General features: G+C 72.3%; 100 protein-coding genes, 1 tRNA gene and 9 pseudogenes (1 of these 110 running past the window's edge). 54 read left to right on the top strand and 56 right to left on the bottom strand.

Going from position 1 to position 115,343, the window contains the following annotated elements; genetic code table 11:
* On the top strand, positions 1-1,871 hold the 3' portion of the coding sequence (locus KSK32_RS01345) for a glucosidase (protein WP_216928057.1). Its footprint begins 850 nt before the window's first position; only the last 1,871 of its 2,721 coding nucleotides appear in the window; its start codon lies off the left edge, out of view; its stop codon occupies positions 1,869-1,871.
* A 43-nt stretch (positions 1,872-1,914) separates the two neighbouring features.
* Here the strand turns inward: KSK32_RS01345 and KSK32_RS01340 are convergent, their stop codons facing one another.
* Complete coding sequence (locus KSK32_RS01340; RefSeq protein ID WP_216928056.1) at positions 1,915-3,240, bottom strand: hypothetical protein; 1,326 nt, start codon at positions 3,238-3,240, stop codon at positions 1,915-1,917.
* 139 nt (positions 3,241-3,379) lie between these two features.
* Here KSK32_RS01340 and KSK32_RS01335 point away from each other — a divergent pair, with 139 nt between their 5' ends.
* The 3 genes from KSK32_RS01335 (at position 3,380) to KSK32_RS01325 (ending at position 5,978) form a co-directional block, all read left to right on the top strand.
* On the top strand, positions 3,380-4,078 hold the full coding sequence (locus tag KSK32_RS01335; RefSeq protein ID WP_216928055.1) for an HAD family hydrolase: 699 nt from the start codon (positions 3,380-3,382) through the stop codon (positions 4,076-4,078).
* Positions 4,079-4,100: 22 nt separating this feature from the next.
* Positions 4,101-4,886, top strand: coding sequence for a DUF4184 family protein (locus tag KSK32_RS01330; protein ID WP_216928054.1), 786 nt, complete (start codon positions 4,101-4,103; stop codon positions 4,884-4,886).
* A gap of 390 nt (positions 4,887-5,276) precedes the next feature.
* Positions 5,277-5,978 (top strand): hypothetical protein, encoded by a 702-nt coding sequence (locus KSK32_RS01325; protein ID WP_216928053.1) that lies wholly within the window; start codon positions 5,277-5,279, stop codon positions 5,976-5,978.
* A 12-nt stretch (positions 5,979-5,990) separates the two neighbouring features.
* On the opposite strand, the gene KSK32_RS01320 is transcribed toward KSK32_RS01325, so the two are convergent.
* The 3 genes from KSK32_RS01320 to KSK32_RS01310 all read right to left on the bottom strand — a co-directional run bounded on the left by KSK32_RS01320 (position 5,991) and on the right by KSK32_RS01310 (position 7,096).
* Complete coding sequence (locus tag KSK32_RS01320; RefSeq protein ID WP_289256469.1) at positions 5,991-6,272, bottom strand: SCO0607 family lipoprotein; 282 nt, start codon at positions 6,270-6,272, stop codon at positions 5,991-5,993.
* Between the two features lie 69 nt (positions 6,273-6,341).
* Positions 6,342-6,617 carry a hypothetical protein gene (locus KSK32_RS01315; RefSeq protein ID WP_013287312.1) on the bottom strand — a complete coding sequence of 92 codons (276 nt, stop codon included), beginning with the start codon at positions 6,615-6,617 and terminating at the stop codon, positions 6,342-6,344.
* 47 nt (positions 6,618-6,664) lie between these two features.
* Positions 6,665-7,096, bottom strand: coding sequence for a hypothetical protein (locus KSK32_RS01310; protein ID WP_018787930.1), 432 nt, complete (start codon positions 7,094-7,096; stop codon positions 6,665-6,667).
* Between the two features lie 458 nt (positions 7,097-7,554).
* Here KSK32_RS01310 and KSK32_RS01305 point away from each other — a divergent pair, with 458 nt between their 5' ends.
* Genes KSK32_RS01305 through KSK32_RS01290 form a run of 4 tightly spaced genes read left to right on the top strand, consistent with a single transcriptional unit; the run spans position 7,555 to position 11,889 of the window.
* Positions 7,555-8,841, top strand: coding sequence for an ABC transporter substrate-binding protein (locus tag KSK32_RS01305; RefSeq protein ID WP_216928052.1), 1,287 nt, complete (start codon positions 7,555-7,557; stop codon positions 8,839-8,841).
* Entirely contained in the window at positions 8,838-9,833 is a 996-nt protein-coding gene (locus tag KSK32_RS01300) for a carbohydrate ABC transporter permease (protein WP_254186911.1), read from the top strand. Before KSK32_RS01305 ends, KSK32_RS01300 begins: the two co-directional genes overlap by 4 nt.
* Position 9,834: 1 nt before the next feature.
* A complete protein-coding gene (locus tag KSK32_RS01295) occupies positions 9,835-10,671 on the top strand; it encodes a carbohydrate ABC transporter permease (protein ID WP_026268483.1) in 837 nt (278 codons plus the stop codon).
* A 9-nt stretch (positions 10,672-10,680) separates the two neighbouring features.
* Positions 10,681-11,889 carry an ABC transporter ATP-binding protein gene (locus KSK32_RS01290; RefSeq protein WP_216928051.1) on the top strand — a complete coding sequence of 403 codons (1,209 nt, stop codon included), beginning with the start codon at positions 10,681-10,683 and terminating at the stop codon, positions 11,887-11,889.
* 425 nt (positions 11,890-12,314) lie between these two features.
* Here KSK32_RS01290 and KSK32_RS01285 read toward each other — a convergent pair whose 3' ends face one another.
* Entirely contained in the window at positions 12,315-13,418 is a 1,104-nt protein-coding gene (locus tag KSK32_RS01285; RefSeq protein WP_216928050.1) for a winged helix DNA-binding domain-containing protein, read from the bottom strand.
* A 203-nt stretch (positions 13,419-13,621) separates the two neighbouring features.
* On the bottom strand, positions 13,622-14,113 hold the full coding sequence (locus tag KSK32_RS01280) for a GNAT family N-acetyltransferase (protein ID WP_216928049.1): 492 nt from the start codon (positions 14,111-14,113) through the stop codon (positions 13,622-13,624).
* Between the two features lie 85 nt (positions 14,114-14,198).
* Here KSK32_RS01280 and wrbA point away from each other — a divergent pair, with 85 nt between their 5' ends.
* A complete protein-coding gene (gene wrbA, locus KSK32_RS01275) occupies positions 14,199-14,816 on the top strand; it encodes an NAD(P)H:quinone oxidoreductase (RefSeq protein WP_018787924.1) in 618 nt (205 codons plus the stop codon).
* 66 nt (positions 14,817-14,882) lie between these two features.
* Here wrbA and KSK32_RS01270 read toward each other — a convergent pair whose 3' ends face one another.
* Positions 14,883-16,802, bottom strand: coding sequence for a chorismate-binding protein (locus KSK32_RS01270; protein ID WP_216928048.1), 1,920 nt, complete (start codon positions 16,800-16,802; stop codon positions 14,883-14,885).
* A 259-nt stretch (positions 16,803-17,061) separates the two neighbouring features.
* On the opposite strand from KSK32_RS01270, the gene KSK32_RS01265 reads away from it, so the two are divergent.
* The 3 genes from KSK32_RS01265 (at position 17,062) to KSK32_RS01255 (ending at position 21,531) form a co-directional block, all read left to right on the top strand.
* The gene (locus KSK32_RS01265; protein ID WP_216928047.1) at positions 17,062-18,432 is read left to right on the top strand and encodes an FGGY family carbohydrate kinase; all 1,371 of its coding nucleotides are present in this window, start codon (positions 17,062-17,064) and stop codon (positions 18,430-18,432) included.
* Between the two features lie 121 nt (positions 18,433-18,553).
* Positions 18,554-21,112 carry a nitrate- and nitrite sensing domain-containing protein gene (locus tag KSK32_RS01260; protein WP_289256468.1) on the top strand — a complete coding sequence of 853 codons (2,559 nt, stop codon included), beginning with the start codon at positions 18,554-18,556 and terminating at the stop codon, positions 21,110-21,112.
* Positions 21,113-21,117: 5 nt separating this feature from the next.
* Positions 21,118-21,531: a roadblock/LC7 domain-containing protein gene (locus KSK32_RS01255; protein WP_216935689.1), complete on the top strand. Its 414-nt coding sequence runs from the start codon at positions 21,118-21,120 to the stop codon at positions 21,529-21,531.
* Between the two features lie 46 nt (positions 21,532-21,577).
* Here the strand turns inward: KSK32_RS01255 and KSK32_RS01250 are convergent, their stop codons facing one another.
* Positions 21,578-23,071, bottom strand: coding sequence for a GH1 family beta-glucosidase (locus KSK32_RS01250; RefSeq protein ID WP_216928045.1), 1,494 nt, complete (start codon positions 23,069-23,071; stop codon positions 21,578-21,580).
* A gap of 857 nt (positions 23,072-23,928) precedes the next feature.
* Between KSK32_RS01250 and KSK32_RS01245 the strand changes: the two genes are divergently transcribed.
* A complete protein-coding gene (locus KSK32_RS01245; protein WP_216935687.1) occupies positions 23,929-26,826 on the top strand; it encodes a glycoside hydrolase family 48 protein in 2,898 nt (965 codons plus the stop codon).
* A 288-nt stretch (positions 26,827-27,114) separates the two neighbouring features.
* On the opposite strand, the gene KSK32_RS01240 is transcribed toward KSK32_RS01245, so the two are convergent.
* Positions 27,115-27,804: a DUF3159 domain-containing protein gene (locus tag KSK32_RS01240; protein WP_216928044.1), complete on the bottom strand. Its 690-nt coding sequence runs from the start codon at positions 27,802-27,804 to the stop codon at positions 27,115-27,117.
* 93 nt (positions 27,805-27,897) lie between these two features.
* Between KSK32_RS01240 and KSK32_RS01235 the strand changes: the two genes are divergently transcribed.
* Positions 27,898-28,779, top strand: a complete 882-nt coding sequence (locus KSK32_RS01235; protein WP_216928043.1) for a phosphatase PAP2 family protein — start codon at positions 27,898-27,900, stop codon at positions 28,777-28,779.
* Between the two features lie 6 nt (positions 28,780-28,785).
* A complete protein-coding gene (locus KSK32_RS01230; RefSeq protein ID WP_216928042.1) occupies positions 28,786-29,457 on the top strand; it encodes a maleylpyruvate isomerase N-terminal domain-containing protein in 672 nt (223 codons plus the stop codon).
* Positions 29,458-29,461: 4 nt separating this feature from the next.
* On the opposite strand, the gene KSK32_RS01225 is transcribed toward KSK32_RS01230, so the two are convergent.
* Together KSK32_RS01225 and KSK32_RS01220 are read right to left on the bottom strand one after the other, a co-directional pair.
* Positions 29,462-30,301: a DUF1028 domain-containing protein gene (locus KSK32_RS01225; RefSeq protein WP_216928041.1), complete on the bottom strand. Its 840-nt coding sequence runs from the start codon at positions 30,299-30,301 to the stop codon at positions 29,462-29,464.
* 46 nt (positions 30,302-30,347) lie between these two features.
* Complete coding sequence (locus tag KSK32_RS01220; RefSeq protein ID WP_216928040.1) at positions 30,348-31,559, bottom strand: low temperature requirement protein A; 1,212 nt, start codon at positions 31,557-31,559, stop codon at positions 30,348-30,350.
* A 144-nt stretch (positions 31,560-31,703) separates the two neighbouring features.
* Between KSK32_RS01220 and KSK32_RS01215 the strand changes: the two genes are divergently transcribed.
* Together KSK32_RS01215 and KSK32_RS01210 are read left to right on the top strand one after the other, a co-directional pair.
* On the top strand, positions 31,704-32,678 hold the full coding sequence (locus tag KSK32_RS01215) for an LLM class F420-dependent oxidoreductase (protein WP_216935679.1): 975 nt from the start codon (positions 31,704-31,706) through the stop codon (positions 32,676-32,678).
* A 1-nt stretch (position 32,679) separates the two neighbouring features.
* Positions 32,680-33,480, top strand: a complete 801-nt coding sequence (locus tag KSK32_RS01210) for an SDR family oxidoreductase (RefSeq protein ID WP_216928039.1) — start codon at positions 32,680-32,682, stop codon at positions 33,478-33,480.
* Between the two features lie 34 nt (positions 33,481-33,514).
* Here the strand turns inward: KSK32_RS01210 and KSK32_RS01205 are convergent, their stop codons facing one another.
* From KSK32_RS01205 to KSK32_RS34875, 7 genes and pseudogenes are all read right to left on the bottom strand, one after another.
* Positions 33,515-35,917, bottom strand: a complete 2,403-nt coding sequence (locus tag KSK32_RS01205) for a transglutaminaseTgpA domain-containing protein (RefSeq protein ID WP_374226739.1) — start codon at positions 35,915-35,917, stop codon at positions 33,515-33,517.
* A gap of 35 nt (positions 35,918-35,952) precedes the next feature.
* On the bottom strand, positions 35,953-37,107 hold the full coding sequence (locus tag KSK32_RS01200; RefSeq protein WP_216928037.1) for a DUF58 domain-containing protein: 1,155 nt from the start codon (positions 37,105-37,107) through the stop codon (positions 35,953-35,955).
* Positions 37,108-37,109: 2 nt separating this feature from the next.
* Positions 37,110-37,619 (bottom strand): AAA family ATPase, encoded by a 510-nt coding sequence (locus KSK32_RS33150; RefSeq protein WP_374226738.1) that lies wholly within the window; start codon positions 37,617-37,619, stop codon positions 37,110-37,112.
* A gap of 9 nt (positions 37,620-37,628) precedes the next feature.
* Positions 37,629-37,942, bottom strand: a pseudogene (locus KSK32_RS33145) (AAA family ATPase); the annotation flags it as partial.
* Between the two features lie 183 nt (positions 37,943-38,125).
* Positions 38,126-40,690 carry a fibronectin type III domain-containing protein gene (locus KSK32_RS01190; RefSeq protein WP_216935676.1) on the bottom strand — a complete coding sequence of 855 codons (2,565 nt, stop codon included), beginning with the start codon at positions 40,688-40,690 and terminating at the stop codon, positions 38,126-38,128.
* Positions 40,691-40,896: 206 nt separating this feature from the next.
* The gene (locus tag KSK32_RS34880) at positions 40,897-41,625 is read right to left on the bottom strand and encodes a fibronectin type III domain-containing protein (protein ID WP_216928036.1); all 729 of its coding nucleotides are present in this window, start codon (positions 41,623-41,625) and stop codon (positions 40,897-40,899) included.
* Between the two features lie 511 nt (positions 41,626-42,136).
* Entirely contained in the window at positions 42,137-44,320 is a 2,184-nt protein-coding gene (locus KSK32_RS34875; RefSeq protein ID WP_374226686.1) for a tetratricopeptide repeat protein, read from the bottom strand.
* Between the two features lie 200 nt (positions 44,321-44,520).
* Between KSK32_RS34875 and KSK32_RS01175 the strand changes: the two genes are divergently transcribed.
* Positions 44,521-44,604: transfer RNA gene (locus KSK32_RS01175), tRNA-Leu, on the top strand.
* Between the two features lie 2 nt (positions 44,605-44,606).
* Here the strand turns inward: KSK32_RS01175 and KSK32_RS01170 are convergent.
* Positions 44,607-46,124, bottom strand: coding sequence for a recombinase family protein (locus KSK32_RS01170; protein WP_256451492.1), 1,518 nt, complete (start codon positions 46,122-46,124; stop codon positions 44,607-44,609).
* Between the two features lie 399 nt (positions 46,125-46,523).
* On the bottom strand, positions 46,524-46,778 hold the full coding sequence (locus KSK32_RS01165; protein WP_216928034.1) for a hypothetical protein: 255 nt from the start codon (positions 46,776-46,778) through the stop codon (positions 46,524-46,526).
* A gap of 223 nt (positions 46,779-47,001) precedes the next feature.
* On the opposite strand from KSK32_RS01165, the gene KSK32_RS01160 reads away from it, so the two are divergent.
* Positions 47,002-47,388, top strand: coding sequence for a hypothetical protein (locus KSK32_RS01160; RefSeq protein ID WP_216928033.1), 387 nt, complete (start codon positions 47,002-47,004; stop codon positions 47,386-47,388).
* A gap of 5 nt (positions 47,389-47,393) precedes the next feature.
* On the opposite strand, the gene KSK32_RS01155 is transcribed toward KSK32_RS01160, so the two are convergent.
* The 4 genes from KSK32_RS01155 to KSK32_RS01140 form a co-directional block, all read right to left on the bottom strand.
* Positions 47,394-47,570 carry a hypothetical protein gene (locus KSK32_RS01155; RefSeq protein WP_216928032.1) on the bottom strand — a complete coding sequence of 59 codons (177 nt, stop codon included), beginning with the start codon at positions 47,568-47,570 and terminating at the stop codon, positions 47,394-47,396.
* A gap of 39 nt (positions 47,571-47,609) precedes the next feature.
* Complete coding sequence (locus tag KSK32_RS01150) at positions 47,610-48,698, bottom strand: IS630 family transposase (RefSeq protein ID WP_216928031.1); 1,089 nt, start codon at positions 48,696-48,698, stop codon at positions 47,610-47,612.
* Between the two features lie 183 nt (positions 48,699-48,881).
* Positions 48,882-49,877, bottom strand: a complete 996-nt coding sequence (locus KSK32_RS01145; protein ID WP_216928030.1) for an alpha/beta hydrolase family protein — start codon at positions 49,875-49,877, stop codon at positions 48,882-48,884.
* Between the two features lie 15 nt (positions 49,878-49,892).
* The gene (locus KSK32_RS01140; protein ID WP_216928029.1) at positions 49,893-51,419 is read right to left on the bottom strand and encodes a VCBS repeat domain-containing M23 family metallopeptidase; all 1,527 of its coding nucleotides are present in this window, start codon (positions 51,417-51,419) and stop codon (positions 49,893-49,895) included.
* Positions 51,420-51,795: 376 nt separating this feature from the next.
* Here KSK32_RS01140 and KSK32_RS01135 point away from each other — a divergent pair, with 376 nt between their 5' ends.
* From KSK32_RS01135 to KSK32_RS01105, 7 genes are read left to right on the top strand one after another with little or no spacing between them, the layout of a single operon-like run.
* Positions 51,796-55,068: a DUF2961 domain-containing protein gene (locus KSK32_RS01135; RefSeq protein WP_216928028.1), complete on the top strand. Its 3,273-nt coding sequence runs from the start codon at positions 51,796-51,798 to the stop codon at positions 55,066-55,068.
* On the top strand, positions 55,068-57,191 hold the full coding sequence (locus KSK32_RS01130; RefSeq protein WP_216928027.1) for a family 43 glycosylhydrolase: 2,124 nt from the start codon (positions 55,068-55,070) through the stop codon (positions 57,189-57,191). The genes KSK32_RS01135 and KSK32_RS01130 overlap by 1 nt, the downstream gene beginning before the upstream one ends.
* Positions 57,188-58,801, top strand: a complete 1,614-nt coding sequence (locus KSK32_RS01125; protein WP_216928026.1) for a sugar ABC transporter ATP-binding protein — start codon at positions 57,188-57,190, stop codon at positions 58,799-58,801. Before KSK32_RS01130 ends, KSK32_RS01125 begins: the two co-directional genes overlap by 4 nt.
* The gene (locus KSK32_RS01120) at positions 58,798-59,886 is read left to right on the top strand and encodes an ABC transporter permease (protein WP_216928025.1); all 1,089 of its coding nucleotides are present in this window, start codon (positions 58,798-58,800) and stop codon (positions 59,884-59,886) included. The genes KSK32_RS01125 and KSK32_RS01120 overlap by 4 nt, the downstream gene beginning before the upstream one ends.
* Before the next feature lie 25 nt (positions 59,887-59,911).
* Complete coding sequence (locus KSK32_RS01115) at positions 59,912-60,904, top strand: substrate-binding domain-containing protein (protein ID WP_216928024.1); 993 nt, start codon at positions 59,912-59,914, stop codon at positions 60,902-60,904.
* A gap of 14 nt (positions 60,905-60,918) precedes the next feature.
* Positions 60,919-62,472, top strand: a complete 1,554-nt coding sequence (locus KSK32_RS01110; RefSeq protein ID WP_216928023.1) for an FGGY-family carbohydrate kinase — start codon at positions 60,919-60,921, stop codon at positions 62,470-62,472.
* Positions 62,469-64,103: a fucose isomerase gene (locus tag KSK32_RS01105; RefSeq protein WP_216928022.1), complete on the top strand. Its 1,635-nt coding sequence runs from the start codon at positions 62,469-62,471 to the stop codon at positions 64,101-64,103. Before KSK32_RS01110 ends, KSK32_RS01105 begins: the two co-directional genes overlap by 4 nt.
* Here the strand turns inward: KSK32_RS01105 and KSK32_RS01100 are convergent.
* A complete protein-coding gene (locus KSK32_RS01100; protein ID WP_216928021.1) occupies positions 64,093-65,157 on the bottom strand; it encodes a LacI family DNA-binding transcriptional regulator in 1,065 nt (354 codons plus the stop codon). The genes KSK32_RS01105 and KSK32_RS01100 overlap by 11 nt on opposite strands.
* A gap of 243 nt (positions 65,158-65,400) precedes the next feature.
* Here KSK32_RS01100 and KSK32_RS01095 point away from each other — a divergent pair, with 243 nt between their 5' ends.
* From KSK32_RS01095 to KSK32_RS34135, 3 genes are all read left to right on the top strand, one after another.
* On the top strand, positions 65,401-66,840 hold the full coding sequence (locus KSK32_RS01095; protein WP_216928020.1) for a VCBS repeat-containing protein: 1,440 nt from the start codon (positions 65,401-65,403) through the stop codon (positions 66,838-66,840).
* A gap of 20 nt (positions 66,841-66,860) precedes the next feature.
* Positions 66,861-68,933 (top strand): N-acetylmuramoyl-L-alanine amidase, encoded by a 2,073-nt coding sequence (locus KSK32_RS01090; RefSeq protein WP_216928019.1) that lies wholly within the window; start codon positions 66,861-66,863, stop codon positions 68,931-68,933.
* A 71-nt stretch (positions 68,934-69,004) separates the two neighbouring features.
* Entirely contained in the window at positions 69,005-69,127 is a 123-nt protein-coding gene (locus KSK32_RS34135) for a hypothetical protein (protein WP_256451491.1), read from the top strand.
* Positions 69,128-69,201: 74 nt separating this feature from the next.
* On the opposite strand, the pseudogene KSK32_RS01085 reads toward KSK32_RS34135, so the two are convergent.
* Positions 69,202-69,666, bottom strand: a pseudogene (locus KSK32_RS01085) (MFS transporter); the annotation flags it as partial.
* Positions 69,667-69,773: 107 nt separating this feature from the next.
* Here KSK32_RS01085 and KSK32_RS01080 point away from each other — a divergent pair.
* Positions 69,774-70,199, top strand: a pseudogene (locus KSK32_RS01080) (transposase family protein); the annotation flags it as partial.
* Positions 70,200-70,239: 40 nt separating this feature from the next.
* Here KSK32_RS01080 and KSK32_RS01075 read toward each other — a convergent pair.
* Positions 70,240-71,501 (bottom strand): annotated as a pseudogene (locus KSK32_RS01075) (IS256 family transposase).
* Positions 71,502-72,413: 912 nt separating this feature from the next.
* On the opposite strand from KSK32_RS01075, the gene KSK32_RS01070 reads away from it, so the two are divergent.
* Both KSK32_RS01070 and KSK32_RS01065 read left to right on the top strand, forming a co-directional pair.
* Positions 72,414-72,794, top strand: coding sequence for an SCP2 sterol-binding domain-containing protein (locus KSK32_RS01070; RefSeq protein WP_216928018.1), 381 nt, complete (start codon positions 72,414-72,416; stop codon positions 72,792-72,794).
* Positions 72,791-74,823: pseudogene (locus KSK32_RS01065) on the top strand (glycogen debranching N-terminal domain-containing protein). The gene KSK32_RS01070 and the pseudogene KSK32_RS01065 overlap by 4 nt, the downstream one beginning before the upstream one ends.
* A 257-nt stretch (positions 74,824-75,080) precedes the next feature.
* Here the strand turns inward: KSK32_RS01065 and KSK32_RS01060 are convergent.
* A complete protein-coding gene (locus tag KSK32_RS01060; protein ID WP_254186910.1) occupies positions 75,081-76,523 on the bottom strand; it encodes a gluconokinase in 1,443 nt (480 codons plus the stop codon).
* 334 nt (positions 76,524-76,857) lie between these two features.
* The gene (locus tag KSK32_RS01055) at positions 76,858-77,418 is read right to left on the bottom strand and encodes a DUF6328 family protein (protein ID WP_216928017.1); all 561 of its coding nucleotides are present in this window, start codon (positions 77,416-77,418) and stop codon (positions 76,858-76,860) included.
* A 263-nt stretch (positions 77,419-77,681) separates the two neighbouring features.
* On the opposite strand from KSK32_RS01055, the gene KSK32_RS01050 reads away from it, so the two are divergent.
* The 3 genes from KSK32_RS01050 (at position 77,682) to KSK32_RS01040 (ending at position 82,299) form a co-directional block, all read left to right on the top strand.
* Positions 77,682-78,434, top strand: a complete 753-nt coding sequence (locus KSK32_RS01050) for a ZIP family metal transporter (protein ID WP_216928016.1) — start codon at positions 77,682-77,684, stop codon at positions 78,432-78,434.
* Positions 78,435-78,597: 163 nt separating this feature from the next.
* Positions 78,598-78,840 carry a hypothetical protein gene (locus KSK32_RS01045; RefSeq protein WP_216928015.1) on the top strand — a complete coding sequence of 81 codons (243 nt, stop codon included), beginning with the start codon at positions 78,598-78,600 and terminating at the stop codon, positions 78,838-78,840.
* Between the two features lie 195 nt (positions 78,841-79,035).
* Complete coding sequence (locus KSK32_RS01040) at positions 79,036-82,299, top strand: putative Ig domain-containing protein (RefSeq protein WP_216928014.1); 3,264 nt, start codon at positions 79,036-79,038, stop codon at positions 82,297-82,299.
* On the opposite strand, the gene KSK32_RS01035 is transcribed toward KSK32_RS01040, so the two are convergent.
* From KSK32_RS01035 to KSK32_RS01025, 3 genes are all read right to left on the bottom strand, one after another.
* Positions 82,292-82,648 carry a hypothetical protein gene (locus tag KSK32_RS01035; RefSeq protein ID WP_216928013.1) on the bottom strand — a complete coding sequence of 119 codons (357 nt, stop codon included), beginning with the start codon at positions 82,646-82,648 and terminating at the stop codon, positions 82,292-82,294. The genes KSK32_RS01040 and KSK32_RS01035 overlap by 8 nt on opposite strands.
* 211 nt (positions 82,649-82,859) lie before the next feature.
* Entirely contained in the window at positions 82,860-83,858 is a 999-nt protein-coding gene (locus KSK32_RS01030) for a DUF916 domain-containing protein (RefSeq protein WP_216928012.1), read from the bottom strand.
* 16 nt (positions 83,859-83,874) lie between these two features.
* On the bottom strand, positions 83,875-84,420 hold the full coding sequence (locus KSK32_RS01025; protein WP_216928011.1) for a hypothetical protein: 546 nt from the start codon (positions 84,418-84,420) through the stop codon (positions 83,875-83,877).
* A gap of 240 nt (positions 84,421-84,660) precedes the next feature.
* On the opposite strand from KSK32_RS01025, the gene KSK32_RS01020 reads away from it, so the two are divergent.
* A complete protein-coding gene (locus tag KSK32_RS01020) occupies positions 84,661-85,143 on the top strand; it encodes a hypothetical protein (RefSeq protein ID WP_216928010.1) in 483 nt (160 codons plus the stop codon).
* Between the two features lie 81 nt (positions 85,144-85,224).
* Here KSK32_RS01020 and KSK32_RS01015 read toward each other — a convergent pair whose 3' ends face one another.
* Positions 85,225-86,568: an FAD-binding oxidoreductase gene (locus KSK32_RS01015; RefSeq protein ID WP_216928009.1), complete on the bottom strand. Its 1,344-nt coding sequence runs from the start codon at positions 86,566-86,568 to the stop codon at positions 85,225-85,227.
* A 158-nt stretch (positions 86,569-86,726) separates the two neighbouring features.
* On the bottom strand, positions 86,727-87,356 hold the full coding sequence (locus KSK32_RS01010) for an NAD(P)-dependent oxidoreductase (RefSeq protein WP_216928008.1): 630 nt from the start codon (positions 87,354-87,356) through the stop codon (positions 86,727-86,729).
* A gap of 537 nt (positions 87,357-87,893) precedes the next feature.
* Between KSK32_RS01010 and KSK32_RS01005 the strand changes: the two genes are divergently transcribed.
* The 4 genes and pseudogenes from KSK32_RS01005 (at position 87,894) to KSK32_RS00995 (ending at position 89,472) form a co-directional block, all read left to right on the top strand.
* Positions 87,894-88,175: a hypothetical protein gene (locus KSK32_RS01005; protein ID WP_216928007.1), complete on the top strand. Its 282-nt coding sequence runs from the start codon at positions 87,894-87,896 to the stop codon at positions 88,173-88,175.
* A pseudogene (locus KSK32_RS34465) lies at positions 88,085-88,600 on the top strand (DUF305 domain-containing protein); the annotation flags it as partial. The gene KSK32_RS01005 and the pseudogene KSK32_RS34465, both read left to right, overlap by 91 nt.
* 106 nt (positions 88,601-88,706) lie before the next feature.
* Complete coding sequence (locus KSK32_RS33130; protein WP_308163619.1) at positions 88,707-88,859, top strand: DUF305 domain-containing protein; 153 nt, start codon at positions 88,707-88,709, stop codon at positions 88,857-88,859.
* A gap of 166 nt (positions 88,860-89,025) precedes the next feature.
* Complete coding sequence (locus KSK32_RS00995) at positions 89,026-89,472, top strand: DUF305 domain-containing protein (RefSeq protein WP_216928006.1); 447 nt, start codon at positions 89,026-89,028, stop codon at positions 89,470-89,472.
* An 89-nt stretch (positions 89,473-89,561) separates the two neighbouring features.
* Here the strand turns inward: KSK32_RS00995 and KSK32_RS00990 are convergent, their stop codons facing one another.
* From KSK32_RS00990 to KSK32_RS00970, 5 genes are all read right to left on the bottom strand, one after another.
* Positions 89,562-91,226, bottom strand: coding sequence for a serine/threonine-protein kinase (locus KSK32_RS00990; RefSeq protein ID WP_216928005.1), 1,665 nt, complete (start codon positions 91,224-91,226; stop codon positions 89,562-89,564).
* 86 nt (positions 91,227-91,312) lie between these two features.
* Positions 91,313-92,032, bottom strand: a complete 720-nt coding sequence (locus KSK32_RS00985; RefSeq protein ID WP_216928004.1) for an anti-sigma factor domain-containing protein — start codon at positions 92,030-92,032, stop codon at positions 91,313-91,315.
* Positions 92,029-92,646 carry an ECF RNA polymerase sigma factor SigK gene (gene sigK / locus KSK32_RS00980; protein WP_216928003.1) on the bottom strand — a complete coding sequence of 206 codons (618 nt, stop codon included), beginning with the start codon at positions 92,644-92,646 and terminating at the stop codon, positions 92,029-92,031. The genes KSK32_RS00985 and sigK overlap by 4 nt, the downstream gene beginning before the upstream one ends.
* A 60-nt stretch (positions 92,647-92,706) precedes the next feature.
* On the bottom strand, positions 92,707-93,393 hold the full coding sequence (locus KSK32_RS00975) for a class F sortase (protein WP_254186906.1): 687 nt from the start codon (positions 93,391-93,393) through the stop codon (positions 92,707-92,709).
* Positions 93,394-93,409: 16 nt separating this feature from the next.
* Positions 93,410-94,195 (bottom strand): hypothetical protein, encoded by a 786-nt coding sequence (locus KSK32_RS00970; RefSeq protein WP_216928001.1) that lies wholly within the window; start codon positions 94,193-94,195, stop codon positions 93,410-93,412.
* 212 nt (positions 94,196-94,407) lie between these two features.
* Here KSK32_RS00970 and KSK32_RS00965 point away from each other — a divergent pair, with 212 nt between their 5' ends.
* The gene (locus KSK32_RS00965) at positions 94,408-95,139 is read left to right on the top strand and encodes a hypothetical protein (RefSeq protein WP_216928000.1); all 732 of its coding nucleotides are present in this window, start codon (positions 94,408-94,410) and stop codon (positions 95,137-95,139) included.
* Between the two features lie 158 nt (positions 95,140-95,297).
* Here the strand turns inward: KSK32_RS00965 and KSK32_RS00960 are convergent, their stop codons facing one another.
* Complete coding sequence (locus KSK32_RS00960) at positions 95,298-96,101, bottom strand: hypothetical protein (protein ID WP_216927999.1); 804 nt, start codon at positions 96,099-96,101, stop codon at positions 95,298-95,300.
* 192 nt (positions 96,102-96,293) lie between these two features.
* Between KSK32_RS00960 and KSK32_RS00955 the strand changes: the two are divergent.
* Positions 96,294-96,757 (top strand): annotated as a pseudogene (locus tag KSK32_RS00955) (aminoglycoside phosphotransferase); the annotation flags it as partial.
* 592 nt (positions 96,758-97,349) lie between these two features.
* Entirely contained in the window at positions 97,350-97,961 is a 612-nt protein-coding gene (locus tag KSK32_RS00950) for a hypothetical protein (protein ID WP_216927998.1), read from the top strand.
* A 575-nt stretch (positions 97,962-98,536) separates the two neighbouring features.
* Here KSK32_RS00950 and KSK32_RS00945 read toward each other — a convergent pair.
* The 3 genes from KSK32_RS00945 to KSK32_RS00935 all read right to left on the bottom strand — a co-directional run bounded on the left by KSK32_RS00945 (position 98,537) and on the right by KSK32_RS00935 (position 100,531).
* Entirely contained in the window at positions 98,537-99,331 is a 795-nt protein-coding gene (locus KSK32_RS00945) for an SGNH/GDSL hydrolase family protein (protein ID WP_216927997.1), read from the bottom strand.
* 198 nt (positions 99,332-99,529) lie between these two features.
* Complete coding sequence (locus KSK32_RS00940; protein ID WP_216927996.1) at positions 99,530-99,700, bottom strand: DUF1080 domain-containing protein; 171 nt, start codon at positions 99,698-99,700, stop codon at positions 99,530-99,532.
* Between the two features lie 84 nt (positions 99,701-99,784).
* The gene (locus tag KSK32_RS00935) at positions 99,785-100,531 is read right to left on the bottom strand and encodes a hypothetical protein (protein WP_216927995.1); all 747 of its coding nucleotides are present in this window, start codon (positions 100,529-100,531) and stop codon (positions 99,785-99,787) included.
* Between the two features lie 177 nt (positions 100,532-100,708).
* On the opposite strand from KSK32_RS00935, the gene KSK32_RS00930 reads away from it, so the two are divergent.
* Together KSK32_RS00930 and KSK32_RS00925 are read left to right on the top strand one after the other, a co-directional pair.
* Entirely contained in the window at positions 100,709-101,503 is a 795-nt protein-coding gene (locus KSK32_RS00930; RefSeq protein WP_216927994.1) for a hypothetical protein, read from the top strand.
* Between the two features lie 151 nt (positions 101,504-101,654).
* Positions 101,655-101,867, top strand: coding sequence for a hypothetical protein (locus KSK32_RS00925; protein WP_216927993.1), 213 nt, complete (start codon positions 101,655-101,657; stop codon positions 101,865-101,867).
* Positions 101,868-101,887: 20 nt separating this feature from the next.
* Here the strand turns inward: KSK32_RS00925 and KSK32_RS00920 are convergent, their stop codons facing one another.
* Positions 101,888-102,553, bottom strand: a complete 666-nt coding sequence (locus KSK32_RS00920) for a low temperature requirement protein A (RefSeq protein ID WP_216927992.1) — start codon at positions 102,551-102,553, stop codon at positions 101,888-101,890.
* Here KSK32_RS00920 and KSK32_RS00915 point away from each other — a divergent pair.
* A complete protein-coding gene (locus KSK32_RS00915) occupies positions 102,528-102,929 on the top strand; it encodes a hypothetical protein (RefSeq protein WP_216927991.1) in 402 nt (133 codons plus the stop codon). The genes KSK32_RS00920 and KSK32_RS00915 overlap by 26 nt on opposite strands.
* Here KSK32_RS00915 and KSK32_RS00910 read toward each other — a convergent pair.
* Complete coding sequence (locus KSK32_RS00910; protein WP_216927990.1) at positions 102,911-103,168, bottom strand: hypothetical protein; 258 nt, start codon at positions 103,166-103,168, stop codon at positions 102,911-102,913. The two genes, KSK32_RS00915 and KSK32_RS00910, sit on opposite strands and share 19 nt — an antisense overlap.
* The gene (locus KSK32_RS00905; protein ID WP_216927989.1) at positions 103,169-103,390 is read right to left on the bottom strand and encodes a hypothetical protein; all 222 of its coding nucleotides are present in this window, start codon (positions 103,388-103,390) and stop codon (positions 103,169-103,171) included.
* A 228-nt stretch (positions 103,391-103,618) separates the two neighbouring features.
* Between KSK32_RS00905 and KSK32_RS00900 the strand changes: the two genes are divergently transcribed.
* Positions 103,619-104,542 (top strand): NAD-dependent epimerase/dehydratase family protein, encoded by a 924-nt coding sequence (locus KSK32_RS00900; RefSeq protein ID WP_254186905.1) that lies wholly within the window; start codon positions 103,619-103,621, stop codon positions 104,540-104,542.
* A 48-nt stretch (positions 104,543-104,590) separates the two neighbouring features.
* On the opposite strand, the gene KSK32_RS00895 is transcribed toward KSK32_RS00900, so the two are convergent.
* Complete coding sequence (locus tag KSK32_RS00895) at positions 104,591-105,169, bottom strand: dihydrofolate reductase family protein (RefSeq protein ID WP_216927988.1); 579 nt, start codon at positions 105,167-105,169, stop codon at positions 104,591-104,593.
* 243 nt (positions 105,170-105,412) lie between these two features.
* Between KSK32_RS00895 and KSK32_RS00890 the strand changes: the two genes are divergently transcribed.
* A complete protein-coding gene (locus KSK32_RS00890; RefSeq protein WP_216927987.1) occupies positions 105,413-106,603 on the top strand; it encodes an FUSC family protein in 1,191 nt (396 codons plus the stop codon).
* A gap of 82 nt (positions 106,604-106,685) precedes the next feature.
* Here KSK32_RS00890 and KSK32_RS00885 read toward each other — a convergent pair whose 3' ends face one another.
* The 4 genes from KSK32_RS00885 to KSK32_RS00870 form a co-directional block, all read right to left on the bottom strand.
* Positions 106,686-107,249, bottom strand: a complete 564-nt coding sequence (locus KSK32_RS00885) for a hypothetical protein (RefSeq protein ID WP_216927986.1) — start codon at positions 107,247-107,249, stop codon at positions 106,686-106,688.
* Between the two features lie 898 nt (positions 107,250-108,147).
* Positions 108,148-109,644, bottom strand: a complete 1,497-nt coding sequence (locus KSK32_RS00880) for a PP2C family protein-serine/threonine phosphatase (RefSeq protein WP_216927985.1) — start codon at positions 109,642-109,644, stop codon at positions 108,148-108,150.
* Between the two features lie 235 nt (positions 109,645-109,879).
* Complete coding sequence (locus KSK32_RS00875; protein ID WP_216927984.1) at positions 109,880-110,308, bottom strand: PRC-barrel domain containing protein; 429 nt, start codon at positions 110,306-110,308, stop codon at positions 109,880-109,882.
* A gap of 109 nt (positions 110,309-110,417) precedes the next feature.
* A complete protein-coding gene (locus KSK32_RS00870) occupies positions 110,418-110,804 on the bottom strand; it encodes an ATP-binding protein (RefSeq protein WP_216927983.1) in 387 nt (128 codons plus the stop codon).
* 315 nt (positions 110,805-111,119) lie between these two features.
* Between KSK32_RS00870 and KSK32_RS34460 the strand changes: the two genes are divergently transcribed.
* The 6 genes and pseudogenes from KSK32_RS34460 to KSK32_RS00845 all read left to right on the top strand — a co-directional run bounded on the left by KSK32_RS34460 (position 111,120) and on the right by KSK32_RS00845 (position 113,554).
* Complete coding sequence (locus KSK32_RS34460; RefSeq protein WP_308163618.1) at positions 111,120-111,434, top strand: YhjD/YihY/BrkB family envelope integrity protein; 315 nt, start codon at positions 111,120-111,122, stop codon at positions 111,432-111,434.
* Positions 111,407-112,456, top strand: a pseudogene (locus KSK32_RS34870) (YhjD/YihY/BrkB family envelope integrity protein); the annotation flags it as partial. The gene KSK32_RS34460 and the pseudogene KSK32_RS34870, both read left to right, overlap by 28 nt.
* 44 nt (positions 112,457-112,500) lie before the next feature.
* Positions 112,501-112,710, top strand: coding sequence for a phage holin family protein (locus KSK32_RS34865; protein WP_374226685.1), 210 nt, complete (start codon positions 112,501-112,503; stop codon positions 112,708-112,710).
* A complete protein-coding gene (locus KSK32_RS00855; protein ID WP_216927982.1) occupies positions 112,707-112,988 on the top strand; it encodes a DUF3618 domain-containing protein in 282 nt (93 codons plus the stop codon). The genes KSK32_RS34865 and KSK32_RS00855 overlap by 4 nt, the downstream gene beginning before the upstream one ends.
* Positions 112,985-113,257: a DUF4235 domain-containing protein gene (locus KSK32_RS00850; RefSeq protein WP_216927981.1), complete on the top strand. Its 273-nt coding sequence runs from the start codon at positions 112,985-112,987 to the stop codon at positions 113,255-113,257. Before KSK32_RS00855 ends, KSK32_RS00850 begins: the two co-directional genes overlap by 4 nt.
* A gap of 99 nt (positions 113,258-113,356) precedes the next feature.
* Complete coding sequence (locus KSK32_RS00845; RefSeq protein WP_216927980.1) at positions 113,357-113,554, top strand: hypothetical protein; 198 nt, start codon at positions 113,357-113,359, stop codon at positions 113,552-113,554.
* Between the two features lie 77 nt (positions 113,555-113,631).
* Here KSK32_RS00845 and KSK32_RS00840 read toward each other — a convergent pair whose 3' ends face one another.
* From KSK32_RS00840 to KSK32_RS00830, 5 genes and pseudogenes are all read right to left on the bottom strand, one after another.
* Positions 113,632-113,793, bottom strand: a complete 162-nt coding sequence (locus tag KSK32_RS00840) for a hypothetical protein (RefSeq protein ID WP_216927979.1) — start codon at positions 113,791-113,793, stop codon at positions 113,632-113,634.
* A gap of 253 nt (positions 113,794-114,046) precedes the next feature.
* Entirely contained in the window at positions 114,047-114,391 is a 345-nt protein-coding gene (locus KSK32_RS33115) for a hypothetical protein (protein ID WP_254186904.1), read from the bottom strand.
* 185 nt (positions 114,392-114,576) lie between these two features.
* Positions 114,577-114,696, bottom strand: a pseudogene (locus tag KSK32_RS34860) (hypothetical protein); the annotation flags it as partial.
* 240 nt (positions 114,697-114,936) lie between these two features.
* Positions 114,937-115,068: a hypothetical protein gene (locus tag KSK32_RS34130; protein WP_256451490.1), complete on the bottom strand. Its 132-nt coding sequence runs from the start codon at positions 115,066-115,068 to the stop codon at positions 114,937-114,939.
* A gap of 9 nt (positions 115,069-115,077) precedes the next feature.
* Positions 115,078-115,343 (bottom strand): hypothetical protein (locus KSK32_RS00830; RefSeq protein ID WP_216927977.1); only part of this gene is annotated, 266 nt, incomplete at its 5' end.

The following is a 115,343-nucleotide window of genomic DNA, read 5'->3' as shown; positions in this document are numbered from 1 at the left end:
ACGAGACCAACGCCGAGCGGCTGTGGGGGCTGCCCGGGCGGTCGGCGTACCCGAAGGACGGCATCAACGACCACGTCGTGGCCGGCGCCGCCACCGTCAACCCGGACCGCACCGGCACCAAGGGCGCGCTGCACTACGTGCTGGACGTGCCGGCCGGTGAGCAGCGGCAGATCCGGCTGCGGCTGACCCGTACCGCACCGCCCCCGGCCGCCGCGCCCCCCGCCCCGGCCGACCTGGGCGACGGGTTCGACACCGTGCTCTGGGCGCGCCGCGCCGAGGCGAACCGGTTCTTCGACACCGTCATCCCGGCCGCCGCCACCGCCGACGAGGCCCTGGTGGCGCGCCAGGCCATCGCCGGGCTGATGTGGGGCAAGCAGTTCTACCACTTCGACGTCGAACGCTGGCTGGCCGGCGACCCCGGCTCCGCGCCGCCGCCGGCCGGCCGGCGGCACGGGCGCAACAGCGCCTGGTGGCACATGAACAGCTTTGACGTGATCTCCATGCCCGACCCGTGGGAATACCCCTGGTACGCCGCCTGGGACCTGGCCTTCCACTGCGTCACCATCGCCCGGGTCGACCCGGGCTTCGCCAAGGAGCAGATCCTCCTGCTGCTCCGGGAGTGGTACCTGCACCCCAACGGGCAGATCCCGGCGTACGAGTGGGCGTTCGGGGACGTGAACCCGCCGGTGCACGCCTGGGCGGCGCTGAAGGTCTTCGAGATCGACGGCGCCCGCGACCACGAGTTCCTCGCCCGGGTGATGCACAAGCTGCTGCTCAACTTCACCTGGTGGGTCAACCGCAAGGACACCGGCGGCAACAACGTCTTCGAGGGGGGCTTCCTCGGGCTGGACAACGTCGGGCCGTTCGACCGTTCGGCCGCGCTGCCGGTCGCCGGGACGCTGGAGCAGTCCGACGGCACCGGCTGGATGGCCATGTACGCGCTCAACCTGCTCGACATGGCGATCGTGCTGGCCGAGCACGACCGCTCGTACACCGACACCGCCACCAAGTTCTTCGAGCACTTCGCGTACATCGCCGCGGCGGCGTACGACCAGGGACTCTGGGACGCCGAGGACGCGTTCTTCTACGACGTGCTGCGGCTGGCCGACGGCACGAAGGTGCCGCTGAAGGTCCGCTCGGTGGTCGGGCTGCTGCCGCTCGCCGCCGTCACCCGGCTGACCGCGCGGACCATGCGCCGCCTGCCCGAGCTGGGTGCCCGGCTGAGATGGTTCCTCACCAACCGGCCCGAGTACGCCGAGGTGATCGGCGCCCGCCGGCTCGGGCCGGACGGCCGCCAGCAGCGCCTGCTGTCGATGGTCGCACCGGACCAGGTGGTGCGCCTGCTGGCCCGGATGCTCGACACCGACGAGTTCCTCTCCGAGTACGGGCTGCGCACGCTGTCCCGCGCCCACCTGGACAAGCCGTTCACTGTCACGCTCGGCGGGCAGGAGTTCAGCGTCGGCTACGAGCCGGCCGAGTCGACCAGCGGCCTGTTCGGCGGCAACTCCAACTGGCGCGGACCGATCTGGATGCCGACGAACTTCCTGCTGATCAGCGCGCTGCGCGACTACGCCGCGTTCTTCGGCGACGACCTCCAGGTCGAGTACCCGACCCGGTCCGGGGTCAAGCGCACGCTGGACGAGATCGCCGACGACCTGTCCGCGCGGCTGATCTCACTGTTCACCCGCGACGACTGGGGGCGGCGGCCGATCTACGGGGCCGCGCAGCTGTTCCAGACCCACCCGGACTGGCGCGACCTGATCTGCTTTCCGGAGTACTTCCACGGCGACAACGGCGCCGGCCTGGGGGCCTGGCACCAGACCGGGTGGACCGCGCTGGTCGCCGATCTGATCCTCACGCTGCGCCGCTGAGGCCCGGGGCGCGACGGGTCCGCCGCGCCCCGAGCCCCGCGCCTCACGGCAGCGGCAGGAACGCCAGCCGGGCGTGGTACTCCCCGGCCACCGTCACGGTGTCGCTGCCGACCCACAGGCCGCTGTCGGTCGCGTACAGCTCCTGGGTGCCGACGCCGCGGTCCTTCGTCGGGTTCCACGGCAGCGCCCTGCCGGTGGCCGGGTGGATCGCCCCGATGCCCGGCCGGGACACCGCCCCCGGACCGGCCGAGTTGCGGCCCTGCGGGTTGTCCAGCCAGCGCTGGTGGCCGCCGACGTAGACCGCCGCGCCGGTCACCGCCACCGACAGCAGCGTGTCGCCGCCGGTGTAGTTGGCCCAGGTCGGCTGCTTGCCGCCGGTGGCCGTACCGAACTCGAAGCGCGCCGCGGTGTCGCAGAGCGTGCCCGGGAACGGGCCGCCGGTGGTGACCACCGCGAACCAGGTGCCGTCCGGGGAGATGTCGACGCCGCGCATGTAGACCGGCATCGTCCTCGCGCACTGCGGCTGGTAGCGGTCGGTGGCCCAGCCGGAGAGCGTGGCTCCCGCCGCGCTCAGGTCGGCGACGGCGATCTGGTGCCGCGCCACGCCCGCGACGCTGCTGAAGCCGCCCACGAACACCAGCCGCCGGCCGTCGGCGGAGACGTCCAGCGCCTCGACCTTCACCGGCGCGGTGGCGCCGGACGTGGTCTTGCGCGGACCGGCCAGGTTCAGGCTGACCGACGCGTCGGCCGCCCCCGTGGTGGCGTTCACCGCCGCCAGGCCGCGCCGGGTCACCCCGCCGACGGTCTGGAACGCGCCGCCGACGATCAGCCGGTTGCCGACCAGACGTACGTCGTTGACCTGGTTGTTCAGCGCCGGCGTGGTGAACCCGGCGACCCGGGCACCGGTGGCCGCGTCGATCCGGGCCAGCCGGGACGCCGCACTGCCGTTGACAGTGGTGAACGCGCCGCCGATGTAGAGCGAGCGGCCGTCCGGCGCGGCGGCGAGCGCCTTGACCGCGCCGTTCACCTGCGGCCGGAACGTCGTGTCGATCCGGCCGGTGCTCGCGTCGAGGGCCACCAGCCGGGGCATCGCCAGCTGGGCCGACTGCCCCGCGTTGCGTACCTTGGTGAACGTGCCGGCCACGTACACGCGGTTGCCGATCTGGAGGATGCGGTGCACCGTGCCGTCCAGCGCGTGCGGCGTCCAGTCGACCGGGTTCGTACCGACCACTGTGGTGTGTGCGGCGTTGACGGCCAGTGCCGGGGATCCCGGCAGCGCCGCGCCCGCGACGGCGAGCGTCGCGGCGACCGCGACGGCCGCGCGCCGCCGGCCCCCGCGCCCAGGTGGATGATCGGGTGAGATCGTCATGGGCCGAAGCATGCCGTCCGACCAGGGAATCCGCAGTCGGGTAGCCGCCGGTAACCGGCGGCCGACCGGACAATCCGCGTGGTCCGTCCGGCGACCGGGCAGTACGGTGTGCGAGGTCCGCGAGGGGGAGGGGGACGCGATGCCGTCGCGCCGGGACGCCGCCGTGCTGGTGTTCGACGCCGACGACACGCTCTGGGAGAACAACGTCCTGTTCGAGCGCGTCATCGACGACTTCCTCACCTGGCTCGACCACCCCACGCTGGACCGGGCCCGGATCCGCGCGGTGCTCGACGACATCGAGCGCGCGAACGCCGTCGCGCACGGCTACGGCAGCAAGGTCTTCCTGCGCAGCCTCGGCGAGTGCCTGGAGAAGCTGCGCGAGCGGCCGGCCACCGCCCGGGAGCGCGCCGAGATCGACCAGCTCGCCGCGGCGCTGGTCGGGCACCAGGTGGAGCTGATGCCGGGCGTGGCCGAGACGCTCGACGACCTGGCCGGGCGGCACGAGCTGCTGCTGCTGACCAAGGGCGAGCGCGAGGAGCAGCAGCGCAAGCTGGACGCGTGCGGGCTGCTGCACCACTTCCGCGCCGCGCACATCGTGCCGGAGAAGGACGCGGACACCTACCGCTGGCTGGCCCGCGAGCACACCTTCGACCCGGCCGCCGCCTGGATGATCGGCAACTCCCCGCGTTCGGACATCCTGCCCGCCCGGGCCGCCGGGATGAACGCGGTCTTCATCCCGAACGAGAACACCTGGGTCCTGGAGCACGACGAGCTGGACCCGTCCGACCAGCGGGTGATCCGGCTGGCCGCGTTCCCCGACCTGGTTCACCACTTCTGAGCGGGCCGGTAACGTCCGGGAGGTGCCGCTGACCTTCCCGTCGCACCTGGCGCCGGTGCTGCCGCTGAAACTGTGGCGACCGGGCTGGTTCGACGGGGTGGCGCTGTGCACCGGTGCGGTGGCGCCGGACGTCGCGTACCTGTTCATCGGCACGCCGCCGGCCCGGGACCTGCGTACGCACACACTCGGCGGCCTGCTCTGGTGGTGCCTGCCGGTGGCCCTCGCATACGCCTGGGTGGTGCGCCGCGTGGTCGCCGGCATCGCGGTGCACCTGCCCGGGCAGCGGTTGTTCGGCTGGCCCTGGTACGCGACCCTGGCCCGGGTGCGCCATCCCTGGCAGGTCACCGTCTGCTCGGCGCTCATCGGCGCGTTCAGCCACGTGGCGTGGGACCGGGCCAGCGACAGCGAACGGCTGCCCCGGCTGCTGGGCGTCGCCGACTTCCACGCCCTGACCGGCGTGCACTGGTACCGGTTCGTGGACGTGGTCGCCGGTCTCGCCGGCGGGCTGCTGGTGGTCGTCCTGGCCGTCTCCGAGGCCCGCCGCGGCATGCGGACCGGTGGCGTGGGCGAACCCCTGCCGGAGGCGAACCCGTCCGTGTTCTGGCGGGTGGCGCTGGCGGTCACCGGGCTCGGCGCACTGCTGATGCCCGCGCTGCCCGCGGCGGGCGTCCCCGCCCCGGCGGGCGTACGGGCGCTGCACGTGGCCGCGCTGGCACTCGTCGCGGGGGCCGTCGCGGCCCGGACCGTCTCACCGCGGCAGACCGGGCGGAGTCCGCGTCTCGAAGTCGAACAGCGCGAAACCGGCTGACCCCGTTACGCCGACATGCCGCATTTCCGCATAGACATCAATCACAACCGCGGCCGCCGGTCATCGCTTGTCCGGCCTTTACGGACGCGCCTACCCTGAGCCGGCGTCCACGCCTCGTCGGGGTGAGACGGGGGCGCACCGGAGTCCGGTGGTAAGAGCACCGTGGAGCTGAGTGCGGGCAGACCGGCTCGCCGTGCGGAGCCCGGCGGAAGGCGTCGTGCCACGCCTGCCGCGTTCCCGCGGCGCAGACCGCTACCGAACCGGACGGCCGGGGCCAGGACCGGGGAGTTGCGGACCCGGTCCTGGCCCGTCCGGCACCCTCCACCGACTGGCGGATGTGCGGGTGGGACGCCTCTGGTGCGCGGGCCGGTCACGGAGCGACACTGAGTCATGACTCCTCAGCGCGTACCGCTGCTCGCCGGCCTGGTCGTGCTGTTCGCGGCGGCCTGTACGGCGACCGGCCACGACGGCGCGTCCCCGGCGCCCACCCCGACGGCCGCGGCGGCGTCCGCGCCGGCCGCGACCGAGGCGCCGGAAGGCACACCCACCCCGCCCGTGCCGACCGAGGCCGCGCCGACCGCCGGATCCTGGCGCGCCACCTGGGGCTGGGCGGTGCCCGGCGGGCCGGTCCGGGTGACCCACCGGGTGCGGGTGCCGGTGACCCCGCCGCCCGGGGAACCGCTGCCCGTCCTGGTGGCAGTCGACGTCGGCGACCACCCGGCGGAGGGGTTCAGCCGGATCACGTTCGCCTTCCGCGGCCCCACCCCGTCCTACGAGATCGCCTACGTGCCGCGGGTGGTGACCGAGGGACGCGGGGCGCCGGTCACGCTGCCCGGCACGGCGTACCTGTCGGTCCGGTTCGACCCGGCCCAGGCGCACGACGCCCGCGGCGGCGGGACGGCGGACCTGCCACCCGCCGCGATCCGCTTCCCGACGCTGCGCGGATGGGCCGCGGCCGGCGACTTCGAGGGGCACCTCAGGTTCGGGCTCGGCCTGCGACCGCCCGACGGCGGCCGGCTGCCGGTGCGGCTGGGGGAGGGCGACCGCCCGGACGGCACCCGTGTCGTCTCGGTCGACGTGCGGCGGCGCTGACGCGGGCCCGCGTCAGCGGTCGATGATCGTGTTGTTCTCGTCGATACCGTGGGTACGCCAGTAGACGTCCCACTCGTCGTCGACGTGCTTCGGCTCCTTGCCCTCCGGGTAACGCACGTACGGCGGCGCCGGCTCCTCCCCGTCCGGCACGCAGGCGCTGCCGCCCTGCGGGCCGACCGCGATCACCGGGTACTCGCCGCTGCCGCAGATGCTCTGCCGCAGGGAACAACCGGTGGTCGCCATCAGCCCGGCCAGCCCGAGCACGGCAAGAACGATCATGATTCGAGTTCGCACGGGAGAATTCTCGTCGCCGCGAGCGGACCCGCCATCGGTACGCCTACTCAATTCCCGCGCGCCGCCCGCTCAGGTCAGTTCGCCCCGCACGATCGCCACTGCGACCCGGCAGAACTCGTCCATGTCCGGCTGGAACCCGGCCGCGATGTCCGGGTGCAGGCCGGAGCGGGTCTCGTCGAGCAACCGGCGGCAGACGTCCTCCACCGGCTCGCCCGCGTAGCCGGCGCGGACCCGGTCGGCGGCCGCCTGGAGGGCCGAGGTCAGCTGATCCTCCAGCGGGCCGCGCAGCTTCTGCTGCACCGGGTCGAGCCCGCTCGGGTCGAGCGTGACATGTGGCTCCGACATCGGCACTCCCTTCCTCGGCGTCCGCGGTACCCCACCGCGGACGTCGGTCAAACCATCGTCGGTACGGCCGACACCCGGACCAGATACGAGAACTCCTCCGCCGGCTCCTCGACGTACGACAGCCGGCGGATCTGCCGGTCGTCGGCCCAGAGCGCGACGTCGACCAGCACTCCGAGGTGGGCGAGACCGATGGTGGAGACCCGCTTCTTGTCCTGGAGCACCGCGCACACGCCGCCCAGCAGCGTGCTGGCGTCGGAGGTGCGGTGCCCGGGCGGACAGCGCAGGGTCAGGTCCACCTCGACCGGCCCGGTCAGCGGGGTCCACCCGGTGCGCTGGGCCGCCGTGCAGGCGGCCTGGAGCAGCGTGCGGACCCTCGTCGCCTGCCGGTGCCCGGCGGCGAAGATGGACAGGGCCTCGGTCTTGACCGGGGGCAGGCCGCTCACCTCGAACGTCAGGGCGAGAGCGCGGGTGTCCTGCACGACGGCACCTCCTCGGGGGAATCCTGCCCAACCGGGGAACGCGCGCACGGCACTTCCCGTCAGAACCAACCGATCGGGCGGGCGATGGGGGACGGCCGGAGGCGCATCGGCGTCGACGGCGACGCGCCGGCTACGGAGCAAGGCAAACGCTAGTCGAGCCGACTGACGCTGGGTAGTCTCGCCGCTCACGGAGTGGGACGGCGGTCAGGCCGTCTCGCCGGTGTGCCGGGCCAGGTATTCGTCGATCGCCCTGCGGATCAGAAACGCGTGAACCGCCGGTGGTGAGCGACGCGCGCGCCGTCACGTGTCCGTGATGTTTCGCTCCGTCGCAGGTCGGGCACGTTCAGCCGCACGACACGCCCGGGGCGTCGGGCGATCGGGCCGATGCCCCGCTCGTCTCGCCGTGCACCGGGGCGCGGGTCACTCCCCGGTTCTTCGTCGAAGAGAGGGGGAGGGTGATGACGACAGTCCCCGACACGGCCGCACGGCGGCCGGCCGGACGCGCGGCGGCGGCGGCGGCCGCCGCGCTCGCGTTGGTGGCCCCGCTGGCCGCCTGCGGATCCGGCGGCGACGGCGGCGTCCCCACGATCAACCTGTACTACCCGCCGGAGCAGAACCTGCAGAAGGTCGTCGACACCTGCAACACGCAGGCACAGGGGCGGTACCGGATCGACTACCGGGTGCTGCCGCGCGAGGCCGACGAGCAGCGGGTGCAGATGGTGCGGCGGCTCGCCGCGCAGGACAGCGGGATGGACGTGCTCGGGCTGGACGTCACGTGGACGCAGGAGTTCGCCAGCGCGAAGTGGATCCGGGAGTGGACGGGCCAGGACAAGGCCGAGGCCGAACAGGGCACGCTGGCCGGCCCGCTGGACACCGCCCGGTACGAGGACAAGCTCTACGCCGCGCCCAAGAACACCAACGTGCAGCTGCTCTGGTACCGGTCCGACCTGGTGTCGCAGCCGCCGAAGACCTGGGACGAGATGATCTCCGCCGCCCAGCAGCTCAAGGAGCAGGGCAAGCCGTACCAGGTGCTGACCATGGGCGCCCAGTACGAGGGCCTGGTGGTGCTCTACAACACGCTCGCCGAGAGCGCCGGCGGCAAGATCCTCAGTGACGACGGCAAGAAGGCGGAGATGGACGAAGGCGCGGTCCGCGCGCTCGACCAGCTCCAGAAGTTCGCCACGTCGGGCGTGACCTCGCCGTCGTTCAGCAACGCGCTGGAGGACCCGGTGCGGCTGGAGTTCCAGTCCGGCAAGGGCGCGTTCCAGGTGAACTGGCCGTTCGTCTACCCGGCGCTCCAGGAGGCCAACCCCGACCTGGCGAAGAACGTGAAGTGGGCCCGGGTGCCGGGCATCGAACCGGGCACCCCGAGCAAGGTCACCATCGGCGGGGTGAACCTGGCGGTCAGCACCTACTCGGAGCACCCGGAGGAGTCGTTCGAGGCGGCCCGCTGCCTGCGTAACGCCGAGAACCAGAAGTTCTCCGCCGTCAACGACGGCGTGCCGCCCACCATCGAGGCCGTCTACGACGACCCGGAGATGACCGAGGCGTACCCGATGAAGGAGACCATCCTGGAGGAGCTGAAGGAGCCGGCGGTGCGGCCGCTGACCCCGGCTTACCAGAGCATCTCCACGGTGATGTCGGCGATCCTGTCGCCGCCTTCGGCGATCCGGCCCGAGCAGACCGCTGACGAGCTGCGTGAGGCGATCTCCGACGCGCTGGAGTCCAAGGGGGTTCTGCCATGAGCGTGAACGCCACCCCGGCCGGCGCGCAGGCCGCCGCCGAGGCCGAGGCGCCGGGCGGCCGGCGCGCCGTCGTACCGGAACAGCGGTCCCGGCGCGGCTCCCGCGCCCCGCTGAGCGAGAACAAGCGCGCCGAGCGGCGCCTCGGCCTGCTGCTGTGCGCGCCGGCCGCGCTGGTCATGGTGCTGGTCACCGCGTACCCGATCCTGTACTCGGTCTGGCTGTCGCTGCAGCGCTTCGACCTGCGCTTTCCCGACGAGCGGGAGTTCGTCGGCCTGGAGAACTACGTCACGGTGCTGACGAACGACTTCTGGTGGACGGCGTTCGGGGTGACCGCGCTGATCACCGTGGTCACCGTCGCGGTCGAGCTGGTGCTCGGCATGGGCCTGGCGCTGATCATGCACCGGACGCTCGTCGGCCGGGGCATCGTCCGCACCGCGGCGCTGATCCCGTACGGCATCGTCACCGTGGTCGCGGCCTTCTCCTGGCGGTACGCCTGGACGCCTGGCACCGGCTACCTGGCGAACCTGTTCGACGGCAGCGCCCCGCTCACCGAGCGGGCCAGCTCGCTGGCGATCATCATGCTGGCGGAGATCTGGAAGACCACCCCGTTCATGGCGCTGCTGCTGATGGCCGGGCTGGCGCTGGTGCCGGAGGATCTGCTCAAGGCGGCCTCCACCGACGGCGCGACGGCGTGGCAGCGGTTCACCAAGGTGATGCTGCCGGTGATGAAGCCGGCCATCCTGGTCGCGCTGCTGTTCCGCACGCTCGACGCGTTCCGGGTCTTCGACAACATCTTCGTGCTCACCAACGGCGGCAACGAGACGTCGTCGGTGTCGATGCTCGCCTACAACAACCTGATCCGGGGCCTGAACCTCGGCATCGGCTCCACGATGTCGGTGCTGATCTTCATCACCGTGGCGATCATCGCCTTCGTGTTCGTGAAGCTGTTCGGCACCGCTGCCCCGGGCAGCGACGATGGGGAGAGGCGCTGACATGGCAGTGGAAACCACCACGCGGGCGAAGGTGCGCTGGGGCCTGCTGGACGTCGTGGTCGTCGTCTTCGCGCTGGTCCCCGTGCTCTGGATCGCCTCGCTGTCGTTCAAGACCCCGGCCACCCTCACCGACGGCAAGTTCTGGCCGCGGGAGTGGACGCTGGACAACTACCGGACCATCTTCGACACCGACCAGTTCGTCCGCGCCCTGGTCAACTCCATCGGCATCGCGCTGATCGCCACCACGATCGCGGTGGTGCTCGGGGCGATGGCCGCGTACGCCATCTCGCGGCTGGACTTCCCGGGCAAGAAGCTGCTGGTCGGTGTCTCGCTGCTGATCGCGATGTTCCCGCAGGTGTCGCTGGTGTCGCCGCTGTTCGAGATCGAGCGGCAGCTCGGGCTGTTCGACACCTGGCCCGGGCTGATCCTGCCGTACATCACGTTCGCGCTGCCGCTGGCGATCTACACGCTGTCGGCGTTCTTCAAGCAGATCCCGTGGGACCTGGAGAAGGCGGCGAAGATGGACGGCGCCACCCAGGCACAGGCGTTCCGGCGGGTGATCGCTCCGCTGGCCGCGCCCGGTGTGTTCACCACGGCGATCCTGGTCTTCATCTTCTGCTGGAACGACTTCCTGTTCGCGATCACGCTCACCTCGACCGAGCGGTCCCGCACGGTCCCGGTGGCGCTGCAGTTCTTCACCGGTGAGTCGCAGTTCGAGGATCCCACCGGGGCGATCTGCGCCGCCGCCGTGGTGATCACCGTGCCGATCATCCTGTTCGTGCTCTTCTTCCAGCGCCGCATCGTCTCCGGTCTGACCTCCGGCGCAGTCAAGGGATAGGTGGTAGCAATGGCCGACATCGTGCTGGACAAGGTGAGCAAGCGGTTCCCGGACGGGACCACCGCCGTACGGGACGTCGACCTGGAGATCGCCGACGGCGAGTTCGTGATCCTGGTCGGCCCGTCCGGCTGCGGGAAGTCCACCACGCTCAACATGATCGCCGGGCTGGAGGACATCAGCTCCGGTGAGCTGCGCATCGGCGGCGATCGGGTCAACGACAAGGCGCCCCGGGACCGCGACATCGCGATGGTCTTCCAGTCGTACGCGCTCTACCCGAACATGACCGTACGGGAGAACATGGCGTTCCCGCTGCGGCTGGCGAAGATGGACAAGGAGACCATCAACCAGAAGGTCGACGAGGCGGCCAAGGTGCTGGAGCTGACCGCGCTGCTGGACCGCAAGCCGGCCAACCTGTCCGGCGGCCAGCGGCAGCGGGTGGCGATGGGACGGGCGATCGTCCGCCAGCCCAAGGCGTTCCTGATGGACGAGCCGCTGTCGAACCTGGACGCCAAGCTGCGGGTGCAGATGCGTACCGTGGTGTCCCGGCTCCAGAAGCAGCTCGGCACCACCACCGTCTACGTCACCCACGACCAGACCGAGGCGATGACGCTCGGCGACCGGGTCGTCATCATGCGGGGCGGCGCGGTGCAGCAGGTCGGGCCGCCGCAGGAGCTGTACGACCACCCGCGCAACCTCTTCGTCGCCGGGTTCATCGGCTCGCCCTCGATGAACTTCGTGCACGCCGTCGTGGAGGACGGCCGGCTGCGGACCGCGCTCGGCGACGTGCCGGTCGGCGACCGGATCCGCCGCGAGCTGGAGGCCGGTGACGCACCCAAGGAGCTGATCCTGGGCATCCGCCCGGAGCACTTCGAGGACGCCGCGCTGATCGACGACGAGACCCGCCGCCGGGGCATGGAGTTCGAGGCGCCTGTCGACATCGTCGAGTCGATGGGCTCGGACAAGTACGTCTACTTCACCGTGGAGGGGGAGCGGGCCAGCGCCGCCGAGCTGGAGGAGCTGGCCGCCGACACGGGCGCCGCGGACTTCGCCGGTGGCGGGTCGAACCTGGTCACCCGGCTGTCGGCGGAGTCCTCGGCACGCGAGGGCGAGACGCGCCGGGTGTGGTTCAACCTGGAGAAGATCCACCTGTTCGACCCGGGCAGCGGCCGCAACCTGACGCTGCACGAGGGCCGCTCGGCCGGCGCGCTGGCCGACTGATCCCGGGATGCGTGCGAAGGGCCGGTGGCGGTGCGCGCCGCCGGCCCTTCGGCCTTGCCACGCTTTGCTCTGCTGCCTCGCTGCCGCCTCTCCCTTCCTCTGCCGCCCGGCCGAACCCGTGAGTGGAACGCCATGGGTGCCTCGGCGCGGTCTTGACACCCATGGCGTTCCACCCGACTCGTCGCGGACCTCGGGGACAGCCGGCGCCGACCCGCCGCCGACCCGCAGTGTCAGCCGCCGGAGGGCGCCCCCACCGCCCCTGCTCTGCACCCACCAACGCGGCGATCACGCGAACCGATGCGTCAACGGCTGCAGAGCAAAGGGGCTGAGGAGCAACCGCGGCAGCAGGGCAATGAGCAGCGGAACAAGAGCGAAGCCGGGCAGCACGAGAGAGGAAGAGAAGAGGTACGGCGGGAGCCCTCTGCTCACCAGGAGTGGCGCAGCTCCCGGCCCAGGAAGCGGGCGTAGGCGGTGAGCGCCGCGTCCACCCGGGTGCGCAGCGCGGCGTCGAACGGCACGAGCTGCTGCACCGTAACGGTCACCGCCTTCGCACCCAGCGTCCGCGTCCAGGTGCCGACCACGCGCCCGCCCCGTACCACAGTCGACCGGAACACCCCGTTGTTGCCGGGGACCACCGCGGCGGCGTGCGCCGGGTCGAGCATCAGCGAGCGGTCCTTGAAGCCGAGCAGGTATTCGTCGAAGCCGGGCAGCGTGTGCAGGTCGTCGACCGGCGCGCGGGGCGCGTCGAGCAGCGCGGCGTCGACGACTGCGGGCTCGCCGTCGGCCTCGACCGGGGCGAGCAGGTCACCGGCCAGGGTGATCGCCCGGGTCGCGTCGGTGACGGTCAGGCCGGTCCACCGGGCCAGCTCGTGCCGGCTCACCGGGCCGTGGCCGCGCACGTAGCGGTGCGCCAGCATCGCCAGCGCCTCGTCGCGTTCCGGCCGGTGCGGCGCGGGTGCCCACTCGTCGAGCAGGGCGAACGTCTGCTCGGTGCCGACGTGCGGCGCGATGCAGGTGACGCCGCGCTGGCTGGCGTACCAGAGCAGGTGGTAGGCGCGCTGACCGTCAGTGGCCAGCCCGGCGGCGCGCAGCGCCGCGACGCACTCGGCGCGGGTCAGCCGGCCGCCGCCGGTCAGTGCCGCACCCAGCACGTCACCGGCCCGCTCGCCGTCGGCGACGGTCAGCCCGAGTTGCCGCCACCGCCCGGCGGTGCCGGCCAGCGCCCGCACTCCGGTCAGCTCCAGCATCCACCGCGCGTCGCGCGCCGGGACCAGGTGCACGGTGCCGCGCATGGGCCAGGTGCGCAGCGCCTCGCGCCGCTCCAGAGCCGCGCGGACGTCGTCCTGGGTGGCGCCGGGCAGACGGACGCCGAGCGACCACAGCCCGCTAGCCGCGTCCTGCGCCTGCATGGCGCCGAACCACTCGACCACGTCGGCGACGCCCTGCGGGCGGGCGGTGGGGTGCGGGCGCAACAGCAGGCCGGTCATGCGCAGCGCGAGCGCCTCGGCGCGGTTGAGGCGTACGGTCACGGGCGTCAGCGTAGGCCCGGGGTACGACAGACCCGCCCCTGATCGCGCTGCGCCGGCGGCGCTGCCGACACCAGCGCGATCCCCCGTTCAGGTTCCCGGCGCGGGGGCGGCCGGTGCGGCCGGCGCCGGTTCGACCAGCATCCCGTGCGGGCTGCGCGGGGAGAGCGGCTGCGGACGGAACTTGCGCAAATCTTGAGCCACCCTCAGTCCAGGCGCCGGTGCATGACCAGCAGGTCTACGTACCCCCGGGCGGGGTGCCGGAAGCCCTCCGGCACCCGGCCGATCACCTCGAAGCCCAGCGACCGCCACAGCCCGACCGCCCGGGTGTTGGTCGCCACCACGGCGTTGAACTGCATGGCCCGGTAGCCGTCGGCCCGGGCCGCGTCGAGCAGGTGCGCGGCGAGCGCCCGGCCGACGCCCCGCCCGGCGGCGGCCGGGGCGACCATGAACGAGGCGTTCGCCACGTGGTCGCCGGGACCGCCCTGGTTGGGCGCCAGCTTGGCCGAGCCGAGCACGGCGCCGTCCGGCGCCACCGAGACCACCGTCCGCGCCGGTTCCGGCGGCATCCACAGCGTGCGGGCCCGCCCCTCCGTGACGTCGCGGGGCCAGGTGTACGTCTCGCCGGCCGCGACGATCTCGCGCAGGAACGGCCAGATCAGCGGCCAGTCGGCAGGCGCGGCGGTGCGGATCTCCACCCGGAGAGGATGCCACGCCCGGAGTTTGACGAAACAAGTAACGGGTAGTCGCCGGAGCTGACCCGAAACGAGGAGGGAACGTCTGATGGATGGCCAGGTCAAGGTCGCGGTGATCTATTACAGCGCGACGGGCATCACCTACCAGATGGCGCAGGCGGCGGTCGAGGCGGCGGGGGAGGCCGGTGCCGAGGTGCGTCTGCGCAAGGTACGTGAGCTGGCGCCCGACGAGGCGATCCGCTCCAACTCCGGCTGGCAGGCGCACCGGCTGGAGACCCAGGACGTGATGGAGGCGCAGCCGGACGACCTGTCCTGGGCCGACGTGGTCATCATGGGCTCGCCGACCCGGTACGGCATGATCGCCGCCCAGCTCAAGCAGTTCATCGACACCACCGGCCCGCTCTGGGCCGCCGGCGCGCTCGCCGACAAGGTCTACAGCGGGTTCACCTCGACCGCCACGTCGCACGGCGGCCAGGAGGCGACGCTGCTGTCGCTGTACACGGTCTTCTACCACTGGGGCGGCATCGTGGTGACCCCCGGCTACACCGACCCGAGCCAGTTCGTCGCCGGCAACCCGTACGGCGCGTCGCACACCAGCAACAACGGCGAGGTCGCCCCGGACCACGTGGCACTGGCCGCCACCGCGCTGACCGCCAAGCGGGCCGTGCTCATGGGCGCCGCGCTGAAGCGGGGCATGGCCGGCTGACCCGGCCGGCGACCGGTGGCCCGACGGGGGCTCTCGAACCCGTCCGGACCACCGGTCGCCAGTGCCCTACCCGCGATCGGCCGCTCCATGCGCGCTCAGCGCCGGCCGGTCGAGCAGATGCCCGAGCAGGTCCGCCAGGACCCTCGTGCCGTCCTGGCTCAGCACCGACTCCGGGTGGAACTGCACCCCGGCGAAACCCGCGCCGCGCAGCGCGTGCACCGCGCCGTCGGCCGGGTCGCGGGACACCTCGACCGGGCCGTGCGGGCCGGCGATCCGGTCGGCGTCGGCGAGCGCGGTGAAGCTGGCGTAGAACCCGACCCGCCGGGTCGTCCCGAACACCGGCACGTCCCGCGGCACCCCCTGGTACGGCGCGTCGCGGCGGTGCAGCGGCAGGCCCAGCAGCCCGGCGAGCAACTGGTGGCCCAGGCACACCGCGAGCGTCGGCCGGCCGGACGCGAGCAGCTCGGTCAGCAGCGCCCGCAGCGCCACCATCTTCGGGGCCGTCGCGTCCCGCGGGTCACCCGGCCCGGGGCCGACCACCACCAGGTCGTACCCGTCCAGCGGGCCCGGCTCCGGCCAGTCCCGGCGGGTCACCGCCAGGCCCAGCGCGCCGAGCTGGTGGGCCAGCATGCCGGTGAACGTGTCCTCGCCGTCGACGATCAGCGCCCGGCGCCCGGCCAGCCCGCGCAGCGCGATCGCCCCCGGCTCGCGCTGCTCCAGCCAGAACCGGGCCAGCGGGGCGTTGCGGGCGGCCAGCGCGGCGCGCACCTCGGGGTCGTCGGCGTACCGGACGGCCGGCTCGGTGGCGGAGCGCGGCGCGTCCGGGCCGAGGCCCAGCGCGGCCAGCACACCGGCGGCCTTCGCGTGCGTCTCGGCCACCTCCCCGGCGGTGGTGGAGTGCCGGACCAGCGTCGCGCCGACCGGCACCCGCAGCGCGCCTGCGGGCGAGATCTCGGCGGTACGGATCAGGATCGGCGCGTCCAGCGTCTGCCGGCCCTGCTCGTCGCGGCCCAGCAGGGCGAGCACCCCGGCGTAGTAGCGCCGGCCGGTGCGCTCGTGCCGGGCGATGACCCGGCAGGCGTTCTCCATCGGGCTGCCGGTGACGGTGGGCGCGAACATGGTCTCCCGCAGCACGTCGCGCACGTCCCGGGAGCAGCGCCCGGCCAGCAGGTACTCGGTGTGCGCCAGGTGCGCCATCTCCTTCAGGTACGGCCCGACCACCTGGCCGCCGTGCTCGGCGACCACGGCCATCATCTTCAGCTCCTCGTCCAGCACCATGTACAGCTCCTCCACCTCCTTCTTCTCGTGCAGGAAGCGCAGCAGCTCGGCGCGGTCGACGGCCTCGCCCCGGTGCCGGAACGTGCCGCTGATCGGGTTCATCTCGACAAGCCCGTCGGCGACGCTGACGTGCCGCTCGGGGCTGGCGCCGACCAGGATCCGGGTGCCGGTGTGCACCAGGAACGTCCAGTACGCGCCCCGCTCGCGCAGCAGCAGCCGGCGCAGCGCCGCCAGGGCCGCGGCCAGCGGGTCGCCCTGCACGGTGGCGCGCATGGTCCGGTGGATGACGAAGTTCGCCCCCTCGCCCCGGCCGATCTCGTCGGCCAGCACCCGCTCCACGATCGCCGCGTACTCGTCGTCGGCGATGTCGAAGCCGGCGTCGCGGGTGCGCACCTCGGCGTCGGGCAGGTCGTCGAGCAGGTCGGCCAGCGGTATCCGCCGGTGCGTCTCGACCGCCAGGAACTCCAGCGGCAGCCCGTCGTCGACGCACTCGAAGCCGCGCTCGGTGACCTGCCGGAACGGCACCAGGGCCAGCGTGTGCGGACCGGCGCCGTCCTCGGGCAGCGGCAGGTCGGCGAGCCGGCCGGCGGTGCGTACCGGGCCGGTGAACAGGTCGACGTGGTCGGCGCCCTCGCGGCGGACGAGCGCGAACGGGCCGGGGTCGCGGCCGGCTGCGACGGCGGCGAGCGGGTCGGACAGGCGGGTCATCGGGTCTCCTCGGTGGGCCGGTGGCCGCCGGTGGAGGCGACCCGGGATGCCGGGGGAGACCGGCGGCCGCCTCGTCGGGCGGCCGCGTGGGGAAGCTACGCGCGGGGGTGGGCCGCCGGGTCGGCGGGCCACCAGCAGGACAGGTGCGCGGGCATGACGGTCACTGTACGCGATCGGCAGGCGCCGTGGAACCCGATCGCGCGGCACCGGGTACGGATCTTGGCGTGGTCGCCGGTCCCGCCGGGTAGGTTGACCGGCGATGGACATTCTCGCTCTGGATCTGGGCACCTCCTCGGTGCGCGGCCTGGTGCTCGACGCGGACGCCGTGCCGCGTCCGGGCGCGCTGGCCCGGCGCCGGGTGCGCCTGCTCACCGGGAACGACGGCAGCGGGACGCTCGACGGCCCGGCCTACCTGGCCTGCCTGGTGGAGTGCCTGGACGAACTGGCCGCCGCTGGGCACCTGCGGGACGTGGACCTCGTGGCCACCTCCGCGCAGTGGCACTCGGTGTTGCCGGTGGCACCCGACGGCACACCGTCGGGTCCGGTGCTGACCTGGCTGGACACCCGGCCGGAACCGCTGCCCGGGGCGAACGGTCCGGCCGATCCGGCGGACTTCCACAGGCGTACCGGCACCTGGTGGCACCGCTGCTACTGGTCGGTGCGGCTGCCCTGGCTGCGCGAGCGCGTCGACCGGTCCGACCGCTTCACCGGGCTCGCCGAGTACGCGCTCGGCACGCTGCTCGACGACGCGCCGATGTCGATCTCGCTGGCCTCCGGCACCGGGCTGCTCGACCTGCGCCGCCTGGACTGGGATCCGGAGGCGTGCGAGCTGGCCGGCGTACGCCCGGAGCAGATGCTGCGGCTGGCCCCGGACGGCTGGCACGGCCGGCTGAACGCGGCGTACGCGCGGCGCTGGCCGCAGCTGGCCGGCGCGCGGTGGGCGCCGCCGGTCGGCGATGGCGCGGCCGCCAACGTCGGCTCGGGATGCGCAGACCCGACCCGCGCGGCGGTCACCGTCGGCACCTCCGCGGCGGTCCGCGTGATCCAGGCCGTGCCGGCCGGCACGGAGCCGCCGCCGTTGCCGGAGCAGCTCTGGCGGTACCGGGTCGACCACCACCACGTGGTGACCGGTGCGGCGTACTCCAGCGGCGGCAACCTGTTCGCCTGGGCGTCGCGCGAGCTGCGGCTGCCGGAGGGCGAGGAACTGAAGGCGGCACTGGACCGCGTCGCCGGTTCGGTACGGGCGAACCCGCGCTTCGGCGGCGACCGGCCGCCGGGTGTCGCCCCGGCGGGCTCGGGGGAGCTGCGCGGGCTCAGCTTCGGCACCACCGCCGTGGACATCCTGGCCGGGCTGATGAGCGGCCTGTGCCGGCTCGTCGCGGACGACCTGACGCTGCTGGAGTCCGGTGTCGGCGAGCCGATGGAGGTGATCCTCGGCGGTGGGGCGCTGACCGCCTCACCGTGGTGGCGCGGGGCGTTCCTCGACGCGCTCGCGCCCCGCCGGGTGTGCTGGCAACGCAACCCGGAGATCGGCGCGACCGGTGCCGCGCTCGTCGCGCTCGGCCGGCTCGCGGAGGCGGACGAGATCGCCGGGGTCGGCCGGACGGACGAGGCCGCCTCGCACGCGTGACCGTCCACCCGCGGCGCTGACCGTCCTGGTCATGCCGTCCGGGCGGCCGTTGACACCGACCGGCGGCCTGATTGGATGGACTCCGCTCCCCGACGTGGTGGGGCGGGACGAGGAGGCAAGCGTGGGCGCAGGTCCCGACCCGGCTCGCGGCGCGGCCCCCGCGCCGCGCCGGCGGCGCTCCGGGTTCCGGCTGCGGGACTGGCGGATGGGCACCAAGCTCGCCACGGTACTGGTGATCCCCTCACTGGCGTTCCTCGTCCTGGCCGGCATCCAGACCCGGGGGCTGGTCGGACAGACCACCACGCTGAGCGCCTTCGCCGAGCAGGTCGGCATCGGCCGGCAGATCTCCACCGTCGTCGACCGGCTCCAGCACGAGCGGGACCGCACCGCCGGCGAACTGGCCGTGCTGCGCCGCGCCGGCGCCGATCGGGACGCCGCGGTCGCCGCGCTCACACCGCTGCGGGAGGCCACCGACCGGGCGATGGCCGAGCTGCGCGCCGCCGCCGCGCCGCTGGCCGACGCCGACGCCGCCTGGCGGGTGTCCTACTCCGAGGCGCTGGAGGCGTACGACCAGGTCGTGAGCATCCGGGCGGCGGTGGCACCGGCGGTACTCTCCAGCGACACCGTGCTGAGTAACTACCACCGGTCGGTCGCGGCGCTGCTGAACCTGCTGGCGGAGCCGTCACCCGGAGGCGGCCGGCAGGAGTTGACCGAGGTGGTGCTGCGGTACGTGCAGCTGTCCCGGGTCAAGGAGCTGTCCTCGCGCATCCGCGCCGAGCTCTACGCCGCCGCCCGGTCCGGCCGGTACGAGGCCGACGACCAGGTGACGCTCAGCGACCTGCGGGCCCAGCAGCTCACCGCGCTCGGCGCGTTCCGGGTCGCGGCGACCGCCGAGCAGATCCGCCGCTACGACCGCACCTCCGTCGACCCGGCCTTCGCCGCCGCCACCCGGATGGAGGAGCGGACGCTGCCCGGCGGCGCCGGGCCGGCCCTGCTCGACGCGACCCAGTGGTGGGCGGCAAGCGAGCAGCGGCAGGAGCTGTTCCGCCAGCTGGAGAGCGAGATCGTCGCCGACGCGGTACGCCAGGCCGACGACGCCAGCGCCCGCCAGTTGCGCGAAACGCTGCTGGTGGCCGGTGCGATCGCGACCGTGCTCCTGGTCGCGGTGCTGATCTCACTTCTGGTCGGCCGGTCGGTGGCCCGCGCCATGCGGCAGCTGCGCGGCCAGGCGCTGCGGATCGCGCAGGTGGACCTGCCGCTGACGCTGCAACGGCTGCGTACCGTGGACCGCCCGATCGGCGCGATCGACGTACCGCCCTCGGTGATCGACTCGCAGGACGAGATCGGCGAGCTGGCGGAGGCGTTCGTGGCGGTGCACCGCAGCGCCGTCGACGTGGCGGTCGAGCAGGCGATGATGCGACGCAACGTCAACGCCATGTTCGTCAACCTGGCCCGGCGTAGCCAGGTGCTCGTCGAGCGGCAGCTGGAGCTGCTCGACGACCTCGAACGCGAGGAGAGCGACCCGGAGCAGCTGGAGAACCTTTTCAAGCTCGACCACCTCGCCGCCCGTATGCGCCGTAACGACGAGAGCCTGCTGGTGCTGGCCGGCACCGAGTCGACCCGGCGGTGGAACCGCCCGGTGGGTCTGGGCGCGGTGCTGCTGGCAGCGAGCGCGGAGATCGAGCAGTACCAGCGGGTGCGCCACGAGAACCGGACCGGCCTGCACGTCGTCGGGCACGCGGTGGGCGACCTGGTGCACCTGTTCGCGGAGCTGCTGGAGAACGCCACCGCCTTCTCCCGCCCGGACACCGCCGTACGGGTGGTCGTCGAGCCGGACGGCCGGGGCGCGCTCGTGCAGATCGTCGACGAGGGGCTGGGCATGAGCCCGACGGCGCTGGCCGAGGCGAACGCCGTGCTCGCCGAGCCGCCGGCCGCCGACGTGTCGGCCTCGGAACGGATGGGCCTGTTCGTGGTGAGCCACCTCAGCGCCCGCCACGGCTTACGGGTGTGGTTGCAGGCCGGGCGCGAGGGCCTTGTGGCCCGGGTGCGGATCCCGGTCGAGCTGCTGGCCGAGGCGCCCGCACCGGAGGCGGGCCGGCCGGCGCCGGACCGGCTCGTGCGCGGGACGGCGCAGCGGATGCTCACCGGCCCGGTCACCGCGTCCGATGCGCTCGCGGCGGCGACCGCCGAACTGCCGGTGGCCGGGTGGCGTCCGGCGGCGGGCCGGCCCGCTGCGCTGCCGATGTCCCCGCTGACCGGGCGGCCGCTGGGTGACGGTACGGACGCCGGCGCCGATGCGCCGGTGCCGGCCGCCGCGCCGGTGACCGCGCCGCGTCCCCGACCGGGACGAGCCGAGGACGTGCTCACGCCGGACGCCGGCGCGGCGGCCGGCGGGTGGTTCAGCCGGCAGGGGCCCGCCGCGTCGGCGCTGGGTGTGACGCCGGCACCGGCGGCGACGCCGGTGACCGGAGGGACGAACGAGCGAGGTCTGCCGGTACGCGTGCCGATGGCCCAGCTCACCTCGGCCGTCCCGGCGGGCCGCCCGGTGGTGCGGCACGAGCCGGACCCGGAGGCGGTCGGCGGCATGCTGTCGCGCCTCTACAGCGGGGTACGGCGGGCCGAGGCCGAGGAGACCACCGAGATGTACCTGCCGCGCGATGAAGGAGGACGACGACAGTGACGACGTTGAGCCAGGAGGCACGCGACCTGAGCTGGCTGGTGAACGCGTTCGCCGAGCGGGTTCCGGGGGTGGCGCACGCGGTGGTGGTGTCCTCCGACGGCCTCCTGGTGGCGATCTCGGCGCACCTGCCGCGCGACCACGCGGACAAGCTCGCCGCGGTGACCTCCGGCCTGATGAGCATCACCGCCGGTGCGGCCCAGATGTTCGACGGTGACGTCGTCAAGCAGACGGTGGTCGAGATGGGGCGTGGCTACTTCCTGGTGATGCAGATCCGGGACGGCTCGATCCTGGCGACGCTGGCCGGGACGGACGCCGACATCGGCGTGGTCGGCTACGAGATGGCGCGGCTGGCCAAGCAGGCGGGCGAGATGCTCACCCCGGCGCTGCGCGCCGAACTCCAGCAGGCGCTGCCGCGCTGAGGTGGCCGGTGCCCGGCCGGCGTCGCGCCGGCCGGGCAACTGTGGCCTACAGGCCGTTGCGGCGGATCACGTCGCGGTACCAGTGGGCGCTGCGCTTGAGCACCCGGCGCTGGCTCGCGTAGTCCACGTAGACCAGGCCCCAGCGCTGCTCGTACCCCTCGGCCCACTCGAAGTTGTCGAGCAGCGACCAGACGTGGTAGCTCTCCAGCGGCACCCCGTCGCCGACGGCCCGGTGCGCGGCGGCGAAGTGGTCACGCAGGAAGGTGACCCGCCCGGCGTCGTCGACGGTGCCGTCCGGGCCGGGCACGTCCGGACAGGGCAGGCCGTTCTCGGTGATGGTGATCGGCACCCGGCCGTAGTCGCGGGTGACCCGGGTCAGGATGTCGTACATGCCCTCCGGGTAGATCTGCTGCCACTCCGCCTCGGAGGTGGGCCACTTGGGGACCGTGCCGCCGTCGCCGGTGACGTAGATCGGCGTGTAGTACTGCACGGCGAGCAGGTCGACCGGGCTGGAGATGATCTTCAGGTCGCCGTCCCGGACGCCGCGGACCATCCGGCTGTCCGGGCCGAGGTCGTCCAGCACGTCCTGCGGGTACGCGCCCTTGAAGATCGAGTCGAGGTAGAGGCGGTTCTCGTAGCCGTCGTAGAGCCGGGTCGCGGCGGCCGACTCGGCGGAGTCGTCGGCCGGGTAGCAGGGGTGCAGGTTGAGCGCCGGGCCGATCCGCCCGGTGGGGCCGGATGCGCGGAGCGCCTGCACGGCGAGGCCGTGCGCGAGCTGGAGGTGGTGGGCGACCAGGTACGCCGCGTCCTCGTCGCGGATGCCCGGCGCGTGGTGGCCCCAGATGTAGCCGTTCTGCACCACCGTCTTCGGCTCGTTGATGGTCAGCCAGACCGGCACCCGGTCGCCGAGGGCGCGGAACACCGCGTCGGCGTACTCGGCGAAGCGCTCGGCGGTGTCCCGGTTCTCCCAGCCGCCGGTGTCCTGCAGGGCCTGGGGGAGGTCCCAGTGGAACAGCGTGGCCATCGGCGCGATGTCGCGTTCGTGCAGTCCGTCCACCAGGCGGCGGTAGAAGTCGAGGCCGCGCTGGTTGGGGCGGCCGGAGCCGTCGGCCTGGATGCGGGGCCAGGAGATGGAGAACCGGTAGCTGCGCAGCCCCAGGTCGCGCATCAGGTCCAGGTCCTGCGCGTACCGGTGGTAGTGGTCGGCCGCGACGTCGCCGGTGTCGCCGTTGCGGATCCGGCCCGGCGTGTGGCTGAAGGTGTCCCAGACGGACTCACCCCGCCCGTCCTCCTTCGCGGCCCCCTCGATCTGGTAGGCCGAGGTCGCCGCGCCCCAGGCGAAGCCGTCCGGGAAGCGCAGCCCGCGGTCCGGCTCCGAGGCGGTGGTGCGCTCGGGCGGGCTGTCGCAGCCGTTGAGCGCGACTGTCGACGCGGCGGTCCCGGCCGCGGTGGCGCCGGCGAGCCCGGACCGGGCCGCGCCGGCCGCTGTCGCGGACAGGGCGGCGCGGCGGAGCAGGCGCCGTCGGGTGAGTAACGACATGAGGTTTCTCCTCGGAGTGACGGGCCGCCCTGGGCCGGGAGCGCTCCCAGCATAGCCAGGGGCGGCCGGCCCCGATCCGGCGGTCGCGGCGAGGGCGCGGCGCGGCCGGCGGGCGGCCGGAACGTGGGGTGGGCGGGGGCGTCGCTCGGGAGCGTCGCGCGCGGCGGCGTGAGCGGCGAGGGGTGGGGTGGATAGCGAGAAAGGCCGTCCGGGTGGCGTGTCACGCCTGTCCCGTCGGCCTCTTTTGCCGTCGACAACGGGGGTTTAGTGTGGGGACGGGGGAGGGCAACCCCCGTCCCCACCGATGGTGCACACACGCACGAAGTGGAATTGGCGTCCGTCGTGCGCGTCGCGCGGGAGCCGGGCCACGCGAGTGGCTCTGGTTCCACCTCCCTCCGTCTGGCGGGTGACGGCCGGCGGCGGCGTCCGGGCTGGTCCGCCGTCGGCCTCGGGGTCGACGCGCCGGGCACGGGTGTACCCGGCGATCCAGTACTTGCATCTTCGTCGATGGAAGCGCTCCCATCGGCGATGCTGCGACTGTAACGCCCGTCACGGCTTTGGAAAAGCCCCTAAACGAGATCGAAACATGGAAGCGCGTATGTGCGCTGGCCGTTGTGGTGGGAGCGCTTCCATGTCACACTCTCGTCACGCCACGCGGAGCCAGTGAACGCGAGCGCGGGCCGCCGAGGGCACCCGGTGACGAACCGGTGCGGCGCCCCGATCCCCGGCACGGCCGGGACGACCACCTTTCCGGACGCCTCCGTCCCCCCGCGTACGCCCCGTCGGCGCGTGGAGGCGCCCTGCCGGGGCCCCGAGGTCCCGGCCCGGTCCGAGGAGACACCGCCCACATGAGACTTCTGGCCAGACGTCGCCGTACGGCGATGGTCGCCGCCACCGCCCTCGTCATAGGCGGGGTGGCCCTGCCTGCGGGCGCCGCCCAGGCCGCGCCCGCCTGCGACGTGACATATGCGACGACCGACTGGAACAACGGGTTCACCGCCAACGTCACCATCAAGAACCTGGGCGACGCGCTGAACAACTGGTCGCTGAAGTTCGCCTTCCCGAACAGCAGCCAGCGCGTGACCCAGGGCTGGTCGGCCAAGTGGAGCCAGTCCGGCAGCGAGGTCACCGCGACGAACGAGTCGTGGAACGGCAGCCTGCCCACCGGCGCGTCCACGAGCATCGGTTTCAACGGCAGCTACAGCGGCAGCAACCCGAAGCCCACCGCGTTCACCCTCAACGGGGTCGCCTGCAACGGCGCTCAGACCAACCAGCCGCCGACGGTGTCGCTGAGCGTGCCGTCCGGCCCGTTCGAGGCGCCGGCGGACGTCCCGCTGACCGCGACCGCGAGCGACGCCGACGGGACGATCAGCAAGGTCGAGTTCTACCGCAACGGCCTGCTGGTCAACACCGACACCACCGCGCCGTACGGCTACGACCTGCTCGATCTGCCGGCCGGCAGCTACACCGTGCAGGCCAAGGCGTACGACAACGCGGGCGGCACGGCGGTCTCGGAGAAGTCGTTCACAGTGACCGCGGCGAGCGGGCCGAAGCTGGTCGCCAGCCCGTCGGCGGTCACCGTCGCCGAGGGCGGCAGCGCCACGGTCCGGTACACGCTCAGCGCGGCACCCACCGCCGGCGTGCCGGTGACCCTCGCCGTCACCGGCGACAGCGACATCACCGTGTCGCCGGCCTCGCTGACGCTCACCTCGACCAACTGGAGCACCGGCGTCACCGCCACGGTCTCCGCCGCGGAGGACTCCGACACGGTCGGCGGCACCGCCACGGTCAGCGCGTCGGCCACCGGCTACGCCCCGATCTCCGTCATCGCCACCGAGGCGGACAACGACACCCCCGGCGGCGACAACGCCTACATCAAGAAGTTCCTCGACCAGTACGGGAAGATCAAGAACTCGGGCTACTTCAGCCCCGAGGGCGTGCCGTACCACTCGATCGAGACGCTCATCGTCGAGGCGCCCGACCACGGCCACGAGACCACCTCGGAGGCGTTCAGCTTCTGGCTCTGGCTGGAGGCGCAGTACGGCCGGGTCACCCAGAACTGGGCCCCGTTCAACAACGCCTGGACGGTGATGGAAAAGTACATCATTCCGTCGCACGCCGACCAGGCCACCGCCGGCTCGCCCGGCACGCCGCAGTACGCGGCCGAGCACAACCTGCCCAGCCAGTACCCCTCGGCGTTGGAGGCCAGCGTCCCGGTCGGCCAGGACCCGCTGCGCTCGGAGCTGCAGTCCACCTACGGCACCGGTGACATCTACGGCATGCACTGGCTGCTCGACGTGGACAACACCTACGGCTTCGGCCGCTGCGGCGACGGCACCACGCGGCCCGCGTACATCAACACGTTCCAGCGGGGCACCCAGGAGTCGGTGTGGGAGACCGTGCCGCAGCCGTCCTGCGACACGTTCAAGCACGGCGGCCCGAACGGCTACCTGGACCTGTTCGTCAAGGAGTCCAGCGCCCCGGCCAAGCAGTGGAAGTACACGAACGCCCCGGACGCCGACGCGCGTGCCGTCCAGGCCGCCTACTGGGCGCTGACCTGGGCCAAGGCGCAGGGCAAGCAGGCCGACGTGGCGGCCACCGTGGCCAAGGCCGCCAAGATGGGCGACTACCTGCGCTACGCGCTGTTCGACAAGTACTTCAAGAAGATCGGCAACTGCGTCGGGGCGAGCACCTGCCCGGCCGGCAGCGGCCGTGACTCGGCGCACTACCTGCTCTCCTGGTACTACGCCTGGGGTGGCGCGTACGAGGCCGGCCAGAACTGGTCGTGGCGGATCGGCTCCAGCCACAACCACTTCGGCTACCAGAACCCGTTCGCGGCCTGGGCCATGACCAACGTCGCGGAGCTGAAGCCGAAGTCGCCGACCGCGGTCTCCGACTGGCAGAAGAGCCTCGACCGGCAGCTGGAGTTCTACACCTGGCTCCAGTCCGCCGAGGGCGGCATCGCCGGTGGCGCCACCAACAGCTGGGACGGCAGCTACGCCCAGCCGCCGGCCGGCACCGCCACCTTCTACGGCATGTACTACGACGTCGACCCGGTCTACAACGACCCGCCGTCGAACCAGTGGTTCGGCATGCAGGCCTGGTCGATGCAGCGCATCGCCGAGCTGTACCTGGAGACCGGCAACGCGAAGGCCAAGGCGCTGCTGGACAAGTGGGTGCCGTGGGCCATCGCCAACACCACGATCGGTGCCGACTGGTCGATCCCGTCGGACATGAAGTGGACCGGCCAGCCGGCCAACTGGAACCCGAGCAGCCCGCAGCCGAACACCAACCTGCACGTCGAGGTGACCGTCAAGGGCCAGGACGTCGGCGTCGCCGGCGCCTACGCCCGCACGCTCATCGCGTACGCGGCCAAGTCCGGCGACACCGCGGCGAAGAACACCGCCAAGGGCCTGCTGGACGCGCTCTCGGCGTCCGCCGACAGCAAGGGCGTCTCGACGCCGGAGAAGCGCGGCGACTACCGGCGCTTCGACGACGTCTACAACGCCGCCGACGGTCAGGGTCTCTACGTCCCCAGCGGCTGGACCGGGAAGATGCCCAACGGCGACGTGATCGCCCCGGGCAAGAGCTTCCTGGACATCCGGTCGTTCTACAAGAACGACCCGGACTGGCCGAAGGTGCAGGCGTACCTGGACGGCGGTCCCGAACCGGTCTTCAACTACCACCGGTTCTGGGCGCAGGCGGACGTCGCCATGGCGTACGCCGACTACGGCACCTACTTCCCGCAGGGGTGAGGTGACCCCTCCTCCGCGGGCGGGTGAGAGCCCGCCCGCGGAGGAGGCCGACCCGGCCGATGGGGGAACGGAGCGGGCGGGTCGGCGGACGGCCTGACGCCCACGGTCAGGCCGGGTGGGCCGGCCGTCCGGCCGACGCAGCGGACCGGCCGGCTCACCACTCCGCCCGGCGACGACCCATGGCGCGAAAAGGCACGGAAAATTCAGCGGTCCACGGGATCACATCCGGGCGCTGGACGGAGTACCGTAATTGACGGAGAGGCCGCTCCCCCCGTGGCGGCCTCTCCATTATTCTGTGCGCGCGGCGGCACCCTCCGTGTCCGCCGGGTCCACCGGGTGCCGCAGCCCCGGATGCCCGGTCGGCAGCGAGCGCCGGATCACCACCCAGCTTCCGGCCAGCGCCGCCGCGATCACCGGCCAGGTCAGCGCCGCCCGCGCCACGGTCAGCGCGACCACCTGCCCGTACAGCCACAGCGGGATGAACACCGCGACCCGCAGCACGTAGGTGGCGGCCCACACCCAGCTGGCCCGGCCGTACGCCCGCAGCAGCGCCGGGTCGCGCCGCCACCGGGTCCGCTGGCCCAGCGCGGTGCCGACCACCACACCCAGCAGCGGCCACCGCACCAGGATGCTCACCGCCCAGGCGAGCGCGCTCGCCGTGTTGGCGGCGATCTGGAGCAGGAAGAAGTCGGCGGCCCGGCCGGTGCGCAACGCGATGAGCGCTGCCACACAGACCGCGAGCAGCCCCACCAGCACCGAGCGGGGCCGGTCGCCGCGCCGCCACCGCCAGCCGGCCACCGCCGTGCCGGTCAGCACCGCCGCGAGCACGCCGCCGCCCAGCCCGCCGAGCACCCAGCCGAGCCCGAACGCCAGCGGGGGAAGCGTCGCGTCCACCGCCCCGCGCCGGCCGCCGAGCAGGTCGGCCAGTGACTCCGGCCGCGGCCCGTCGTCCGGTTGCCGCTGCGGCGTGCCGGTCACGCGCCACCTCCTCGAAATCGCCCGCCTCACCGTACGCCGCCGCCGATGGCGCTCCGCCGCGCGCCGGAGCGGGCCTACCGCTAAGTTGTCCGGGTGCGGGAGACGGCGAGGGGTTGGACGGCGGTCTGGTTGGTCGTACTGGCCCTCATCCAGACAGCCGCGTTCGGGCTGGTGTGGCGCTTCGCCGTGCACACCGAACTGGGCCAGTGGCTGGACACGGTGGCGCTCACCGGCAACCGGATCGGCCAGGATCGCATCGACGGTCCGGTGGACACGATCCTCAACGCCATGTCGGTGGTGTCGCTGCTGGCCGCGACCACCGTGATCGGCTTCATCGCGCTGATCCGTGGGCGAAAGGCGCTCGCCGTCACCGCGACGCTGCTGATCGCCGGCGCCAACGTGACCACTCAACTGCTCAAGTACTACCTGGTCCGTCCCGACTTCGGTATCGACCCGGAACGTGCGGCCGCCGGCAACAGCCTGCCCAGCGGGCACACCGCCGTGGCGGCCTCGGTCGCGGTCGCGCTGATCCTGGTGCTGCCGCGCAAGCTGCGGGTCGCCGGGGCGTTCGTCGGCGCCGGGTACGCCGCCGCCGCGGGCGTCGCCACGCTCTCCGCCGGCTGGCACCGGCCCAGTGACGCGGTCGCCGCGTACCTGGTGGTCGGCGCGTGGGCCGCGGCCGCGGGGCTGGTGCTGCTGTTCTTCCAGCGGGAGCAGGCGGTGGTGGAGCCGGGCGACGCGCACCGGGTGGCCGGCGCCGTGCTCGGCGGCATCGGCATGGTGGCCCTGCTGGCCTCCGCGGTGGCGCTGTCCTGGCTGGTCGACCGCTCCACCGTCCCCGTCGAGGCGCTCGGCCGCCGTCCGCTGTTCGTCGGGTACGCGGGCAGCGCGGCCGGCATCGCCGGCACGATCGCCGTGGTGGCCGCGCTGGTGCTGGTCGTGGTGCACCGGCTGGTGCCCCGCTGGAAGGGCTGACCGCCGGTGCGGACCGTACGGGCGGCGTTCCGGGCCGAGTGCGAACGCCTGGAACGGGTGCTGCGCGACCTGGACGACGCGGTGCTGGACCGGCCCACCCCGTGCCCGCCCTGGCGGGTGCGGGATCTGATCGCGCACGTGAGCACCGGAGCCGGGCGGCTGGCCGGGATGCTCGCCGAACCCGCGCCGCTCCGGGCCGAGGTCGAGGCCGCCGCCTACTTCGGCGCGGCCAAGTTCAGCCCGCCGGTCGACCGGGACCGCGTCGACTCGGCACGCCGGGCGGCCCGGGAGCACCCGGGCGCGGCCGATGTGGCCGGGGAGTTCGGGCGGGCCTGGCGCGCCACCGACGAGGCGGTCGCCGCCGCGCCGCCCGGCCGGGTGGTACGCACCCGGCACGGTGACGCGATGGCGCTGCCGGAGTTCCTGCGTACCCGGGTGGTGGAGGTCGCGGTGCACGGCCTGGACCTGGCCGACGCGCTGGACCGGCCGCCGTGGCTGACCCCGGCCGCCGCGGACGTGGTGGCCGGCGTGCTCACCGGAGGCGCGCCGGTACCGCCGGGACTGGGCTGGGACGCGCTCACCGTGCTGCGCAAGGCCACCGGGCGGCTGCCGCTGACCGGCGAAGAGCACGCCGAGCTGACCCGGGCCGGCATCGGCCGGCTGGCCTTCGGCGGCTGACCTCTCAGCGCCCCGCGCACTGCCGCAGGTGCTCCAGCACGATCGGGTCGATCCGGCCGGGCACGAAGCGTTCCTCCAGGTTCTCCAGGCCGGTCCAGGCCGCCAGCGCGTCGTCCAGGCCGGCCGGGCCGACCGGATGACCGGTGGTGGCGAGCAGCTCCGCCACCTCGGCCGCGAGGGGACCGGTGAGGTCACGCAGCGTGGCCGGGTCGGGGCGGCCGAACAGCATGTGGTGGATGCCGAGCAGACGGCCCAGCTCGGCGACCGGGTCGGCGTGGTCGTCCACGCGGAGGTCCACCAGCTCGTCGCCGGTGCCGGCGTAGCCGCCGTGACGCTGCACCACCAGCATCGCGGCGCTCTGCCGGCCACGCCGGTCACCGCCGGCCCGGTCACCGGCGGTGAGCGCGGCCAGCAGGCGCTGCGGGAACGGCAGCTCGTCGCCGGCCAGCCAGGCGTCGCGCAGGGCGTCGATCACCTGCGGGCCGGTCAGGATGTTGCCCTGCGCGGCCCACCCGTCGCCGGCCTGCCCGCCGGCCCACGGATGGCAGCGCGGCCCGGTCCAGGTGGCCCCGTCGCCGGTCGCCCCGACGACGGCGAGCTGCCGGTCGTCGCGGCCGGGATCGGCGGCCACGAGCCCGGCCACCGCGTCGGTTGCGGTGACGCCGGTACGCAGCAGCGCGAGCGCCTGCGCCCGGTAGGCGAGGTTGGCGTGCGCCTGGGTGGCGACCGCGCCCACCAGTGCCTCGGCCGCCGGCACCAGCGCCCCGGCGGCGAGGAACCGGCTGGCCACCGCGACGCCGTACAGGCGCCCGTCGACGGAGCGGGCGACGAGCGAGAAGGTCACGCGCGGATCGTAGCCCGGGTGCGGCGTCCGGCACCGGCGTCGCCGGTCAGAACGGTGTCGCCGCCTGCTCGGGCGGGCGGCCCCAGGCGCGGCGGGCGTCGGCCACCGCCACCGCCGCCAGGACCACCGCGGCCAGGATCGCCGCGACGAGCGGTGCGAGGCGCAGCAGCAGCGGTACGGGCAGCAGCAGCGCGGCGATCCCCACCGGCCGGGACGGGGAGACCCGGCCGAACACCTCGTACTCGAAGCGGGCCCGGCCGGCCAGGAACACCGCCGGCCCGCCGAGGATCATGGCCAGCCAGGGCAGCTCGTTGTGGCCGAGCGGATGCTCGATGACCAGTTCGTAGCCGATCGCGGTGGCGACCACCCCGATCACCATGACCAGGTGGGTGTCTGCGGCGGACCGGCCGATGGTGGCCGGGTGCGCGGCCCGGGTCACCGCCTCGCCCAGGATCTGCCCGGCCCGTTGCACGTAGATCCGCCACAGCAGCACCGAGGTCGCGAGCGCGACGGCGAACGCGGCGACCATGCCCCGGCTCGTGGGGGCGCGGGTGAACGACAGGCCGGCGAGCAGGATCGTCTCACCGAGCGCGATCAGGAAGATCTGCTGGTAGCGCTCGGCCAGGTGCTCGCCGTGGATGTCCCACCTCGACACCGTGGAGCGGCCCAGCCCCGGCACCGGCCAGCCGAACCGGGCGGCGAGGTATTCCAGCAGCAGCGCCGTCGTCCACAACACCATCCGCGCACCGCCCGGCAGCAGCGCGCCGGCCAGCCAGAGCACGCCCGTGGCGCCGAACGTGATCAGCATGCGCAGCTTGAGCCGGCGGTACTGCTGGTTGTGCAGCACCAGCACGAGGATCGCCGGCCGGCTCACCTGCGCCACCACGTACGCGACGGCGAAGACCAGGCCGCTGTGGCTGAACGCGCGCGGTACCGCCACCCCCATCACCATCGCCGACATCAGCGCGGTGACCACGATGACCTGCAACCACAGGTGGTGCGGGTCGTAGCGGCTGGTGGTCCACGCCGTGCCCTGCCAGACGGCCCAGAGCGCGAGCAGCAACAGCAGGGTCTTGCCGCCGCCGGTCACCGCCGCCCAGCCGGTCTGCCCGCCCTGCACCGCCAGGTCCTCGAAGGCGCGCGCCGAGATCCGGGTCAGCGCGAACACGTACACCAGGTCGAAGAAGAGCTCCAGGAACGTGGCCCGGTCGGGCCCGCCACCGGAGCTGCGCAGCGCGGCCGGTTCGGCGGCCCTCACCGCCGGGCCCCGTCCCCGGTCCGACTCATGCGGCAGTCGTAACACTCTTTCCCGGCGCCTCGGCGCAGATCACCCTATTCCGCCTGGATCTTGCTCCCGGCGGTGCCGGACGGGCACCATCGACGGGTGACGAACCGATGGGGCATGACCGTGCCGCTGGGCGGCATCCCGCTCGCCGACCACGCCGCGGTCTACGCGGCTCTGGACGACGCCGGGTTCACCGACGTCTGGTCGTCGGAGGTGGCGGGCACGGACGCGTTCACCCCGCTGGCGCTGGCCGCCGCGTGGTCGCCGCGGCTGCGGCTCGGGACCGCGATCACGCCGGTGTTCACCCGGGGACCGGGTCTGCTCGCGATGAGCGCCGCCGCGCTGGCCGAGGCCGCGCCGGGCCGGTTCGCGCTCGGCGTCGGCGCCTCGTCGCCGGTGGTGGTGCGCGACTGGAACGCGGTCGGATACGACGAGCCGTTCAAGCGCACCCGGGACGTGCTGCGGTTCCTGCGAGCGGCGGTGCGCGGCGAGACAGTCGACGGTGCGTTCGACACGTTCGCGGTCCGGCGGTTCACGCTGGAGCGCCCACCCAGCGTGCCGCCGCCGGTCCTGCTGGCCGCGCTGCGCCCCGGGATGCTGCGCCTGGCCGCCGCCGAGGCCGACGGGGTGATCCTGAACTGGCTGGCCGCCGACGACGTGCCGACCGCGCTCGCCGAGGTGGGCGAGCGCCGGCCCGGCTTCGAGGTCGCCGCCCGCATCTTCGTCTGCCCCACCGAGGACGTCGCCTACGCCCGCGCACTGGGCCGCCGCATGATCACCGGCTACCTCACGGTGCCCGCGTACGCCGCCTTCCACAGGTGGCTGGGCCGCCAGGACTCGCTCGGCCCGATGTGGCAGGCGTGGGCGGCCGGGGACCGGAAGGGCGCCTCCGCAGCCGTACCGGACGAGGTGGTCGACGCGCTGGTGCTGCACGGCTCGCCCGAGCAGTGCGTGGCCGCCGTCCGCCGGTACGCCGGCAACGGCGTCGACGTGCCGGTGCTGGCGGTGCTGCCCACTCCTGAGATCACCGGGGGCGGCGCGGCGGCCTGGATGGATCTGCTGCCCCGGCTCGCCCCCGGAGAGGTGGCCTGAGATGAACCTGACCGACCGGGTGGTGGTGATCACCGGCGGGGCCGGCGGGATCGGGGCGGCGCTGGGCCGCCGGTTCGCCGCCGAGGGCGCCGCCGCCGTCGTCCTGGCCGACCTGGACGCCGACGCGGCCCGCGCCGCCGCCGAGGCGATCGGCCCGGTGGCGAGCGGCGTCGGGCTCGACGTCACCGACGAGGCGGCGGTACGCGCGCTCGTCGAGGAGACCGAGCGCCGCCACGGCCGGATCGACCTGTTCTGTGCCAACGCCGGCGTGGCCACCGGCGGCGGCATCGACGCGCCCGACGCGGACTGGGACCGGGCCTGGCGGGTGAACGTGCTGGGGCACCTGCACGGCGCCCGCGCGGTGCTGCCGGGGATGCTCAGCCGGGGCCAGGGACACCTGCTGCTCACCTGCTCGGCGGCGGGTGTGCTCACGGCGGTGGGAGACGCCCCGTACACCACCACCAAGCACGCCGCCGTCGGTCTCGCCGAGTGGCTGGCGATCACCTACCGGGACGCCGGCATCCGGGTCAGCGCGCTGTGCCCGCAGGGTGTGGACACCCCGATGCTCGCCGACGGCCTCGCCGAGGGGCACCTGGGCGCCCGGGTGATCGCCGCGTCCGGGACGATCCTCACCCCGGACCAGGTCGCCGACGCGGTCGTCGCCGGGCTGGCCGAGGAGCGGTTCCTGATCCTGCCGCACCCGGAGGTGGCCGACTACGCCCGCCGCCGCGCCGAGGACCCGGACGGCTGGCAGGCCGGGGTGCGCAAGCTCGTCCGGAAGCTGCGCGCCGCCGACCGTTGAACCCGCCCGTCGCGGCATGTCGCGGGCCGTCCGGTCAGCGGCGCCACCGTAGCGGCCCCGGGTGAACCGCCCACCGCAGCCGTCCCCACCAGGACCGTGCCGCCCGTAGCGCCGCGACGTAACCGGCGGCCACCGCCGCGGCCCGCCCGGCCTGGACCGGGTCGACGCTGCTCGGGGCGAACGCGACCTGGTTCATCAGGCCCGCCAGTTCGGTGACGTCGGTTTCCACCGCGACGCCCTGCTCCCCGGGTCCGCCCGCAGGCGTGGTGCCAGCCCGGTTCGATCGCTCGCTGCCGTGCGGTGTCCCGGACTGGTCGACGGGGCCGCCGGCCTGTGCCGTCCCGGCCCGGTCCGTCGGTCGGCTGTCCTGTGCCGTCCCGGCCGGGCCCGTGCCTTCGGCGGCGTGCGACGGCTGCGCCGCGCGCGCTTCGGCGAGCGTCCGGCGGGCCCGCTCGGCGACTTCCGCCGCCGCCAGGTCCGGCCCGACCGGGTGCCCGGCCAGCCGCAGCGCGTCGGTCATCTCCCGCCACGCACCAGCGACCCGCTCGCCCGGGTCGGCGGCGTCCAGCCGGGAGCGGGTCAGCCGACGGCGCATCGCCACGAGGGCCGCCAGTACCGCCCCGACCACCAGCAGCAGGCCACCGACACCGCCACCGACCAGCACGGGCGTGCCGAGCCCGCCCTCGGTCCGGCCGGGTGCGCTGGCGGCGGCCGGGGGCGTGGCGCTCGGCTCCTCGGTGGGTGCCGGCACCTCCGACGGCGGCGGATCCTCCGGCTGCGGCCGGAAGTCCTCCTCCACCGGGCGGGGCTCCTCATCAGGACGGGGCATCGGGTCGAACGGCACCCACCCGACGCCGTCGAACAGCACCTCCGGCCAGGCGTACGCGTCGGCGGCCCGCACCGGCCCGTCGCCCTCGGGCTCGAACCCGACCACCACCCGGGTGGGCAGGCCGGTGAGGCGGCCGAGCACCGCGAACGCGGCGGCGAACTGCTCCGAGGTACCCCGCTGACCGCCGCCGTTGCGCGGTCCGAACAGGAAGAACGCCAGGTTCGGGTACGCGTGCCCGCTGGGCGCGTCGGCTGTCACCCGGTAGTGCTCGGCGAGGAACGTGGCGATCGCGTCGGCGCGCGCGTACGGGGCGCCGTTCGACTCGGCGAGCTGGGTGGCGAGCCTTCGCAGCGGCTCCGGCGCCCCGTCGGCCACCCGCAGCACCCGGGCCACCTCGTCACCGGCGGGCACATTAGCCGTGCTCAGCAGGTTCGCGTCCGGGCGCTCCCGCACCGACGACACCTCGTACCGCAGGCCCGGCGCGAGCCCCTCCGGGCGGATCAGCGTCCCGGTCGCCGGGTCGTACGCCACCCGCGCGCCGGTCACCTCGCGCGGCGTGGGCACGGCCGGCAGCAGCCGTCCGGTCAGGTCAGCGACCGTGATCTCCTGGCGCACCTCGTCGGTGGCCGCGCCCGGAGCCGGCTCGATGGCGGGCAGGATCCGCCCCGCGTTGCGGTACGTGGCGCCGACCCGCCAGGTCACGCCGTCGTAGTCGCTGAGCACCGCCAGCCGGATCCGTGGCGGCCCGTCCCCGGACGTGCCCCCGGTCGTGCGCACGTCGAGCAGCCGCTGGTCCGGGTTCAGCGCCCACCCGGAGATCCGGATCAGCGGGTTCTCGTCGAGCGACTCCACCCGGGGCGGCTCCACGTAGCGGCGCGGGTCGACCGGCCGCTCGTCGACCTGGGCGGCCACCACCGGGGCGAGCAGCGCCGCCAGCGCCACCACCACGGCCAGCCCGGCCGCGCTCGCCGCCACCATCCGCAGCCGCACCGCCGCGCGTACCGCAGGGGTGAGACCGGCGACCGGATCGGGCGCCGGGCCGGACTGGCGCCGGGGGGTCGCCAGGCCGGCCGCGGCGACCGCGGCGAACAGCACCGTCGGGCCGATCGCCGGATCCGCGTTCGGCCCGACCACGTAGAGCGCGCCGGCGTAGAGCAGCGCCGGCGGCAGGTAGCCCAGCAGCACCCGCCCGGCCCGCAGCGCCACCTCGGCGGCGGTCAGCCCGGCCAGCCACGCCGCGACCACCGGGACCAGCACCGTGTCCGGGGCCGGTTCGACCGGGATCATCGCGGTGAGCAGCCGGGGGATCGCGTTCCGGGCGGCGTCGGCGGCCACCTCGCCGAGCCCGCCCGGCAGCGCCGCATGCGCGGCGGCCAGCCGCAGCGACAGCAGCGTCCATCCGGCCAGCGCGGCCACCGACAGCGGCGCCACCAGCCAGGACGGCAGCCGCCGGGCGGCCACGCCGACCAGAACCGACCCGGCTGCCGCACCGGCCACGAGCCGGGTCAGCAGCGGATCCGCGTACACCCGGCCCAGCACCACGCCGGAGAGCGCGACCAGCACGACCAGCGCGGCCGGGACCGGCGCGGCCCGCAGCGCCCGGGCCACGCGCCCGTCCGCCGCCGCCTCGGCCCGCGGCGGCGTCACCACCGGCGGACCCCGTCCCACTCGGCGGCGAACGCCGCGCCGTCGGCCGCGTCCAGGACCGTGAGGCCCGCCGCGCCGGCCGCCGTCGGCCCGTCCGCGCCGAACATCCCGACCACCACCGAGGGGTACGCGCCGCGCAGCGCGCCGACGTGCCCCAGGTCGTCGCGGCCACCCGGCCCGGTCAGGAAGACGAGCGTGTCGCCGAGCCGGTCCCGGCGCAGCCGCCCGGTCGCGGCGGGCAGCACGTCCGGCCCGGCGTCCGTCAGCTCCACCGCTGCGAGCCGGTCCAGCGGCCCGGCCGCGCCCGCGGGCTCCACCTCGGCCGGTACGACGAGCAGGAGCTGCACCGGCAGGCCCTCCCGCATCGCGGCGGCCACCACGGACGCCGCCGCCTCGCACGCCGCCTCGAAGAACTCCGCGACACCACCGGCCCGGTCCGGGTACGCGGGCGCGCGGTTGTCCAGCACCACCACCAGGCGCGGCAGGCTGGTGTCCACGTTCTCCCGTACCATCAGCTCACCCACCCGGGCGCTGGTGCGCCAGTGCACGCGGCGCAACTCGTCGCCCACCACGTACTCCCGCAGCGAGTCGAACGTGATCGACCCGTGCGGCACGCTGTCGGTGCGCCCGTCCAGGCTGCGCCCGGCACCCGTGGGCACCGCGGAGAGCGGGTGGATGCGCGGGTGCACCCACACCGGCACCGTGCCGCCGTAACCGCGCGCGAGCGCCACCAGCCCCAGCGGATCCCGGCGCACCACCCGCAGCGGCCCCACCGGCACCACCCCACGCCGATGCGTCGGCACGTCGTACCGCACCACAGTGTCCCGGCCCGGGCGCAACCGCAGCAGCGGCACCGGCACCAGCGCGCCCGCGCAGCGGTCCTCGGCCACCAGGTTCGCCGCCCGCAACCGGCCGGTGTTGCGTACCGTCAGCTCCATCGCCGCCGGCTCGCCCCGGGCCACCCGGTCCGGGTCGGCCCGCCGGTCGACGCTCAGCCGGGGCCGCCAGGCCGCGTTCACCACGGCGTAGCCGACCGCCACGCCGGCCGCCGCACCGAGCACAGTCAGTTCCGGGTACGCGTACCGGAACCCCACGCCGAGCAGCACCAGGGCGGCGACGAGCAGCCCGATGCCACGGGCGGTGATCCCCACGCTCAGCCGTGCACCGTTGCGACCTGGCCCGACGGCAGCGGCACCGGCACCGAACCGACCGCCTGGCGCAGCACCTCGGCGGGCGTCACACCACGCACCTGCGCGTCCGGGGTGAGCAGCAGCCGGTGCGCGAACACCGGCTCGACCAGCGCCTTCAGGTCCTCCGGCATGATCCACCCCCGGCCGTCGATCAGCGCGTACGCGCACGCCGCGCGGGTCAGCGCGATCACCCCCCGCGGGCTCACCCCAACGCGCACCTGCGGATGGGTACGCGTCGCCGCGGCGAGCCGCACCGCGTACGCGTAGAGCGGCTCGGCGATGTGCACCCGCCGGGCCATCTTCACCATCTCGCCGACGGTGGCGGTGTCGGTGACGGCGGTCAGCGAGTCGGGGGAGCGGACCGTGGCGCCGCGCAGCACCTCCACCTCGACCGCCTCGTCCGGGTAGCCGACCGACAGCTTCACCAGGAACCGGTCGAGCTGGGCCTCGGGCAGCCGGTACGTACCGTCCATCTCCACCGGGTTCTGCGTGGCCACCACCAGGAACGGCTGCGGCACCGGGTGCCGGACGCCGTCCACGGTGACGGTCCGCTCCTCCATCACCTCCAGCAGCGCCGACTGGGTCTTCGGCGACGCCCGGTTGATCTCGTCGGCGATAACGATGTTGGCGAACACCGGCCCGGGTGGAACTCGAAGCCCCGGCTGGCCTGGTTGAAGATGGTCACCCCTGACACGTCGGAGGGGAGCAGGTCCGGCGTGAACTGGATCCGCCGCCACTGTCCCTTCACCGTCGCCGCGATCGCCCGCGCCAGCGTGGTCTTGCCGACGCCCGGCACGTCCTCCAGCAGCACGTGCCCCTGCGCGAACAGCGCGGTGAGCGCCAGCCGCACCACCTGCGGCTTACCCAGCACGACCGCGTTGACGTTGTCGGCCAGCCGGGCGGCCAGGGCGGCGAAGCCCTGCACCTCCGGCTGGCTCAGCGGTTCGTGCGTGTTCACGGATGCGCCTCTCGGGTGCGGTCAGCAGGTGGGCAGGACGTCGAGGTCGTCGCCGCCCTCCAGGTTGAGCCAGGCCCACGGGATGTACGTCTTGCCCTTGTACTCCACCTGGACCCACCAGGTGCTCTGCTTGTTGTTGTTGTAGATCCAGGCGTCCACGTCCTCGCCCTTCACCTTGCAGTACGTGCGCAGCCGCCGGCCGTCCGGAACCCAGCCCGCCTGCCGTTCGTTGTCCTGCCGGGGGATCTCGAAGATCTCGTTGCCGTTGCGGCCCGGTACATCCCTGTCGCAGTACGTCCGCTGGTCGCCGTCCGGACCGTTCTTGCAGGTGGCGACGCCGTACACCGGGGCGGTGGTCTGCGCGCGCGAAGCGGTGCCCTTGCCGGCGGCGTTCGACGCGGTCAGCGTCACCGTGTACGCGGTGCCCGGCGCCAGCCCGGTCACCCGCAGGCTGGAACAACTGCCGGTCGCCGTCTTCCCGCCGGTCGCCGCCGTGCAGGAGGCGCGCCCACCGCCCGCGTCCACAGTGAATGTCACTGTCACCGACGTGGCGTCCGCCGACGAGCCGGTCACCGTGATCCGGGGCTCGGCCACCGTTCGTGCGGTGGTGCTCGCCTCCGGCCCGGGACCGGCCTCGTTCACCGCCTTGACCTTCACCGTCACGTTCTGCCCGTTGCCCAACCCACCGACGGTGGCCCGCACGTCGGTCACCTCGACGGACTTCCCGGCCGCCTCCACCACGTACATCGTCACCGGGCGGCCGTTGTCCGCCGCCGGGGACCACTGCACCGCGATCGTGCCCGGCTGGTCGGCGACAGTGGACGCGCGCAGCTCCGTCGGCGCCTTCGGCGTGGTGAACGGCACCACCGTGTTGCTCACCGGCGACGCCTTCGACCCGGCGCCCTTGTCGCTCACCGCGGTCACCGTGAACGCGTACTGCGTGCCGTACTCCAGTTGCCCGGCCGGCACCACCAGCTCCGTCTTCGCCGACTCGCCGGCCGGCGCGCTCGCGCCCGCCGAGGTCGCCGTCACCGCGTACTTCGCGATCGTGTTGCCCTGGCCGTCGGCCTCGGGCCAGCTCACCCGCACCGTGCCGTCCGGCCGCGCCTCGGCGGTCACCGACGCCGGCGGGTCCGGCACCTCGGCGGTCGGCACCACCGGGTTGCTGCGCCGCGCCGGCCCCTCGCCCTTGGCGTTCACCGCGTGCACCGAGAACGTGTACGTCTCACCGTTCGTCAGACCGGTGATCTCCAGTGCACGCTGGTTCGCGCCGACCTGGTGGGTCTGACCGGCGCCCTCCACCACGTACCGGGTGATCTCGGCGCCGTTGGACGCGGCGGCCTGCCAGCTCACCCGCGCCGACGCGTCACCGGCGGCGGCGGTCACCGACTTCGGCGCACCCGGCTTGCCGACCTTGGGCTTCTTCGGCGGGGGCGGCGGCGGGGCCACCGGCGGCGGGTCGCCACCGAGCACGTCGTTGGCGTACTTGTCGACCTCGCGTACCTGGTTGCGGTCGTCGACCACCTGCGCGGTGGACGAGTCCGGCGGGTTGATGAACAGATGGTTCTCGCGCACCTCCAGCTCGACCGGGCCGGGCCGGCCGGAACCCTTGACGGTCTGCACGAGCTGACCCTCGGCGTCGAAGGCGTACACGGTGCCGGTGTTCTCGTCGGCGCAGTAGAACCGGTCCGCCCAGGCCACCGCCGGGCTCAGCCGGGCGCCGGTGCCGGGCACCGTGAACCGCTTCACCTCGCGGCTGTCCCGCACCACGTGCACCGACCGGTCACCGGGAACCGTGACCGGCACCTGCGGCCCGCTGGTACGCGTCGGCAGGTGCCCCGGCGCGGTCATGCTCAGCTGCGCCCGCCGGGTCTGCCCGCCCACCACCGTCACCAGCGACGCCGAGGTGCGGTCCAACACCGCCACGCCCTCGTCCAGCGTGGACACCACCAGCTCGTGCGCCGGCTCGGCCACGTCGTACGTCTCGACCCGCTTCGGGCTCAGCCCGGCGGGCGGCGCCTCGCCGGGCGTCTCCGGCAGCTCGGCCGCGGTGACCGCCGAGACGGTGCCCTCGCTGGGAACCGCGATCCACAGTTTGCCGGCGCCGTCGAACGTGCCGCCGGTGATGCCCGGCGGGTATCGGACCGGCTCGCCCACCGGCGTCAGCGCCCGCGGGTCGAGCTGCCGGACGATGCCCTGCACCGCGTCCACCACGAACGCCGCATCCTCGTGCAGCGCCACGCTCACCCCGAGCCCCGGCGCGGTCGGCGTGGTCGCGGTGATCTGCAACGTCGCCAGGTCCAGCGAGCTGACCCGTCCGGTGTTGAGGTCGCGCAGGATCAGCAACCGGTCGGTCTGCACCACCTGCATCTGGTGCCGCCGCCCGCCCGGCACCTCCATCCGGGTGTCCACCCGCGCGGTGACGCCGTTGACCCGGGCCAGCTCGCTGCGGGTGGTGCTCCACAACCAGGAGGACGCGTCGAAGCTCGCCACCGCGTTGTCGGCCGCGCCCAGCCCGAGCACCGTCAGACCCATCGCGGCCAGCAGCGCGGCCACCGTGCCGATGGTGACCAGCCCGCCGCGCATCCGCGACCGTGGGCGAGCCTGCTCCGGCCCGGTGCCCGTGACGTCCTCGATGGTGGTCACTGCCGGCTGCCTCCCCGTGTCGGTGGGGGAGCGACGCCGAGCGCGGCCGACCCTCCCCAGAGCCGGGAGCCATCATAGGTGCCGCCCGGAGCCGGGGAAACCCGCACCGTCCTCCTGTGGACACCGAGCGTGTCGTCCGTGGACGCTCAGTCCGGCGCGCCGCCGCCCTCCCGGTCCGTGCAGACCTGACCCGAGGTGGCGTACGAGTCGGTCGAGTAGACCGCCAGCACCGTGAAGCAGTAGTCCAGCTTCGCGCTCAGGCCGTTCACCGTGTACCGGGTCTGTCCGGCGTCCACAGTCGCCATCACCCCGAGCTTCTGCCCGGCCCGGCCACCCGCCACCACGAACGGCACCCCGCCGTTCGTCGGGTCGGTCCAGGTCACCGTCACTGTGGTGGCGTCGTCGCGCAGCTTCAGGTCACCCGGCGGCGGCCCGGCGACCTTCGGCGACGCGGCGCCGGACGCGGGCACCGGGGCAGGCGGCGCCGCCGCCTCCCGGTTCAGCACCACCGCGCCGACACCGACCGCCGCGATCACCGCGAGCACCGCACCCCCGACCACCAGGGCCAGCACCGTCCGGTTGCGGCCGTGCGCCGGTTCCTCCGCATCGGAGTACGCGGCCGGCGGCTGGTGGAACATCGGCGGGGTCGCCGGCCAGGTGCTCTGCTCCGGCTGGGCCGGCGGCTCCGGTCGTGTGGACTCGGGAAAGTCCAGCAGATCCTCGTAGATCGTCATCGGCCGGTTCGGCTCCGGCGCGTGCGGCTCCGGTTCGCCCGTCGCGTCGGCGGGCACCGGTTCGTCGTCGTCCGGCTCCGGGTCGGTGGGCCGGTCGACCGGCTGGGACGGGGCGGCGCTGCTCCACGGCGGCGCGACCATGCCCCAGGGCGGTACGGAGGAACCGCTGACCGGTGCGGCGCTGACCGGTGCCGCGGGCGGTCCGCTGACGGGTGGTGGATAGGTCCCGGGGGAGCGCTCACCGGTGGGTGCCCGGCGGGCGGCGCGCTGACCGGTGGCGGGTAGCCGCTCACCGGAACCCCGCTGACCGGGTACCCGGCCGGTCCGCTGACCGGGTATCCGGCCGGTCCGCTGACCGGCCGTCCGGGAGGGCCGCTGACGGGTGCTGGGTCGACGGGCGCGGCGCCGGTGGGCGGCGCGCTGATGTGGGGTGCGGTGGGCAGCGGTGCTCCGCCTGCCGGAGGTGCACCGGTGTCGGGCGTACCGAGGGTGCCCGACGCACCTGCGGAGAGGGTGCCCGGCTGCCTCACCCTCACGGTGGCGTCGGTGATCGGTGCACCATCCGAGCCGCCCCCACTCGTACCCGACGGGCTCACCGGCGGTCCGCTGACCGGGGACGTGCTCACCGGCGGTGCGCTCGCCGCGGGCGCGATCATCTCGGATGAGCCGGCCGGGGATGGGCCGGCGGAAGGCCGGTTAGCAGGGGATTCGCTGGCCGGTGGTGCGCTGACCGGGGTTCACCGGTGGAGGCGGTCGCTGCGGGCTTCGCCGAAGCGTCGCGCGCTGCCTTTGCGTTGCGCTCCGCCTCCTCTTCCAGCAGCGGGCCGATCTGCTGCACCTGAATCGTCGGCTTGTCCCAGCCCGGTCCACCGGGGACGGGCGGCGTGGTAGCGGCGCTGGGTACGCCCGTTTCGGCATCGGCCGCCCGGTCCGTGTCGGGACGCGGGGGAGCGGGGACGGTCTCGGTCGTCGGTGTCGCCGGTTGGGCCGGCGCCGGTCGGGGCGCCACGGGGGCCGAGGTGGGTGCCGCCGAGGTGGCAGCGGTCGGCACGGATTCCGCCACCGGAGGCACCGTCGAGCCCGCAGTGGTGCCCGGGACGGACGGGGTCGACGCCGGTGGGGTGACCGGCGGGACGACCGGAACGGCCGGCGGTGGTGGCAGGACACCACTCGCCGGCGACGGGACGCGCGGCGCCGGCGGCAGGACGGTCGGCGGAGGCGGTGGCAGGACTCCCTCAGCTGGCGTCCGCGACGTCGGCGAGGTGCCTCCGGTGGAGGGCGGCGTCTCGACGACCGGCGCTGCGGGCGGGGCCGGGATGACCGGCGGAGGCGGGAGCGGAGGCGTACCGGCCACGATCGGTGCCGGTGGTGGCGGGACCGGACGTGCGGGGGCGGACGGCGCCGAGACGGGCGGGACATGCGCTGCGGCGGCCGAGGACGCCGGGCCCGGCATCGGAGGCACGATCGGCCTCGCGGGCATCGGCACACCGGCCGTCGGTGCCGTCGTCGGCGTTCCCGGCGTTCCCGGCGTTCGCGGTGTTGCCGGCGTTGCGGCCGGGACTCCGGGGGTCGGCGGGGGCGCGGACGTGCCGGAGGTCGCCGGGTGTTGGGGTGCGGCAATCGGAGCGCGGGTTGGCACCGGCGTCACGCCGGGAGCGGCGGCCGGGCGACCGTACGTTCCCGGCGGAAGCGGGATGGCGCCTGGGGCGGCTGGTGGAACCGCGGTCACGCCCGGAGCGGGCGGAACCGGGGTGACACCGTGGGCCGGGGGTGCCGGGCGGACGCCGGGAGCCTTCGGGGCGGCCCCGGCAGTCGGCGGCATCGCCGGTGCGGTGGGTTCGACGGGCACTACCGGGAACCGGGAGGTGGCCTCTTCCGTGATGGGCGCGAACCGGGTCGTCGCCTCTGAGGCAGCCGGCGAGGGCGGCGCCCACGGACTCGCGGGTCCGTTCCCCCCGGCGGGGGAAGGGTGGTGCGGCGGGGCAGGCGGCACCGGGGGCGGAGGAATGATCGGCGCGGACTGAGGTGGCTTCCCGGCGTGGGGCGCGTGCGGTGCCGGGCCCGGGCGGGGAGCCCACTGTGAACCGGGTACCGGCGGATGCGCGGCGGGCGCACCCGGGGCGACGGGCCGGGGCGGAGCGGGGGCGTGCGGGTGCGGCGGTGTGATCGCCCGCAGCGAGACGGTGGGCTCGGACACGCCGTGCCCGGGGTACCCGGAGGAGACGGGACCGGGTCGGCCGGGCCGGACCGGGCCGGGGCTCCCGGGCAGCGCTGGATCGGCATGTCCGGGCACTGACGGATGAGGGTGCCCGGGACGGCCCGCATTCGGGTATCCGGGTGGGGCGGGGTGCGGTCCGGCAGCGGCGGCGGAGCCGCCGGGGGAGGGGCCATAGCCCGCGGGAGCGGCGGCGGAGCCGCCGAGGTACTGGCGGGCTGCGCGTACCGCGGGGTGGTCCGGACCGAGCACGGCGGACCCGGCGGTGGCCACGCGGCTGTAGTTGCGGCGGGCCTCGTGCCGGTTGCCCAGTTCCTCGGCCACCCCGGCGAGGTCGAAGCTGAGCGCGAGCATCAGCGGGTCGGCCTCGCCGCGGCGGCGCTCGCCGGCCGCGTAAGCCTCTTCGAGTACGCGCCGGGCGGCGGCCGGGTCGTCGGCCTCGCGGTGCAGCCGGGCCAGCAGGTGTCCGGTGGCCAGGACGTCCTGGTGGTCCTCGCCGTACGCCGGGCGGGCCGCGACGATCGCGTCGGCGAGCAGGCGGCGGGCGCTTGTCAGGTCACCCGCGGCGCGCAGCGCGAGGGCCTGGTGTTGAGTGGCGATCAACGGGGAGGGGTGGGACACGTGAGCAATGCTGCCCGGAATCGCCTGTTGCGCGCTACCCACCCGATCGTTGTGGCCGCTGACCTGCGCAAACGTGCCGCGCTGGAGCTGATGTGCATGATCGTTCTGGGCCGTGTACAGTAATGCCCCGTGCGGCCCGCCGGGCCGACCGATGCGGTGAGTAGCTCACATTGGTCGACCGGGTAGGCTGGTACGTGCAGGTCCGGGTGGCGGAATGGCAGACGCGCTAGCTTGAGGTGCTAGTGCCCGTATAGGGCGTGGGGGTTCAAGTCCCCCCTCGGACACATTATTTCCCCACGAAGCGTGATTTCTCTTCGCGTTTCGAGCAATCCCCGTCCCGTTGGGCGGGGATCTTTGCTGTCGTGGCGAGGAAGCTCGCCGCCGGGGTGAGCGGGTAGATCGCGGTCTCGGCTTCGATGGTCCACGCGTGGTGGTCACACACGATGATCATGTTGTTGGTGCGTAGGTAGGCGGCCAGCTTTTCCGGGTCGGGGCTGCGCAGTGCGGGATGGCGACGGTGTAGCCCGCGGTCGTGTCGAATCCTGTCCAGGAGATGGTCCTCTCGGACGTAGAAGGTCTTCTGTCGTCTCGATGAGGTGGGTCGGGTGCTGGTGTTGCCGTGTCGGCATCGGTAGCCGGGTCGGTCGTGGACCCAGTGGGAGTCCATGATTCGGCCGCACACGCCGCAGCAGATCACTCCGGCTAACACATAGCAGCGGGGGATGCCGTCGGCTGGGGTCGGCGCGGTGTGGATTGCCTGGACGGCGACGAAGCGTTCTTCGCTGACCAGCGGAGTATGCGCGATCTCGCGGGAGATGACCCAGTCAGTTGAGGCGCTCCACCGTTGGATCTCGTGGTGTCGATCGAAGGTTCCCTTGTCAGGGAGGGCATCACGGTCGGTGCGTTGACGGTTCCAGACCTGCCGCCCGGTGTAACGGGGGTTGGCCAGGATCGCCGCGACAGTGGTGAGCATCCATTGGCGGCCGCTGCGGTGGGGGTTACGCGCTGGGTCGGCGCTGGACGGGCACGGGACGCCGTTGTCGTTGAGGGCGCGGGCCATATTGGCCACGCTCCGGCCGGCGAGCCGCTGCTCGAAGATCCACCGGACGTGGGGTGCGGTGGCGGGGTCGGGTTCCAAACGGTGCAGGCGTCGTCCCCAGGCGGCGTGGGCGCGGTTCGGATGAGGGCCGGCGTCGGCGAGCCGGTAGCCGTAGGGTGGCCGGCCGCCGAGGTGTCGGCCCTGCAACTCTGCCTGAGCGCGCATGGCCGCGGCGGTGCGATGCCGGGCTCGGGACACCTCCCGCTGGGAGTGCACGCCGAGTAGGTCCAGCAACGCCAACTGTCGGGGGTTGTCGAAGTCCACCGGCCCGTAGGTTTCCGGTAGCCACAACTGCACGCCGTGCCTGAGCAAGGTGGGAGTCAACTGTTCAAGCTGCTGGCCGTGGAAGGCGCGCTCGTACTCACCGACGACGATCGCGTCGAAACCGCGTGCCGCGTCCGTCACCGCGGCGAGCAGCCGTGCCGCCTGCGGCCGGTCCGGCCAGGGCACTCGGCGGGAGACGCCCTCGTCGAAAAACTCCACCACGATCCGGCCATGACCGGCGACCAGGTCGCCGGCGTAGTTACGCTGCCACCGGCACGACGACGCCCGATCCTGAAACTCGACGGTGGACATCCGGCCGTAGAACGCGAACCGAATTCCGTCCGCGGACGGGGTGAACCGTTGTGGCCGTAGCTTCCGCTGCCCGGCGGCCCAGGCCGAAAGAGTGCTCCGTCCCGGGTTTGCCGTCGCCCTCGTCGCCATAGGACCCCCACGATCGGTGCGTCAACCCCGTCCTGGTTCCCACACCCAGAGTAAGGGGCCTCGGGCGACTCGTGCCGGTCGGTCATCCTTTCGGGTGATATGGATAGTCTCTAGGCGGCGCGGCTCATGCACAGCGCCATGCGGCGCAGCGTGGCAAGGGTCAAATAACCGTCGGGAAGGTGTCGACGAGGTATCGTTCCCTCGAGTTGGCGACGAACGGACCTAGACCGTGGTCGTGTCCTTGATCTGGAGGGCGACTGGCTTTGCGTAGTGCGGAAAGTTAGTCGCCGGGCACCCGTCGCACCTCTGCGTACCCGTGCTGCCGCACCAGGTTGACGACCAGTTGCGCTACGACTGGTACCCGCTCGTCGACCGCAGGAGCCGGGAACAGACGGTCCATCAATGCCAGACACCGTCGGCACGTTGGCGCGAACGCCGGTTGGCGGTGCCGGCTGACGGGTCCGCCGTCACCGCCGCCATCACCAACCAGGCCCGGCCGCACATCGTCGCCTGGGCCCAGACCGGTTCCTCGAGCGCAGCGAGGTCGTATCGACGAATGTCGCACACTGGATCCCGCTCGACTGCGGCCGTCACCTCCGCGAGAAACTCGACCAGCTTCGTCGTTTTCTCGATCGCAATCTGACTGAGAGTCACCCCGCATGTACCCCTTGTAAGTTCGCGGCAACGCCACAAGCTGCGCCGCCTTCAGCCAAGATCACAAAAGTGATCCCGCGCGTGCAGCGTGAGTCAACGGTCCGAGCAGGGGTGCAGCACGAAAATCGGATCCCGTCGCCACCTCGTCTCTGCGGTGTTCGCGGTCGGCGCCGCGATAGTCTGCAACGGATGAAGCCGTCGGCTCGAAGGTGAGGCTTGCCCGATGGGTGCCAGCTACGAACCGATGAGTCTGGCCAGGTTGGCCACCCATCTGGCATCCGCGGACACCGACCAGACTCGCTGGAAGCTCGTATGGGAGTTCCTCGAGGAGTACCGCTGGGAACCCGCAGAAACCAGGATCGACCTGTTGAGCGAGGAGCCTGGGCTGACCGGGGACTCTCGGTGGGATGCGCTACTTGCCGCAGTCGCGGAGCACCTGCTGGCTCAGGCAGATCTTGCTCCGCCCGCATGGGTCGACACACGCGTGCTGCGCCGGGCGTGGTTCCCGGCCGAGCTGGCCATCCACCGGGCCGACGCCCTGGCATGGGCCCCGGCTGCATTCCGAAAGCATGGCGTGTACCTGTCCGTTCACGACTTGGCTGCGGCGTGAGCGGGTCAGACGGCGTTCTGATGGGGCGCGCGGAACTCGAGCGCGCGTTCGCTCACCTGGGCGAGCGGCTTGTCCGTCGCGGGGTCGTCGCCGACATCTTCGTGGTGGGTGGTGCGGCGATGGCGCTCGCCTACGGTGCGAAACGGGTGACCAGGGACGTCGATGCGATGTTCGTCCCGCACGGAGTCGTCCTTGACGAGGCGCGTGCGGTGGCCGACGAACTAGTGTCCTGAGTCGTTAATTCGGCTGCAGTATGCGGCGAGGCTGTTGAGGATTTCGTCGGCGGTTCTGGTCCAGACGAACGGTCTCGGGTCGCTGTTCCAGGCGTCGATCCAGGTTTGGACGTCGGTTTCGAGGTCGGCGAGGCTGCGGTGGCTGGATCGGCGGAGTTTGCGGTTGGTCAGCTCGGCGAACCACCGTTCGACGAGGTTGAGCCACGACGCCGATGTCGGGGTGAAGTGCAGATGGAAGCGGGGATGCGCGGCCAGCCAGCGTTGCACGGCCGGGGTCTTGTGGGTGGCGTAGTTGTCCAGCACCAGGTGCAGATCCATCTCGGTGGGAGTGTTGGCGTCGATGACCTTCAGGAACTTCAGGAACTCCTGATGGCGGTGCCGGCGGTGCAGCTGCCCAATGACCTTGCCCGTGGCCGGATCGAACGCGGCGATCAGGCTGGCCACGCCATGACGAACGTAGTCATGGGTCTGCCGGGCCGGGACAGTGGGCATCATCGGCAGCATCGGCCGGGTCCGCTCCAGGGCCTGCATCTGGGACTTCTCATCGACGCACAGCACCATCGCTTTGACCGGCGGGTCCAGGTACAGGCCCACGACGTCACGGACCTTCTCCACGAACAACGGGTCAGCCGACAATTTCCACGTGTCCACCAGATGCGGCTTGAGACCGAACGCCCGCCAGATCCGCGACACGGCCGTCTGCGACAACCCGGTCTCCTTCGCCATCGACCGCGTCGACCAGTGACTGTCCTGATTGGTCGGCTGCCGTTCGAGGGTCTTGACGATCACCTCCTCGACCTGATCATCGGTGATCCGGCGAGGCGCCCCCGGCCGCGGCTCGTCGACCAGCCCTTCCAACCGACGCGCGAGGAAGCGGCTGCGCCACTTGCCCACCATGTCTCGCGACACCCCAAGCCGCTGCGCGACGTGCGTGTTCACCAGGCCATCGGCGCACAACAGCACGATCTTCGACCGCAAAGCCAACGCCTGCGACGACTTACCCCGCCGCGCCCACCGGGTCAGGCACACACGCTCGTCATCGGTCAGTTCCACCACGCCACGCGGACGACCAGCCATGCCAACAGCCTACTATCTGCTGCCGAACTAACGACTCAGAACACTAGTTCACCTATGTGAACACCGTCCGTGCACGAGGGGGAGGCGCGGCACTTGGAGGGCGCGGCGTGCGGTCCGCCGACCGGGCGTGGCAGGCCGTCGCCGGATTGGTGGCGGCCTGCCACGCGCCGCAGGTCCGGTGGGTCAGCCGGCGCGGCGCAGCCGGCCGAGCATGCCGGCGAGGTCCTGGACGAACAGTTCGTGGCGGAAGTAGTGGCCGCCCGGCACCTCGCGCCACTCGTGCGGAATGCCAGCCCGGCTGAGCGCTCCCCGGAACTCGCGCTGGCCCGCCAGTACCTGACCCTCGTTGATCGAGTCGAACCAGTTGACCGGGTCGGGTGACGTGCCGGTTGCCAGGAAGATCCGCTTGTTGCGGTAGCTCTCGATGCGCTCCATCGGGTTGTCCGCGCTGACCCGTGCCTCGTCCCATAGGGGCGCGCCGTACACGGTGCCGCCGCCGAGGTCGAGCGCGGCTGAGGTGATGTTCGCCCAGTGCACGACCAGGCCGAAGTCGCGGCGCAGGCTGGCCGGCCCGGAGTGGGAGCTGACCGAGCAGAAGTGGCCGTAGTACTTCGCCGTGTACTTGAGGGCGCCGAAGCCGCCCATCGAGAAGCCGGCCACGGCGCGGCCGTTGTACTCGGGGAATGTGCGGAAGTTGGCCTCGATCCAGGGGAGCAACTGGGCGATGTGGAACGTCTCCCAGTTGCGCGGCCCGACATTGGTGCTGACCGGGTTGCTGTACCAGCCAGTGGAGGCGTCCGGCATGACGACGATGATCTCGCGGCCCGCGGTGAGGTTGATGATGTTGTCCTGGAGGTGAAACGTGCGGAAGTCCGCGTTGCCGCCGTGCAGCAGATATAACACCGGGTAACGCTTGCGGCTGGTGTGGTAGCCGTCGGGCAGCAGCACGTTCACCGCCGGATCCCACTCGATCGCGTCGGTGGCGAAACGGTAGTACTGCAACCGGCCGCCGTTCTCGTTGCGGTCGACGATGCGCAGGCCGTACCCGTTGACGGCGGCATTGGCCGCGGACGGCGCGGTGAAGGCGCCGGCGAGGGAGCCGGTCGCCGCGACCGCGGCGGCGCCGGTGAGCAGCCGCCGGCGGCTCACGGTAGGGGAGATGTTCCGGTCGTGCGGCATGGTTCCTCCTGGGGCTCAGAGTGTGGTTTCGCTGGTGAGGCCGAAGTAGTCGTGCCATTTGGTGCTGGGGGCGAATGTGGTGCCGGTGGAGAGTGCGACGTAGACGTCGTTGGTGGTGCCTTTGGTGAAGACGACGAGGTCGTCTTTGCCGTCGCCGTTGGCGTCGGCGAGGTAGGGGAATTCGCCGGGTAGGCAGAAGAAGTCGTGCCATTTGATCGTGGTTCCGGTGAAGGTGGTGCCGGTGGAGGTGGCGGCGTAGACGTCGGCGTCGGTGTTGCAGGTGAAGGTGACGATGTCGTCGCGGCCGTCGCCGTTGATGTCGCCGACCCGGGGCTGCTCGGCGCCGACGGCGAACAGGTCGTGCCATTTCTGCGGTGCCCCGAAACCATTGCCGGTGGACAGGGCGACGATGACGTCGGCGGCGGTGGCGGGGCCTTGGGTGAAGGTGATGATGTCGTCGCGGCCGTCGCCGTTGACGTCGCCGAGGGCGGGGAACTCCCCGGCGATGGAGAAGTAGTCGTGCCACTTCACGGCGGTGCCGGTGAAGGAGGTGCCGGTGGACAGGGCGACGTAGACGTCGGCGTTGGTGTCGTGGGTGAAGGTGATGATGTCGTCGCGGCCGTCGCCGTTGACGTCGCCGACGGCGGGGACTTCGGTGCCGGGGGCGAACCAGTCGTGCCATTTCGCGGATGCGGCGAAGGATGTGCCGGTGGACAGGGCGACGTGGACGTCGGCGGTGGTGCCGTGGGTGAACACGATCGCGTCGTCTCGTCCGTCGCCGTTGACGTCTCCGGTCAGGGGGGTCTCTCCGGACAGGGCGAACCAGTCGTGCCACTTCACCGACGTGCCCGCGAACGACGAACCCGTCGACGTGGCCACATACGCGTCGGCCAGCGCACCGTGGGTGAACGCGACCACGTCATCCCGACCGTCACCGGTGAAATCCGTCGGCGAACCACCGAAATAGCGGGGCGCGGGCGGCGGCGGTGGCGTGCCGCAGTTGTCGCTGACCAGGAACCGCTGGTTGTATTGGCCGGGATACGGCGCGAGCGAGACGCCGTTGATCGAGATGACCTGGCCGACACCGTTGTAGAGCTGCTCGTAGTGCACGTGCGCGCCGGAGGAGTTGCCGGTGCTGCCGGTGATCCCGATCTGCTGGCCCTGCTGCACGTAGGCGCCGTCGGGCACCGAGTAGGCGCTGAGGTGGAAGTAGTAGGTGGTCCATCCGCCGCCGTGGTCGATGACGATGTAGTTGCCGGCGCCGCTGGGCTGCGAGTAGCGCCGGGCCACTCCGGCGGCGGACGCCATCTGGGGCGTACCGCCTGTGACACCGCCGTCGGCACGGACGAAGTCCAGCGCCTGCCGCACCTCGGCGCTGTGGTGGCTGTACGTCCACCGCTGCCCGCAGGGGAACGGTGCCTTGAAGTTGGGCGCGGCGAGTGCCGGTGACGGGGTGACCGTCACCGCGGTGAGGATGGCCGCGGCCAGGGTGAGCAGCGCGACGAGGGCGCGACGGGCGGCACGTTTCGGGAACCTGGACATGCGGTGACTCCTCACCGGAGGGGATGCGCGGTCGGGAAGCGGCGCGTCGGCGCGTCGGGGCAAGGGACGTGACCCCGATGGGCGCGGGCCCTGACAGGTCACATCGGAGGAGGCGGCGTCTCGTCTCGATCGGCGGGACGGGCGGCGCTGAGGAGAAGTGAAACCGCACACTTCGGCGTCTGTCAATACCCGCCGGGGTGGTCAGGTCGGCGGAAAACTTCCTTCGTCGGCGGCTCCGCAGGGCGTCACCCGCCCGACCCGGGGGCGCCGGCCGGGGAAAGCCGGAGCGAAGGTATTGACAACGGTGGAAGCCTGACGGTTGACTCGCCAGCAATCGATTTCTCGACGCTCTCACGGCCGTTCGGAAGGGACACCGATGAGGCTTCGCATCCCCCGTTGGGCCGGCGCCGCGGCAGCCGCGCTGGTGGCCCTGGCCGTCCCCGCGACCTCGTCCGCCGCCATACCGGTCGCCGCTCCCGCTCTCGCCGTCGCCGACGACAAGGGGCCGATCGGCTGGGACGCCTACCGCCGGCTCGACCGCCTGCCGGAGCTGGCCGCCGGCACCCGTACCCACCAGTTCTCCAGCTTCGGCCGCGACGGCTCCAACGACGACGGCTTCGTCGGCACCTGGTCCTGCCTGCGCCAGAGCGACGGATGCGTGATCGCCGAGGCGCGCGGCCCGGGCGAGGTGCAGTCGATCTGGTTCACCCGCGACGAGGGCAACGTCCGCGCCACCGGCTGGATCCGCGTCGAACTCGACGGCGTCGTGGTCGTCCAGGCCGACCTCCAGGACCTGGTGGACGGGCGGCTCGGCAGCCCGTTCGTCGCGCCGCTCGTCAGCAACGCCGACCAGACGTCCGGCGGCGTCACGGTCAAGGTGCCCATGCCCTACCGGGAGTCCATGCGGATCACCACCCAGCACAACCCGCTGTTCCATCACGTCACCTACCGCACCTTCGCCGACGCGGCAGGGGTGTCCCGGTTCGACCCGGACGACCCGGCCACCGACGTGGTCGCGCTGCTGCGCGCCGCCGGCACCCGCGACCCGAAGCCCGCCCAGGCCGGCGCCGCCACCATCCGCGCCACAGTCACCGCCCCGGCGCAGGGGCAGGTGTCGCTGGCCGCCCTGACCGGCCCGCGGGCGATCACCGCGCTGCGGCTGCGCGTACCGGACGCCGCGGCCGGGGCGCCGACGCTCGCCGGGCTGCGGCTGCGGATGACGTTCGACGGACGTACGACAGTGGACAGCCCGGTCGGCGAGTTCTTCGGCGCCGGGCTGGGCGAGCGCACCGTACGGTCGCTGATGTTCGCCATGGACTCCGCGCCGGGCGGCTGGTACAGCGCATGGTGGCCGATGCCGTTCCGCACCGCCGCCGCCGTGACGCTCGTCAACACGACGAGCACCGCAGTCGGCGGCGTCGAGGTCGAGGTGACGTCGGCGCCCGGCGCCGAGTGGACGTCCCGGCTCGCCGCCGACGGCAGCGCCGGTTACTTCACCACCCAGTCACGCCGCGCCGAGACGGTCGGCGGCGCGGACTGGATCATCGCCGACCAGTCCGGCCGGGGCCGGTTCGTCGGCGTCTCGCAGACCATGCGGGGCCACATCATCGGCGGCAACACCCGCAACTACCTGGAGGGCGACGAGCGGGTGCACGTGGACGGCTCGCCCACGCCGCAGATCTACGGCACCGGCACCGAGGACTTCTACGAGTCGGGCTGGTACTTCAACCGCGGCGAGTACAGCGGTGTCTTCACCGGCAACACCGCGCACCTGGTCCGCGGCGGCGGATGCGCCGACGAGTGCGACGCCGCCTACCGGCTGATGATCGGCGACGCGGTGGCGTACGGCACCGCGCTGCGCTTCGGCATCGAGCACGGACCGGCCAACGACATGCCCGCCGAGTACGCCTCGACCGCGTTCCTCTACACCCAGCGCACCGTCACCACGCGCCGGACCGACACCGTCGTCACCGGCGACGCCGCCAGCCGCGCCGCGCACGCGTACACCGACTCCCCGGCGACCCAGACCGCGCTCACCGCCGCCTTCGAGGGCGACGACGACAACGTCCCGCAGACCGGCCAGGTCCGCGCCACCACCGCCCCGGTCCGCTTCCGGCTGGCGATCGACCCGGCCAACCAGGGGGTACGGCTGCGCCGCCACGGTGACCAGGCCGGTGGCTACCAGCAGGCGGCCGTGTCGGTGGACGGCACACCGGCCGGGGTGTGGCTCCAGCCGCTGGGCAACGACAGGCAGCGCTGGCTGGCCGACGAGTTCGTGCTGCCCGCGGCGCTGACGGCGGGCCGGTCGGCGGTGACCGTCCAGCTCACCCCAGCGAGCGGCGCGCCGGCCTGGACCGCCGTCCGATACCTGGCCGACAGCATGGTCGCGGCGTTCACCGACACCGTCGCCCCGGCACCGGTCGCCGGTCTCGCCCTGTCCGGCGGGCGCGTGCACGCGCTGGGCCTGACCTGGTCCCCCTCCGCCGACGACGTCGGCGTGGTCTCCTACCGCGTCTACGCGTCCCGGAACCCGGGGGTGGCGATCACCGCCGCCAACCTGGTCGGCACCACACGTGCCACCACGTTCCGGCACGGTCCGCTGCCGGCCGCGCAGACCCGCTACTACCGGGTCGTTGCCGTCGACGGGTCGGGCAACGCCGCCGCGCCCTCGGCCGAGGTGTCGGCCACCACCCGTACCCGCAACACCAGCGACGCCGACGGCGACCGCCGCGACGACGCCGTCGACTTCACCCGAGGCGCCGCCGCCGACGTGTTCACGTCGCTCTCCGACGGCACCCGGTTCGTGCCGGACAGCCGGCCGTGGAACGACTTCTTCGCGGTCGGCGCGGAGGTGCCGCTCACCGGCGACGTCAACGGCGACGGCCGCGCGGACGTCATCACGTTCACCCGTGGCGACAGCGCCGACGTCTACGTCGGGCTCTCCACCGGCTCCGGATACTCCGCCGGGATCAAGTGGCACGACTTCTTCGCCGCCGGCGCCGAGATCCCGGCGGTCGGCGACGTCAACGGCGACGGCCGCGCCGACATCATCACCTTCACTCGCGGCGCCGCCGCCGACGTCTACGTGGCGCTCTCCACCGGCTCCGGCTTCGGACCCGGCGTCAAGTGGCACGACCACTTCGCGCTCGGCGACGAGTTCCCGGCGGTGGGCGACGTGGACGGGGACGGGCGGGACGACATCGTGACCTTCACCAGGGGCACGACCGGCGACGTGTTCGTGTCGCTGTCCGACGGCACCCGCTTCGTGGAGGACGGCTGGAAGTGGCACGACAGCTTCGCCGTCGGCGACGAGCTGCCGACGGTGGGCGACGTGGACGGTGACGGTCGGGACGACGTCGTGACGTTCACCAGGGGCACGACCGGTGACGTGTTCGTGTCGCTCTCCGACGGCACCCGCTTCGTGCAGAGCTCCTGGAAGTGGCACGACCACTTCGCGTTCGGCGACGAGCTGCCCGGGGTGGGGGACTTCAACGGCGACGGGCGGGCCGACGTGGTCGCGTTCACCAGGGGCCCGACCGCCGACGTGTTCGTCTCGCTCTCCACCGGCGGTGGATTCGGGCCACCGGGAAACCGCTGGCACGACCGGTTCGCACCCGGCACCGACCTGCCCCGCCCGAGCGTATCGTGATGCGCGCCCGGCGTGCCCTCGCGGCGCTCCTGCTCGGGGTGGCCCTGGTGGCGGTCCCGGCCGGACCGGCAGCGGCCGACGACCCGGTCCGGTTCGAGGCCGAGTCGCTCGCCGTCGTTTCCGCCACCGCGCCGGTCGGCGCGCAGGCCGACTGCTGCGGGGTGAGCTGGTCCGGCGGACGGCAACTGTGGTTCCGGGGCGCCCGCGCCGGCGACGCGGTGACCCTCACGCTGCCGTCGGTGCCGGCCGGGCAGTACGACCTCGGCGCGGTCCTCACCCGGGCCGGCGACTACGGCACGCTGCGCTTCGCCGTCGACGGGGTGGCGGTCGGCCAGCTCTTCGACGGGTACGCGGGCGCGGTGCAGCGCACAGGGGCGGTGCCGCTGGGCTCGGCGTCGCTGACGGCCGGCACGCACCGCCTCACCGTCACGGTGACCGGCCGGTCCGCGTCCTCCACCGGCTTCTTCGCCGGGCTGGACACGGTGACGCTGCGTCGCGTCGGCCCGCTCGCGGCGGTCACCACCACGCCGTACGAGACGCTCGGCGAGACACCGGCGCGGGGCGCGTCCACGCGCGTCTACGACCCGAGCGCCGGGGAGTCGACGACCTGGTACTACAACGACCACACGCTGGTGCGGCACGAGCAGACCGGCGTGTGGCATCTGTTCGGCATCACCCACGCCGAACCCGGCGCGCCGCAGGACGAGAAGGTCTTCGGGCACGCCACCGCGCCCACCCCGACCGGCCCGTGGACGAAACGGCCGGTGGCGCTGGCGGCCGACCCCGGGGCCGGGGAGCAGTGGATCTGGGCCCCGCACGTCGTCCACCACAACGGCGTCTACTACATGTTCTACGCGGCCGGGAACCCGGACTACGCCCGGTACCGCATGCACCTGGCCACCTCGACCGACCTGTTCACCTGGACCCGCAGCTCCGCCAACCCGCTGTTCATCGACGGGTGGGAGGGCCGCGACCCGATGGTGACCCGGGCCGGCGAGCGCTGGGTCATGTACTACACGGCCACGTCGAGCCCGTCCGGCGGCAACCATGTCGTGGCGTACCGGACCAGCACCGATCTGCGTTCGTGGAGCGGCCGCGCGATCGCGTACACCTCGCCGTACACCGGCCGGGCGGGCGGGCAGACGGAGTCGCCGTTCGTGGTGCGCCGGGGGGAGTGGTGGTACCTGTTCGTCTGCTGCGACGGCACCGACTACGGCGCCGCGTACCGGCGGACGGCCGTCTACCGCAGCCGCGACCCCCTGCGCTTCGACGGCGCGGAGAAGGTGACGGTGCTGGACGCGCACGCCGCCGAGGTCGTGGTGGACGGCTCCAACTGGTACCTGACCCACGCCGGCTGGGGTCAGGGCGGGCTCTGGCTGGCGCCGTTGACCTGGTCTACCGGTGTGGTGGCCCGGGGCTGGACGGTGACCACCGGATTCCTACGCGCCGACGTGCGCACCTGGCCGAACGCCCGGATCGCCGAGCTGGCGGTGGACCCGGCCGGCGCCGGCAACCACCGTCCCGCGCTCGACTCGTCGCACCGGGGCACCGGCCCGTACCTCGCCGTCGGCCGGTTCGACGTGACCGACCGGGCCGGGGCGCCGGCCCGGGTCGACGTGTCGGCCGACGGCTCCCGGATCAACCTGGTCGGCATCCCGTTCGGCGACGAGCCGGTCACCGCCGACTGGCTGCTCACCGTGACGCCCCGGTGGACCGGTCCCGGGTTGCAGAGCGACGTCACCTGGTCGGTGAACGGGTGGCCGACCGCCGCGGTGTGGGAGGTGGCGTTCAACATCGACGGCGCGTCGCCGCTGGTCGGCGACCCTGTGGCGGAGGTGCGGCCGACAGGTGACGTCACCGGCATGCCCCGCTGGACGATGAGCACCGGCGACGGGCTCTCGGTGGTCGCGGCGCACCGGTGGGGGTCGGCCTGGCGCGGGGACAACACCTGGTACGACGCCGGCCACGCGATGGCGGCCTGGCAGCCGCTGTGGCGCTCCGGCGGCCTGTCCTGGGCGCCCGGCCAGTACGCGGGCGGCACCTGGCGCCTGACCGCGAGCGGGGTCCGGCGGGACGTGCCGTTCGCCGACGCCGCGCACGCCGCGATCAACGCGATCCCATGACCGGCGTGGACACCCGCGACGCGCCCGGCCCGAGCGGCCGGGTGGTGGTCGCGGCGACCGGTGTGGCCAAGCGGTTCGGCGGCGTGACGGCGCTCGACGGCGTCGACTTCGACGTACGGGCGGGCGAGGTGCACGCGCTGCTGGGCGAGAACGGCGCGGGCAAGTCCACTCTGATCAACGTCCTGTCCGGCGTGATCACCGACTACGACGGAGAAGTCGCAGTCGACGGGACGCCGGTACGGTTCACCGGCCCGGCCGCCGCCCAGGCCGCCGGGATCGCGACCATCCACCAGGAACTCGACCTGGTGCCCGCGCTGTCGGTGGCCGACAACCTCGTGCTCGGGCGGGAGCCCCGGACCCGGCTGCGCACAGTCGACCGGCGGGCCGCGGCCCGTACTGCGCGCGAACACCTGGACCGGCTCGGCGCCGACATCGACCCGCGCCGCCCGGTCGGCTCACTGCGCGTCGGCGAGCAGCAGCTCGTCGAGATCGCCAAGGCGCTCGCCCTGGACGCCCGCGTCCTCGTCATGGACGAGCCGACGGCCGCCCTCGCCGACGGGGAGGTACGCCGGCTGTTCACCACCATCGGCGGCCTGCGCCGGCGGGGCGTCGGCGTCGTCTACATCTCCCACCGGATGGAGGAGATCGAGGTCGTCGCGGACCGCGCGACGGTGCTGCGCAACGGTTCCGTAGCCGGTGTCGTACCGGCCGGCCGGATGGACCGGCGGCGGATCGTGGCGATGATGGTCGGCGGCCGGGCCGCGTCGCTGTTCGAGCCCGCCCCGGCGGAGGTGGCCGACGCTCCCGGCCCGCCGCCCGGATCGGCCGGCGGCGACCCGTTGCTGCACGTCACCGACCTGGCCGTGCGGCCCCGGGCGCCCCGGCCCGGCCGCTGCGACCCGGACGGCATCAACCTGACCGTGCGGGCCGGCGAGATCGTCGGCCTGGCCGGGCTGATGGGCGCCGGACGTACCGAACTGCTGGAGACCCTGTTCGGCGCCGGGCCCGCGGGTCGCCGCACCGGCACGGTGCTGCTGGCCGGCCGCCCGTACGCGCCGCGCCGGCCCCGCGCGGCGCTGCGCGCCGGCGTCGGCTTCGTCCCCGAGGACCGGCGCCGCTCCGCGCTGGTCCTGGACCACCCGGTCGGCCGGAGCATCGTGCTGGCCGCCCTGTCCAGGCTGACCTCGGCCGGGTTCGTCAGCCGCGGCCGGGAACGGGCGGCCGTCGCGCGGTCGGTCACCGATCTGGCGATCAAGACGGCGTCGGCGGCCACGCCGGTCGGCGCGCTCTCCGGCGGCAACCAGCAGAAGGTCGTCTTCGCCCGCCACCTGCTCACCGAGCCGCGGCTGCTCCTGCTGGACGAGCCGACCCGCGGCGTCGACATCGGGGCGAAGGCGGAGATCTACCGGCTGCTGCGCCGGCTCGCCGGCGACGGCATTGGCATCCTGCTCGCCTCCTCGGAACTGCCCGAGCTGCTCGGCGTCTGTGACCGGGTGGTGGTGCTGCGCCGCGGCCGGGCCGTTGCCGACCTCGCCACCGGCGGCTGCACCGCCGAGGACGTCCTCGCGGCGGCGATGGGCGGCCCGGCCGCCGGAAGGGACGACCGATGACCGACACCCGCGTGCCGCCGCCCGAGCCGGCAGTGACCGGGCCGGCCGCCGGTACGGCCGGACTGCGCGGCGCGACAGCCCACTGGCTGCGCCGGCCGCGCAGCCGCCGGGAACTCGCCGACCGGCTCTTCGCGGTGCAGAGTCTCTTCGCGCTGCTCGTGGTCTTCGTGGTGGCGGTCCTCGCCTCCCCGCGCCGCGACGGCGAGATCCTCTTCCTCACCGCCGGCAACCTGGGGAACATCGTCCGCGCGGTGTCGGAGATCGGCATCATCGCGATCGGGATGACGTTCGTCGTCCTGCTGGGCGGCATCGACCTGTCGGTCGGGGCGATCCTCGGTCTGTCGGCGGTCGGCACCGCGACGCTCATGGTCGACTCCGGGCTCGGCATCCTGCCCGCCGTCGCCGCGGTGCTCGCGATCGGCGCCCTGTTCGGCGCGCTCCAGGGGTACGCCGTGGCCCGCCTCGGCATCCAGTCGTTCATCGTGACACTGGCCGGTCTCCAGGTCGCCCGAGGCATCGCCCGGATATGGTCCGGCGGCCTCGGCATCCCGATCGCCTACGGCGACGGACCCCAGGAGGCGCCGCCCGCCTTCGAACTGCTGAACGGCTCGATAAACGGTGTGCTCCCGGTGCCGGCGGTGCTGTTCGTCCTGATCGGGGTGGCCGCTGTCGTGGTGCTGCGGACGACGGCGTTCGCCCGGCACGTCTACGCGATCGGCGGCAACGAGAAGGCGGCCCGGCTCTCCGGCGTGCCGGTGACGCGGGTCAAGGTCGCCGTGTTCGCCGTCGCGGGCCTCCTGGCGGCGGTGGCCGGCGTGGTCCACGCGGGACAGCTCAACCAGGGCAGCCCGAACGACGGCGCCGGATACGAGCTGGACGCGATCGCCGCTGTCGTCATCGGCGGCACCAGCCTGGCCGGTGGCTCCGGCTCGATGGGCGGCACCCTGGCCGGTGCGCTGCTGCTCGGCATCCTCAACAACATCCTCGCGCTCAACAACATCGACGCCAACGTCCAGCTGCTGATCAAAGGACTGGTGATCGTGCTCGCGGCGGCGTTGCAGAAGCTGCGCCGCGGCCTCGCCTGACCGAACCGACTCCGAGGAGCCACCGATGGACAAGCGAACCACACTGCTCGCGCTGCTGGTCACCGGCGCGCTGGCGGCGACGGGGTGCAGCGTCGAGAAGCCGTCCGACGACGCCGGGCAGGCCCGTGCCTGCGGCGCCGGCAAGGACTTCCTGATCGGCATGTCCCAGGCCAACAACGCCGAGCCGTACCGGCAGGTGATGAACAACGACGTGCAGACGGCGGCGAAGTCGGTGCCCGGCCTCCGCGTCGTGGTCTCCGACGCCGCGCAGGACAACAGCAAGCAGGTCGCCGACGTGGAGAACTTCCTCACCCAGAAGATCGACCTGCTGATCGTCTCGCCGAACGAGGCCAAGCCGCTGACCGCCGTGGTGAAGAAGGCGTACGACCAGGGCGTGCCGGTGATCGTGCTGGACCGCAAGGTCGAGGGGGACGCGTACACCGCGTTCATCGGTGGCGACAACGTGGCGATCGGCAAGGCGGCCGGCGAGTTCTACGCCACGACGCTGCTGCCCGACGGCGGCAAGGTGATCGAGATCGCCGGGCTGCCCGGCTCGACCCCCGCCGCCGAACGCGCGCAGGGCTTCCGCGACGGCATCGCCGCCAACCCGAAGATCCAGATCGTCGCCTCCCAGCCCGGCGACTGGCTGCGGGAGAAGGGACAGTCGGTGGCGGACGCGCTGATCAAGGCCCACCCGGACGTGTCCGCGATCTACGCGCACAACGACCCGATGGCCGAGGGCGCCTACCTCGCCGCGAAGTCGGCGGGCAAGGCGCAGCGGATCAAGTTCACCGGCATCGACGCGCTGCCGGTGCCCTCCGGCGGGATCAAGGCCGTCGAGCAGGGCCGCCTCGCCGCCACGTTCCAGTACGCCACCGGCGGCCGGGAGGCGGTCGAGCTGGCCCGGAAGATCCTCGTCGACTGCGCCGAGGACGTCCCGCGTACCACCACGCTGGGCACCATGCGGATCACCAAGGAGAACGCCGCCGAGGCGTACGCGAAGCTCGGTGGCCTCTGAGCGCGGGGGCCGGGATGCGCAGCGCGAGCGTGCGGCGGGCGGCGCCGGTGGTGCTCGGCGTGGACATCGGCACGTCGAGCAGCAAGGGGATTCTCGTCGACTCCGACGGGCGGTTGGTCCGGTCCCGGGTCCGGGAGCACCGGGTCGACCGGCCCGGCCCTGGCCGGGTCGAGATGGACGGCCGGATCTGGTGGCGGGAGTTCGTCGCCCTCAGCCGGGACCTGCTGGCTCCGGGTGACGTCCGGGTGTGCGCGGTCGGGGTGAGCGGCATGGGTCCGTGCGTGCTGCTCACCGACGCCGGCGGCACTCCACTGCGCCCGGCCGTCCTCTACGGCGTGGATACCCGCGCCGGGGAGCAGATCGAGCGGATGAACGAGCGGTTCGGCGCCGACGAGATCATCCAGCGGTGCGGGTCGGCGCTGTCCAGCCAGGCGGCGGGCCCGAAGATCGCGTGGGTGGCCGACACCGAACCGGAACTGTTCGCCCGTGCCCGCCAGCTGTTCATGCCCAGTTCGTGGCTGGCCTACCGGCTCACCGGTCGCTACCTGCTCGATCATCACTCGGCAAGCCAGTGCACGCCGTTCTACGACACCGAGGCCCAGGACTGGTACCGGCCGTGGATCGACCCGTTCGCACCCGGACTGCAGCTTCCGCCACTGCGCTGGCCCGGCGACGTGGCCGGTGAGGTGACGGCCGGGGCCGCCGCCGAGACCGGCCTGCCGGAGGGCGTCCCGGTGGTGGCGGGCACGATTGACGCCTGGTCGGAGGCGTTGAGCGTGGGTGCGCAGGGCGTGGGCGACCTGATGCTCATGTACGGCACCACCATGTTCCTCGTGCACACCGTGCCGCACCGGCTGACCAGCCCGTCGCTGTGGGGCACCGTCGGCGCGCTGCCGGGCACCCGCAACCTGGCCGGCGGGATGGCGACCTCCGGCGCGATCACCGGCTGGCTACGCGACCTGGTGGCGGGCACCGACCACACCGAGCTGCTCCGCCTCGCCGAACGCTCCGGCGCCGGTGCCCGCGGGTTGCTGATGCTGCCGTTCTTCGCCGGGGAACGCACGCCGATCCTCGATCCCCGGGCCCGCGGCCTGATCGCCGGTCTCACCCTCTCGCACGGCCCCGGCGACATCTACCGGGCGGCGCTGGAGGCGACCGGGCTGGCGGTACGGCACAACATCGAGACGATCGAGGCGGCCGGCGGCGACATCCGCCGGATCGTCGCGGTCGGCGGCGGCACCCGGGGCGGGCTCTGGACCCAGATCGTCTCCGACATCACCGGCCGGGAACAGCAGATTCCGGCGCAGACCATCGGCGCCAGCTACGGCGGCGCCTTCCTGGCCGCCCGGACCGTGATGGACGTCTCGATCGAGACGTGGAACCCGATCGCCGGGGTGCGGCGGCCACGACCCGAACCGGCCGCCGACTACGACGAGCTGTACCGGCTCTACCGCGAGCTGTACGCCGGTTGCCGATCTGTGGTCCACGCCCTTGCGGCCCGGCAGGAACGCCTGCTGAGCGCGTTCCGCCCCACCCACCGTCCGCCCGCCGAGGGAGCTGCCCCGTGACCCGTTACACACTGCCCGTGCCGGTCGAGCGCCCGGCCGCCCCGCCCCGCACCGTCTACACAGTCGCCAGCGGTGACCTCCGGCTGAGCGCGAACGTCACCTGCTGGCCCACCCAGCGGCAGCTCGAAGCCGACCTCACCGCCGCGGTCACCGCGCTCGGCTGGCAGGTCCGGCGCGGTCACGACGTCGACCCGGGCAAAGGACACGGCTTCATCGACAGCCAGCGCGCCGGGATCGAGGTCTTCCGGAGCATCCCGGCCGACGTGCCGCTCGTCGTGGTGGAGGCGGTCTGGCAGTACAGCCACCACGTGCTGGCCGGGCTGCGCGCCCACCGCGGGCCGATCCTGCTGGTGGCGAACTGGAGCGGCGAGTACCCCGGCCTGGTGGGCCTGCTCAACCTCGCCGGCAGCCTCACCAAGGCGGGCGTGCGGTACTCGACGCTGTGGAGCGAGGACTTCACCGACGAGTGGGCGCGCGACGGCCTGAAGAAGTGGCTGGAAACCGGCCGGGTGACGCACGACGAGAGCCACGTACGCCCGCTGCCGGTGCTGCGGCCGGACGAGGAGGTCGAACTCGGCGTGGCGCTGGCCCGGCAGCTCGTCTCCGAGCGGGCCGTCATCGGCGTCTTCGACGAGGGCTGCATGGGCATGTACAACGCCATCATCGACGACGAACTGCTCAACCCGATCGGCGTCTTCAAGGAACGCCTGTCGCAGAGCGCACTGGTGGCGGAGATGGCGCGGGTGCCCGACACCGAGGCGCGGGCGGTGCTGGCCTGGCTGGAGGCGGCCGGGATGACGTTCCACACCGGCACCGACGAGGCCACCGAGCTGACGTACGCCCAACTGCTCAGCCAGTGCCGCATGTACGTCGCCGCGCTGCGCATCGCCGACGACTTCGGCCTGGACGCGGTCGGGATCCAGTACCAGCAGGGGCTCAAGGACAGCGTGCCGGCCAGCGACCTGGCCGAGGGGCTGCTGAACAACGTCGAACGCCCCCCGGTGACCAGCCGGGACGGCTCCCGGGAGCTGTACCCGGGCGTCGCGCTGCCGCACTTCAACGAGGTCGACGAGGGCGTCGCCGTGGACTCGCTGGTCACCAACCGGATCTGGACCGCGATGGGCCTGGACCCGGCGACGACGCTGCACGACATCCGCTGGGGACAACAGTACGGCGAGCACTTCGTCTGGGTCTTCGAGATCTCCGGTGCGGTGCCCGCATCGCACAACGGCGGCTACGACAGGTCGTACAGCATGCGTCAGCCACCGATGTACTTCCCGCTCGGCGGCGGCACGCTCAGCGGCGTGTCGAAGCCGGGGGAGATCGTCTGGTCGCGCGTGTTCGTGATGGACGGCGGCCTGCACGTCGACCTCGGGCGCGGCACGGTGGTGGAGCTGCCCGAGGCGGAGACCCGGCGGCGGCTGGACGCCACCACACCGCAATGGCCGATCATGCACGCCGTGCTGCACGGCGTGGGCCGCGACCAGTTGATGGCCCGGCACAAGGCCAACCACGTCAACGTGGTCTACGCGCCCAACGCCGACACCGCCGACCGCGCGCTACGGGTCAAGGCCGCCCTCTTCGCCGAGCTGGGCGTACGGGTGCACCTGTGCGGGGACGTCACGATCTGAGCGAGCCGGCGGCAGTGCCGCGCGACCGGTTACGGCCCACCGCGTGGCCCGGCCGGCCGGCCGACGGCGCCGAGCTGTCGCGTACCCGCAGCTCGGTGTGGAGCACCACTGTCGAGGGCGCCTTGGCCGGGTCGGCGATCCGCTCGACCAGCAGCGTGGCCGCGGTACGCCCCAGGTCGTAGGTGGGCTGCGCGACGGTGCTCAGCGAGGGCCGGACCAGGTGCGCCCAGGGGATGTCGTCGAACCCGACGATGCCGAACGGGTCGGGCACGCCGATGCCGTTGTCCACGAGGCACTCGAGGGCGCCCACAGTCATCAAGTTGTTCGCCGCGAACACCGCGTCCGGCGGCTCGGCGGTCTCCAGCAGGGAGGCCATCGCGCGGTAGCCGCCCTCCTCGCGGAAGTCCGCGTACCGGATCAGGTCCTCGGTGGCCGGGCGTCCGCTCGCCTTCAGCGCCCGCTGGTAGCCCCGCAGCCGCTGCATGGCGGTGGAGATCCGGCGTGGGCCGGTGATGCAGGCGATCCGCCGGTAGCCGCTGCCCACCAGATGGACGGTCGCCTGCTCGGCGCCGTGGGTGTTGTCCACCAGCACGGTGTCCACCTCGACGCCGCGTGGTTGCCTGTCGATCGCCACGACCGGGATGCGGGCCTGCACCAGGCGGCTGATCAGGGCCGGCCGCCCGGACGGGGAGATGATCACCCCAGCCATCCGCTCGGCCAGGGCCGCCGCCACGTAGCGGGCCTCCTTCTCCGGGTCCTCATCGCCGTTGCAGAGCACGACCGAGAAGCCGGCCTCCTGCGCGACGTCCTCGACACCGCGCACCATCGAGGTGAAGAACGGGTTCCCGATGTCGGAGATGATGACCGCCCAGAGGCTGGTCCGGCTGCGGCGCAGGCTGCGCGCGACGGCGTTCGGGCGGTAGTCGAGATCCTGCGCGGCCTGCCGCACCCGGGCGGCCATGTCCGGGTCGACCGAGGCACGCCCGTTGAGGACGCGGGAGACGGTCGCCGGCGACACCCCCGCGCGACGCGCCACGTCGTAGATGGTCGTCATCGCGCTCCCGTCGTCGTCGCCCGGGCGCTCCGGCCCGGCCCCCGTCGGATGGTGACGTACCGGAGTGAGACCGCCACCGCGGGGAATCGCTCGGAATTCTAGTCCCGTCCAGCAATCGATTTCCGATCGGGTCGATCGCGTCCCACCGCCGCTATTGACATCGATGTGAGTGACTACGAGACTCGTCGGCAATCGATTTCTCGCCCGGTACCGCTGGTCACCCCCACACCCCCGAGGAGCACGGTGAGACGAAATCTGCTGGCGATGCTTGTCGCGCTCTGCACCGTCACGGCGGTCGGCGCGCCGGCCGCCGCCGTACCGATCGGCACGCTCGCCTGCCCGTCCGTCCCGGCCACCCACGACCCCGCCGTCACCGTGATCGTCTACCGGGTGGCCCGGTCGTACAACGTCAACGACAAGGTCATGCTCTCCACCTTCGAGGCGGGCTGGGTCGAGTCCCACATGAACAACCTGCCCTGCGGCGACAAGTCCAGCCTGGGCGTGTTCCAGCAGCGCTGGGACTACGGCTGGGGCACGCCGGAGCAGATCATGGACCCGGTCTACGCCACCACGCAGTACATCACGCGTGCGATCACCTGCGACCGCAACAACCCCGGCTACACGGCGGGCCAGGTCGCCCAGTGCGTCCAGCGATCGGGCTTCCCCGACCGGTACGACCAGGTGGCGGCGACCGCGCGCACGCTGCTCAACCAGGCGGCGCGTACCCACGGCATGGCCGGCGGCTCGTCGACGGACGTGAACGGTGACGGCCGCGACGACATCCTCACCTTCACCCAGAACGCCTCCGCCGACGTGTACGCGAGCACGTCGACCGGAACCGGCTTCGCCGGAACGTCGGTGAAGTGGAACGACTTCTTCTCCATCGGCGGGGAGACCGCGTCGACGGGCGACGTCAACGGTGACGGCCGCGACGACATCGTCACGTTCGCGCACGGCAACACCGGCGACGTGTACGTGGCGCTGTCGAACGGATCAGCGTTCACGTCGCCGGGCCGGTGGCACGACTGGTTCGCCCCCGGCGCGGAGATCGCCGCGGTCGGTGACGTCAACGGCGACGGCAGGGACGACATCGTCGCGTTCACGCACAACGCGACGGCGGACGTCTACGTGGCGTTGTCAACCGGGTCGTCGTTCTCGGGCACGGCGGTGAAGTGGCACGACTACTTCTCCATCGCCGGGGAGTTCCCCGCCCTGGGCGACGTCAACGGCGACGGCAAGGACGACATCATCACCTTCACCCAGGGCCCCGCCTCGGCGGCGGACGTCATCGTCGCCCTGTCCACCGGCACCTCGTTCGGAGCGCCACAGAAGTGGCACGACCTGTTCGCCGTCGGCACCGAACAACCCCGCGTCGGCGACATCAACGGCGACGGCAAGGACGACATCGTCACCTTCACCTGCAACACCGACGCCGACGTCTACGCCGCCACCTCCACCGGCACCACCTTCACCGGCACCACGATCAAGTGGCACGACTTCTTCTGCCTACCCGGCGAATTCCCCTACCTGGGCGACGCCAACGGCGACGGCAAAGACGACCTCATCGTCTTCACCAAGAACACCACGAACGACGTGTACGTGGCGCTGTCCACCGGCACCACCTTCGGTGCCAGCAGCAAGTGGCACGACTACTTCGGGCTCACCGGTGAGGTGACGCTGTGACACCAGGATGGGAGGCCCCCGTGGCCGGAACACGACGGAGACGGCGGCGCACCGGCGTCGCCCTGCTGGCCGCGGCGCTCGCCGGCGGGATCGCGGTGCAGCCCGCGCCGGCGTCCGCGACGCCGCCGGGCCGGACCGCGCTGGACGCCGCGTTCGTACGGGCGGCGCAGGAGTACGACGTGCCCCGGGACGTCCTGGTCGCGGTCGGCTACGGCGAGTCCCGCCTCGACGCGCACGGCGGCAAGCCGAGCCAGGCGAACGGCTTCGGGGTGATGCACCTGGTGAGCAACCCGGTCCAGCGCAGCCTGGAACGGGCGGCGGAGTTGACCGGCGAGCCGGTCGGGCGACTGAAGACCGTCACGCCGGCGAACATCCGCGGCGGCGCGGCCGTGCTGCGCGATCTGGCCGACGCCGAGGGACTGACCGCGCGGGACCGGGACCGGGTGACCGCCTGGTACCCGGTGGTGGCGCGGTACGGCGGCGCGGCCGACGACGCCACCGCACGCCTGTACGCGGACGGGATCTACGAGCTGGTGCAGCAGGGCATCCCGGGCGCGGTGCCGGTCCGGGCGTACCGGGTCGAGCCAGAGCGGGGTCGCTACGCCGCCGTGGCGCCCGCCGGCACCGCGTCCCGTACGCTCGCCGCCGCCGTGCCCGAGTACCCGGCGGCGCGGTGGGTGGCTGCCAACGGAGCGAACTACGGCGTGGGGCGGCCCAGCCGGATCACCACTGTGATTCTCCACGTCACCCAGGGTTCGTACGCCGGTACGATCAGCTGGTTCCAGAACCCGTCGGCCGGGGTCAGCGCCCACTACGTGGTGAAGTCCAGCAACGGTGAGATCACTCAGATGGTCCGCGAGGGCGACACCGCTTACCACGCCCGGTCGGGCAACGCGTACGGCGTCGGCATCGAGCACGAGGGGTACGTGGACAACCCGGCCTGGTTCACCGACGCGATGTACCGTTCGTCGGCCGCGCTGACCCGTTACCTGTGCGACAAGTACGGCATCCCGAAGAACCGCACCGGCATCAAGGGGCACAACGAGATCCCGGGCAACGACCACACCGACCCGGGACCGAACTGGAACTGGAACTACTACCTCTCGCTGGTGAACCAGGGTGGCGGAGGCCCGACCGCCCGCTATTTCGGTGGTTCGCCGACGGATTTCACCGGTGACGGTCGGGATGACGTGGTCGCGTTCACCCACGGTGCGCTGGCCGACGCGTATGTGGCCACGTCGACGGGTTCGTCGTTCGCGGGCACGTCGGTGAAGTGGCACGACTGGTTCGCCCTGTCCGGAGAGACCCCCCTGACCGGAGACGTCAACGGCGACGGACGAGACGACGCGATCGTGTTCACCCACGGCACCACCGCCGACGTCCACGTCGCCCTGTCCACCGGCACATCCTTCGCCGCATCCGCGAAATGGCACGACTGGTTCGCCCCCGGCACCGAAGTCCCCGCCGTCGGCGACGTCAACGGCGACGGCCGCGACGACATCATCACCTTCACCCACGACACCAACGCCGACGTCTACGTCGCCCTGTCCACCGGCACCTCCTTCACCGGCACCGCCGTGAAGTGGCACGACTACTTCTCCATCGCCGGGGAGTTCCCCGCCCTCGGCGACGTCAACGGCGACGGCCGCGACGACATCATCACCTTCACCCAAGGCCCCGCCACCGCCGCCGACGTCATCGTCGCCCTGTCCACCGGCAATGGTTTCGGGGCACCGCAGAAATGGCACGACCTGTTCGCCGTCGGCGCCGAGCAGCCCCGGGTCGGCGACATCAACGGCGACGGCCGCGACGACATCGTCACCTTCACCTGCAACACCGACGCCGACGTCTACGCCGCCACCTCCACCGGCACCACCTTCACCGGAACCACGATCAAATGGCACGACTTCTTCTGCCTACCCGGCGAATTCCCCTACCTCGCCGACGCCAACGGCGACGGCAAAGACGACCTCGTCGTCTTCACCAAAGGCACCACCAACGACGTCTACGTCGCACTCTCCACCGGCACCACATTCGCCCCCAGCACCAAATGGCACGACTACTTCGGCCTCACCAGCGAAACCACACTCTGAGCCCGACGGCGAGCGACGCCGGCCCGGATCGGGACCGGCGTCGCTCGCCGTCCACCTACCGCTCCACCACGTTGCGCGAGCTGGAGGCAGGCCTGACCGACGGGCTGGCCTTCGCTGCCGCGCGCACGTTGCTGGTCGTGGCGGCTGTCGCGGTGCGGCTGCGGCAGCGGCGTCACCTGCGCCTGGCCACCTGACCGGCGGGGACGTGGGCGGAACCCGGTTGCAGGGCGTGGCAGGATCGGCGGGTGCAACTCGGGTTGCTCGGGCCGGTGAGCAGGAACAGCGCCCCGGTGGCGCCGAACGTGATCAGCACGACGCCGCAGACCGCACCGACGAAGCGGCGGTCCCGGAAGAAGTGCATGTCCAGCATCGGGTGGGCGCACCGCCGCTCCCAGCCGACGAACAGCACCAGCAGCAGCACTCCTGCCGTGCCCACGCCGAGCACCGGCGCCGACGCCCATCCACGCTCGGGACCGGAGATGATCGCCCAGACGATCGCGGTCAGGCCGGCGGTGGACAACGTCACCCCGCCCAGGCCCAGGCGCCCACCGGCTGGGTCCCGCGATTCCGGGACCAGTATCCGGTCGGCGAGCAGGCAGACCACCACGATCGGGACGTTCACCAGGAAGATCGCACCCCAGGGCAGGTGAGCCAGCACGAATCCGCCGATCGGCGGCCCGGCGGCGAAGCCCAGCGCACTGGTCGCCGCCCAGATGCCGATCGCCCGGGACCGTCCGGCCGCGGCACCCCTCGACCGAGGCGGGGCTACTACCAGCGCAAACGAGCCGCCGGAAAGACCCACGAGGAGGCCATGCCTTGCCTGAAACGGCGCCTGTCCGACGTCGTCTACCACCCATGATCACAGACACGGAAACTTCTCTGCTCGCCCTGGCCCACCTGCGCAACGGCGACACCCTGACCCGCCTGGCCGCCGGCTTCGAGATCGGCGTCACGACGGCCTGGCGTTATGTCCGCGAGGCCATCGACCTGCTCGCCGCGACCGCCGACAACCTGGCCACGGCCATGACCAGGATCCGGCTGCTCGCCTACACAATCCTCGACGGCACCCTGATCCCGATCGACCGGGTCGCCGACCAGAAGCCGTACTACTCCGGCAAGCACAAGCGCCACGGCGTGAACGTGCAGGTCATCGCCGACGCGGCCGGGCGTCTCGTCTGGGCCTCGACCGCGCTGCCCGGCTCGACGCACGACCTGACCGCCGCCCGCACCCACGGCATCATCGACGCCCGAGGGACCAGGGGAGTGTGTCGACTTCCGTGTTGGGCCTGTGGTGTGATCGATGCTGTTAGATGGCGATCCGGTCGCCGTAGGCGAGGATCAGGGCGTTGAGGGCCTTGGCCCAACCGTAGACCCGGCCGGTGATGCTCCCGCCGCCCTTACGTTTCTGCTGGACGACAAGGTAGAGAACCTTCATCGCGGCCTGCTCGGTCGGGAAGTGCCCGCGTCGGCGGGCGGCTTGCCGGAACCGGGCGTTGAGGGACTCGATGATGTTGGTGGTGTAGAGGACCTTGCGGACCTCGTGGTCGTAGTCCAGGAAAGGCACGAACTGGGGCCACGACTGGCGCCAGAGCCGGATCACGGCGGGGTACTGGTCACCGAACTGCGTGGCGAACTCCTCGAACCGGGCCTCTGCGGCGGCGACGGTGGGGGCGGTGTAGATCTCCCGCAACGCGGGGGTGATCTTCTGCCAGTCCTTGCGGTTGGTGTAACGCAGGCGGGCCCGGACCAGGTGCACGACGCACTGCTGGTGCACCGCCTGGGCCAGACCTGCTCGATGGCGTCGGTCATGCCCTTGAGGCCGTCGGAGCAGACCATGAACACGTCCTCGACGCCGCGGTTGCGCAGTTCGGTGAGGTAGCCGGCCCACTGCTTGGCGCCTTCCCCGCCGATCCCGGCCCACATACCGAGCACGTCGCGTTCTCCGTCGAGGCTGATCCCGACCACGACGTAGACGGGCCGGTTCGCGACCTGCCCCTGGCGGATCTTCATCACCAGGGCGTCGATGAACACCACCGGATACACCCGGTCCAGGGGCCGCTGCCGCCAAGCTTCCATCTCCTCCAGCACGCTGTCGGTGACCCGGCTGACCAACTCCCGGGACACGTCGGCGTCATACACATCCGCCAGGTGCGCGGAAATCTCCCCGGTGGTCAGCCCTTTGGCATACAGCGACAGGATCGCCTCGTTGAACCCGTCCAACCTGCGGACATGCTTCGGCACGATCCGCGGCGTGAACGACCCGGCCCGGTCCCGAGGAACCTGGATCCGCACCGGCCCGACCTCGGTCTGCACCGTCTTCGCCCCGTGCCCGTTGCGAATGCTGCTCCGCCGACCCGATTCCTCGTCGACACCAGCGTCGTCAAGATGGGCATCCAGTTCGGCGTCGAGCGCTGATTCCAGGACCGTGCGGGTGATCCCCGCGAGGAGCCCACCCGGCCCGACCAACGACACTCCGTCGGCCTTGGCCCGCTCGACCAGCTGCTGCGCGAACTCCACCTCAGCCGCCGTCGGCTGCGGAAGCTGAACCGCCTTCTTCTTGTCTGCCATGACGTGGTCCTTCCTGGACAGGATCAACGTCCTGTCCAACGGACCACACCCAGGTCAAACACGGAAATCTACGCAGTCCCGTTCGGAACGGCCAACGGCACCAGATTGCAGATCTGGGAATGTGGTCGGCCGCTGGGCGGCAACCAGCAGTGGCAGCTGGGCTGATGCCGGAAGCACACGCATCGGCGAAAAGGGAGTAGGAGATCAGTCTGACGCTCGGGTTCCGCGACCGCGCCGGTGCTCGATCGGCGCGGTCGTGGCGGGGCCCCGGTCGACCTCCGGTGCAGGTGCCACCCGGTAACCTTGCACCGCCTCAACGGCATCTACCGGCCGTTCATCGACGACAGGCTGGTGATCGAGGGCATGGGGCGCGCGGTCGGACGGCGAAGTCCCCGACGATCCGCAGTGGCAAATCAGCGACACGCTTCGACGACCTCGCAGAACGCATGTGGGCTCGCCTGGCATGACCCGAGCTGGTGGAAGCCCGCCGAGACGCGCCAGTTACACCTCGTGAGGTAGCCCGCTCGTGGGCGCGGGCCACCGTCGCGCTCCTTGTACCGGCCGGGACGCCGTGTCGCGCCGGAACTGGAGGGTGTCGAGGAATCTCCGGCAGCATCATCCGGTGGTGGTACGAGCACGAGCTGGTCAGCGCGTGCAGACACGGTGTTGCGCCGCGGTGATGAGGAAGCCGTAGAGCAGACGGCGGGTGCCATCGGCTCGCTGGCGGGGTGGGGAAGCCCTTGGCTTCGTCGTCGACGGTGTGCCGGAGGCGGGAGGCGGCGTCTCGCTGAGCGGGTGGTTCGGGGGGCACCGAGCGGTCGCACTGCGTGGCCGGCCGAGGCAGGCGCAGCGGAAGGGTGACGTCGGCTGGTTCTCAGGTCTCCGATCGCCCGCATGCCTATCGTCTCTGCAATGGAAGCGCTCTTGGAGCAGTTCTTCAGCACCTTGCAGGCGAGGACGCCGCAGGGGCTGCGTAGTCCCGTCGACGGTGTGCTGCGTGTTGACCTGTACACGGGAAGCCACACGGAGCACTGGCTGGTGACGTTGCGGGCGGGCAACCCGGTCGCCGGCCGCGGCTACGCCGAGGCGGACACGGTATGGCGCAGTGACGCCGCACTGTTCGAGAAACTGGTGACGGGTGAGTCCCAGCCGATCGCGGCGCTGCTGCGCAACGACGCCACGTTGAGCGGAGACGTGACGGTGTTCCTGGCCTTTCAACGATTCTTCCCGCCGTCGCCGCAGGCGCGTGACCCCCGCACGGTGGTTGCCGAGGAACCGCAGGCGCTGGCGTGAAGGAGCTGATCAGCATCCTGGACGGCAACACGTTCCTGGTGTCCGACCGGCGCGGTGACATCGAGCCGTCGCTGGACTACCCGACCGGGCTCTTCTCCTTCGACACGCGATTCCTGTCCACCTGGGTGCTGACGCTGGACGGGGAGCGACTGAACGCGCTGTCGGTGGACGAGGAGACGTCGTACGACACCACGTACTTCCTCGTGCCGGGTGCGCCCAGCCACTACATCGACGCGAAGATCTCCGTCCTGCGCTACCGGGCCATCAACGGCAGCTTCGAGGAGACGCTGACCGTGCTCAACCACACCACCTCGACCGTCGAACTGACGCTGCGGATCGACATAGGCACCGACTTCGCCGACCTGTTCGAGATCAAGAACGCGCAGCGCAAGCCGGGCGGCGCGACCGTCCGGGTCGAGGGCGCCGACTTGCTGCTGAGCTACCGGCGTGAACGGTTCCACCGCGAGGTCCGCGTGACCAGCAGTGTCCCGGGTGCCGTGGACGAGCAGGGTATGACGTTCCACATCCGGGTGGAGCAACACGCCGAGTGGCGGACGAAGCTGGTGGCGCAGGCTCTGGTCGTCGGGGCCGACGGGCGGGACTTCCGGGAGTCGCTGCCGATCGGCCTCAACCGGACGGTCGACCAGATCCGCGCCGAGCGCCGCAGCTTCGTCGCGGCCGTCCCGCGGTTGATCTGCGACTACGAGCCGCTGGCCACGGCGTACCAGTGCAGTGTGCGTGACCTCGGGGCCCTGCGCTACGAGTCGATCACCTTCGGCAGCCAGCTCATCGCCGCCGGACTGCCGTGGTTCATGACGTTGTTCGGCCGGGACAGCATCTTTACCGGCCTGCAGGCGCTGCCGTTCCTGCCGCGTATCCTGCCGCCGACCATCGCGGTCCTGGCCGGCATACAGGGCAGCCGGCTCGACGACTTCCGCGACGAGGAACCCGGGAAGATCCTGCACGAGTTGCGCTACGGCGAACTGGCCGGTTTCGAGGAGCAGCCCCACTCGCCCTACTACGGCTCGGCCGACTCGACCCCGCTGTTCCTGATCCTGCTCGACGAGTACGAGCGCTGGACCGGCGACCAGAACCTCGTCCGGCGCCTCGAACCCGAGGCCCGGGCCGCCATCGACTGGATCGACACCTACGGCAACAGCCGCGGACCGGCTACATCTACTACCAGACCCGCAACCCGGAGACCGGGCTGCCCAACCAGTGCTGGAAGGACTCACCGGACGCGATCGCCTATCGTGACGGCCGGCTTCCCGGCTTTCCCCGCGCCACCTGCGAGCTACAGGGCTACGCCTACGACGCCAAGGTCCGAACTGCCCGGCTGGCCCGCACGGTGTGGCACGACCACGCCTACGCCGAGCGGCTCGAGCGCGAGGCCGCCGACCTGAAACAACGGTTCAACCGCGACTTCTGGGTCGCCGACGGCGGCTATTACGCCCTCGCGCTGGATGCCGACGGCAACCAGGTGGACGCCCTGTCGTCCAACATCGGTCACCTGCTGTGGAGCGGCATCGTGGACGACGACCGGGCCAGGACCGTCGGCGACCATCTGCTCGGCCCGGACATGTTCACCGGCTGGGGGGTGCGCACACTGGCCTCCGGCCAGGCCCGCTACAACCCCCTCGGCTACCACGTCGGCACCGTCTGGCCGTTCGACAACTCCATCATCGCCTGGGGCCTCTGGCGCTACGGCATGCGCGAGGAGGCCGGGCGCATCTGCGCGGGCATGCTCGAGGCGGCCCGGCACTTCCAGGGCCGCTTGCCCGAGGCCTTCGCCGGCTACCACCGTGACCTCACCAACTACCCGGTGGAGTACCCCACGGCGTGCAGTCCCCAGGCATGGTCGGCCGGCACGCCGCTGCTCCTGCTCCGCGTCATGCTCGGCCTGCAGCCCCACGACGACCACCTCGTCATCGATCCCGACGTGCCCCCCGGACTCGGCCGCATCGAGGTCCTCGACATCCCGGGACGCTGGGGAGGGGTCGACGCGCTGGGCCGCAGCCGGCCCAACTGACACCGGTCCGAGCGGAGCCCGCTGCGGAGGCGCCAGCACTCCGGGCGAAGCCTGGCACGTGGTTGGCGGCCGGCTGAGCCACCCCGCTTCGATCTCGACCGCGCCGCAATGCACAGGTGCCGCGCTTCGCGCTTGCACTCCTACGGCGCACCGCCGGGTCGCGCCGTGATTCGAAGCGGTCACCCATCCCCCAAGAAACTGGGCCACTTCGTCAACTCGGCTGAACGCCCTCGACATGAGGCGCCGCCACCGCGTCGTCAGTTGTGTATGAGCGTTTCGTACGCCTCGGCGAACCGCGCGCGCCGCTGTGCGTAGTGTTCGACGTGTGCGGGCTGGGGCTCGTACGCCGCTCCGGTGGTCCGGCTCGCGCGCGGTACGTCTGGCGCCAGCTCGTCGAGGGCGAGTAGCGCGGTGCCACATTGGGTGGCGCGGCGTCGGGTCACGTGTGTGACGGGTCGCCCGAGCACGTCCGCGAGGATCTGCAGCCATTCCGGGTGGTCGTTGCTGACACGTCCCACTGCCGCGACTTCCAGGATGTGCGGGGCGGCTGAATGTAGTTCGTCGGCGACTCGCGCATAGGTGATGGCCACGCCCTCGACGATCCCGCGGAACAGGGTGTCGGCGTCGCTGGCTGCTGATACTCCGCCGAGCACGGCGCGTGCCCCGCCGACCCAGCCCGGTGCTCGTTCCCCGGTGAGGTACGGCAGCACCAGCGGCGTGGTGTGATTCGGCGGCGCGGTGAGGGTGCCCGCGAGTGCCGGGCTGAGACGTAGGGTGCTCCGTGCCCAACTCACGGCGCGACCGACGTCGTTGATCGCTCCGCCGAGCAGCGTGCGTCCCGCATCGACCCGGTAGTTCCACAGTCCGTACGGCAGGGGCTCGGCCGGGCCGTCGAGCAGCACCCGCAGCGCACCGCTGGTGGCTGTCGCCGCGGTGAGTACCGTGGCGTCGGTGGCCCCGGACCCGACGTTGCTGGCGAAGCCGTCGGTGATGACGGGAAACCACGCCGCCTTGGCCAGTGCGGGCCAGCGCGTCGTGCTCGCTGGGGGAGCCGGTTGGTTCGTGTTCTGGGGTGGGGAAAGCTGATCGGGGTCGACGCCCGCGGCGGCGAGCAGTTCGGCGTCGAACTCGCCGCTGCTGCGGTTGAGCAGACCCGTCCACGCCACCGTGGAGGTCCCGGCCAGGGAATGGCCGATCAGCCAAGCCAGGACGTACTCGCCCAGGGACCACCAGTTCGCGGTGTTGGCGACGAGGTGCGGCTGTGTGGCGGAGAGCCAGCGCAGGCGTGGAGCGTGGTAGCTCGTGTGAAGGCGGGTGCCGGTGCGCTGGTGAACCGCCCGTTCGTCAAGTTCCTCGAGTAGGGCGACGACCGCGTGCGCGCTGCGGGAATCGGCGTAGGTCAGGCACGGCGTGAGGGCGCGGCCGGCCTTGTCGACCGCGATCAGCGAGGCGGCGAAGGTGTCCATCGCGACGCCAGCGATGCGGGTTCCCAACCGCGGGTCGCTGGTTGCCGCGTCGAGGACCTCTTCGACCTCGGCCGTCACCTGATCGGGGTCGATGATCGAGGTGCCGTCAGGCGCGACGGTGAAGGTGTGCGGCACCTTGTGCTGCAGGCCGTGGATCCGCCGGCCGGACGCGTCGTGCACGCCGCCGCGGGTCGCCGTGGACCCGATGTCCATCGCGAGGACCAGCGGATCCAACGCCGAGTCGAGAGCGATGTCGTCGCCGCTCTGGGGCATCGTGGTCCTCGCTGGGGCGGGCGTTCGGGGTCTTCGGCGACCATAGCCCGACTCTGATGTCGGGCGCACTCTTTCGTCCGGCCTGAGGGCGTTCTCCGTGGTGCAGGATTCAGGTATCGAAGCCGGGAGACCGGCCGCCTGGTCGGACCGGCCGCAGCCGGAACCTCACGCAGGGGCTGAGGTCAAGGGGGATCGACGCGGGAAACGCCGAGGACAGTGGCTTTCACCGCTTGCTCACGCGCCGGCGTCGGCGCGCCTTGCGGTCGTGCGCGGAACCGCTGCGCCGATCATGCCCTCAGCCGGCGCTGCGGATCTCGTGTGGTTCGTCGACTGGCTTGCGCGGTCGCGCCATCGACGCAGCCTGTCCTGTGCGTCGCGCGTGTTGTGCCATCGGCAGCAGGTACCAGACGGCGACGAATGCCGTGGCGAGCCCGGTGCCGACGGCTACGGCTGCGGGTGTGCCGATAACGACGTCGATGACCAGGTAGACGGCGCCGACGATGGCCAACCAGAGCGACGACAGGCCCGCCAGCGCCAGCCGGCTCGCCGCGGCGACGAAGTCCGACTTGCGATCCCGGTGAAACAGGATCCGGTGGTGGTTGACCGGCGCGATGAGGCACACCGTCGCCACCGCCGCAAGGAGAAGCGTGGTCAGGTACGCAGCGCGCTGCCCGTCGCCGAGGATCCCGAACCGCTGCGTGAAGGGCAGGGTCAGGAGGAAGGCGAAAAGGATCTGCACTCCGGTCTGGGCGACCCGCAGTTCCTGAAGCAGTTCGTCGAAGTGCCGGTCTGCGCGCTCCTGCTCCGACTCGTCCCGCCCGTCCGGCGCCGCGTCCGGTCGGTACTGATCGCTCACGTCGAACTCCCTCAATCACGGCTGTCTGCCGAGGGCATCCTCTCACCACGCATCTCGCGTCCCTACGGGCGACGACGGAACGACGAACCACGCCCGCAAGGCCGCGGTCAGATCGGGTCGCTGCGGGCTGTGTCGCAGGGGAGCCGGGCCGGTGTTCCGCCGCCCGCGGCGTCGATGCGTGGGCCGGTCCGCCGCGCGTCAGGTGTGGTTGAGCACTGTGCCGGACTGGGTAGGGGCAACATGTGAGAGCGTTTATCTTCGGCATGGTGGCCTCGAGCGCGCTGCTGCTGGGCGCGGCGGCCGGGGTGTGGATCCGGCTGCCCAAGAGGTGGCTGGCCGTTCTGCTCGCGTTCGCCTCGGGTGCGTTGATCACGGCGCTGGCCTTCGAGTTGTTCGAGGACGCCTACGAGCAGGGTGGCATCTGGCGCGCCGCGATCGGGCTGGTGGTCGGTGCGGGGGTGTTCACCGCGCTGAGCGCCGGACTGGACCGGGTGGCGCAGGGCGGCCGTCGGCAACCACACGGTAGCGAGAAGCTCGATCCGGACGCTGCCGCTCGGGACCGGGCCGCGTCGACCGCGTCGACCACCGGCGCCGCCGGCTTGGCGCTGCTGGCTGCTGTCACCCTCGACGGCGTGCCCGAGAACGTCGCGCTCGGTGTGTCGCTGGGTGAGGGCACCGGTGGGCTGGCGCTGCTGGCGGCGATCTTCGTGTCGAACTTTCCCGAGGCGTTGGTCGGCAGTGCCTCGATGCGGGCACAGGGCCGGTCCACCGCCTTCGTGCTCGGCATGTGGGGGGTGTGCGCGGCGGTACTCGTCGCGGCCGTGGTCCTGGGCGCCGGCCCGCTGTCCCACACCGCGCCGGAGACCATCTCGCTGCCGCTGGCGTTCGCCGCCGGGGCGGTGCTGGCATCTCTCGCGGACACCCTCATGCCGGAAGCGTACGAGAAAGGCGGGCCCTCGGTCGCGTTGAGCACGACCGCTGGGTTCGTGCTCTCCTTCGTGCTCGCCACGCTGTGAGCGACGCCGCCGTTCCCCCGAATCCTGCCCGGCGGTGACCGCTCGACATGATCGCTCTGGGGGGATGTGCCGTGCGGCTGGTCGATATGCAACGCCCCGGTCCGTTCGGCCGGTGTGGACGACCTGCGCCCCGAACCGCGCCACGGCGTGCCATGCTGCCGGTATGCAGGGCGCGAACATCGTCGAGTTTCTCGGTGGTCCACTCGATGGACAGAGACGTATCCAGCAGGAATTTCCGGCGGTGCTCACCGTGCCGGTGCCGCCGGACTGGACCGGCGGCCACGCGACCACCCAGGAACACACCCCGGGGGGCCGCACCGCCTCGTACACGCTGCGCACCCAACCCGGAACCGACCGGCCCGCGATCGGTGACGACGGCCAGTACACCTACGACTACCACGGATGAAAGCGCCCCCACCTGGGCTGACCGGTGTCCGCGGAGGGGTCGGGCTTCGCCAGCGAGCGTGCTGGTCACGCAGCGACCGGGGGTGCCCTCTCGGGTGGCGTGGGGCACTTTCACATACGTCCTTTATGTAACTTTCGATCGGTTGCGCCCCTAGGCTGTCCGGAAGCTGAGCGAACACCGGAGCCAGGAGCAGACATGTCACGCCCACGCCGATCGTCATCGATTCTCGCGGTGCTCACCGCCGCCGTCAGTGTGGTCACGCTCGTCGTCACCGCGACTGCCGCCTCCGCCGCCGGCTCCGTCCTGTTCGACCAACCCTTCCGGAACAACGTCGCGAACGGTCTCGGGCCGGTGGCCGTGCCGGGGGTGCCCGCCGGCTCGGCCACCAACGCCGCCTGCCTCAGCGCCGCGGGGAACACCGGCACCGGTCCGTTGCTGAGCTGTCCCAGCGCCACGGACACCCCGGGCAACGGCAAGCTCCGCCTGACGCCGGCCAGCACCCAGCGGCAGGGCGGCGTGTTCGGCGCGGTCAGCGTGCCCACCTCGCAGGGGCTGCACGTCTCGTTCACGTCGTACCAGTACGGCGGCAGCAGCCCGGGCGCGGACGGCTTGGCCTTCGTCCTCGCGGCCGTCGATCCGGCAAACCCGCTAGCCCCTTCCGTGATCGGTCAGCCTGGTGGTTCGCTCGGCTACTCCGCCGCGTTCACCGGTCGCAGTGTGGGTCTGTCGAACGGCTACCTCGGCGTCGGCCTGGACGTCTACGGCAACTTCAGCAACAGCGTCTACCAGGGCACCGGATGCACGAACCCGGCATACATCTCCACCACGGGCGGACGAGTTCCGGGCCAGGTGATCATCCGCGGGCCGGGCCGCAACGGAGCGGGTTACTGCGCCGTCAACAGCACCGCCAGCAGCACCTCCTCGCCCGCCATCGCCCTGCGCGCGGCGACCCGGTCGGCCGCCGCGGTGCCGGTCGACGTGGTGGTCAACACCACCAGGTCCCCGTTCACCACCGACAACGGCATCACCGTGCCCGCCGGGCAGTACGCCGTCCGGTTCACCCCGGTCGGTGGCACGGCCCGAACCCTCACCGGAGCGTTGCCGGTGGTCGCGTCGAGCCTCTATCCGTCGCCGACCTGGCTCAACGCCGACGGCTATCCGCGCCAACTCGCCTTCGGCTGGGTCGGCTCGACGGGCTCGGTGACCGACTTCCACGAGGTCGACTCGACCCGCGTGGTCAGCTTCAACGCGGTGCCGGATCTCAGGGTCGTGCAGACCAGCTCTGTCGGCGCGGCTCCGCAGCCCGGTGACCCGGTTACCTACACCATCAGCAGCGGCGTCGATCCGGGGGTCGCCGAGACCGCCTCGATCTCGGTGACGCAGACCCTGCCCCCGGGTGTGCTGCCGCGCGGCGCCTTCGGGTCGGGCTGGTTCTGCGAACCGCCGGCCGGACAGACCGTGAGATGCACCAACAGCAACGGCCCGTTCCCGGCGGGCAGCTCGCTACCGGGGATCACTGTGGTCGCCACCGTGACCGAGAGCAGTGTGACGCCCGCGCTGGTGCAGAGCGCGACGGTGGTCACCGCCTCGTCGGTCGACGCCAACCCCGGCTACTCTGGCGGCACCACGGCGGTCACGCCGCTGACCGCACCCACCGGCTTGGCCGTCGCGCCGGCGGTGGGTCCCGTCGGTGGCGGCACCGCCGTCACCGTCAGCGGCACCAACCTCGGCGGTGCGACCGCCATCACCATCGGCACGGCCGCTGAGCAGGCCGCCGGCACCTCGGTGGTGCTGCTGCCCTGCCCCGGCGGCGTGTCCGCCGGCTGCTTCACCACCAACGGGGACGGCACCCTCGGCATCCCCTCGATGCCGCCCCGGCCGGCGGCGGCCCCGGTGACCGTCTCCGTCGTGGCCCGGGGAACGGCGGGCGCGGCCAACTACGTGTACGCCTCCGCGCCGGACGCGCCACCGGCGCCAACCGCCAGCGCCGGTGTCGCCGCCGCGACGGTCTCCTGGAGTGCCCCGGTGAGCAACGGCAGCGTGATCACCGGATACGTCGTCACACCGGTGCGCAACGGCGTGCCGCAGCTGGCGCTGACATTCGATGCCTCCACCACCAGCCGGACGCTGACCGGGCTCACCGTCGGCGCCTCCTACTCGTTCCGCGTGGCGGCCACGAACGCGTACGGCACCGGGCCGGTCAGCCCCGCGTCGAACGCGGTGGTGCCCTACACCACGCCGGCCGCGCCGACGATCACCTCGGTCGTCGCCGGCACGAACTCCGCCGTGCTGACCTGGACCGCGCCCGCCGATGGTGGCTCCCCCGTCACCGGCTACCGCATCACCCCGTACGTCGATGCAGTGGCGCGGACCGCCGTCACCGTGCCCGCGACGTCGACCTCGTGGAGCGTCACCGGTCTGACGTCCACCGAGACGTACACCTTCCGGATCGCGGCCGTCAACGCCGCCGGCACCGGACCGGACTCCGCGCCCGCCGGGCCGGTCAGACCGAACCCACCGCCGTCGCTCACCTTCGGGCCGCCGCCGGCCGGTGAGGTCGGCGCCGGCTACCGCGTCGCACTGACCGTGTCCGGTGGGACGGCGCCGCTGGCCTGGTCGGTGAGCGCCGGGACGTTACCGCCCGGGCTCACCCTCGATCCGGCCACCGGTGTGCTCTCCGGCAGCCCGCGCGAGGCGGGCAGCTACCCGTTCACGATGCGGGTCACCGACGCCAGCGGTTTCTCCGACGACCGGCCGGCGACGATCACCGCCGCGGCAGCCCCCCGCCTCAGCTTCGCGCCGCCGCCGACCGCGAAGGAGTACGACCCCTACTCGTATCCGCTGACCGTCGTCGGTGGCACCGGGCCCTTCGGCTGGTCGGTGAGCGCCGGCGCGCTCCCGCCGGGGCTCACCCTCGACCCGGGCAGCGGCCTGCTCTTCGGCACCCCCACCTCCGCGGGCAGCTTCACCTTCACCGTCGAGGTGACCGACTCCTTCGGACAGCGGGACAGCCGCCCGGTCGACCTGGTGGTCGACCCGCTGGCCGGGCTGACCATCAGCGCGCCCGCCGGCGCGTCACTGGGGACGGTCGCCGCGGGCACGCCGGCGGTCACGGGACGCCTCGGACCGGTCACCGTCTCCGACGACCGCGGGCCCCGGTCCGGCGCCTGGACCGCGATCGTGGCGATCACTCCCTTCCGCGCCGGCTCGGGCTCGACGGCCGAGACCATCGCACCGGCTGCCGTCGCGTACGTCTCGGGGCCGGCGGTGTCGACGACCGGCAACGGCAGCTTCACGCCCCAGCTCGGCGCGCCGCTGGACGTCCCACGGACGGCGGCAGCTTGGACCGGCGCGGCCGGCGCCAACTCGGCCACCTGGAATCCCGCCCTCTCGGTAAGTCTGCCGACTGACCTGGTGGTCGGCTCCTACCGCGCGACGGTGACCCACTCGGTCATCTGAGCCGCGTGGGTCGACGCCGGACACCGATGGCGACGAACGCCACGCCGGCGCCGGTGAGCAGCACGCCGGAGGCCAGGGCGAGCAGCGCCTGCCGGCCGGTGCCGGTGACCGGCAGCGGACCGTTCGACGGTGACGGTCTGGCGGTGGGGCCGCGGGTCGGCGACGCCGGCACCACGTCGAACATGACATCGGTCGAGCCGGAGGTGGGTGCCGCGCCCGGCGCGGCCGCCGCGCCCGGCCGCGCCTCCACCGGGCCGTGAGCCGCGATCGGGGCCCGCGCCAGCGGCGGACCGGCACCAGCTGCGGCGGGCGCCGCCCCGGTCGTCGCGAGGGCCGCGCCCAGAGCCACTCCGGCGAGTACGCTCCGACGACGCGAACCGCCTCCGGCCCGCGCACCGTGACGATGGACGACCACGACAAACCCCCGTTCGACGCGTTCCCGGTTAAGACGAAAGTAACTCTAAGTCATCGATCGTGCACCGTCGCGTGATTTCACGCGTGTGACCCGGTCGCCTACGAAAAGGCGACCGGGTCGAGGACTTCGCGTTCGGGGGGCTAACTCAGCCGGAGGGTGCCACCCTAACTCGCGTGCGGCGGCGGAAGAGATACCAAACCCCCGCGGCGACGAGCAGCGCCAGCGCGGTCGCCGTGCCGACGGAGTAGACCAGCCAGGCCGGCCGACCGGCCGTCATCGCGACCGTACCCGGCACCGGCAGCGTGATCCTGCCCTCGGCGGTCCGCTCGACCGTACCGCTGGCCAGCACCAGCCGGACGTCCCAGAGCCCCGCGGGCAGGGACTGGTCGAGTTCGATGCCGACGTCACCGCTGCCGCCGGGTGGGATGGTCGCCCCGCTGCTGACACGGAACGGCCCGGCCCGCACCGCGTCCTTGCTGAGCGTGAGCGTTCCGGTCATGTCCAACGCCCGCTCACCCGTGTTCACCACGTGCGCGGTGACCACCGGGAAGCGCCCGGCGCCGGGCCGGGCCGTCACGGACTCGATGCGGAAGTCGGTCGGTGGCTCGCCGCCCGGACCGACGTCGAGATACAGGCGTACGCCGACGCGGTGGACCTGGGTGACGTTGCCACCGCGGCCGGACGGGCTGGTCACCTGTGCCCAGATCGCGCCGTACCGTTCGCCCTTCGAGGCGCTCTTCGGCACCACGATGTCGACAGTCACCGCCTTCCGGCCGTCGGGCTCGAGGTCGACTGTCTTCCGTCCGAGACGCACCCAGCCGCTCAACTCATTGCCCTTGCGGCCTTCGGGCACGGTGAAGGCGGTCCCCACGATCGACGCGGCCCCGGCGTACAGCTCGACCCGCAGCGGCTGCGTCGAGGTGTTGCGGACCTCGACCCGTCGACTGATCGTCGATCCCGGCCGCACGTGGTCGACGACGTAGACCTGGGCCCGTGGATCAGCGACCCGGTCGGTGGGTATGTCCAGCAGTCGCAGCCCGATCCCGCCGGTGTCCGCGTCACCGGCCGGTTGCTGCGCTCGCCCAGCGGCGGCCGGTGCCGCCGGCGCTCCGAGCGCGATCAGCGCTACGAAGGCCGACAGCACCAGCCCGCCGGGGCGGTCAGACCACCGAATGTGTCACCGTGCCGGTGTAGGTGCCCTGGACGGTCCCGTCCGGGATGTTGACCAGAAGGCTCGGGTTCCAGGTGGCGAAGTTGTTGCCGGATCCGCCGGTGTGGGTGAACGCCGTCCGCGGCACGTTGATGATCACCCGATCGGCGGCCGTGAGCTGCCCGGGCGTGAACGTGCCGCTGCCGGCCGTCGAGGTGGCCCCGCCGGACCAGTACTCCACGTTGATGTTCGGGATCGTCTCGGCCGACGTGCCGCCACCGGTCTTGAAGTCGGTGGAGATGACCGTGGCGGTCCAGTTGGGGGTCAGCGAACCCCGCTGGTCGAGCACGGTCACGGGACCGAGCTGACCGGAGACGGTCGCGCCCTCGGTGCCCTGCCCGAGGTTCGCCGACGCCGGTACGGTGATCGTGAGACCGCCGCTCGCGTTCACGGTCAGCGTCACCGTCGTGTCGGCGTCGTCCGCCACCGCCGGCGCGGCGAACGCCACGGAGGTGGCGACGCCGGCGACCGCGGCCGCCAGAAGTCCTTTACGCATCGAAGCTCCCTTCACTCGTCTGCACGCTGAGAAGCGCGCAAACAAACAGTAAACGGATAAAACCCCCCCAAACCTCCTTATAGGCAGTCTTGATTCGGCTTGCCGGACGCAGCGATCTCGCAGCCGCGGGTGGGGAATCCGCTCCGTGCCGGACCGCCCCGCGGCGCTTGTTCTGAAGGGCTCCGCGATCCGACAGTGAGTCCCACGGGAGGGTGCGGTTTGGGGGCCTGACTCGCCCGGATGAGCAGCCCGACCACGCCGGGCGGGGACGCCACGTCATCTCCCAGCACCCGAGAGCCGTGGGAGCGGGTGGTCGGCCACCCCTTCATCAACGAGGGACCCGAGCCGATTCGGGACCCCGACGGGCAGTTGCACATCGTCTACTCCGCCAACGGCGGCTGGAGCGACCGGTACTGCCTGGCCGACCTGCGGCTGCGGGCCGGCGGCGACCCGACGTACGTGTGGGGCTGGCACAGGTCCAACGGCTGTCTGTTCGGCTCGAACCGGTCCACCATGATGCCCGGTTGGGATCCGACCCGCTACGTCGACGGTCCCGGCCACCACACCTTCCTGCTGCTACGCGGTGACGTCGCCTCGAGCCTTCCGGCCGGGCCGCGGTTTCCGCCGATGTTCCACGCGGCGCCGAAGGGAACGCCTCACAACTGGGCCAACGTCCCCGCCCCGAACACCGACACCGGCTGGAGCCTCACGTTCTTCGAGTAGCGGTCCGCGCGGTCGCACCCGAGCATCTCGGCCGCCCCGCCCGCGGTGCGCTGGGCGCGGGTGGACCGGGCCGTGCGCCCCTCACCGAAGCGACCGGGACGGGGTGATGATGCCGTACGGGTCGATCGCTCGTCGGACGGAGTCGACGCGCGCGCGGATGTCGGGTGCAAGCGCGTCCGGGGCGGAGGGCTGGCCGTCACGGAAGGCCGCGGCGCTGCGGCCGGTGTCGACCGGCCCGGCGGCGGACAGCACGGCCCGCAGCGCGGACGCCACCCGCATCCGCGTGGGTGCGTCCGGAGCGGCTCCGGTGGCGTGCAGCAGAACCTGCCCGGGGCAGGAGGTCTCGGCTCCCGGCACGGGGGAGTGGGCCACCGCCACGTGGCGTAGTTCCACCTCGCCCAGTGGTGAGTCGTCCCCGGCCGCGGTGAGGATCTCGAGGGCGCGTGTGCCGGCTTCGCCGGTGAGCCACCGTCCCTCGCCGAGGGCGGGCACGGGTGTCGGTGGGTCCAGGTGGATCATGGACAGGCGCCCCGCGTCGCAGGGGCCGAGGGTGTCGATCGCGGGCGTGGGGAGCGTGGACAGGATCGCCCGCAGGCTCCGCATCGCGGCTTCGCCGGCGACGGTGGCGGCGGACAGGTGCACCACCGGCTTGCCCCGCAGCGCCTGCGGCACGCTCGGTGCGTCGGGGGCGTGCAGCAGCCCGATCGCGCTGGTGACGGCCGGATCCAGGGCGGACAGCGCCGTACCCCATGCGGGGATGACCGCCGCCGCGTGCTCGACCCCCCACAGGACGTAGCCGGCGTGCAGGTCGTCGGCCGGGAACAGCCGCATCTCCAACTCGGTCGCGATGCCGACCCCGCCGCCGCCGCGGTAGGCCCACAACACGTCGGTGTGCTGCTCACCGTCGGCGTGCAGGCGCCGGCCGGTGCCGTCGACGACGTCCACGGCGGTGAGCGCGGCGCTGGCCAGGCCGTGCGGTCGGGTGAGCCAACCCACCCCACCGTGGACGGTGTAACCGGCCACGGCCACGTCGGGCGCGGTGCCGCCCGGGGCCAGCAGGCCGTGCCGGTACGCGGCGTCGTTGACGGCGCCGAAGGTCGCGTCCGCCTGGGCCCGCACCACGCGCCGGTCGGGATCTACGTCCACGGCGTTCAGCCGCGAGGTGTCGAGCAGCAGCGCCTCGTCGCCGATGTCCGCGCCCGCGCCGTGTCCGGTGGCCTGCACGACGACCCGAAGACCGGCCACGCCGGCGGCCTGGAGGCAGCCGGCGACGTCGTCCGGCGTCTCCGCGACGACCACGGCGGCGGGGCGCTGGCGCGCGGACGTGTTCCGCGGCCTCGTGGCCCGGTCGTAGGCGTCCGCGCCGGGTTCGAACACGCGCCCGGGTAGACGGGTCTTCAGCGGCTGGGTGTCGGCAGCGGCCACGACAGTGCTCCGATTCCGATCGAGGACGGCGGGTGAAGGCACTGAAGCACCGTGTGCGGTGGCCGTGGCGCCAGATCGCCGCATCACCACTCGTCCGAGGCGCGATCCGGCGTCGACGGCCCTTCGGACCGCGTCGCCGGATCGCGGAGTGCCTTCGGTCAGTAGGCCAGCGTCGGAGTCCGGCCGAGCCATCGTGTGTCGGTGAGCTGCTGGAGGAGAAAGGCGGCGAGGTCCGCACGGCTGAGTCGCCATCCGCCGGGCGGATTGCGGCTGTCCTGTACGCGGTATGTGCCTCGGGCGCGGCCATCGGTGAGGTACGCCGACCGGACGAGAGTCCAGTCGAGCGAGCTGTTACGGACGATATCTTCCATGACCGACATGTCACGGTAGAGTTCGCGGAGAAACACCGGGATGGCGAGCCGATACCACAGCGGCAGGCCGGGGTCGTCGGACCGCACTCCGCCGGAGGAGACCGCGATCAACCGGGACACGCCGGCTGTCCGCAGGGCTTCGGTGACGGCACGGGTGCCACCGGAGTAGATGCCTGCGGGGTGGCGGGCGCGGCCGCCGAGAGCGGAGATCGCGGCGTCGTGCGCGGAGGCGATCTCCGCGAGGTCGCGGGCCTGCCGAACGTCTGCGGGCCGCAGTGTCAGACCGGGGTGTGCTGGCAGGTCGCCGAGGTGGCGGGCGACCGCCGTGACCCGGTGGCCGGCGGCGAGCGCGCCCTCGACGACCAGCCGGCCGGTGCCGCCGCTGGCCCCGAAGACCAGCAGCCTGACGCCCGTCACGCGGCCCGGCCGGCAAGGACCTCGTGGCGCCGGGCGCCCCGCATGTCGGTCGGCGGAGTCCGCCGCGGAGAGGTCGGGACGAGCCGAGGCAGCAGGACGCGGCCGGTCGACCAGCGACCGACACGGCCCATCCGGGACCTGGCGCCGTCTGCGGTGGTGGCGATCCGCACGGTCGGGCAGGGAAGAGGCACGTCAACTCCTAGGGACACGAACGCCGACGGTAGCCGACCGTCGGGTGGAGACTAACGGACTTTCGGCCGCGGCTGGACGGAGTCACCCGGGCTCAGCCGCGTGCAGCCGGCCGAACGTGTCGGCGACGCGAACCCGCCGGTGCCCGGTAGTGTCGGAGTCGTGACGGGTATCTCGGCGGGGCGGGGCGGGTGGACCGTCCGTTTCGTCTTGCTGACCGCCACCCTGATCGGGCTCGCGGCGATGCACAGCCTGGGCCACCAGCCCGCGATGGCCGACGGGCACCACGGACGGGGCTTGCCTGCGATCCCACACTCGGCGATGCAGCCGGCGGAGACGGTTGCCGCGATGAGCGCGGCAGTCTCCGGCGGGTGTGCCGGAGACCGGTGCGCCGGGCTGACCGCCGCGCCGGGCGATGCGCCTGGGCACCTGCCCGGGTGGACCGTGTGCCTGGCGATCGTCGGCTCGTTCGGGGTGGCGCTGGCGCTGACCGCAGCCCTGCTGTTGCGACGGGCGAGCGTCGCGCCCGGCGACGACCGATGCCAGCCGTCCTCGGCGGGTTCCCGTGTCCCGCCCCCCTCGCCCGGGATGGGGCAACGCGCCGCCGCGGTGTCGGTGCTGCGCACATAGGAGCGTCTCTGCGGGCGGGCACCACGGCTGCCCGCCCGAGTCGCTCTGCGCACGTTCACCGACTTGGAAAGGCTTGGTCTGTCATGTCCCGTACCTTTCGGCGCTGTGCCCTCGTGGCCGGCGTGCGCCTCACCGCCGGCGCTGCGTTGGTCGCCTGCGACAGCATCGACGACCACCGCGCGGCCGGCGACGGCCACCGCTCGCCCACCACCACCTCGGTCGACAGCACGTGGGCTGGGGCACAGAACGCGGCGGACGTGATGTTCGCGCGGATGATGATCCCGCACCACCAGCAGGCAGTGGCCATGGTGGACCTGGCCGCCACCAGGGCTGCCGACCCTCAGGTCAAGCAGCTCGCCATCCAGACCAAGGACGCCCGGGCACCCGAGATCGCCGCGATGAGCCGCTGGTTGACCAAGTGGGGCACGCCGATGCCGCCGGGCGGCACCACCGCCACGCGGAGCGGCATGCCGGGGATGGACCACGGCGGCCCGGCGGCAGCCGGACGGATTCGACAGGCAGATCCTGTCGATGATGATCGCCCACCACGAAGGGGCGATCGCGATGGCGCGGGACGAGGCCGCGCACGGGACCAACGCAGACGCCAAGGCGCTCGCCGGGCGGATCAGCACCACCCAGCAGACCGAGATCGACACGATGAGGATCCTGCTGAGCCGGATCTGACCAGTACCGCGCGGCGGCCGGACCCGTCCGGCCACCGCGCCGGTCAGGGTGGCGGAGCACGGTCAGCGGCGTGCGCCTCGCCTCAGCTCGCGCCTCCACAGAAAGTGTCACCGATGGAGACAAGACGCCCGTGCATGACGGGCCGTCGAGTACCGACGGAGGAAAGATGACGAGGAACTACATCCGGTTCGGCCTGGTGCTGCTGATCAGCCTCGCGGTCATGTTCGTCCTCACGCTGTCGCAGATCCGCCGATGGTCGGACTTCTACCTGAACCCGAGCAACTTCTACATGGCGGTGCTCATGGTGGCCGTCATGGGTCTGATCATGATGGGCGTCATGCACCAGATGTTCACCGACCGGCGCCTCAACATCGTGCTGTACGCCGTGTTGGGCGCCCTGTTCGTCGGCGGGTTCGCGGCCGTACGCACCGAGCCGTTCGTGGGCAACGAGGGCTTCCTCAAGTCGATGATTCCCCACCACTCCCGGGCGGTCCTGGTCTGTGCGGAGTCGAACATCACCGACCCGGAGATCGTCCGGCTCTGTGACCAGATCGTCACGTCCCAGGAGGAGGAGATCACGCAGATGAAGAGGATCCTCCGCGACCGGTACTGACCCAGTCCTGATCTGGGCGCACGACGCCGAGTCTGCCCGTGATGTCGGGTCGATCCCGACACCGTTCCATGAACCGTCACTCGGCCGCCTCAGACCAGGCGAAAATTTCGGAGGGCCGTCTGTTGGAGCGGGCGGGTCTGGGTCCACCGGCTGTCCTGGGTGATCCAGGACAGGCTGTAGGCGCGGGCTCGGCCGTCGTTGATCAGCAGCCGGCGGGTGTGCAACCGCTCCCCGTCGGGCTGGTCGCAGGTGTACTCCCACTCGGCGGCGCCACCCGGGCGGATGATCGGCCCGATGCTGATTTTCTGATATCCGGACAGCGCTCCGGTCCTGAGCAGGTCGCGCTCGGCGGCCTCCCATCGCTTCGATGGCATGGTGGAGGCTCTGACGCTGAGGTCGACGGCGACGGCGTCTGGCCGAGCGGGATCGCGGAAGCAGATCGTCGTGCCCTCGGTGTGCCGGGTCCAGCGGTCGGGCACCGCGATCAGGAAGCCTGCCGGGTCCTGGTGCCACGACCACCCCTTCGGCGGGGCGTGCGGCAGCGGTTCGGTGGGTTCCCGCAGCGGTTCGGCCTCGCCGGCGGCGTCGTTCAGGCACAGGTGGACGGGGCGGGCCGGTGGGGTCGCCGGCATCGCGCCGGCCGTCGTGTCGTCCCGTCCGGCCGCCGGTGCGCCGTCCTGGCCGCGCAAGCCGCCCGTCACCGCGCCGGCTGCCGTGACGGCGACGGCACCGACTCCGATCAGGCCCAGCACGGCGCCGGCGAACGCCCAGCCGGTCTTCCGGTCGCGGGTGGTCGACGCGGTGACCGCGATGGGCGTGGTGGTGACCGCGTCCGGTGAGATCGGGTCGGTCGCCGCGGCGGCTGGACGCCACCGGGGCCGACCGCCGGCCCGGGGCTGCCCGCGGCCTGCTCGGGGTGTGGGCACGGGGTCGACGGGCGAGGTGGCCGCCGTTACCTGCTCAAGCCGGTCGCGGGCTTCCCGGGTGGACAGGCGCTGACGGGGATTGCGCAGCAGGAGACCGGTGATCGCGGGCTCGAGCGGCAGCGCGGTCATCCGGTCCGGTGCCTCGGTGGCCAGGGCGGCGAGCGTGGCGAGGGTGGTGGGCCGGGTCCACGGCAGCCGGCCCTCGGCGGCCAGGTAGAGGGTTGCGCCGAGGGCCCACAGGTCGGTCGCCGGGGTGGACCTGCCGTCCCGGGTGTGCTCCGGCGCGACGTACTGGAGCCTCGACAGGGTCGCCGCGGTGACGGCCGCCGGGACGCGGCTGTCGAGGATCGACAGGCCGAATCCGCCGAGTACCACCCGCCCGTCGTCGGCGAGGAGCACGTTTCGCGGACGGACCTCCCGGTGCAGCACCCCCACCGCGTGGGCGGCGTCGAGGGCGGCGAGCAGGTGCAGGCCCACCCTGGCGACCTCGGCCGGAGCCAGCGGGCCGTCGGTGGCGACCACCTCGGACAGGGTGCGGGAGGGTACGTGCTCCATGACGAGCCAGAGGTACCCGTCGGTGCTGAGCGCGTCCCACATCCCGGTCACGCCCGGATGGTCCAGACTCGCCAGGGCGCGTACCTCCCCGAGCGTCGTGTCCCGCAGGCGCGACCGTTCCGCGTTGCTCACCCAACCCGGTAGGGCGATCTGGTTGAGTGCGACGTGCCGGTCGAGTAGCTCGTCGCGTGCCAACCAGACGCGCCTCGGGGTCGCCGGGTCCCCGATCGGCGTGAGCCGGCGGTACCGGCCGGCGAGCAACTCGTCATCCATGCTGGTGATTCGAAGCGGCTCCCGGCCCGGATGGGAACGGGCGATGAGAATCTGCGGGCCGCGGCTGCGGCCCGGCGCGCCCGGGCTCAGCTCAGTTCGACGGTGCCGACGATCCGCGTGGGAGCGGCGGAGCCGCCCCGGGGCTCGTTGGACACGCCGAACGTGCCCGCACCGGCGACCGGACCGACGACAGTGGTCGCCGCCCTCGCTTCCTCGCCGAGTTGCCCCACCTTGCGGGGCTCGCCGCCGCGGATGAGCCACAGCTCGTAGATCCGTCCGCGGCCGGGCTCGGGCAGGTCGCGCAGCAGCACCACACCGCGGTCGCGCTCGCGCGAGACCACCACGGTGGCCGCGCCGCCGGGCTGCAGCGACCGCTCGAACACCCGGGCGTCGGGGGCCTCCAGGATGGCGGCGATGCGCCGGGCCTCGTCGGCGCTCGCCCGCTCGTCGCTGATCCGTCCGCTGCTCACGGTCCAGGTGACCGCGCTCGCACCGCCGGCCACCAGAACGGCTGCGGCTGCGGCCACGGTGAGCTGTCGCCACCTTCCTGCGCGCCGTCCGGCGCCCGCGGCGCGGCCCCTCAGCTGCGGGGTGCGCGCCACCTGGGCCAGGGTCCGCTCCCGCAGCCCGGGCGGTGGAGCCACGACGGTCTCGTCGGCGAGCCGCGCCACCGTCTGCCGAAGCTCGGCCACCTCGGTGCGGCACGGCTCGCACTCGGCCACGTGCCGCTCGAACGCCGCCCGCTCGACGTCGTCGACCGCGTCGAGAGCGTACGCACCGGCGAGGGTGTGGATGTCGCCGCTCATGCCCGCCCCTCGATCTCGATGCCGAGGCAGTCGCGCATCCGGATCAGGCCGTCGCGCATCCTCGTCTTCACTGTCGGCAGCGGTGTCCGGAGCTTCTCGGCGACCTCGCGGTAGGTGTGGCCGCCGTAGTAGGCGAGGGTCACCGCTTCCCGCTGGACCGGTGTCAGCCGGCCCAGACACCGGCGGACCTGTTCCCGCTCCAGCCGCGCGGTGACGTCCTCGACCACCTCGTCGTAGGGAACGTGCGCTTCGGCCGCGGCGACCTGTGACGTCCGTCTGGTGTGCGCCTGTTCCGAGCGCACCCGGTCCACGACCCGGCGGTGCGCCATGGTCAGAATCCAGGCCAGGGCCGAGCCACGACCGGCGTCGAAGCGGCCGGCGGTGCGCCACACCTCCACCATGACCTCCTGCGTCACCTCCTCCGCCTGCGCCGCGTCGCGAACGACGCGGCGAGTCAGCCCGAGGACCCGGCCCACCACGACGTCGTACAGCGACGCGAACGCCGTCTCGTCGCCACGCGCCACGCGCGCCAGCAACTCCTCGGCGGTCGGCGGCGTCGCGGTGTCGGGCGGTATCGGCCGGAGCCGCCGCGCCTGTTCCGGGTCACCGCTCATTCTCGGCAGGTCCTTCCGCATACGGGACGATGGGTGTGCCGCCTACGCGTACCCGACGTGCTAGGCGGGATGGGCATGGGCGAGGCGCGCGTAGACGATGACATTGTCGCGGTAGTGCTGCGTGTTGTCGTCGAACTCGCCGCCGCAGGTGATCAGGCGCAGTGCCGCGTGGTCGACGGCCCCGTACACCTCGTTGGTGGGGAAGCGGTCCTTGGGATACTGCGCCACCCTGGTCACGGTGAACATCGCGCTGCTGCCGTCCTGCCGGTCGACCGTGATCCCGGCACCGACGGCCAGCCTGCCCAGACCGAAGAACGTTCCGCGGTGGCCCTTCCAGTCGACGTGGCCGGCCAGCACGGCCGGGCCGAGCGCTCCGGGCGTCGGCGCCCTGGTGAACCACCCGACGTCGGCGGCGCTGTCCGGGACCTGCATCGCCCCGTCCGCCTGCAGGCCGAGGGCGACGACTGCCGCGGTGGCCCGCAGCGACGGAATCGACACCCGCGTTGGCGGCGACGAGGACATGAGCGGGCCCGACGTCAACTCGCCCGGCCTAATTGCCGGGCCGGCCGCCGGATCCGCGGCCGGCGCCGCAGCCGAGACGTCAGGTCGGGGCGGTTCTCCGCCCGGTTGGGCGACGGCGAACCCGATCGTCACGGCCGCCGTCAGGGTGAGGATGCCGGCCACCGCCAGGAGCGTGGCGCGCTCCCGACGGCGGCCGGCCGGCACTCGCGCGTCGCCGGTGTCCATCACCACCGCCTCCGGTTCAGCGCCCGCCGGCGAGCCGGCGGCGGGCGACCACCGCACCGGCGGCGCCGAGCAGCGCGAGAGCACCCACCGACCACATGACCGGCGTGTCGCCGGAGGTACTGCCGTCGCCGGTGGCGACACCCCCTGCGGGTACGGAGCCGGCCGCCGCGCCGCTGACCATGCCGCACGTCGCGGGATCGGTGGCCTCGGCGGGGATGCCGTTGACGCCGACGGACTTCGCGAACGTCGACTCCCCGAGCGCCTCCATGTCGTACGCGCCGTTCTTGTTGGCGTCGATGCCGTGCTGCACGAGATGCAGGTCCTTCAGGTGTTCGATGGTGCCGGCGGGCAGCTCGGCGGCGGGGATGGTGCGCTCGTAGCTGAGGTTGCCCCGCGCGTCGGCCTTCGGCATCCGGTCCACCGCCAGGCCGCTGGCCCTGGTGGTGTCCCCGGTGGTGGTCAGCGAGATGAAGATGTCCCCGTACATCTTCAGGCCCTCCTCGGTGCTGACGTAGCCGTTGCCGTCGGCGTCGGCGGACTTGTCCGGACAGTGGAAGTCCATGCCGTTGACCGCGCCGTGCACGTGCTGGGCGTGCGGCGAGTTCGGCGTCATGCCTGTCGACCGGATCATGACTTGCAGGTCGCCTCCGTCCGTCACGGTCAACGTCGCGGTCCCGGTCGCGCCGGTCTCGTTGAGATCCTGCAACCGGACCTGCACGCTCTCGCCGGCGTGCGCGACGCCCGGAACCGAGAGGGCCAGCGCGGCCACGGGCAGGGCGAGCAGGGCTCGGGAAAGTCTCACAACAGGTCTCCGTCTCCGCCTGGTCACGGCGCTGGTGTCGTTGCTGTCGGGAGGGATTCGTCGCCCACCGCCCGCCGGACTGGTGCCGGATCGCACATTTCTCGACCGGCGACCGGGCCACCCGCCTGTCGCGGTGGCACCGTGCCGTCTGCTGCTTCGGTAACGTCGACGCCAGGGCGAGCGCCCGGACATGCCGATCGATCGGAGGAGACGTGGACGATCGGGTGCGATCACTGGCCCTCGGTGGCGCCTGTGCGGCGTTCATCGCCGTACCTGTTCTCGGCCCGTTGCTCGGCAAGGGCGAACAGACCCGCCGCTTCGACACGGTGATCACCCCACCCGGCTACGCCTTCGTCGTCTGGGCGCCGGTCTTCGCCGGGTGCGCCCTGTCGACCGTAGGTCGGTGCCTGCCCGAAGGTCGAAGCCATCCCGTCAGCCGCCTCAGCGGATGGCCCCGGGCCGGTGCCTACGCGGCGAACACCGCCTGGTCGCTCGCCGCGCAGAGTGATCGGTTCGCCGCGACGCCGTTCCTGCTGTCCGTGGCCGTCGGCTTCGCCGCCGCGGCTCACGTCCGCCTGCAGCGCGCCACCCCCACGACGGCGTGGACGGCCGTCTCGCCGGCCAGCACCGGCCTGCTCCTGGGCTGGACAGCTCTGGCCGGCGTGGTCAACCTCGCGGCGGCCGGGGTCGCCTCCGGTGGGAGCAGGACCGCCCCGCGCACGGTGGCGGCATCCGCAGCCGGCCTGTTCGCCGCCGCCGGCGCGCTGGCCGCCGGAGTCGTCCGGAGCCGGCGGGGTGCACTGCCGCTCGCCGCGGCATCCGGCTGGGGGCTGCTGACCACCGCGCTGGCCATGGGCAGGCCGCGCAGCGTCAGAGTCGCGGCGGAAGCAGGCGTCGTCATGCTCGTGGCCGCCGTCGGGAGCGCGGCGACTCGTCGCGGGTAGCGGTCGCGTCGCGCCGTGATGACCCCGTCCCGGGCGCAGGCGGAGCGTCCGGAGCGAAGGTCCCTCCGGCGGTACGTGAGGTCGAGCCCGCGTCTCCGACCCTCACCCGTGACCTGTCGGTCTCCGACCTTCACGACGACGCGCGCTGACACCGCCGGTCATGCTCGTCGGGTCGACGGATCGACCACTCCGTATCGCCGGAGCGCCCGACGCACCAATCCCAGACCGGCGAGCCCGGGCAGCCTCTCGATCCGATCGTCGAGCTGCCGGATCTCCTGCCAACCGGCCTCGTCGGCGAGCAGGTACCGCATCAGGTGTGAGGTCTCGACCCGAGGCATCCTCGCCGCGTCGGCCGGTGCCCAGAAGTGGCGCAGCGCGAAGCGGGTCAGGCGACGGACGCGCGCCGAGTGGGCCAGCCGGTCGTGGGCCTGGCCTGCGTAGTAGGCGGCATGTCGCATCTCCAGACTCGTCACCCGGTGCAGGACGTCGGTCAGGACGGGGTGCTCCTCCCGTAGGACGAGCCGGTGATAGCAGCTGTGGGTCATCCACTCGTTGATCGCGCCCCACGTCATCCGGATGGCGGTGGCGTCGTCACCGCTGACGCCATGGCGTAGAGCCCACCGGGCCGGCCCCCGGCGACCACGTCGACCGATCCTGCACGGCGCCGCTGTCACAGGCGGCGTGCCGGTCGGGACGTTGTGTGCGGTGAGTACCTTGGCCAGCACCTCCCGATGCCAGTCCTTCTCATAGATCCATCTGGTCAGGATGGCTGTGTCGGTGGGTTCGGTGTGCGCCGGGGCGACCAGCAGGTCGTGCGGATGGCAGAGGTCACACAGATGGCGCAGGCAGCGTAGCCCCCCGGGCGAGAGAGGCTGGCGTCGGAAGACGTCGTAGTCCACGCCGTCGCCGCGGCGGGCAGTCCCACGGGTGTACGGACCGTAATCGAAGGCCATGAACTGCATTCGGAGGCGGCTGCCTGACGGATGGGTCTGTCGTCGACGGCGACGATCACGGCGCTCGCCCGCGCCCGTACCGTTCGGGAGCGAGCGCGGCTGCCGAGTGGTGGTAGGGGATGAGCCGCCACCTGGGTGACACCTCGGCAGAGTGTGGTGGGATACCGCGCATGGGGCGAGTCGCATTCTCCGGTGCTGGAGATGTTGTGGGAGGCGTACGACCCCGCCGCCACGCTGGGTGGAAGGTTCGGCTTCAGCGGCGGTGAGTCGGCTGGCCGGTGGGTCGCCGACATGCTCGACGAGCACTGGGGTGTTCGGGTCGACTCCTGTGAGCGGATCGTGATGAGCAGCGGCAACGCGCTCGCGTGGGTTGACACACCCGTGGGCCGGCTGATTGCGAATGGTCGGTGGTGCGCGACCGTTTCCCGAGGCTCGCGAAGATCGCGCCTATTACGAGTTGGCTGGACGGACGGGGTCTGCCGGTTTCGGCGCCCGTTCCGGCGCGGGACGGGCGCCTTCAGGTCGAGGCCGGTCACGCCTCGATGAGCTTGCAGCGGGTGATCGCGGGCGAACTCCTCGACCCCTCTGATCTGGCCCAGGTGCGGGCGGCCGGCGCGCTTCTGGCCCGGCTCCAGCAGGCACTGGCAGCCTGCCCGCATTCCGATCCGAACCCCGCCTTGGCCTCCTGCACGACGTGACGCGAAGGCGGCGCGGGTCCGTCGGCTGGCGGGCCAGCCCCACGCCGGCGCGCAGCCCGGCGACCAGTCCAGACGGGCCGAAGGTCGAGGTTTGGGCAGGTGCGACCCGGGGATCCAGGTGCTTCCACGCCACGCTCCGGGACCGGCGACGATCAACGTCGCCGGGCCCGAAGCGTGGCTGGGGTGCCGAATGTGCACGACGTTCAGTGCGGTGTCGACACCTCTGGGCCGGAGGTCGACGGGCTTCGGCGCCCGATCGTGAGTTCACTCAGCGGTTGCGCTGACAGATCCGGGTCGTCGCGCAGGAGGCGGCCAAACAGGTGGACAAGCGGCCGGGGCTTCCGTTCGCCAGCATCCACCACCGCGACGTGGACGCCGCGCGTGAGGTCGGCGGGGCTGGCCGCAGGTACCACCAGCATTCGCCGTATGGCAGCTCGGAGACGTACGGGAAAATTCCTGACGTCCGGTGTGGTGCCGCCGCCGGGAGGCTGTCGTCGTGTGGTGGGCCTCGATCCGGGTACACGTCGCACCCGGCGGTCGTGCGAGGACGGGGGAGCTGGTGACGGAGCAGGAGCGAGCGCAGGTTCTGGTAACGGCGTTGACGACCGAGCACTTCGTGCTGCAGACATCGCGTTCGGCAACGGTCGCGGAGTCGGTGGGTCGCGCCACCGTGTTCCTGTCGACGCTGTCGGCTGGGCTGATCGGGCTCGGCTTCGTCGCCGGCAAGGGTACGGTCACCGCGGCGTACCTGGCCGCCGTGATGCCCACGCTGTTGGTCGTGGGGTGGCTGACCTTCGTACGCCTCACCCAGACCACCGTGGAGAACGCGGTGGACCTCCAGCGGATCCGTCGCATCCGCGCGTACTACCACGAGCAGTTCGAGCCGGACGGCCAGTTCTTCGCCGACGCCGTCGCCCCGGGCGGCAACGCACGAGTGGCTTGGGCGGCGACCGGGGTGCCGCCGAGCCGGTTCGCGATGCTCTACACCGCTGCCGCCATGGTGGCAGCGATCAATTCCCTGCTCGCCGGCGCTGCCGTGGCGCTGCTGCTGGCTCTGGCCAGAACCGCATTCGTGACGGGCATCAGTGCCGGCGTCGTGATCGCTGTTCTCGCCTTCGTGGCGCAGATCCGCTTCCAGCGGCGGGTCATGTCCCGCCTACCCGAACCGTGAGTCGACACCCACGACGCCTGGGCCAGTGACCGTTGCGACGCGACGGTCGGAGCCGGTGGCATGGCGCTCTGCGTGGTTGCGGCCCCACGTATCCTGCTGCCCCCGCTGGGCTACCGAATCGTGCGGGCTTGCCTGCCGGTGTCCTACCTGCGTTCGCCCGGCGAAGTGTGACGAGCTTCGGCGGATGTGGTGGCTGACTCGTCGTCCGATAGATCCATCGGTCCCGGCCGCTGGTGGGCGTGACGGGCCGGTCCGGAGTCGACCGGTTCAGGAGGCTCCGTCATGGGCGGCTGTCGCGCCGCCTGCGCCCATCCCTGGTCGCTGGGCACGGGCCGTGCCGGGGCACCTGCGGGCGGCACCGAAGCGGCAACGCGGGGTTGTACCCGGCCTGGGTCGCGTCGCGCCAGCCGGGATCGACTTCGGGGTGAGTACGGGCAGGGAGGGGCGCGATCCGGCCCGACACTCCGGCGGGAACGCATTCCGGATCCGGTAGCCGATGACCCTCCAGATCCGGTCGGACGCTGAGGCGCGGAGCGCCTCGGGCCCGACCGGTCGGTCGGGCCCGAGGCGCTCGGTCAGCCGGTGACGGCGGTGAGCGCCGGTAGGTATCCACCGGAGTAGCCGCTGGCCCTGGGGTGGTAGGACTCGACGACGGGCAAGGTCGTGCCGTTGATCCAAGGGCTGCTGGCGCACACACCGTGTCCGGCGAAGCGGCCCCGCACGTCGGCGTAGGTGAAGCCGGCCGCCGACGCGCGGCCGGAGATGACGCCGGACATGGTGTCGGCGCCGCCGTTGAGCAGGCCCCGCTTGTACGCATTGATGCTGCCGAAGCCGCAGGAGCCGAGTTCGAACAGGCGCGGGTAGCCGAGCACGACAACCCGCGCGCCGGGCGCGCGGTTGCGGATCGCCCGGTAGGTTTCGTCGAGGCGGCCGGGCAGCGTGTTGGTGATGTAGGACTTGGCGTTGTTGACGGCGGTGAGGCATCCGCTGTCCGAGCCGAGGCGGCAGGTGGTGACGACGTCGGCGAAACCGGCGTCGTTGCCGCCGATCGAGATCGTGACGAGATCGGTGCCGGCGTTCAGCGCGGCGAGCTGGTTGTTCAGCACCTCGCGCGTGGTGGCGCCGGAGCAGGCGACGAACTGGAAGCTCGCCGGTGCGTGGCTGTTGGCCCACAACCTCGGGTACGCCTGCGGGCTGCGCCGGCACGAGCCGCTGCCGCTGTCGTAGTTGTTGGTGCCGACACCGGAGGAGTAGGAGTCGCCGAGGGCGGTGTAGTCCGTGCCGGCGGCGGAGGCGGGGGCGGCGAGACCGAGGCTGAGCAGCAGGCCGGTGGCGAGACTGCCGAGAAGCGCCAGGGGGCGACGGGTCATGCGGGACCTCCAGGGGGATGGGGCCCACTTCGTAACACGTCGTCTACTGGCTAGTAACAATTATCGGAGTCGATTCCATGGCTGGCGCTTTTTGTCGCAGCCGGCCTTGCCGTCGATGAAATCTATCGAGCAAAATGGATGGGTTCATGGTCTGGTGACGGCGAGGGCGGCCGCCCGCTCCGCCTTGACCGACGGGCCTCAGGTCAGCGGTTCGCGCCAGTTGCTGCGCTGCCGGACGTCTGCTCCGGGATCGCCGTGATCCTGGAGCCGCAGTCGCCCGCCGGTTGCCGTCTCGGCGGCGCCACCGCCGCGCGGGCCGGTGACCTCGGTGTCGTCGTGTACCGGCACACCGTTGCACCGCAGGCTCATGCGCGCCTGTCCGGGGGCCGACGGCCCGCTCCGGCCGCCGGGGAGAGACATCGATTACCGGCTACGGCCTCAGCAGCACATGCCTCAGCACGGATAGCCGGTGCGAACCTTGTCGAAGGCGGCCTCGCGGGTCAGGCCGGTCTCGCTGACGCTGGTCGGCCCATTGCGGGCGGACCGGCCGAGCTGCATCGGTTCGATCACGGTGCGGCGGATCTGGTACCTGTCGCCGTCGGTCGTTCTCTCCGCTCGAAGGCCGACCAGTGTCAGGCCGTCGCTCCCGCGTAGGCATCCGACGCCGGTGCCGGACCGGGCGAACCCGTTGTCGAACCGGTACTGCTCGCCCTCGGCGTTGCGCGTCACGACCACTCGGCATCCGACGAACGCGAAGAGGTATGCCTGCCGCGAGCCGCCGAGAAGGATGAACGACGAGCCGTCGGCGATGAGGAAGCCGTGCGGTTCCAGTTCGCTGGGTTCGGCGACGGAGAAGCGGGTGGAGGTGGTCAGGCCGGTCGCGGTCCGGACCCCGATGCTGTTCTCCCCGTCATCGACCAGGAACAGCGTGTCCCGCCGGCCGTCATGGTCGAGGTCGCCCGTCGATACGCTGCGGGAACCCGGCGGGATCCGATCCTCGTTCGCCGGACAGCCCGGCCCGGTGCCACTGCCCGGGGCGCCGGCGGTCGGCGTGGCGGGGCTCGGCGTGCCCGTGGTCGTGGCGGTGCCCGGCGTCGTGGGTGCCGCCGGGGCGGCGGCCTCCTCCCCGGTGCAGCCGCTCAGCCCGGTTGTCCCGAGGATGACCAGGGCTGTCGCCAGCATGACGGTGGGGCGTCGCATCCTCTTCCTCTCCTCGACGGCACGTGTCCGGCGAACGTGCTCACGTGGGGCTCAGTGCCCCGTCCGGGTGGAGCCCACTCCTACCGTCCGGTGACGCATCGGGGCGGCGAGAACCTTCCGGGGAGGCGTCGCACGCCGGGGGAGTCGCCCACGCTGCGACGGGGTAGGAACCGGGGCGTGACGCAGACGGTTGGGATGGTGCGGCGGATGATCGAACGCGGGCCGGGTGGAGGAGTCGTGGGGCTTCTCCTGCTGGCGGCGCTGCTTGGCGGCTGCCGGGCCGGCGAGCCACGGGACGCCGGCCGCCCGGGCGCCGGCGGCGACGGCCACGCGTGGACCGACCGCAGTCCCGGTGGCGAGGATCGGCACACCGTGGCGGCGGATCGGGGTGACCTGCGTTCCGCCGTCTTCGTGCTGGTCGACGGCGCGGACGCGGTGCGCGTGCGGACCGCCGATCTCGGGGACGACCTGTACCGGGTGTCGACGCCGACCGGCGCGAAGGTCCGGCCGGCGGTGTCGGTGTCCGACGGCACCGTGACGGCTGGTCTTGCCGCCGCCGGCGGCGCGGGTCCGGCATTGGTCGAGGTGGCGCTGCACGACGACGTGCGGTGGCGTGTCCGGCTCGGCGGCGGCGCCCAGGAGGAGGTGCTCGACCTGCGTGGCGGCCGGATCGAGGAGGTCGAGCTGACGGCCGGCACGAGCCGCGCGGAGGTCACGTTGCCGCCCGCCGAGCGTACGGTGCGGCTGGCGATGACCGGTGGGGCGAGTCGGCTGCTGGTCCACCTGGCCGGCGACGCGCCGGTGCGGGTTCGGGTGGCGGGCGGTGCCGGCCGGATGAGCGTGGACGGTGCCGAGCGAACTGGAGTGGCCGGCGGCACGGTGCTCACGCCCAGCGGTTGGGACACCGCGACCGACCGGTACGACGTCGACGCGGTCGCGGGAGTCTCCGACCTCGTCGTCGACCGCACATGACCGAGCCTGCCCCACCGACGCGAGCACGCTTGACCGGCAGGGATGACGGCCGCGTCGCCACCGGTTCGGACGGTGTTCACCGTGCGGTGGCCCGCACGGGGAACGAGCGGCGTTGAATGGCGGTGAGCACTCCGCCGTCGGAAGGTTCACCGTGGCGCTGCCGTTGCCCGAGGGTCTGCTGTTCGCCGGGTGGATGATCGCCCTGGCCTGCGCCGCTGCCGGTGGATACGCGATCCTCGCCCATCGCGAGTCCTCCCGGCCGGCGACGATGCTGCGGGCGGGGCGGTATGCGGTCATGGTGGCGGCGACGGGACTCGTCGGCCAGGCCGCCTGGGCGTTGCTCACCGTGCTCCTCGACCGGTGACGTCGGACGACAGGCGGCGATCAGTGGCGGTGGCGGCGTCGGTGGGAACGGTGTGATACGACGCTGACACTGGCGACGACCGCGGCGGCGGTGACGAGGCCGGCTAGGGGCACGGCGAGTGGGCCGGTGAAGCTTGCCGCCAGGGTGAGCGCGGCCGCGGTCGGTGCGATGAGCTGCTCTGTCCGACCTCGTTTGTAGTGGCGGGTCTGCAGGAGCCAGACGGCGAGCACGAACATGGCGGTGGGCGCGGTCACCGCGACAGCGACGGCGGTCACGTCGGCCGTGCCGCGTCCGACGGCGTGCTCGAAGGCTGCCTCCAGGCCGGCGCCGACCGCCGCGGCGGAGGCGAAGACCACGTAGTGGCCGTAGCCCCAGTTGAAGCCGGATCGGCGGTCGAGCAGGCGGTCGCGCCCGGGCACGGCGAAGTAGATCGACCAGAACGAGAAGACGATCAACAGGCCACCGGCCGCGATCGGCAACAGTTGGTCGAGCTGGTCGGCGCCGTCCACGGCGGACTGCAGCGCCACCGAGGCGGCGGCGATCGTCTCACCGAGCACAATGATGGTGAACAGGCCGTACCGCTCGGCGATGTGTCGGGGGTTCCACGGGGTGGGCCGTCCGCGTTCGGCGGCCGGAGGCACGCTGAGTTCGGCGGCGGCCGTGGCGACGAACAGCCACGGCTTCACCGGCACCGGTACGGCGACCAGCAGCAGGCAGCCGAACTGTCAGATCCTCGATCGGGATGGGGCCGGCCAGCGGCTGCCCGCGAAGGTGCCGGTCGAACAGGGCGAGCACCTGCTTGCGGGCGACGGGTGCCGCGTACTCGAAGGGGGTGGCGACCGCGTCGAAGTCCAACTCCTCGACCAGGTCGCGCGCCTGACGCGACTCGTCCTGCGAGAGCGGGATCTGGGCGTGGTAGGACAGCCCCACCGGCATTTACCCGGCAAGCTCCACCTTGATCAGGTCGCCGCCGAACAGGATCCCGCGCCGCTCGTCGTGCAGCACGCTGTGCCCGGGGAGGTGGCCGCCGGTGCGGTACATGGTCAACCCGGGCGCGAGTAGCTGCCGGTCGTCGGTCGGCAAGTGACCTGGAACGCCTTGGTCCAGGCCAGGTCGTGGATGCCGATGGCGAGCAACGGTGGGGCCAATTCGTCCTGGAGCTGCCACAGGGCGCCGTACCCGTGCACGTGGCTGGCGCCGAGCGCCACCAGGCCGCCGCAGGCGCGCAGGTCGGCGAGGGCCGCGGCCGGATACCGACCGGCCGCCTCCCAGCCGACCAGGCCGACATCGGTCTCGATCACTCAGCCGCTGCTGCCGAGACCGAGCCGCGGCTCGCTCCAGTAGCCGGTCACCCCGGGCGCGACGACGGCCGAGCGGGCCTGCCCTACCGCCACCTCGTCAGCGCTGAGGAACCGCCGGCCGTCGGAGGGCAGCGCGTTGCGCATGTCGGTGCAGACCGGACAGGACGGCGGGCGCGCGAACCAGCGCTGCCAGTGGCCGCAGGCGTACGGGAGCAGAGGCACGTCAGTTACCCGGCTATCGCCGTGGTCGCCACGGTGCCACCCAGTCCGACCACCGCGACCCCGATGTGCTGCTGCGTCATGCTGCCTCCCGATTCGACCGGGTCGTCCGACCTGGGCCGCCGCGTACCCGCGCGACGCCCCGCCAGCCATGCACATCCGTCGAACTTACCGTCCATGCGCCGATCCGTCGATGCCGGAAAGGAACGGTGGCCTGCGGCCAGGATGCAGATGGCGGCGTCACCGGTCGTGGTGGCGGTCACCCGGGGAGGTCTGCTGGTGAGGGTGCTGATCTCGGGCGGAGTGGGGTTCATCGGTAGCACGGTCGCCTCGGCGTTGACCGATGCGGGAAACACGCCGGTGGTGCTGGACAACCTCGTCATCGGGCGGCGGGAGATCTGCCGCGGACGGGCGTTCCAGCTCGGCGACGCTGGAGTTCGTCGACCGGCTGCTGGCGCACGGCGTACACCGGTTGATCTTCAGCTCGTCGCGGCGATCTACGCCCCCGACGCCGACATCGGCGTCGACGAGACGTCGCCGCTGGCGGCCGGCAGCCCGTACGCGCAGACCAAGCTGGTGGTGGAGCGGATGCTCGCCGACATCGCGGCAAGCAGCCCGCTGCGGGTGCTGTCCCTGTGCTACTTCAACCCCATCGGCGCGGACCCGGCGCTGCGTACCGGGCTGCAGACCTCCGTGCCGTCGCACGCCCTGGGCCGGCTGATGCTCGCGCACCGAGCCGGTGTGCCGTTCGCGGTCAACGGGTTCGACTGGCCCACCCGCGACGGCTCAGGACTTCGCGACTACGTGCACGTCTGGGACCTGGCTGCGGCACACCTGCGGGCACTGGAACGCTTCGATGACATCTTCGCCGTCGGTGCCGCTCCGCACGTGGCTGTGAACCTGGGCAGCGGCACCGGCACCACGGTGCTGGAACTGGTCGCGGTGGTCGACCGGCCGGTCCTGGTTCGGGAGGCGCCGCGTCGGCCCGGCGACGCCGCCGGCGCGTACGCCCGGGGTCGCCGGGCCCGTGAGTTGCTGGGCTGGCGGGCGCGACGTGACCTCGCCACCGGCATCGCCGACTCACTGGCCTGGCACGACCGGCGCGAGCGGCTTCTCGGGGATCTGGCACCGCGCCGTCGGCAGCTCGCCGGCTGATCGATCGGACCTTCGGGCGCGCCGAGTCGGGCACCATGGGTCGCCGCATCATCGGAGGGTGGGGCGGTAGACAAGCTCCTGGGTGTGGCCGTCGAGGGTCCGGCTCTCGAGCAACTCCAGGTCGAAGTCGTCCGCGCCGTGCAGAACGGGGCTGGTTCCGCTCCGTCCGGATATGACGGGGAAGATGGTCACCTGGAATCGGTCGACCAGTCCGGCGGCCATCAACGCCCGGTTAAGCGACAGGCTGGCCTGCGAGCGTAGCGGCACGTCCGACGTCTGCTTGAGCTGGGCGACGATGTTCACGGCATCGCCGCTGACGATGGTCGCGTCCGGCCAGCCGAGGGTGTCGTGCAACGTGGAGGAGATCACGGTGGCGGGCATGCGCATCAGCCGGACGTTCCACTCGTCCGAGGAGTGAGGGTCGAGGCCCGAGGTCATGATCTGTGCGACCTCGCGGAGGGTGGTGGCGCCGTAGACCATCCGTTGTGGGGTGCCGAAGAGGGCAGCGCGGTGTTCGAGCAACTCGGGGCCCTGCTTGCCCCAGTAGCCGCCCCAGTCGCCGGTCCGGTCGTAGGAGCCGTAGCCGTCGACGGTGGAGAAGACATCCCAGGTATACGTGGCGGTCATGACAAAATTCTCGTCTCTGTTGTGGAAGGGCGGCGTGGACGTCCCGCTCTCCGCGTCTGCGTACCCGATCGCGAGCGTGCCACGAGTCGGTCGGAGGCATCCAGCGCTCGGTTCCCCCGCGGTTGAGGCGGCGCCTGCGCCGTTTTCGGCCAGCTTCCGGCGGGCGCAGTACCGGGACCTCGCCGCGCGGTCCGCACGCCCCCGAAGCGGGATTCGGGCACCTGATGACGGGTAAGGACTCGTGTGGCTGACGACCGGCGGAACGGGCGCGCCGCCGACGCGGCGTGGCGCGCGGCGGCCGAACACGGTGAGCGGGACGTCGTGAGCGCGCGGCGGCGCGGTCAGGCCGCCGGCCGGGTCCGCCTCCGTCAGACGGAGGTCATCCTGGTGATCTCGGTCCAGGCCGGTCTGGCGGCTGCCCCCGCCGCCGTTCTCGCCGACCACCTGCTCGGCCCGGGGGCGCACGTGTTCGCGCCGTCCGCGGCCGTCGGCACCATCGCGACGGCCATCGGGCAACGCGCGCGGCGTACCGTCGAGTTGCTGGCCGGCGTCGGGCTCGGGATCGCCATCGGCGACGGGTTGCGGTTCCTGCTCGGGTCGGGCCCGTGGCAGACCGGGGTGATGGTCGCTCTGGCGATCGCCGCGGCTCTGCTGCTCTCCGGCCGGGGTAGCGCCCTCGTCGGTCAGGCCGGCGGCACGGCGGTGCTGATCGCCACGCTCGCACCGATGGAACGCGGGCTCGAGCTCCCACGGATCTTGGACGCCCTCGTCGGTGCGGTCGTGGGCATCGCCGTCGTCACCCTGCTGCTGCCGGTCAACCCGCTGCGCATCCTGGACAAGGCCACCAAGCCGATCTTCGACTCGTTGTCCGGTCAGCTGAACCGGGTTGCGCGCGCGCTGGTCGACCGGGACGCCGAAGCCGCCGTACGGGTGCTCGAGGAACTCCGCAACCTCGACGACGACCTCGGTCGGATGCACGAGGCGCTGGCCGGCGCCGACGAGGTGGTCACGCTCGCACCGGTCCGTTGGCGCCGCCGGCAGCAGTTCCACCGGTACGCGGACATCGCCCAGCACCTGGAGCGCCTGGTCGTTGACGCGCGTGGCATGTCCCGCTGGGCAGCGAACGCGCTGCAGTATCGCGAGCTGATGCCCTGGTCGTTGCCCCGGGGGATCGCCCGCCTCGCCGATGCCATCGACCAGCTACGGCGGGAGAGTCACCGCGGAAGCGGCCACGCGCACAGCCGGGACATGGCCCGACAGGCGGTCGAGTTGGCCGCGGCGGCCCGGAGCGGCGGCCTGCGCACGTACGGCGACGGCCTCGTCGCCGACCTGCGGACGGCCGCCAGCGACGTCCTTCGGGCGACCGGTTGTCCATCGCCCGAGGCGAACCGGATCGTCCGTGCGGCGGCCGACGCCGGGACGACGGCTACCTGAGCTCTCGAAACGGACGACGGAGCGGGGAGAATGTGGTGGGGCGCCACCGGCGCGCTTCCGGGGCGGGCCGCACCACGCCGGCTCACCATCGCAGCGGCACGCGACCCGCGGCGATGAGGCCGAGTCGGCGGGCTGCGCTCATGAGCTGTGCGATCCTGCGGCCGTCGCCCGTCGGGGGCAGGCTCCCGGCCGGCACACCATAGGCCGCGATCACGCCCGAGACCAAAGCCGTCGTGGTCCAGCCGACCGGCACCTCGATCAGGCCGCCGGCGAAGGGCAGTCCCGTCGGGTCGTGAAGCGCGAAGCCCATGGCGTGCCGGCGCGCGTACCATCCGGGTGCCGGCGGTGGCGACGCCGCGTGCCCCCACCGGGCGAGCCCGAGCACGATCGCGGCCTCGACCTGCGCCTCGTACACGTGTCCGTTCAGGGCCTCGGTCATCGCCGGGCGCCCCGGCGCGAACCACACCACGGCCGGCGACCGATCGACCGCGTCGGACCGGCGCGGTAAGAGGAGCACCCGGACCGCGCCCGGTTCAGGGGTCCGCCGTCGAGCGGTCTCAGCCTCCGCGAGCATCCACGCGTCACTCACGTGGTCCCGCTGACGCGCCCGGGGAGCTGCGGTCGGATCGCTCGCGTCGTACACCACGTGACGTAACGTACCGAACACCCGCGGGGATGTCCGAGTCTGATGGAACACCGTCGGGCCCGAACCTCATGGACACGGTCTCGGGCGCCGCACCGTCCTGCCATCGTGACGAATCCAGAATGTCTCCGGGTTGACCGCGCTCCGGTGCGGTACCGTGCCCTGCGCACTGATCGCCACGGCGGATACGGCCGGACGAGCCGCCCCACTGTCGTTTTCCGCAGATTGCGTACCGTGACATTCTGATTGGGTTCCTGGCCTGCGGTTCACTCCCGATGCTCAGGCCGGGGCACCGGCCCGGCCTGTTCGCCGGTCAGCGCTTTCCGTCAGTCCGTCCCGTTCGCAGAAGTTACCGTCGCGGATGCGGGGCGCACCCTTCCAGGAGGGACCACGGATGTGAACATGCCGCATCGGGAGTCTGACGCGCCACGGGAACTCACGATCGACTTCTTCGTCGGTGAGCGGCTGATGCGCCGCCTGCGCCGAACCGCGGCGCCGATGTCTGCGAAGCGGCGGCACCTTCCGGTCGTGCCCGACTGGTACTGCGGCGACTGCGCCCAACCCTGGCCGTGCCGAGCCGGTCGCGATCGCCTCAGGGACGAGCACCGCCGTGCGCCCGGAGCCGTCTTCCAGTACCTCGGCGTCTGCTACACGCGGGCTCTGACCGACCTACCCGCGGAACCGACCCGATACCTGCACGCACGGTTTCTGGGCTGGATACCGCGTCGTCGGACGCCCAATTCCGTTCCCGATCGGAGGTACGGAAGAGACGTGCCGTCGAACTGAGCCCAGCGCGAGCACGAGGGGGACCGGCAGGAGGAGGCTTGAGGTGAGCAGCCGCGGTGCCTGTCCTCGCCGCAGGCGGCGGCCGACGCGGCGGAGCAGGCGACACGGTCAGGCCTCATCCTCCGTCGCTTCCAGGCCAGGTCAGGTGGAGCAGGGCGGTGTCGTCGTTGTGTCGGCCGTCGTCGCCGCGCCTGATCTCGGTGAGGAGAGCGGTGAGGAAGTCGCCGGGATCGGTGGTGACGCTCAACCTGCCGGCGAGGTCGACGAATCGTTGCTCGCCGAGCCGGGTTCCGTCCTCGGCGAACCCTTCGTAGGCTCCGTCGGTGTAGAGCAGCAGTCCCGCGTCTTTCGGAAGGGTGACGATGGACTCCTGCCAGCGGCCCCGTCCGGGGAACATGCCCAACCCGAGGTGGTGACGGATCGGCGCGGGGTAGGCGCCGTCGGGTGTGATCACCAGGGGTGCGGGATGGCCGGCGCTGACGACGACCACCGTCGAGCGGTCCGGGGTGACGCGGATGGTGCAGGCGGTGGCGAACATCGCCTCGCGTGGTCGTTCGGCCACCAGCACCTGTTCCAGCAGCCGCATCCGGGAGGTCTTGTCCACTCCGGCCAGGGTCAGGGTGCGCCATCCGACGCGGAGGCCGACGCCGATCGCGGCCTCGTCCGGGCCGTTGCCGCAGACGTCACCGATGACGGCGTGGATCGTGTGGTCCCTGTCCTGCACCAGGTCGAAGAAGTCACCGCCGAGCAGCGATCGTCCTCGCCCCGGTACGTATCTGCTGGTGACCGCCAACGTGGGATCGGTGATCAACGGTGTCGGGAGCAGGCCCCGCTGCAGCCGGAGGTTCTCGCTGGCCTGCATGCGGCTGTCCCGCAACTGCCGCTGCGTGACGACCACCCGGCGGCGCTGAACGGCGTACTCGACGGTGCGCCCGAGAAGCGTCCCGTCGATCTGGCCCTTGATCAGGTAGTCCTGGGCGCCGGCGGCGACGGCTGCCGTGGCCGTGGCGGCGTCGGCCAGGCCGGTGAGCACCACCACGGCCGCGTCCGGCCATCGGTGCAGCACCTGCCTGAGCGCCGCCAACCCGCGGCTGTCGGGCAGGTGCAGGTCAAGCAGTACACAGTCCGGCGTCGAGGTGGTGGCGGCGGCCTCGGTCAGGCTGCTGGCCTGCGCGAACCGGGTGCCCAGGCCGCTGTCCGCCAGCAGTTCCCGGGTGAGCAGCGCATCGCCGGGATCATCCTCGATGAGCAGGACCGCGAGATCTACCGCTGCGGACGATGACGCCGGACGCCCGACCGTCGACGGTGCGGCGGTGGACGGCGCCACCGGCCGGTCGGCGTCACTGAGCACGGCAGATCCCCTTCTCCCGGCTGCGACATGGATGCTGACGTCAGCGCGATGCGTGATCCGCTCGTCCGGTGGATCCCAGCCATTATCACCTTCGCTCACGCCGTCGGATACGCCGCCGGCGTCGATGTGGCCGCGCCGCCCGACGACGTTCGCCCCAGCGCCGGTCGAGGGCCGGTCCGGGAACGAAACGAAGCGAGAGTCAGACGCCCGACGCGGACTCGCAGTCGAGGTCGATGATTGGCGACGGGACTGGCGGGGCATCAGGAAGGTAGATCCGATCGGGTTCGAGTGGCAGCGATCCCCGTGCTCGATCGCGAGGAAGAGAGGTCCCCTGCCGCTTCGGGCGGCAGGGGCTCTCCTTCGCGGCGGATGATCCTTGGTCGAAGCCCCGGCAGCCGCGTTGCGTGGTAGCGGCGCCGAAGTGACAGGCGCGAGGTACGTCTACGCGTCGTGAGTCAGCCCTCACCGATTCGCTGTCCGCACCCCGCCGTGGTGGTCAGGGTCGATCGTGCTCGCCATCGTCCAGTGAAGCGGTGTACGTGCAGGCGTAGTAGTCCCCGACACGCTGACGGAACCCTGCGGTGTCGAAGTCCGCCTCGTCGTACCGAGGGGAGTTCTTGATCTGCTCCTTGGTGCGGTCGACGAACAGGGTGCGTGCGTCGTGGTCGGCGTAGGCGACGGTGCCCGCGGGCAGAAGCACTTTGCGACCGAAGATCCAAGGACCGGTGTCCACGACGAGCAGGGCGTCGCCGACGTCGTAGCTGGCCCGGTCGACCGAGCCGATCTGTCCGTCGGTGGCCTCCACCCAGTAGCCCACCATGTCGGCGTGCGGGCTGCCGGCCGAGCGGCCCGCGTCCGGATCCTCGGTGCCGCGGGCAGCGTCGAGAAAGCTCTCGCGCCACGTCCAGGGGGTGAACGGCTGCACAGCGACCTCCGGTCCTGACGAGCGTCGTTCCTGCTCCGGTAAAGTACCCAGGGTCAGGTGGGCTGACTCCGTCATGGGGGCGCGTAGCACCCCTGCCCGGCCGAGGAGATCAGGCGGGCCGGTCGAGGGGGATCTCCGCCCACACCACTTTGCCGGGCCGGCCGTCGTCGATGGTGTGCGCGCCCCACTCGCGCGCCATGGCCTCCACGATCAGCAGGCCCCGCCCGCCGATCCGATGCGGGTCCGGCGCGAGACGTCGGGGTTGCCGGGTGGAGTTGTCGAACACCTCGACGAGGATCGCGTCCGCCTGACGCGTCAGCTCGAGCTTCCCACCGTCGTCGGTGTGCCTGATGACGTTGTGCATCAGTTCCGTGATGACGGCGAGCGCGTCGTCGGCGACATGCGCGGCGTCCCAGTCGGCAAGGATCTTCCGGGCAGCCTGGCGGACCGGCGCGCTGTCAGCGCTGCCTCCGAAGGGCATCCGCACCGAGTCCATACCGAACACCTACCCCGCTCCACCGCATCCGTACCGTAGTCGATCATTCTGGCGTCGGCGAACCGGGCACTGCCCGCGTCCCGACCGCGCCGTCACCGCACGTTCGGGCGACCCGGCGTGGATCGAGCAGTCCATGCCACCTGACCCGGATCAGGTGAGCGCCGCTTCTCAGCCATCGAGCAGGGGAGTGTCTAGGCTGGTCGACGACGTCGCCGGCCGACAATCCGGTCCGAACGGGCCGCTCCTGTTACCGGATCGTCTCGGCGGGGTACCGGCGAGGGCATGTCGCGTCCTGTCCGCGCGAAGGAGGGCAGAGTGGCGAGGAACGGATCAGCGGCCCACAGCGTGACCGCCGGCAGTGGTCAGGTGCCGCAGCGGCTGCGGCAGATGCGCGCGGCGGCGTGGCGCGGAGTGTTCCGGCGCGCGGCGCAGGGGTTCATGAAGAACAGTTGTACGGACCTGGCGGCAGGTCTGACCTACTACGCGGTGCTGGCGGTCTTTCCGTCCGCGATCGTCGTCGTCGCCCTGGTCAATCTGGTCTCCGAGGGTGACCGCACCGTCGACACGATCGTCGACCTGCTCCGCGACCTGGGGGCGGGGCGGTGGTGGACCAGCAGTTGCGCGACCTGATCCAGGAGGTGGTGTCGAGCCAGGGTGGCGCGGGGGCGCTGCTGAGTTTCGGGTTGCTGGGCGCGCTGTGGTCGGCGTCGGGCTACGTCGGCGGTTACACCCGGGCGTCCAACGTGATCCACGGGGTGCGGGAGGGGCGGCCCTTCTGGAAGTTGCGCCCGCTGCAACTGCTCATCACCGCGGTGTCGTTGCTGCTCATGGCCGTCGTCGTGGTGATCCTCATCGTGAGCGGTCCGGTCACCCGAGCCGTCGGCGACGCCCTGGACATCGGCGAGACCGCCCGCACTCTGTGGTCCGTGCTCAAGTGGCCGGCCCTGGTGCTGATCGCCATGGTGATGCTGGCGATGCTGGGGTGGCTCGCGCCGAACGTGCAGCCGCCGCGGCTCCGCTGGCTGACCGTGGGCGGCTTCGTCACCCTGCTCGCGGTGGCGATCGTGTCCTTCGGCTTCGGCTTGTACGTGGCCAACTTCGGCTCCTACGACAAGACCTACGGCACGCTCGGCGGGGTGATCGCGTTCCTGGGCTGGCTCTACCTCGTCAACGGCGCCGTCCTGTTCGGTGTCGAGATCAACGCCGAGGTGCAGCGTGGCAGGGCACTGCAGGCCGGTCAGCCCGCCGACGATCCCGTCCTGCCTCCACGGACCGCAGCCGACGGCGACCGCTCCGACGAGGCGACGACGCATGCGGCGCGACCGGGTGAGCGGCCACCCTCGCCGCAGCGGGACGCCGCCGACGACGGCGCTCGTCCCCACTCGGGGGCAGCTATCCTGGCGTTTGCGCCGCGACCGCTGGGGGCATCACGGGAGCAGCCAGACGAGGAGGCCCCGGTGTCGCCAGACGCAACCACCCGTGCACAGGAGTCGCCCTCCGGTACGCCGGAGACGATGTCGACGTCGGAACTGGTCACCCGGGCCGCCGAGCAGGTGAGCACGCTGATGCGTGACGAGCTGGCGCTGGCCAGGGCGGAGATGGTCGCGAAGGGCCGGCGGGCCGGAGCCGGTGGCGGACTGTTCGGCGGCGCCGCGGTCCTGAGCCTGTACGGGTTGGGACTGCTGCTGGCGCTCGCGTGGTGGTGCTGCTGGACCTGGTCTGGCCGCTGTGGCTTGCGGTCCTGGTCGTCCTGGTGCTCGTGTTCGCCGTGGCCGCGGTGCTGGCGCTGCTCGGCCGTCGGCGGTTGCGCGCGGCGACGCCGCTGGTGCCGCAGGAGGCGGTTTCCGGGGTCGCGGCGGACGTGGACGCGGTGAAGACCGCGGTTCGGGAGGGACGATCGTCATGAGTGAGAGCACACCGACGGACCCGCAGCAGTTGCGGGCAGAGATCGCGCAGACGCGCGCCGCTCTCGGTGACACCGTGGAGGCGCTGGCGGCGAGGACCGACGTCAAGGCCCGCGCCAAGGCCGGCGTCGAGGACGCCGCCGCGCAGGCTCGGGAGAAGGTCACGACGGCGGCAGGTCGCATCGAGGGGGCAGCCGGGGCGGTGCCGCTGGCGGTGGTCGGCGCGGCGGCGGTGCTGGCGGTGCTGGTGGCCCTTCTGGTCCGGCGGCGGCGGGCGTGAGTCACGTCGCGGCGAAGGTCGCGTACCGACCGGTCGGCCTCCTGCTCGGCGTCGGGGCCGGACTGGTGTCGGGGCTGTTGTTCAAGCAGGTGTGGAAGCTCGTCGAGGGCGAACAGGACGCACCACACGCCACCGACCAAGACCGTGGGTGGGGCGAGATCGTCATCGCCGCCGCGATCCAGGGCGCCATCTTCGCGGCGGTGAAGGCCACCGTCGACCGGGCTGGTGCCGTCGCCGTGCACCGGGTCACCGGATACTGGCCAGGCTGACCGGGCACCCGGGTCGCCGCATCGACGTGCGGCAACGGCAGACGACTTCGCGCCTGCGAGAGCAGCACCATCTTCGGCCAAGGGTCAGAGAGGAACACGATGAAGGTCACGAGGTTCGCCGCCGGCCTGGCGGTCGGCTACGTGCTCGGCGCCCGCGCCGGCCGCGGCAAGTACGAACAGCTCACCGGGCAGGCGCAGGCGCTGCGCGCGAACCCGACGGCCGCCCAGGCCCGGGCTGCCATCGTCGAGCTGCTCTCCAAGCCCAAGGTCACCCCTACGCTGCCGACGCCCGAGTAGCGTGTCCGCGCCTCGGGCAGCCGCTGACACCGGCAGGCAGGCCCGCCGGCGCGGCGGTGACGTGCGGAACCGCCGCGTCACACCGCTCGGTCGTCGGTGACGGTCGCCAGCGACAGGTCCTGTGCGGCTGCCTCGATCCAGTCCAGAAGCACCTGGATCCACTGGTCCACCTCCGCGACCCGTCGAGCCAGGTCGGCGAGACGCAGCGACTGCTGCTCCATGACAGCTTCGAAGGTCATGCGACGACCTCGCTCTGGAGGATGGCCTTCGCTCCTCGGCTCTGTGCGGCCATGTCAGTGCCACACCGCCCGTCCGGCCGGCGTGGCCGAGCAGTGGCGGGTGAACCTGCTGAGGAGCGCCGGCGGTGCGGACGATGTCGCGATCACCGTACATGTGTTCGGGAACCGACGAACGCAGCGCCTCTGGCCGGAGGGATGCTGGTCCCACCTCGAACCGGGCTCCGCTCGACCTGCGGGATGGCGCTGTGGCGCGTCACGTGACCGTTCCCGTTGCGGGGGAGTCGTACTTCGCCGCCGTGACGCTGGTCAGGTCGATTCGGTCGGTCGTGTGGCTGGCGTATCTGAGCAGGTAGGCGCGGGCCTGCTCGGAGGTGACGGAGGTGCGGGCGATGATGTGGTAGCCATAGGCATCCTCCAGTGCGACGAGGTTGCGGGCGGCTTCCGCAGCGGGTAGAGCGAGAGTGAAGGCGCCCTGGTCGCTGCCGGCGTCGAGGAGATCCTCGTACAGTTGGGCCTGCGGTCGTAGAGACTGCGGCGTAGGGCGGCGTGGTCGGGGCGGCGGCGCGCGCGTGGGGAGAACTCGTAGAGCAGGCAGCACAGTTCGTCGTCGGCACCATGAGGCAAGCCGGCGTCGATCGCGGCCGCCAGCTTCCTGGCGTGGTCGATGTGTTGCTCCACCGCGTGCGCTCGTTGGCGGTGGAACCGGTCGGCGGCGTCTTCGAAGACCTGCTGGAACAGGTCGTCGAGGTGCCGGTAGTAGTAGGTGACGGTGCCGGGAGACATGCCCGCCGCATCGGCGATGTCCCGGATCCGCACGCGGGCCAGGCCGTGCTTGACGATCGCGCGGCGAGCCGCCGCGGTGACGTGGGCGCGCTGGTGGTCCTGATCCTTGGGGCGGGCCATCTGTCTCTCCGGTGACGGTGGGCTGCCGGGCCGCCTGCCCACGCTACCAACGCTGTCACCGCTGTGCCGTGCGGTACCGGGGTGGCGTTGACGGGGACCACGGCTTCGTGGTGGTCCGGAGGTGGTCGGCCGGCCGTTGCGACACCGCCGGCACCGGCTGACCGCCGGTGGGGCAGCGGCTGGGCCCTGGTGAGGGCCGGCCGGTGGTCTACGGTGCTCACCGGCCGGCCCTACGTCCGCTCAGTAGCCGTTGGGCGTCAGCACGTCCACGAAGATCGGGTCGGGTTCGGTGCCGCCGAGGGTGATGGTGTCGTACTTGACGTAGCCGTAGTAGGCGTTGGCGTCGATGGCGCGGTTGTTGCCGACGTACACCCCGGGTGGTCAGGTCGCCTCCGTAACGGATCCGTCGTGCGGGTCCGTGTCCCAGAAGATCAGGTCCCCGGGCCTGGGGTTGTTGGTGCGCCGCCCCTGATTGATCTGCCCCTGCAGCCAGTAGTTCAGCTGTAGTCCCCGACCGGTGCGGCCTTCGTGCCGTCCAGATGGCGTGGCGGGTGAGGCACTCGCAGTCAACCCTCGGTCCCGCACGACCCGTAGCCGCTTGTAGGGCGTGCCAGGTATGCCTTGGCGGCGTTCACCACGCTCGTTCG

The organism is Micromonospora sp. WMMB482 (genome assembly GCF_019038635.1).
GTDB classification, from domain to species: domain Bacteria; phylum Actinomycetota; class Actinomycetes; order Mycobacteriales; family Micromonosporaceae; genus Micromonospora; species Micromonospora marina.
Note: the sequence above shows the minus strand (reverse complement) of the source record. Positions and strands in the feature narration are given on the sequence as shown.

Coding starts and splice junctions, on each gene's coding strand:
- sigK (WP_216928003.1), bottom strand. CDS start 92,646: ATGAGCGGTGACCCGGAACAGGCGCGGCGGCTCCGGCCGATACCGCCC.
- KSK32_RS00895 (WP_216927988.1), bottom strand. CDS start 105,169: ATGACCGCCACGTATACCTGGGATGTCTTCTCCACCGTCGACGGCTAC.
- KSK32_RS00870 (WP_216927983.1), bottom strand. CDS start 110,804: ATGGACTCGGTGCGGATGCCCTTCGGAGGCAGCGCTGACAGCGCGCCG.
- KSK32_RS01335 (WP_216928055.1), top strand. CDS start 3,380: ATGCCGTCGCGCCGGGACGCCGCCGTGCTGGTGTTCGACGCCGACGAC.
- KSK32_RS01340 (WP_216928056.1), bottom strand. CDS start 3,240: ATGACGATCTCACCCGATCATCCACCTGGGCGCGGGGGCCGGCGGCGC.
- KSK32_RS01305 (WP_216928052.1), top strand. CDS start 7,555: ATGACGACAGTCCCCGACACGGCCGCACGGCGGCCGGCCGGACGCGCG.
- KSK32_RS00845 (WP_216927980.1), top strand. CDS start 113,357: ATGAAGGTCACGAGGTTCGCCGCCGGCCTGGCGGTCGGCTACGTGCTC.
- KSK32_RS01130 (WP_216928027.1), top strand. CDS start 55,068: ATGCGCGCCCGGCGTGCCCTCGCGGCGCTCCTGCTCGGGGTGGCCCTG.
- KSK32_RS01250 (WP_216928045.1), bottom strand. CDS start 23,071: ATGTCGTTACTCACCCGACGGCGCCTGCTCCGCCGCGCCGCCCTGTCC.
- KSK32_RS01210 (WP_216928039.1), top strand. CDS start 32,680: ATGAACCTGACCGACCGGGTGGTGGTGATCACCGGCGGGGCCGGCGGG.
- KSK32_RS00855 (WP_216927982.1), top strand. CDS start 112,707: ATGAGTGAGAGCACACCGACGGACCCGCAGCAGTTGCGGGCAGAGATC.
- KSK32_RS01160 (WP_216928033.1), top strand. CDS start 47,002: ATGGGTGCCAGCTACGAACCGATGAGTCTGGCCAGGTTGGCCACCCAT.
- KSK32_RS01190 (WP_216935676.1), bottom strand. CDS start 40,690: ATGCGCGGCGGGCTGGTCACCATCGGCACGGTGGCCGCGCTGCTGGCC.
- KSK32_RS00935 (WP_216927995.1), bottom strand. CDS start 100,531: ATGCGACGCCCCACCGTCATGCTGGCGACAGCCCTGGTCATCCTCGGG.
- KSK32_RS01265 (WP_216928047.1), top strand. CDS start 17,062: ATGGACATTCTCGCTCTGGATCTGGGCACCTCCTCGGTGCGCGGCCTG.
- KSK32_RS01070 (WP_216928018.1), top strand. CDS start 72,414: ATGGAAGCGCTCTTGGAGCAGTTCTTCAGCACCTTGCAGGCGAGGACG.
- KSK32_RS01290 (WP_216928051.1), top strand. CDS start 10,681: ATGGCCGACATCGTGCTGGACAAGGTGAGCAAGCGGTTCCCGGACGGG.
- KSK32_RS01270 (WP_216928048.1), bottom strand. CDS start 16,802: ATGACCCGCCTGTCCGACCCGCTCGCCGCCGTCGCAGCCGGCCGCGAC.
- KSK32_RS01025 (WP_216928011.1), bottom strand. CDS start 84,420: ATGCGTAAAGGACTTCTGGCGGCCGCGGTCGCCGGCGTCGCCACCTCC.
- KSK32_RS00900 (WP_254186905.1), top strand. CDS start 103,619: ATGGCGGCGTCACCGGTCGTGGTGGCGGTCACCCGGGGAGGTCTGCTG.
- KSK32_RS33130 (WP_308163619.1), top strand. CDS start 88,707: ATGATGATCGCCCACCACGAAGGGGCGATCGCGATGGCGCGGGACGAG.
- KSK32_RS01300 (WP_254186911.1), top strand. CDS start 8,838: ATGAGCGTGAACGCCACCCCGGCCGGCGCGCAGGCCGCCGCCGAGGCC.
- KSK32_RS00840 (WP_216927979.1), bottom strand. CDS start 113,793: ATGACCTTCGAAGCTGTCATGGAGCAGCAGTCGCTGCGTCTCGCCGAC.
- KSK32_RS01020 (WP_216928010.1), top strand. CDS start 84,661: ATGAGCAGCCCGACCACGCCGGGCGGGGACGCCACGTCATCTCCCAGC.
- wrbA (WP_018787924.1), top strand. CDS start 14,199: ATGGATGGCCAGGTCAAGGTCGCGGTGATCTATTACAGCGCGACGGGC.
- KSK32_RS00995 (WP_216928006.1), top strand. CDS start 89,026: ATGACGAGGAACTACATCCGGTTCGGCCTGGTGCTGCTGATCAGCCTC.
- KSK32_RS01170 (WP_256451492.1), bottom strand. CDS start 46,124: ATGGCGACGAGGGCGACGGCAAACCCGGGACGGAGCACTCTTTCGGCC.
- KSK32_RS01045 (WP_216928015.1), top strand. CDS start 78,598: ATGCAGGGCGCGAACATCGTCGAGTTTCTCGGTGGTCCACTCGATGGA.
- KSK32_RS00990 (WP_216928005.1), bottom strand. CDS start 91,226: ATGGATGACGAGTTGCTCGCCGGCCGGTACCGCCGGCTCACGCCGATC.
- KSK32_RS01125 (WP_216928026.1), top strand. CDS start 57,188: ATGACCGGCGTGGACACCCGCGACGCGCCCGGCCCGAGCGGCCGGGTG.
- KSK32_RS00940 (WP_216927996.1), bottom strand. CDS start 99,700: ATGAGCCTGCGGTGCAACGGTGTGCCGGTACACGACGACACCGAGGTC.
- KSK32_RS01135 (WP_216928028.1), top strand. CDS start 51,796: ATGAGGCTTCGCATCCCCCGTTGGGCCGGCGCCGCGGCAGCCGCGCTG.
- KSK32_RS01120 (WP_216928025.1), top strand. CDS start 58,798: ATGACCGACACCCGCGTGCCGCCGCCCGAGCCGGCAGTGACCGGGCCG.
- KSK32_RS00880 (WP_216927985.1), bottom strand. CDS start 109,644: ATGCCCCGCCAGTCCCGTCGCCAATCATCGACCTCGACTGCGAGTCCG.
- KSK32_RS01005 (WP_216928007.1), top strand. CDS start 87,894: ATGAGCGCGGCAGTCTCCGGCGGGTGTGCCGGAGACCGGTGCGCCGGG.
- KSK32_RS01040 (WP_216928014.1), top strand. CDS start 79,036: ATGTCACGCCCACGCCGATCGTCATCGATTCTCGCGGTGCTCACCGCC.
- KSK32_RS01325 (WP_216928053.1), top strand. CDS start 5,277: ATGACTCCTCAGCGCGTACCGCTGCTCGCCGGCCTGGTCGTGCTGTTC.
- KSK32_RS00985 (WP_216928004.1), bottom strand. CDS start 92,032: ATGAGCGGCGACATCCACACCCTCGCCGGTGCGTACGCTCTCGACGCG.
- KSK32_RS01110 (WP_216928023.1), top strand. CDS start 60,919: ATGCGCAGCGCGAGCGTGCGGCGGGCGGCGCCGGTGGTGCTCGGCGTG.
- KSK32_RS01215 (WP_216935679.1), top strand. CDS start 31,704: ATGACCGTGCCGCTGGGCGGCATCCCGCTCGCCGACCACGCCGCGGTC.
- KSK32_RS01150 (WP_216928031.1), bottom strand. CDS start 48,698: ATGGCTGGTCGTCCGCGTGGCGTGGTGGAACTGACCGATGACGAGCGT.
- KSK32_RS00945 (WP_216927997.1), bottom strand. CDS start 99,331: ATGACCCGTCGCCCCCTGGCGCTTCTCGGCAGTCTCGCCACCGGCCTG.
- KSK32_RS01050 (WP_216928016.1), top strand. CDS start 77,682: ATGGTGGCCTCGAGCGCGCTGCTGCTGGGCGCGGCGGCCGGGGTGTGG.
- KSK32_RS01115 (WP_216928024.1), top strand. CDS start 59,912: ATGGACAAGCGAACCACACTGCTCGCGCTGCTGGTCACCGGCGCGCTG.
- KSK32_RS00960 (WP_216927999.1), bottom strand. CDS start 96,101: ATGCAGTTCATGGCCTTCGATTACGGTCCGTACACCCGTGGGACTGCC.
- KSK32_RS01100 (WP_216928021.1), bottom strand. CDS start 65,157: ATGACGACCATCTACGACGTGGCGCGTCGCGCGGGGGTGTCGCCGGCG.
- KSK32_RS33150 (WP_374226738.1), bottom strand. CDS start 37,619: ATGGACGGTACGTACCGGCTGCCCGAGGCCCAGCTCGACCGGTTCCTG.
- KSK32_RS01140 (WP_216928029.1), bottom strand. CDS start 51,419: ATGTCCAGGTTCCCGAAACGTGCCGCCCGTCGCGCCCTCGTCGCGCTG.
- KSK32_RS01145 (WP_216928030.1), bottom strand. CDS start 49,877: ATGCCGCACGACCGGAACATCTCCCCTACCGTGAGCCGCCGGCGGCTG.
- KSK32_RS01315 (WP_013287312.1), bottom strand. CDS start 6,617: ATGTCGGAGCCACATGTCACGCTCGACCCGAGCGGGCTCGACCCGGTG.
- KSK32_RS34880 (WP_216928036.1), bottom strand. CDS start 41,625: ATGGTCGCGCCGCCGTGGAGCAGCGCCGCCCCGTCCCAGCCGGTCGAC.
- KSK32_RS01295 (WP_026268483.1), top strand. CDS start 9,835: ATGGCAGTGGAAACCACCACGCGGGCGAAGGTGCGCTGGGGCCTGCTG.
- KSK32_RS00975 (WP_254186906.1), bottom strand. CDS start 93,393: ATGGACACCGGCGACGCGCGAGTGCCGGCCGGCCGCCGTCGGGAGCGC.